The sequence below is a fragment of the Endozoicomonas sp. NE40 genome (genome assembly GCF_040549045.1).
Taxonomy (GTDB): domain Bacteria; phylum Pseudomonadota; class Gammaproteobacteria; order Pseudomonadales; family Endozoicomonadaceae; genus Endozoicomonas_A; species Endozoicomonas_A lisbonensis.
Window position 1 is genome coordinate 2,081,507 of the sequence record NZ_JBEWTB010000002.1, and the last position, 115,343, is coordinate 2,196,849.

Consider the following 115,343-nt stretch of genomic DNA (forward strand, 5'->3'; position numbering starts at 1 on the left):
GTTCAATCTTTACCTTTTTTACGACGGGCTCTCGGATGAGCCTTGTCGTACACATCTGCCAGATGCTGAAAATCCAGATGGGTATAAATCTGGGTGGTGGAAATATCACTGTGTCCCAGTAATTCCTGAACCGCTCTCAGGTCGCCACTGGATTCCAGCAGATGGCTGGCAAAAGAGTGCCTCAGCATGTGGGGATGAACAGACGTCGGCATGCCCTGTTCCCGGGCCTGTCGTTTGACCCGGTTCTGCACCTGTCGATGGCTGATCCGTTCGCCCCGCTTCGACAGAAACAGCGCCTGTTCGTCTTTTACCGGAAGCATCGCCCTGACAGAAAGCCACAATTGAATGGCTTCTCTGGCTTTGCGCCCCACGGGAACAATGCGTTCTTTGCTGCCTTTACCCAGCACGCTGACCCGCTGGAAGCCTTCTTCAAAGCTGTCAAGGTTCAGCCCTACCAGTTCAGACAGCCGCAGCCCTGAAGAATAAAACAGCTCCAGCATGGCCTGATCCCTTAAAACCAGAGGGTCATCGTCACGGTTATTCAGCAGCGCGTCCATCTGGTCAGTATCGAGCGTGACGGGCAGTTTTCTTGAGGCTTTAGGGGCAGAAAGGAGTTTGGCAGGATTATCTTCAACGATTCCCTGACGGTTAAGGTATCGAAACAAACTGCGTACCGAAGACAGCAATCGCTGCAGGCTTTTACTCTGCAAACCATTACCATGCAGCTCTGCCAGCCAGAGCCTGAGCCGCTTTTCAGAAAGTTCAGGCCATGTGCTGATATTTTGCGAGGCCAGCCAGTCCGAGAGTTTCTTCAGGTCACGACAATAGGCTGCCAGCGTATGCCGGGAGCTGTTTTTCTCAAACTTCAGATAATCCAGAAAGGCGTTTATGTCTTTCTGTAAAGGGTCTCTCTGTAGGGATGTCTGCTGAAACGACATCAGAGAAACCGGCTCAACACACGACAGAGAACATCGCTTAAATAACCCAGAAACAGATTCCCCATAGACGCCCTGAAGTGATTTTCATCCCGGCTGCCCAGTGCCAGCACTCCAACAGAGTCAGGAAAATTCAGTGGTGACAGTGCAACAGAACCGATACTCGGATGATCGTTCGGAAACAGGAACTCCAGCTCTTTCTCCGCCATACGTCCACACACCACTTTCTGACCACCGTTCAGGCTGACCAGCAGATCACCCAGCACAGAGTTGGCAACATCCTGATTTTCGGTGCGAACCGGACTCTCAACCGGCTGTTTGTTGAACAGGATAAGCGCATGAAACTCCACACCAAAGTCGTTTTCCAGACCGTCACGGAGTGTCTCTGTTACCTGCTCCAGATCGTTGCTCTCGATTAAAGCCAGTACCAGTCGGCGGGAGTTGTCAAACAGCCGGTCATTATCATGAGCCACACTGACAAGACGGTTCAGTCGCTGCTTCAATTCATCGTTACGATCACGAAGCAGCGCCAGTTGTCGCTCATAAAGGGAGATGGCAGAACCGCGATGATGGGGCAGGGCTAACGACATCAGCAGTTCATCCTGCCCCATAAAAAACTCAGGGTTCTGCTGCAGGTAGTCAGCCACTTCCGCTGGAGTCAGTTCATCACGGGTATTGTCATGGGGACTCTCATGAGGACTTTCATGGGTACTCTCATGGGAAAGAGCCGGAATGGTTGTACTGGACTCCGGAGTGGCTGAATCGCTCATAAGCGGGTCTGTCCTTCAAATACCCTGGTGGCCGTTCCAGTCATGATAACCGAGTGACCTTCTCCCGACCAATGAATGTTCAATGTCCCCCCCGGAAGGTTGACCCGAACCTCGTCACCCAGAAGTCCCTGCAACCGCCCGGCAACCACTGCCGCACAGGCACCGGTACCACAGGCGAGGGTTTCACCAACACCCCGTTCAAAGACCCTGAGGTTGATTTCAGCCTGATCCAGAACCTGCATAAACCCTACGTTACAGCGTTTGGGGAAACGGTTATGTTTTTCCATCAGCGAGCCCAGCCGTTCTACAGGCGCACGGTTGACGTCATCTACCTGCAACACGGCATGGGGATTACCCATGGAGACGGCACTGACCTCAAAGTCCTCGCCATCAATACGCAGGTCGTAGGTAGGGCGCTGTTCCTGCGCCTTGAACGGGATATCTCCGGGCTGCAGCCTGGGAACACCCATATCAACAGCCACTTCACCGTTGGCGAGAATTTTCAGTTCAATATTCCCACCCGCAGTCTGTACCTGAATTGTGTCGCGTCCAATCAGCTTCTTATCCCGGACAAACTTGGCAAAACAGCGGGCGCCATTACCACATTGCTCCACTTCGCTGCCATCAGCATTGAAAATACGGTAGCGAAAGTCCATATCCGGATCAGTAGGCGGTTCAACAATCAACAGCTGGTCAAAGCCAACACCAAAACGACGGTCTGCCAGTCGGCGGATTTTTTCCGGAGGCAGGCGCACCGACTGGGTGACCATATCCACCACCATAAAGTCGTTACCCAGCCCATGCATTTTTGTAAAGTGTAACAGCATAAAAAAACTCGTTCTGTCCTTCCGGGCATTCACTGGCTATCAGGAAGTACGCTTTCGGGTGCCAGCTGTTCAGCAATGGTTTCACGGCGTCTGACCAGATGAACCTGATCACCATCCACCATGATTTCGGCACAACGGTTACGACTGTTATAGTTTGAACTCATGCCAAAACCATAAGCCCCTGCCGATTTCACTGCCAGAAGGTCACCTTCTGCTATTCGCAACACCCTGCCCCTGCCAAGGAAGTCACCGGTTTCACATATTGGCCCTACAATATCGTAAACCAGCGCTTCTTTACTATCATCAGGTACCACCGGTTCAATGCCATGCCAGGCACTGTAGATAGACGGACGCAATAAATCGTTCATGGCCGCATCTACCACGGCAAAGTTCTTATGATCGGTGCGTTTAATCAGCTCCACCTCCGTCAGCAGAATCCCTGCCTGCCCGGCAATGGAACGACCGGGTTCAACCACCAGTTTCAGGTTCCGTCCCTGCAGCCTGGCTTTAACCGTATTCAGGTAATCCGATGGGGTCGGGGGCGTTTCATCGTTGTAGGCAATACCCAGCCCTCCGCCAATATCAATATGCTTCAGCTCAATGCCCTGCGCCTGCAGGCTATCGACCAGCAGCAGTAACCGGTCCAGTGCATCAATAAAAGGTTCACCACTGGTCAGTTGGGAACCGATATGGCAATCCACCCCCACTATTTCAATATTTGGCATCTCAGCGGCTCGCTGATAAACCGCCAGCGCATGATTGATATCAATGCCAAACTTGTTGTCACGCAGGCCAGTGGAAATATAAGGATGGGTTTGAGCATCAACGTCAGGGTTTACCCGCAGTGAAATTGCAGCCCGTTTGCCCATTGATTCTGCTATCTGTTGAATGCGATCCAGTTCCGTTTCAGACTCAACGTTAAAGCAATGCACACCCACTTCCAGGGCGCGCTGAATCTCGTTATGCTGTTTCCCTACCCCTGAAAACACCACTGTGGCAGGATCGCCACCGGCAGCCAGAACCCGCTCCAGTTCTCCCACGGAAACAATATCGAAGCCTGCTCCCAAGCTGGCAAGAAGGTTCAGCACCGCCAGGTTGCCATTGGCTTTTACCGCATAGGCAATCATGTGAGGCACATCATTCAGAGCCTCTTTATAAGCTTTATAGCCCGCTTCTAACCCTGCCCGGGAATACACATAGGCGGGCGTGCCAAACTGTTCAGCGATACGTGACACTGCGACCTGCTCGGCATGCAGCGCACCATCACGATAGGAAAACCAGTCCATGAATCTGTCTTATCTCTTGTTATTTCAATTACTGCTTCAGGCTCAAGCAGCCATGAGCGGGCAAAACCATGAGCGGAAAATGTTACTGCTGCGTGAGTGCAGGGGCAGAAGCGTCTTCCGGCAGGTACAGGTCACCTTTCTGCCCACAGCCTGCGAGCAGGAAGGTACAGAAAACCAATGCCGTCATTGCTTTTATTGTTAATTTAAAAGGCGCTGTCATTGGAGGATTCCTTTTAAAATCAGCTTTATCATCAATCCCGACAGTATAACTGTGGAACATCCCCTGACTCTAGGGAATAATCGCATCCAGTTTAATAAATACTGAATGATTCACTGAGCAGCGCGATGAACGAAAACCAGTTTAACCAGAACCTTGATGAACTGATGATGGCCATTGAAGACGCCATTGAAGAACAGGAGCTGGATATTGATTATGAAACCTCAGGCGGGATTCTGACTCTGACCTGCCCCAACGACAGCCAAATCATTCTCAGTCGTCAGACACCTTTGCTGCAACTCTGGCTGGCGGCAAAAAGTGGCGGGTTTCATTTTGATTTTGATGAAGGGGTAAAGGGTTGGATGTGCAAAGGAGAGGCTTTGCCGGAGGTGCTGAACCGTTGTTTATCCGATCAGTGCAGCAGAGAGATTGCTATTAAACTGTAAGTACCAGCACTGCTCCATATTATGTTAATCATCTTGATCGACCCATAAAATATACTAATTTTATCCTTTCAGGCACTATAATGGTATAGATAAATGGGAAATACTCAGTTTGAGTACGATGAAGCCAAGAGTCTGACCAACAAGGATAAACATGGTATCGACTTCGATGAAGCAACAACTCTATGGGAAGACGACAAACTTGTCTGTCTGCCATCGAAGGTAAAAACTGATGAAAAGCGGTTGCTGTTCATTGGGCAAATAGGGACAAAGCACTGGACAGCCATAGCGACAAAGCGAGGAGAGAGTCTAAGAATTATCTCAGTGCGTCGGTCCAGAAAAAATGAGGTGGACATTTATGAAAGCTAAAGACATTGATAAAAAATTTGATGATGGTGAAGACGTTCTGGAATACTTCGATACTGACAATCCCCAGCGACCAAACCTCGAAGCTAAAAGGGTTAATATCGATTTTCCTGCATGGGTTGTTAATGAACTGGACAAGGAAGCCAGCACTATCGGCATCAGCCGTCAGGCTCTGATAAAAACGTGGATTGTAGAGAGAATCAGGCATCACTGACCGCTACCACAGCTATCCTGACAACACCCGTAAACAATAAGAGGTCAGAAGCATGGGTCTTGAACAGCGAGTGGAAGCTCTGGAAATCCAGCAGGCACAATGGGATGTGGTGATTCATGGAACACACGACGTTGTCTGTCTTATCCTCAAAGAGCAGCGGCAGGTTGACCGGAAGCTTTGCGATATAGAGCGCAGACTGGCAGAGCATGATGAGAGGTTTGATAAAATTGATGCCAAGTTTGAAAAAATAGACGATCGCTTCGACAAACTGGAGAAAAGGTTTGACGACCGCATCGACAAACTCGAACGCCTGATTGTCTCTTCACTGCTGGAAAAAACTGAGGGGGTAGAGAAAAAGGATTTGACCTGACCAGAAACAGAAAAGCTCCGGAGCTTTCGCCACGGAGCTTTTTGAGACACTGTCCTAGACAGCTACTAACTTAGAAGTAGTAGCGAGCCTGGATGGAGTAGGTGTCGTCTTTGTCTTTGTTGCCAGCTACGTCTTTATCGCGGCTAGTCGCCCATTCGAAAGCGAACTGCATTGGACCAGTCTTGTATACTGCACCCAGAGCGTACTCTTTGAACTGAGCGTCGGTTTTAGTAGTGCTGTTTTTACCCTTGTTTTTCTGAGCCTTGTCAGCGTCCAACTGGTTGTAACCAGTGTATACCGCGAAACCGTCCATCACTTGTGGCAGGTTCAGCTGAGCAAACAGTTCGATACCGGTAGACTTCTGATCCAGACCGGAGTCTACGGAAGTTACGTTACGGAACTCACCGTACATGGCAGCAGCGTAAACCATTTCGTTGTCGAACTTAACACCGAAGGTGGTGGACTTGGCCTTGTCCTGACCTGCGAAGTCAGTACCCTTCTCATCCTTGTACTTGGTTTCAGAGTAGGTGGCACCCAGAGACAGACCCATTGGCAGGTCGTAGCTCAGAGCAATACCATAGCCTTCGTTGCGCTTGAAAGTACGGCCATGAGTTTCACTGAACTGGGTATCACCAGCCAGCTGATACTGAGCGCCTACGTTCAGGCCACCAAAGCTGTTGCGGTACTGCAGAACGTCGTCAGCACGAGCGGAACCATCGGTGTCACCACCATTACGACCATTGTAGATACCCATGGCATTACCGCCACCGATAGCGTACATATCGGTCCAGCCGGAAACGTCGTACATTACAGACCAGTTCTTACCAGCATGGATAGAACCCATTTCATCGTGGCTCAGACCAACGAAACCCAGACGGTTAAAGAAGGTATCGCTCTTTTCGCCACCCTTGTACTCGTCCTGAGCGCGGAAGCCCCACTCAGTTACACCGTGACCAGTCCAGCCATTGTCAAACTTGTGAGCGAACTTCATGTTCAAACGAGCACTGTCGTTGTTCATTTCGGCCTTTTTGCCGTTTGCTTTTTCAGCAACCAGACCAACACGACCACCGATGCTCAGGCTGGTGGTGTCGTCGTTATATACTTCCAGAGCCATTGCCTGACCGGCAACGAGGGATGCTACTACTGTGGCAAGCAGTTTCTTCTGCATTGCTAACTCCTGACTAATATGCGTTGTGTGGCAAAATAACAGCCGCTATTTTTTGTTAAGTACAGGATCGAGAATCAACCATCCCTGCACAGCGGCAGTGAGGCGATTATGAATAGCATCTTGCACGAGCGTCACATCACAAAAACAAATACCCTTATTTGCAAATTTAATTTCCTTACGGTATCTACCTAACAAGAGAGCAAGGAGTGCAACAAGCACGAACAAAACAAACAGACACTACATACCCAACAACACACCAGACAACAGAAAACCGAACCTTGTTGTAATGTAAAATCTTCAGGATGCAGTCATTTTCATGTATGAAAAATCACCAAAATCACTGTTTTTTACAGATAAAATGTAATTTTTTTATTACTTTGGAGGGGTTTTACAGGTCGCTTTTTGTCATAATTTTGTCACAAAAAAGCCTCTGCCAAGGCACTATCAGAAAGCGTCCATAACGCGGTCAAAAACATCCATTATTCGTCGTTTAATTTCATAAAGTGACAATATCGGGCATCATCAAATACCCGATATTGAAAGGCTGCCAAGGCACTCTTACAATGCGCTGACATTGTTATAAGCAAACATCTGTCGACAACTATCTGTCAACAAGCGTCAGAACGAGCAGTTGACACCCATATCCCAAAAGCCGATTTCCAGCCGTGTTGCTTCCTGAAAGGTCTTTTGCAACGACACCAGTCGCTTGTCTGTAAAGCGGGACTCTGCCAGACGTTCAATGGTTTCTACTGTTTTTACCGAACCGGCAAGGAACTCATCTCCTCCATAGACCTGAATCCAGTCCCAGTAGGGGTTATCTTCCCGCTTGGTCGCCGGATCATTGATAAGCCGCTCACCGATTTCTGCATACCCCACGGAACAGGGCGACAGGGCGACCTGCAAATCGAGAATATCACCCGCCATACCACGCTCCAGCACGTAACGGGTATACGCCATGTTGGCACGGGCTTCCGGCACCTGAATGACATCCTGTTCCGTCAGGCCCCATTGTTTGCAGTAGGCTAAATGAATTTCGGTTTCAGCCAGTACAGCAGCAACACTTTCAGAAGCCGCCCGCATATCTTCCGGGTTGTCAGACTTATACACAGCCAGCGCATAAGCCCGCCCATAGTGAAGCAAGAACAGGTAGTCCTGTTGCAGATAGTGCTGAAAGCATTCCAGCGGCAAAGTGCCGTCTCCAATGCGCTGCACAAACTCATGATGACAATAAGCCTGCCAGTCATCTTTGCAGGCTGACTTTAATTGCCCAAACAGTGTGCTCGGATCATAGAAAATCGACGTATCAACACTCATTGCTGCACCTTATTAATGTAGGGCTCTTTTTGAGAAGCTTTCAGGAAAGTAGCAAAGCAGAATTTACCAGCTTGCCGTCATTCCCACACAGGTGGGAATCCACCAGTAGATCACCGCCTTCGCGGGGGTGACGATGGGGTATTCTAAAGAAGAAAGCCGTTGGGGCAACTGGATTTACGTTCTATAATCGCAGACCAGAAGTCAGATCAAACCAGAAGGAGTACATTATGCTAAGTCAAACGATGATCGATAAACTAAACGAGCAGATTAATCTCGAATTCTACTCTTCCAACCTGTACCTGCAAATGGCCTCATGGTGTGAAACACAGGGGCTGGAAGGCTGTTCTGCATTCTTTCGCGAACATGCGAGAGAAGAGATGCAGCACATGCAGAAGCTGTTTGACTATGTCAATGAAACCGGTGCTATGGCAATTCTGGGAGCCATTGAGGCACCACCTCATGAATACGAAACAGTTCGTCAGGTATTTAAGCTGACCTATGAGCACGAGTGCGAAGTGACCAGCAGCATCAATACACTGGCCCACACAGCATTTTCAGAACAGGACTACAGCTCGTTCAATTTTCTGCAGTGGTATGTGGCTGAACAGCATGAAGAGGAAAAGCTGTTCAAATCCATTCTCGACAAGATTGATATGATCGGTACAGAAGGCAACGGCCTGTATTTCATCGATCAGGAAGTGTCCAGAATTCAGGCTGCTGCACACGCTCAACCAGCCAGATAATAATAACCCATCATCATCCCCGAACTCCCCATCGTCATCCCCACCTGCGTGGGAATGACGGCTTCCCTCACGCCAGCTGCAATACCTTCTCTACCAGCTTTTCAATGCCGTCCGCCGCTTCACCGATGCGATTTGCCAGCATATAGGCGGGGGTCGTCACCAGTTTACGCAACTCATCCACTACAATATCATCAACAGGACAGTTGACGTGCTTAACGCCTGTGGCTTCCATTGCCAGAGCTGTTGCCTCATCGTTGCCAATGGTGGCCTGTACACCTTCACTGAATATGCGCCCTGCCAGTGCCGGAGCGATACACAGTAAGCCCAGAGGCTTGCCTTCATCAGCAAACGCCCTGGTGATAGCCAGCACGTCCACCTGAACACGAACCTCAGCGCCGTTAAAGGCAAAGTCCGACAGGTTCTTGGCAGCGCCAAATCCTCCGGGCAGTATCAACGCATCATAATCTTCAACGTGCAGCGACTGCACCGGTTTGATTTCTCCTCGGGCAATACGGGCAGACTCAACCAGAACATTGCGCTCCTGATCCATCTCATCCCCGGTGCAATGGTTGATCACATGGTGCTGTGGAATATCCGGAGCAAAGCACTGATATTCAGCTCCCTGACGATCCAGAGCGAGGAGTGTAAGAACCGATTCGTGAATTTCAGCACCATCGTATACACCGCAGCCAGACAGAATAACGGCCACTTTTTTACCCGCACCCAGTTTACTCATGTCAATCTCCCCCTTCTTCAGTTCAGGACTGACTATAAATAATATGCCCTCTTGGTTTGGGAGTCAGCAAAGGATTTGCGTAAATGGCAGTACTACTGCGTAACGTATAAAGCGGATAAAAACTGCATGGCTAAGCTTAAACTGAATGATTACAAATGCCTTGCCCTGACAACCGGCTGGTAACGCTCTTGAAAAGACTGATCATTGTTCATTCTCTGGTTCTATCAATCCTGATGCTATCAACGGGCATGATTGCAGGATGGTGGCTGCATTCCTGGCCGGGCGGGTCGGGCAATGAAACCTGTGAGAATCACCCATTCCAGATAATCCGGTGGGACAGTGACCTCTCAAACACCACTCCGTATCAGACCATGCAGTCTTACCATGATCAGCCCATTGGTGAACGCTCCTTGTTTATCGAGGCTCTGGACGAGAACCGGATTGATGATGCACTGGTCATTTACCAGCAGTACGAGCGAAAAGGAGCTGGTGCTTTTCTCCCCTTCAGGAAAGATCTGGAAGACTGGTTAAACCATCAGAACAGCGACTTAAGCATCAATGTTCTGGAGCGTTTTACCCAACATTATTATCAGGATGAATCGCTGCTGACACGACTGGCAAACCGTTATGAACATCAGGACCGTCTGGATTCCGCCATTACCACACTGCTTGAATTAAAAAGTTTCACGGATAGCAGCAAAAAGCGTTCAGCCCTTAACGAACGCATCCACTCTCTCAGCCGGGCTGTTTATAACCAGCAAATGAAACTGGATCGGCTGGAAACGCTGCTTGGGCTGTTCCAGCGATTATCTTCCCAGGAAGCCGACTATGGCTTTTACCGCTTTGCCCTGTCCCAGATCTATCTGGCTGCCGGTGACAACAACAGTGCTATCCGCGAGCTGGAAGTTCTTCAGACTCACTCGGAATTTGGCCGGCAGGCGGCTCAGTTACTGGCGGCCCTCACTCCTCCGCCACCAGTGGATGAACCGGAAGAGTTGCCCGGCAGTACCATCCCTCTTTCTTCCCGAAACGGGCATTTCATTATCGATGTGTCTGCAGGCAATAAAGAGACCGTTAAACTTCTGATTGATACCGGAGCCAGCCTCACTACATTGCCTTCCGACCTGCTGCAGAGACTGCGCAGAAAAAAACTGGCGGCAAGGGTTGGGCATACACAGCTGAAAACGGCCGGCGGTTATCAGTTCGCGCCGATCTATCAATTAAAAGAGCTGCACATTGGCAACTTTATTGTCAGAAATTTGCAGGTCGCTGAGCTTGACCTGTATGAACTGGGTTCAGAAGGTTTGCTGGGGATGGATGTTCTGGGGCAGTTTCGCTTTCATCTGGACCAGGATAGAAACACTCTGACTCTGCACCAGAGGTAAAGCCCCATACGTGTTACCCGAAACACTCAAAGTATCACAAGAGCTAACAAAGGTAACACAATCCCAGTCAGCAGACTTTGTCCGTAAACGGTGATAACTCCCTACCCTGTTGATTTAAAAAGCTTTTATAAAAACTGGCACGCTAAGTGCCTTAATGACGACGAACAACAATAATAACAAGAAGAAAATCAGCCCATCTAATAACAACAATAAGGGCGCGGCGAGTTGATTGTTTTACAGGATGAACCCGGTTTTCAGCCAGTAAAATTATCGGCTTTCCAGTTACTCAGTGTGCTGACAACAATAATAAGAATGAGTATCGCTGAATACAGGGGAATTGACTTCCCCTGTTTTTCTTTTCACTTCTTATTTTCTTTTCGCCCCTCCAAACCTTGCCAGTCCTGACTTTCCTCCGGCTTTTTAATGATTCGGGGAATGGCTCGCTTAATGACTCGCTTAATGACTCGCTTAATGACTCGCTTAATGAATAGTGGAATAAATAGTGGAATGCTATGATATACCCGACGTATGAGTGAACCTCCAGCAGGTATCCCGCTTTAACGGGGCCACCTGTTGCGTTTACATCAGCTTCCCTTAGCGAAACCAATAATCTGAACTTAACCAAGGCTTCATGCAAAATTCACCATGTTAAGCACCTCAATCATGGCTCTGGTGCTGGCCCTTGTTCTGGCTTTGACGGCTATGCTCTTCTGGCGCAGACAGAAAAGGGAAAACCAACCACAGGACGTACAACCTGAAACCAGCTCACAGGAAACTATCTCCGATACCGGCCCAACCGGTGACCTGACTATGCAGAATCGTGTTAACCGCCATGTGATTCCAAGAGACCACCATCCCGTATCACGACGGGAAATCAGTGATAACGCCCTGAAGGTGCTGCACCGCCTGACCAGCAACGGCTACGATGCCTATCTGGTCGGCGGCTGTATCCGGGATATTTATTTCGACCTGCACCCAAAAGATTTTGACGTTGCCACCAGTGCCACACCGGAACAGGTTCGCCGCCTGTTTCGTAACTCCCGGGTAATTGGCCGACGCTTCAAACTAGTACATGTGCTGTTTGGCCGTGAAATGATTGAAGTGGCTACGTTCAGGGCAAGCCACGACAACACGACGCAGGACCAGAAACATGGCCGGGATAAATCCCAGCATTCCGATTCCGGCCGAATCCTGCGTGATAACGTTTACGGAACCATGGAAGACGATGCCCTGCGCCGCGATTTCACGGTGAACGCCCTCTATTACGATGCCCGTGATTTTACCGTGGTGGATTTCTGCAACGGTGTGCAGGATATCGAAGATGAAGTGTTACGCCTGATTGGCGACCCGGTCACCCGTTACCATGAAGATCCTGTGCGCATGTTGCGCGCGCTTCGCTTCAAGGCAAAACTCGACTTCACTATCGATCAGGAAACCGCTGACCCGATCTTTGAACTGGGTCATTTGCTGCGGGACATTCCGTCAGCCCGACTGTTCGATGAAATTCTGAAACTGCTGCAATCCGGCCAGGGCGTTCGAACTTTCGAACTCCTGCAGGATTACGGTTTGCTGAAACACCTGTTTCCAGCCACACACCATTGCCTGGAAACAAGGGGGATGGAAACAGGGGGTAAGTACAGTGAAGACCTGATTTTCAGCGCCCTGCGCAGTACCGACAAGCGCATTGCCAAAGATCGTCCGGTGACACCCGCTTTCCTGTTTGCCGCTTTGTTATGGGGACCATTGCAACGCCAGTTCCGCGATTTACAGGAACAGGGCGTTCCTCCCGTTCCTGCCATGCAACAGGCTGCCATGATCGTACTGGACAACCAGTGTGCCCATACTGCCATCCCCAAACGTTTCACCATGACTATCCGTGACATCTGGGACCTGCAGTATCGTCTGGAGCGTCGTCAGCCTAAACAGATTGATGGTCTTCTGGCGCACCCGAAATTCCGCGCCGCATACGACTTCCTGGTGCTGCGGGAAGAGTCCGGCGAACAACTGAACCATGCCGGACAGTGGTGGACAGAGGTTCAGGAGAGTTCTGACCAGAGCCGTAACGAGATGATTCGCTCTCTGCGCAACCAGCCTGGCAATGGTAACGGCCGCAAACGTCGCCGTCGTCGCCAGCCAAGAAAGCGTGCGCCACAGAACAGGAATCCAGAATCATGACCAAAGCTTACATCGCCCTGGGCAGTAACCTCGACAACCCAGGGCTGCAACTGCAACGGGCGGTCGACGAAATTGACAGTGCTTCAGGCATCCAGGTCACCGGCTGTTCAAAACTCTACCAGAGCGTGCCTCTTACCGCAGACGCTCTTGATGAAGGCTCTCTTAATAAAGGCTCTCTCAGTAAAGACGCTCTTAATAAAGAGCTGCCGGAAGATCAGCCGGATTACTGCAATGCGGTGGTAGAAGTTGACACCACACTGCACCCCATAGAACTACTGGATGCCATGCAGACCATTGAAAACAACCATAGTCGTGTGCGTTCAGTACGCTGGGGACCTCGCACACTGGATCTCGATATCCTGCTCTATGGCAATGAAACCATTGAGAGCGAACGCCTGACTGTGCCACATTACCAGATGCATGTGCGCAACTTTGTCTTGTGTCCTCTGCACGATATTGCTCCTTCCCTGACTATGCCTGACGGCAGAACCGTTAAGGCTTTGCTTCAAACAACCGGCAAAGACGGACTGAAGGTTATTGCAGACCAGTATCCGTGGTTTTAACCTGCCAACAGGCAGCGCAACAGATACGACCGTTGCGCTGCCTGTCACTGCGAACTGACACATCGCAAAGCTTTCCGTATAATCCCCGCCTGAATTAATTACTTTGGAAATGCAGCACCCGTCACTGATGGTTGAGTACGTACACCACACTGATGGCTGCTTAAGGTCTTTACAGATGGCTAAAGTTACCCTGCAAACACTGGCAGCAATGAAAGAGTCCGGTGAAAAATTTGCCTGCCTGACCGCATACGATTCCACATTCGCGAATATCGTCAGCACTCAAGGGGTTGAAGTCATCCTGGTAGGAGATTCTCTGGGTAATGTGATCCAGGGAGAAAACACCACCCTGCCCGTGACCGTTGATGATATGTGTTATCACACCCGCTGTGTCGCCAGAGGCAATGAAGATGGACTGGTTATGGCAGACCTGCCCTTTGCGTCTTACCACGACGAAGAGCAGGCGATTATCAACTCCGCCCGCCTGATGCGTGCCGGAGCGGATATGGTCAAGCTGGAAGGCGAAGGCTGGCTGCCTCCGATCGTGACCCGACTGCGTGAACAGGGCATTCCTGTCTGCGCTCACCTTGGACTTACGCCCCAGCTTGTTAATGTACTGGGCGGATACAAAGTACAGGGACGTGAGATAGACCGCGCTAACGCCATGATCCAGGCCGCCATTGATCTGGAGGCTGCCGGTACAGCTCTGCTGTTGCTGGAATGCGTACCTGTCAGCCTGGCCCGTGAAATCACGAAAGCGGTTTCCATTCCGGTTATTGGCATTGGAGCAGGACCAGACACTGACGGTCAGATTCTGGTGAGCTACGATATGCTTGACCTGACACCGGGCCGCAAGGCTCGCTTTGTTAAAAACTTCATGGAACAGGCTGGCTCTACTCAGGAAGCGATAGCAAATTACGTCAAAGAAGTAAAAGACGGTAGCTATCCTGCTGAAGAGCACTGTTTTAACTAAAAAGTCTCAACTAAGGCTTTGAAAGGCGTTTCAGTCAAGCATTATGAAAACCGTTCATTCGATCTCTGAAGTCCAGTCTGCCGTTGCGGCGCTTAAAGCAGAAGGTAAACGTGTCGGCTTTGTTCCGACCATGGGCAACCTGCATGACGGTCACCTGACCCTGGTCGAAAAGGCCAGGGAAGTGTGTGATGTGGTGGTGGTCAGCATTTATGTCAACCCATTGCAGTTTGGCCCCAATGAAGATTATGACTCCTATCCCAGAACCCTGGAACAGGACAGCCAGCTGCTGATAGAACATGATGTCGACATTCTGTTTACCTGCCAGACCCGGGAAATTTATCCTGAAGGCAGTGAAAACCATACTCATGTCAGCGTCGACGTTCTGGACGGCATGCACTGTGGCAAAAGCCGCCCGGGTTTCTTTACCGGCATCGCTACCGTTGTCACCAAACTGCTTAACATCGTGCTACCTGATGTCGCGGTATTTGGTGAAAAAGATTTCCAGCAGCTGACCATTATTCGCAAGATGGTGCGCGATATGTGCATGCCGGTAGAGATTATTGGTGCAGCTATTGCCCGGGAAGCGACCGGACTGGCTATGAGTTCCCGTAACGGCTACCTGACCCGGGAAGAACGTGAAGTCATTGCCCCAACGCTTTATCAATGCCTGTTGGATGCCCGTGAAGCCATTATTGCCGGTGAACGGGATTACGACCTGCTGCGTCGCAACGCCTTTGCCAAACTGGCAGAGGCAGGGTTCAAGCCGGACTATTTCAATATCAGCAACACACGCACGCTGCTCCCAGCGGCTGCTGAAGACCAGTCACTGGTTATTCTGGCAGCAGGCCATCTGGGTAAGGCCCGGCTGATCGACAACATTGCGTTTGACCTGTAACTCAATTAATTACGAACGACTCCCTACACCCAAGAGGTTTAACAGTGAGTACTCAATCATCCCCGATGACCCCTCTGAGTCATCTCTCCTCTTCTGACAAACTGGTTGAACTGCAAAAGCAACTGGCTGGCACTCATCTGCGCGACCTGTTTGACGCAGACAAACAGCGTTTTGACAAGTACACCATGGAAGCGGCTGGCCTGTTCCTGGACTACTCCAAAAACCTGATTAACGACGATGTTCTGGCAAGCCTGACGAAAATGGCAGAAGAAGCCAAACTGCCAGAAGCCATCAAGGCCATGTTCTCCGGTGAGAAAATCAACAACACCGAAGGACGTGCTGTACTGCACACAGCCCTGCGCAACTTTGGCACAGACCCGATCATGGTCGACGGCAAAGACGTGATGCCAATGATCCGTGACACCCACAAGCGCATGAAGGAAATCACTCAACAGGTACACAAAGGCGAGTGGAAAGGCCACACTGGCAAGCCCGTCAAGCACATTGTGAACATCGGTATCGGTGGTTCTTACCTGGGTCTGAAAACTGCCATCAATGCCCTGACCCCATACCACGTTGAAGGTCTGGAGCATCACTACGTTGCCAACATCGACCCGAACGAAATTTCTGAAGTACTGCGCAAAATTGATCCGGAAACCACCCTGTTTATCGTGGCGTCCAAGTCCTTCGGTACTCTGGAAACCCTGCAGAATGCTCAGGCTGCCCGCAAGTTCATGCTGGAACAGGGTTGTGCTGAAGCGGACATCCGCAAGCACTTCGTGGCGATCTCCACCAACCTGAAAGCCATCGACGAGTTTGGTATTGCCCAGGAAAACACCCTGCCTCTGTGGGACTGGGTAGGCGGTCGTTACTCCCTGTGGTCCACTATCGGCCTGATGATCAGCCTGGTGGTCGGCTTCGATAACTTCGAACGTCTGCTGAAAGGCGCATGGGAAATGGACAAGCACTTCGCTGAAGCGCCTCTGGACAAAAACATGCCGGTACTGATGGGTATGCTGGGTATCTGGTATCAGAACTACTTTGGTGCTGAGTCCCATGCGGTTATCTCTTACGACTACTTCCTGCGTGACTTCCCGGGTCACCTGCAGCAGATGGACATGGAATCCAACGGCAAGCGCACCACTCTGGACGGCAAAACCGTTGATTACCAGACAGGTGCCGTTATCTGGGGTGGTACCGGCACCAATGACCAGCACGCTTACCACCAGCTGCTGCATCAGGGTACACGACTGATCCCTGTTGATTTCGTAGCGCCAGCGACTTCTCACAACCCTCTGGGTGAACAGCACCCATGGCTGTTCGCCAACGCCGTGGCCCAGAGCCAGGCGATGATGCAGGGCAAGACCCTGGAAGAGATCCGTGACGAAATGCTGGCAGCTGGCACAGCGGCTGAAGACGTTGAACGTCTGGCACCCCACAAGGTCATTCCGGGCAACCGTCCGAACAACATGATTGTGCCTGAGAAGATCACTCCGGAAATCGCCGGTGCGCTGTTCGCCCTGTACGAACAGAAAGTCTTTGTTCAGGGTGTTCTGTGGCAGGTGAACTCCTTCGACCAGTGGGGCGTGGAACTGGGCAAAGTGCTGGGTAACCGTGTTTATGACCGTATCACCGAGAAAGGTGCAACCACGGATCAGGACAGCTCTACCAACGGTCTGGTGAATCGCTTCAAGCAGTTTAATGCCTGATAGTTCTTCGGGCTGATAACATAAAAACGGAGCCTGCCGGCTCCGTTTTTATTTCACTCTTTTTATAATGCAACTTTTATCAGTCAGTGATGCTATCCAGCCTGAGGCTTGTCAGTTCACCCTCATTGGCTTTTTGCTGCCAGTCACCATAATGTTGCTTTACAAGCTCGTGGATAATGCCGTGGGCGCTCTCTCCCAGCTTGTCATAAAGTGCCTGAACAAAGGCTCCCTGAGTTTCCATCAGCTGTTGTTGCTGACGACTTAATGCAACGATATCGTTCTGAGCTTTCCCCAAATCGGTTTGCATATCCTGCTGATACCTCATCAGCTTAAGTTCAGCATCCATTCTGCCTCGTTTTTCATCATCACGAGCGGCTTCGACAGAACAGAGCTCCTTGTCCATTCTTTTTTCCTGATCAGCCAGTTGATGCTCAAGTTGGAGTACTTTCTGCTTCTCTTTTTGCAGGTCAGCCTGAAGATACTCTCTGGCATCCTGATCAGATTCCAAAGCCTGCAGCCTGACATCCATGGACTCTTTCTCAGATTTAAGCCTGTTCAACTCAGCTCTCTTCTCTTCTTTAAATTGAGCAAAATTATCTTTGCTCTGTTCCAGAGCCTGTTGCAGCTTAAGCTGTTCACTTTCAGCTGTACGAACCCTTTTCAAAAGCAGTCTGTTTTCAAAGTCACGTCCCTTGCCTGATTGTGAAGTTTCAACACCGGTGTTGAGCATACTTGTCGGGCCAGAACTGGCAGGCAGGCTGCTCATGCTGGCATAAGGCATGGATGTCAGAGTCTCTTCAGAAACCATACTCAAAGGAGCACCCTCTTCCCTGAAGTTCATACTGTAAAGGCTGCTTTCACCGGTATAAGGCACCATAGAGCCGGGTTCCAGACTGAAGAGTTGTGAGTAATCAGGAACAGGATGAACATCTCTGGGTTCCATCATCGTCACTCTCAACTGATCGTTTTCCAGCCTCAGCGCCTTAAGGTCATCTTCCAGCTGTTGAATCTTCTGATGCAGACCAGCATTCTCTATGTCCCTGTTGACCATGGGTGACAGGGAGGCCAAAGCAGGGGTTGTTTCAAATGCCTGAGGTTTCAGCTCCTCAATTTCCGTTCTCAGAAGCGCGTTGTCTTCGATCTGTTGATCCAACTGGTCTTTAAGAGTGGCTACCTTTTTCTTCAACTCACTCTCAGTTCCTTCAGCCCGATGCAGTTTTTCAATCATGTCCTGCTGCTGATTAAGCGCCGCTGTCCGTTCTGATTCACGAACCTGAAGCTCTCCCTGAACCTTGATTAATCCCTTTTCTAACTCTTTTACCAGAGACCATGCCTCATCCTTCTTTTTCTGAGATTCCTGAAGCTCTTTCTGAATGTTAAGTTTCTCTTTCGTCTGTGCCTTGAGCTCATCCTGCTTTTGTACAAGTTCATTCTTTGCTGTGTCCAGTTGCTTTTGCAAAGCTTCAGCACTTCTTGCCGCCTGTCTCAAATCAGCAGCTTCCTGATTCAATTCGTTGATCTCATCAAACAGTCTTGATCGCTCGGTATCAAATTCGTCAGCATTTGAATCTCTAACTTTCAGGCTGGCTTCTGCTCTGGATAGCTTAGACGACAATGCTTCATTATCTTGTTTCTGCTGTGATAACTCTGCTTTCATTGCCTCAATGTTCTGTATCAGACAGGCTCTTTCCTGCTCAACCTGTTCCAGCTCATTCAGTCTTTCCTGTTTTTGCTGCAGGGTCACTTCCAGCTCTTCAGACTGACGCTTTAGAGATGCAAGTTCTTTCTCTGTTGCTCCAATCAACTCAGCCTGACGCCTGATCATAGAATTCTTCTTTTTAATATCTGTCGTCAGCTCTCTCTGGCTTGTTTCCAGGGCGGCCAGTGTTACAGACTGTTTCTCAAATTGGCTTTCAGAATAAGTAACCTTTGACCGGGCATCGGCTAATTCATTTTTCAGCTTCATCATTTCCGTGAGATACTGCTGCTTGTCCTGCTTTGCCTTATTCATCGCCTGTGTAGCTTGTGTCACTTTTTTCTCCAGAGCGTCTTTCTCCGGAAGCTGTGCCTGCTCATCTTTCAATTGAGCCAGCTCGGTCTGAAGGCTCTGCATTTCCATCTTCTTGCTGAGCAAATCTGATTTAAGCTTTTTTTCCCTCTCTTCGGCTGAGGACAACTCACTGCGCATCATAGCGTGCTGGCTACGCATACCTTCAAGCCCGGAGAGTTGTTTAGCAGAATCATTTAAATTCTTTACAAGCTGATTCACCTGCTGCCTGGTTGATTCAAGCTCTTGTTCTGTTCTTTTTAATTGACTTTTTGCAGCGCCAAACTCAGCCATCTGTTCACTGAGCCTGGTTTTTTCTTTTTCATACTTTGTAAGCAAGTCCAGTTTTTTCCCGCAATTCTGACTGCAAGATACTATTATCATCCTTTGATGTTTTTAGTTCGGCCTGTCTGGTTTCCAGAGATTTTTTCAGTTCATCCAGTTCTTTTTCAGCTTTGAATTTATCCTTCCAGGCTTTGTCACCGGTTGACTTCTGAACCGACTCTGAAATTTGAGATATCTTTAGTTCTCGCTGAAGACTTTGCAGTTTCTCCTGCTGTTCAGCACTTTCTACCTCTAGCTGCTTAACCTTTAGCGTTTCAGCTTTAGCCTGTTCTCTCAGCTGCTGAATGGCAGTTTCTGCATTTGCTTTTTCTGCTTTCAGTGCATTATAACTTCTTTTATAGCGATCCAATCGCTCCTCAAGCTGATGAGTTTTTGATAAAGAAGAGTGTCGAAGGCTTTCGTTTTCTAAACGAGCCTGCTCTAGCTGCTGATGTTCAGAGTCCAGTTCAGATCGGACTTGCTGATACCTGCTGGCGTAATCTCCCCGAGTGCGTAACTGATCAGCTTGTTGCTTGACAACCTCGGCCATACTATTCAACTGGGCGGTTAGTACCCCTCCCTCCTCCAACGCCTGGTTTTTTTCAGACTCCACAGATTCCAATTTTTTATTAAGGTCCATATTCACGTTCTGGAGGTGTTTCAGCTGCCTCTTAGCAACAGTCAGCCTTCCTTGTACATCCTGCATCGTCAGATCCGCGGAATCTGCCAAACTGGCATTTTTTGATCTTTCGAGCTTCTCGTTATCCAACTCTCTCTTGTAGAACTCGATATCCTGGCCTGCACGCCTCAGTTGTTCCTGAAGTGCAGAAAGCTTTTGTTTCAGATCAATATTGTCATTTTTTGCTTTTTTCAAGTACTCCGTTATTTTTTTGTAAAAAATTTCTCTTTCATTTTCAAAATCGACGCCTGAAGCCTCAACAAACTCGGCGTACAGTTGAGGATCATTGTCCTTCAACTCATCCTTCAGAGCCTTTTGCAATTTGTCATACTCATGCAGAACATCATCAGCCATCTTTTGTAGTTGCTTATGATGGATGCTCTGATTCTTTTCCGCATTTTTTAAATAAGGGATATCTTTAGTAAAAGCGATTGTTATTGTATTGAACGTTTCAAAGCAGCTCTTAAGCCTGTCATAGTAGCTGGCTGCTACTTCGGCTTGTTCACAGGCTTCCTGTTGAGCCTCTCTTGCAAAATTCTGACTTCCGCCATACCCAAAATAGCTGGTAATTCCACTTAAGTAGCCTGCTGAGGCTTCGGCAGTTTCTGCTGCCCAATCAGGCAATGGCCTCGGCTTTCGCGGTATTCCCAACTGTGTTTCATTACCCACCAGTCTTTTCAAATCAGTAATTCGTTCGATAGCGTAGTTCAGGGCTTTAGCTGAGTCGTTTAGGGTAGCTCTTCGGGACAGGTCTCCCAGCTTACCTTTGGCGGCAAACAGAGAACCATGGGCTTCAGGTATTTGAGGGACAGACATAGGTAATTCCTTTTCATCAATTAAGTTCCATCCCTCCTATAGAACAATTCATTGATGAATAGTTCCCTGACTTGTTTTGAACCAGCACTTTTAGACTTACGTATTATTCCCTGCAATACTCTGCTGACTACACCAAAAAGAGCCAGCTCAATGATCGACAAGTCCATCCCGTTAACAGATATCCATCGCCATCTCGACGGCAATATCCGCCCGGAAACCATTCTGGCGCTGGGCCAGCAACACAACCTTGAGTTACCCGCTGATACGCTGGATACACTGATTCCCCATGTTCGGGTTCTTAGCAACGAGCCTGATCTGATCAGCTTCCTGACCAAGCTGGACTGGGGCGTAAAGGTTCTGGCGGACTATGACGCCTGCCGCCGTGTAGCCTATGAAAACGTTGAAGATGCGCTCAATGCACAAATCGACTATGCAGAACTGCGTTTCAGCCCCTGGTACATGGCAATGACCCATAACCTGAACCCGGAAGGTGTGGTAGAAGCCGTTATCGACGGAGTCACAGCCGGTAGCCGGGACTTTGGAGTAAAGACCAACCTGATTGGCATTATGAGCCGAACCTTTGGTCAGGAAGCCTGCCAGAAAGAGCTGGATGCCTGTCTGGCGTTTAAAGATAAACTGGTGGCTATTGATCTGGCAGGTGACGAGCTGGGCAAGCCCGGCGAACTGTTTGTCGATCATTTCAGACAGGTTCGGGATTCGGGTCTGAATGTGACGGTTCATGCCGGTGAAGCCGCAGGACCGGAAAGCATGTGGCAGGCGATTAACGAGTTGGGGGCTACCCGCATTGGTCATGGCGTTAAAGCCATTTCTGATCCGAAACTGATGGATTATCTGGCAAAACACAACATCGGTATTGAATCCTGCCTGACCTCCAATGTTCAGACCAGCACTTTCCCGGATATTGCTTCCCACCCGCTGAAAGCCTTTCTGGATCACGGCATTCTTGCCACCATTAACACCGACGACCCGGCGGTTGAAGGTATTGAACTTCCCCATGAGTACGAAGTGGCCGCACCGGCCGCTGGCTTAACTCAGACAGATATCCGCAAGGCTCAGGAAAATGGTCTGACGATCGCTTACCTTTCTGAAGAGGAAAAAAGACAACTCATAGCCAGCTGCTGATAGTCTCACGACAGGTTCTGTCTATCCTGAGTCGACAGGACAGAACCTGCTGTCAGGTCATGTTTTAAGACACATAAAACTTTAATGACAGCCATAAATAGTTCCCGGAACAATAACATTCGCAGTACAGCATTGCTGGCTATAATTGAATTCCCTCAAAATAAACTTCTGAAATTTAATGCCGAATCAGGCGGAGAATTTTTCTATGAAAGTTTCAGTGCTGACTGCTGTGTGGTTATTGTTGGCAAGTTTTACCAGTGGTGTAAAAGCGACGTATTTACCGACCCTTATCTGGTCCTCAAACAATCAGCTCTTTTCTGAAAACAAAGCACTGTGTGTTAAACAATATGACTCATTGATTTTTGTTTGTCCTAACCTCAGTCTTCTATTGCGCTCTTATACGTCTGGGGAACTAACAGACTTGAAGGGTGCACCGAAAAAAATAAAATTGTATGAAAATTTATGGTTTGTTGATCAAGAAGGCTATGAAACCTGCAAAATCAATCTTAATAAAAAAGAAAACAAACTGGTTAAAACATGTAAGACATCAGACAATGCGAAAATTGCTTGGCTGCGTGTACAAATAAATATTAATCAAGCCGACCCGGAACTGCCCCGCTTTAAATATAATCAGATGCATTATTATATATCAACAGCCAATGGAACCTTAGGGTCCCTCAACAACTTGGAAGGGGGGCACTGCACAACCGATAATATGCGACTGAAGGTGTTTTTTTACAAAACTGATAACTGTCTGGATTGCAGCGAAGGAGAGGTGAGAGGAAAAAGGCTGGATTATTTTTTCTGTGAGCCCCGGTGTACTGAAAGTCAGGATGGTACTTTGAAGTGCCGAATGAACTGGCTTGTTGACAGGGAGATTTCAACATCTGTGACAACCGGTTCAAAGGTTGAAAGCACGGCAGGCCCGGAATCGTTGCAGCGAACAGGATTTTTTTGGATTCCTGATAAAAATCACAGAGTGTCACTCTACAGAGAGAGCCCTCAGAATGTGGTTGTACAATGCCCAACAAACGGTACCTCCTTTATTATTGAGCATGAGAATACGGAGTTTTGCCAGAACAACCCCGAATTTGAACATGGAAAGGTAATGACATGCTCTGACAGCAGTCAGGAGCTTATGGCTTCGACAGAGACCCCTTCACAGCGCTGTTTCTCACTCTGGACCAATAGTACAGGTGAACCTGTTTATAAGGCATCACTGATCGTCGATTACCACGAGCGGGCGGACTCCACAGGTTCAGTGGCTTGCGCTGAACATTTTGGGGTGTTATCCGCTGCTGCCCTGTTGTTCTTTCTGTATCCCGGAATGGCTGCATACGACTAAAGACATTTGTCGTACAACCAGCAAATTCATCAAATCCCGGTAAACCACCGCCTCTGGCGGTGTGACTCGACAAGGCTCTGCCGAAACCATTTATGTTTCAAACAGGCTGATACCCATTCTCGAAATGAACTCACTGATCAGATATACGAGATCAATGCATTTGATTCATGATCTGCTGTCGTCTGATCTGGATATATTCCCATACTGTGCCAATCTGATAGCTCCATAATCAGCAGTTATAAAGTCACTATCATGATGGTATCCAAACGTTTGCTGATCGCAGCATCTTTCTGTTTTTCACTGCCAACGGTTTCATTGGCCGATGTTTTTCCCTGTCCTCCCAAGGCTAAAATTAAAATGGTAAAAAGCAGCCATAACGATCATGCATCCAATATTTACTGGGAAGCCAGCCTCAAGGAGCTACCTAAAGGTATGCCAACACTCTTTAAGGGAGCCAGGTTTACCTCAAATGGTGTATTCGGAGAAAACAAGGAACTCTCGGACTCCGATATGCCCATAACGCTCTTTTTTGCCGGAGCAACTTACAACATGGGCTCAAACTTTGAATATGGGTGTAACTATAAAACTAAGAGTCACAAGGATCTTGCCGTGACTTTGAATCTCAGTGAAAACTACCTGTCAGTTTCCAATAAAATGCCCATGCTGATCGAACCGTACGGTCAGCACTGGGAACCTCTTGGTGAAAACAAGGTGTGTACAGGTACTGCAAAACAATGCTCTTTTCACCTTCCTCAGTATGCTGTCAGGGCAAGGGCTGAGGCAGAAATACCGGCTCAGAACGCTTTCAGACTGACAGTAAACAAAGTGAAGGGTAATGCAGTCGTTGCAAACAACGTAACCATTAATGCAACTAATGAAACTCAACACCACTTTTTTTCGGGTTCTCATTTCAAAGCTACCCATCCAACGGACATCAAGCTGTTTGACCTGAAAACGCCCGTCGATATCGAATATTTCCTCAAAGCCAGAGAGGGAAAACCAAGATCAACTAATGCAGATGAGTGCAAAGTCGACTCCGGGGAGATCGTCGAGTGTTCATGTTCTTCTGACAACCTGATGTTAAGCTTCAATTCAAACGGTCATACCATGGTGGACCTGTTTGCTGTTTACGATGAAAACAACGCTGCCAGCAAAGTCCGGTGCAGTTTGTTCAACGTTCCGGCCTCCACCGACGAACACGAGCCTCACGAGCACGAGCACGACGAGCACTGACCAAAATTTTTACTAATTTTTCAGACAGCTGAACAGTCACTTCTATACTGGTTGATCTTTACCCAAGAGATTCAGCCAATGTCCGAAAAGAACATCTATCCGGTTCCTGACCACTTTCAGCATGCCTGGATGACCGACGAGAAATACCAGTCACTCTACCGGTATTCTCTGGAAAAGCCGGAAGAGTTCTGGAGTTACAAGGCTGAACACTATATCAACTGGTTTCGTCCATGGGACAGCGTTTACGAAGGCGACTTCAGCAAAGGCGAGGTATCCTGGTTCAGGGGTGGGCAACTTAATGTCAGCGTCAACTGCATAGACCGTCACCTTGAAAAGCGAGCTGATCAGACCGCTATTCTCTGGGAAGGAGATACGCAGGACGAGCAGAAAAGCTACACCTACCAGCAATTGCATGATGAAGTCTGCAAACTGGCTAATGCCCTGAAACAACTGGGGGTTAACCGGGGAGACAGAGTTTGTATTTACATGCCCATGATTCCGGAAGCCGCTTTTGCCATGCTGGCCTGCGCCCGGATCGGGGCTGTTCATGCGGTGGTATTTGGAGGCTTTTCCCCAAACTCGCTACAGGACCGGATACTGGATTGCGACTGTCAGATGGTGATTACTGCCGATGAAGGCATACGCGGTGGCAAGACCATTCCCCTGAAAGCCAATGTCGATGAAGCCCTGCGGTGCTGCCCTGACGTTAGCAATGTTCTGGTCGTGAAATACAGTGGCAGCGACATTCACTGGGTCGAAGGCCGGGATCACTGGTATCACAGTCTGACAGCCACCCAACCAGCAGACTGCGATCCGGAAATAATGAACGCCGAAGACCCTTTGTTTATCCTTTACACCTCCGGTTCAACTGGCAAACCAAAAGGTGTTCAGCACACAACAGCGGGCTACATACTCTACACCACCGTTACCTTTCACTATGTCTTTGACTACCGGGAAGGAGAAGTTTATTGGTGTGCTGCCGACGTTGGCTGGATTACCGGCCATTCCTATATGGTTTACGGGCCACTCTCCAATGGTGCCACAACCCTTATGTACGCCGGTTTGCCTTTCTGGCCCGACGCTTCACGAATCTGGGATATAGTTGACCGGCATCAGGTGAATATCGCTTACACCGCCCCGACAGCTATCCGGGCGCTGATGGCAAAAGGCAATGACTATGTAGACAAGTCTTCCCGTTCCAGCCTGCGTCTGCTGGGAACCGTGGGGGAACCCATCAACCCGGAAGCCTGGCAGTGGTATTACAAAGTGGTGGGCGATAGCCGCTGCCCGGTTGTCGATACCTGGTGGCAGACCGAAACCGGTGGCATCATGATCACCCCCATGCCCGGAGCGAATGCTCTCAAACCGGGCTCAGCCACTCGCCCTTTCCTGGGCATTCGTCCCGACCTGCTGGACGATGACGGCAACAAAATTGTAGGTCCCGGAGAAGGCAATCTGGTGATATCCGGCTCCTGGCCCAGCCAGATTCGCACCCTGTACGGCGATCACCAGCGCATGTTAGACACTTACTTTAACCGTTTTCCCGGCTACTACTGCACTGGCGATGGTGCCCGCAGAGATGAAGATGGTTATTACTGGATTACGGGCAGGGTAGATGATGTACTGAGTGTTGCCGGACATCGCCTTGGCACTGCCGAAGTTGAAAGCGCCCTGGTTTTACACCAGGCCGTTGCCGAAGCGGCAGTCGTCAGCATTCCTGACCCTGTTAAAGGCGAAGCTATCTATGCCTTTGTGACCCCCATGGATGACGCGGAACCTTCTACTGAGCTGGAAAGCGAACTGATCAAGCTCACCGCGTCTGAAATTGGCCCAATTGCCAAACCGCAACGTATACAATGGACAAAGGCTTTACCCAAAACGCGCTCTGGAAAAATCATGCGTCGTATTTTGCGGAAGATAGCCCGGGGGGATACGGATAATCTGGGTGATATCACAACACTGGCAGACCCTTCTGTGATCAATCACCTGATAGAGCGTTCCGTTACCGATCAATAGCTATAAGCAACTCTGTAAAGAGTAATGGTAAACACTATGGACATTCTGATCACAGGTGGTAGTGGAGGCATTGGACTGGCGATGGTTAAAACCCTGCTGAAAGAGATGCCCGATACAAAGGTTCATGCCACCTGGCGATCACAGGAACCTGTATTTCAACATCACAATCTCACCTGGCACTCACTGGACTTAACCAGTGAGCCACAGATACAAAGCCTGTCAAACAGGCTTCCAAAGCTGGACTGGCTTATTAATGCTGCCGGCGTACTCCATAATCAGCATCACCAGCCTGAAAAAACAATTCAACGTGTTGAGCCTGACTTTTTTCTTGAGAACCTCAAAATCAACACACTCCCCACCCTGCTGCTGGCCAGATATTTCCAGTCAGCCCTGAAGCAGTCTGAAAGCAGTCGCTTTGCCGTTATCTCCGCCAGGGTTGGCAGTATCTCTGATAACTATCTGGGGGGGTGGATCAGCTACCGATGCGCTAAAGCCGCCCTGAATATGGCACTGAAAACACTCAGTATTGAATGGAAAAGAACGGTTCCCAACTGTACAGTTCTGGCCTTGCACCCCGGTACAACCGATACCAGACTTTCAAAACCGTTCCAGAGGAATGTTTCTCCGGAGAAACTGTTTACGCCAGAGAAAACTGCCAGCCTGTTGTTAACAATTATCAATGAGTCGTCGTCTGATTACTCTGGAAAGTTTTTAGCTTATGACGGAATCGAGTTGCCTTGGTAAACTAAATATTCCCCTACCGTATCTTATTTCACTAGTGCCGTATACTTTCTCTATAGTAGCTTCAGAAAAAAGCCAGCCACTAAACTCAAGAGTAAATCAGCGAAAATTATTAAGCTATTCCCCAAAAAATTCATGTGCGATACGCAAATAGAAAATAACAACGAAACACATAAGGATCAGGTCTTCAAAAGCAACAGTAAGCCAACATCACATATAGGGTAAATACTTGTTTTTTTTTCATTTTCTTGTCTACTATTTTCTTATTGAAATAATACAGGTATAAATTAATGGCACTGACTTAAGCCGCACCCCGCTAATACATGGTCAACCTGCGGGATTCTGCCCTTGAGTGTTGAAGCCTTCTATGAGGTTTCGGTCGTCTTTTTATTGATGTTCTGTAGTTATACGTAACACTTTTTATGCGCCTAAACCTCAAAAATGACAAGGGTCTGAGTGTCACGTATAACTCGAAAAGATCAGTACTGCCCTTGGCTCACTTCGTCCGGGGCGATTCCCTACAATATGTTCTGATACGATTTTTATCATTTGCCTAACCAATTTTGGCAATGATGATATATCTGCCTGTAACAGAGGCACATGAAGCTCCTGCATCGCCTCCTGTGCGGCTTTGAAGCTCATTTCCCGAGCCTGCTTTTTCAGTTCCGTCGCTGCTTGCGCCATCAGGGCTCGTATCAGATTGTAAACCAGCAGGTGAACAGTGATCTCTTTCCTGACCATTTCTGGCGTTTTACAGCGCAGTATGTCCATCTTCATAAGGCATTTGATGGATCTCAAATCCAGTTCAATATGCCAGCGGGCAAGGTAAAGGCTGATGATTTCTGACCTTGGGTATTTATCATCATCCAGTAAGGTAGTGACGATGACCCGTTTTTTGTTTTTCACAACCCTTATCATCAATTCATCTGGCACCCAATGGTCATAGTATTCACGATCCATCCAGTCAGGTCGTGGCGGCTTCTCAAGACGGATCAATCCATCTTTTTTGCCCAACTTCTGGCTGCATTGCCTGAAGTCTACGTGACGAGCACCATTTTTCTCAAAGACAGCATCTATGTCCCCTAATTGAAGCAATGCGATCAGAAAATAATTTTCAAAGATAGCGTCACCGAGCACAATATCATTGGCTTTGAGGTGTCCGAGCAACTGCCTGGACAGGGCGACCTCACCTGTCTGCTTACCTTGGAATGGAGCCACTGCGTAGCCCAGTACCGAACCACTGCCCAATGTTGTAAGTATTTCTATTCGCAGGAGTGGATTTCCGCCCCCTTTTTTTGGGAGCCGTGCTGCGGGTAGACTTTCTGATTCTCATCAGTATCAGGCATCGAAAGTGTTGAACCATCAGCAATGACCACCCTTCGATCAAACCAGCGCCACGATTCAAGGCTGCCGCTATCCAGATTATTACCAGATTGAGTCAGAAGCACCATGAGGCTTGATTCAGTAAGGCGCTGTCTTGCTTTGCAGTAAGCGCTGTTGTCTGTTCTGCTTGACTCGTGTCCCAGGGCTGACTGATCTCTGTTATCAGTGATCAGGGCATTTCGGCAGGATTTATTTTCACTCGCTGTTTGGTGCATAAAGAGGCTGAGGGTCTTCACGGGCGGGAAGTCTCTGACTCTACTGCCAGTGTATTCTGACTGAAAGTCGTCGAGGTGCTCTTTCTTTAATATGCTGGAAAGCTCACTATCTCCAGCCAATGCGAATGGCTTTAAGAGTTTGTCAGCGAGAGAGAAATATTCTGGACTAAACTTGGTCATGGCATGCTCGGGGCGTTGATATTTTACACGACTTTTATAGTCGATTTTCTTCTCGGGCAAGCCTTGATACTTCAGGGAGGTCGGCTTAAGTCAGTGCCATTAAGGTATAAATTATTTAATATTTGCTAGTATAAAAGTTTCCAAAATAACTCAACTGCCCGCTTCAAAAAAACCAATCTGGGCAGATGACTTTCAAATTTTTCAGAATAGACTCTCCATCCGGACTAAATTGGCGATTCAATAGAGATGGTATGAATTCATTTAATGTTATGGCGTAATTTTTTTCAGATGTATTGCATATCTAATCTGGCAATTTAGTACAGACTCAAGCCGGGATGCATCGGACAATCGTTCTATTAATAGACGGTTCTGATTGAAATATTCGCATGAAAAACTACTTCACTTATTACATTCTCCGAGGATGAACTGAAATGATATTAGCGTCAACCAGCCATCGACATTCGGAAAAGAAAAAACGTTCGATTATTGTGTTTTGTCTGTCGTTTTTTTTATTCAGTGGAATCTTTAGTAGTCGTTCTTATGCGGCAACCGAAATAACCCCCGTAGTTGCCAAAATAGCTGCGCAGCTAGGTCCTGAAGCAATAAAAGTGATACTTAAACAACCCTATTCGTTTAGGCACTTGTCAGATTACGACCCTAAAAACTTTGTAGTAACAAGCCTGGGAGCAGGTATCCTGGCTATCACTATGGGGTCAAACCTGTTTATTGTCTCTAAAGACCGGTTTTTGTCAGCTCTGGCGGTATTAGGGACAGCGCCTTTTGCTTTTGAATCGGTTCACAGCGTATTAAGCCCAGTGGTTAATGCAGTCGGGAAGGCAGGAAGCGCAATAAAATCGGGGGTAGTTACCATGTACCATGGCGACTTCTCAGGCTGTGTCGGATGCCCCGGAGCGGCAGGTGGAGCGATCTCTAAAGCGTTTTCCGGGGTGGTTACATTTTTCAGGCTACCTCTCCCGGAGATGGGGTTAAAGGCCGCAGCTCCTGCTCACCAGATGTTAGGCTTCGCCATTGGTATCCTGATGACCCCGGCAGATGCTATCTCTGCGGGTGAGGGCATGAAAACCGTGTTTTGTGAGAAAGAGTCTGGTGGCAACGAAACATCGCCTGATTCATTTTCCCTTGATGATTATGACGGAATAGGCAACGGTTACTATGTACCTGCTATCGGCCAGAATTCAACAGCTACGGCTGTAAGTCAAGCGGCAGACCTTTCGGAAGGTACCTGTGAACAAGTAGCCTATTGGGTGCCGCTTGTGTTGAATGCGTTACCAACAGCTGCGGTTGGCCGAAATGCAGGACTCGGGGTGATATCACAGCTTGCGACAACCGGGGTTGTTGATCCTGTCAATGCGGCGGTGAGCGCATGGAAAGGAACAGAATATGTCAGCACTGCCATGCAACATGTGACCGCCTTTAAGGCTCAGTTACCGGACTATCTGACAGGCCTGGAAGCTTTTCAGGGCCTGAATATAGAAGAGGGCATAGGGTTTCTGGGAGATAACGCTCAAAAGGTGGCAAATAACTTTGTAGATTTGGTAGATGACGCTGTAGATTTGGCAGATGACATTTCTGGAATGGAATTACAGACGCTTGCTACCACTGTCGCTGAAGGAGGATGGACACCAGACAAACTGAACGAGCTGGCATCCGAAATTTCTGTTCGCGCATACAAAGACCTTTCTACCCGTGAGATGCTTCTGCTCTTTGATCCAAGCAAGGAGTTTGGTCGAGTGGCAACCGTTGGCCTGGGTATTATGCAATGGGCTATAACCGCAGGGGCTATCGGTGCTGCCAGGCCTATGCTGCTTTACGCTTTTAACTCAGGAAAAATCCGCACTCTTTCTGAGAGGGAAGGCTTTGAGTACCCGGAAGCGGGCATCGTTGTATTTCCTAACGGAATCGCCGTCGACGTAAATGATCCAAATTTTAAGGTCAACGAGACTTTGGTAGACGAATTTCGGGAGGAAATAGAGAGAGTTGATCTGGACATGTTAATTAACGAGGTAACCTATACTACTCAATCCATAATAGTCGCCTGCTTTGGTTTTTTGGTGCCTGCGATGAACATTCTGAGCGCCGCGACCAAAATTAAAATGGGCATGGTCGACGGCAATACCTATCCAAACCCTCCATACTACTGGGCATCATTATTCGAATCATTCGCAATATCTGGTACGGGGGGATACCTTTACTTCAGAAACCTGTACGGAGCCATTCCTCACATCGAAAAAGTGATTGATTATCGCAAAGCAATTGGTGAGACCGACTGGTTTGACGCCATAAATCCATTCGATCATGTGTCAACGGCAGTAGGTGCACTTGTCGGTATGTTTACCATTAGTGGAGGGCTTGCGATTCAACCTTATGTTATGGTTTGCACGCAGTATATCGGGAATAAGCTCATCATTTTCGGGGGTTTTATCGGGTCTCAGCTCATAAGGGCCAAGAGTAGCGTGGGGGGCTGCCTGGGAGGTATTTGTCCTTAGTCGGATCTGTTATCGCCTGTACCCACCACCGACCGGCCTTATGGCTGGTCGGTGGTCCATCTCACCCGCCTGAACGTTTAGCGTCGTAACCTTCCTTTTTCAGAACATCGACCATAACGTCCACATGATCACCTTGCAGCTCAATGTTGCCCTCTTTCACAGAGCCGCCACCGCCCGCCCGTTTTTTCAGCTTTTTGGCAAAGGCTTTCAGGTCATTACCTGCCAGGGGTAAACCGCTGATAACGGTCACGGTTTTACCACCACGTCCTTTCTTTTCCGGACGTACACGAACGTTACCGTCGCCGACCACTTCCTGTTCCGGCTTATCGTCCTTTACACGACCAACGTCGGTTGAATAAACCAGTCTGCTGTTACTCATACTCTAATTCCTAAGGTTTCAGCCAACCTTTTTTTACCGCCAGGTCAACCTGGCTTAACGCATATTCCCAGAGTTCCGGTGCCAGTGTTTCCAGGTACTGGTTACGCTTTAATACCTGCGCACGGCTGATGGAGTGCTTTGCCCAGCTGCCACCATTATTGTCCATGTTCTGCAACAACGGCAGCATACAGTCCATTGCTTTGGCAAAGCGGGCATCGTGGGTTTCCAGGGCTTCAAACTCCTGCCACAGCTCCATGATGTAATCACGCTGACAGTCTGGCAGCAGGCCAAACAGCCGTTCAGCCGCCCTGATTTCTTTATCTTCCTGTCCAGCAACCTGTTGTGCGTCGAAAACAAACGCGTCACCTGCATCAATCTCGACGATATCGTGAATCAATAACATGGTAACAACACGATGAATGTCCACCGGCCTGGAGACATAATCCATCAGCAGTGTTGCCATCATGGCAATATGCCAGCTGTGTTCAGCACTGTTTTCCTGCCGGCTGTTTTCCGATTTCACCATGGTCTGGCGATAAACCGACTTGAGTTTATCCAGCTCATTAATGAATTCAATTTGCTGCTTCAGATTGTCGGCAGACATAAGGCACCTTAACTATGATTATGCGAAAACATTAAACAGAGGCTTTCTCTTGTTATGCTTCTATGGAAGTCACAAATCAGAAAACCTCTGTCGTCCTGAAGGATGGTTTCTCAGCCCTGCTCTAACAAACGACGCAGGTCGATGATTGCAGCATTGGCGCGGGAAATGTAATTGGCCATAACGAGAGAGTGATTAGCCAGAATACCAAAGCCACTGCCATTCAGAATGACCGGACTCCAGACCGTTTCCTGAGTCGCTTCCAGCTCACGAATGATCTGGCGCAGGCTGACTGTGGCATTTTTCTTTTCCAGTACGTCGGCAAAGTCCACTTCCACTGCCTTCAGCAGATGAATCAGCGCATAGGCTGTGCCACGGCTTTCATAGAAAATATCATCGATTTTATTCCATGGGGTTTTCACATCGATCACGTCTTCCGTAACCGTTGACTGCTGAGCGGCAGCATCTCCAGCCAGGTCCGTATTCAACCGAGACTTGCCAACGCTGGCACTCAGACGCTGGGAAAGACTGCCAAGGCGGGTTTCAACATCAGCCAGCCATCGGGTCAGATTATCAGCCCGGGCATAGAACTGTGCTGGATCTTCCTTGCGCGGTAAACGGTTCATATAGCTTTCGAGCTTGTCGATACCACGACGGTACTCTTTTTCACTGGAAGGCAGAATCCAGCTTCTGGAATCAAAATTGAACTGTGGTTCAGCAATGGCAAGGTCCGCATCTTCACGGGACTGAGACTGGGAGCGGCTCATATCCTTGCGCAGAGCCCTGGCCATATCGCGTACCTGTATCAGCACACCTTGTTCCCAGTTGGGCATATTATCGAGAAACACACCGGGCGGCATAATGTCATTGCGGATATAACCACCACGCTTGGTCAGCAGTGTGTCCGCCAGACGATACAATGTAGCGGTTGTGGTGTAACCGGTCACCACCTGTTCACCACTGGCTTCAGCCAGCTGTTCTGCATTTTCACGAACAGAAAACGGCTTGGGAGGAATGCTCCAGTAAATACCCAGTGCAGAATAAAACACGACAATGACAGCCAGAATGCCTGCTGCCCCCCTGCCGCTGATTTTTCCCTTTATTCCACTCAGTGAGTTAGCGAAGGTGCCTGAAAAACTGCAACTACGTAACTTATCCGTTATTTTCAGCATTGTTATAGAAATGCGCTCTTTGATCTCATCCAGAGCCATAATGTCCTCACCACCATTCCAGCCGTAGGGCGCATTATCCTCTATTCACGCACAGAGGGCGAGTGTTTCAAAGCCTCTGGGGGCGTCCAAGGTAATATCCCTGTCCCCCCTGAACACCCAGCTCGCGTAATTTTTGCCAATCTTCTTTCTGCTCGACATCCTGTGCCAGCAGTGTAATGTCACGACTTTTGGCCAGCATTGTCAGCGTTCGAATATAGAACTGGTTTCCCTGGTTGTTGCTGATCCCCCGCACAAAACTGCCATCTATCTTGATATAGTCCAGCTCCAGCTCATGCAGGCTGGTCATGGACCGGCTGACAATTCCAAAATGATCGATGGAAAAACGACACCCCGTTTGCACCAGACGTTTAACCAGAGAAGGCATTGCCTGACCGCCCATCAGAACGGTTCGCTCAGGGACTTCCAGAATCAGTCTTTCTGTCACACCAGGCAGTGCTTTTAATGTATCCAGCAACCACCTGAAAAAATCTTCATCCAGTAACGAACGGGGGGAAAGGTTCACACAGTAGCGGGTATTACTGCCATCTTTTTGCAGATGCAGCATCAACGTCTCAAACACAACTTTGTCAAAGTCAACATGGAGATCAAACCGTTCCACTATGGGTAGAAAAGCTTCAGCCGAAGCCAGTTCTCCTAATAACCGCAACCGGGCAAACACCTCCCTGAAAACAGGTTGCTGGTTCATGTCGTAGACCGTCTGGTAAAACAGTTCCACCTGCTGCCCTTTCAGTACCTGCTGTAACGACTCCTGCCAATTACCTTCACTCCAGTGGTTGTAAGGCTGATGGCTACTGCTATCTATCTGTTCAACTTCCCAGTTGCTTCTTGACTGATGCTGAAGACTGCGAAGCAACTGGTCCGCCTGTTGTAACATTTCATCGGCGCTGGTTCTGCCTACATGGGTGACCATGGCAATGTGCAGACGGTCATGTCCCTCTTCACTGAGAAAGAAAGGCAATGAAGCCATTGCCCTGAAGCAGGCTTCAGTGATCCGGCGGCTCTGCGCCAGGTCACAGGCAGGAACAAAAACACAAAACACCGTACCGCTGCGACGCCCAACCGTTGCTTCCGGCCATGGTTCAACCGTTTTGCTGATTCGGCGGGCAATATCAACCAGCAGCAGGTCGGCGGCATTCCGTCCATTCTTCTTATTAAAACCATCCAGCCCGGAAATCTGAGCCATTAACAACCCACCACCAAACTCCCCACGCTCCTCATCCTGAAGAACATTGGCGATACGGTCATCAAAAGCCTGCCGGTTCAGAATGCCGGTCAGGGCATCTTTGACAGAGCGCTTGCGCAACTCCTCCGTCAGCACCAGTTTTTCAGCAAACTGTTCTTCCAGTTTGCCAGCCATTCGGTTCATCGCCTCAACGACAAGTCGGAGGTCTTTGGTTTTCGGTAACACCTCCTGCTGAACAAAGGATCGCTGACAAATAGCGTCCGCCTGCTTTTCAAGTTTTTTCAAAGGGCGAAGCACTATGCGCAGGAATATGTTCAAACCCAGAATAGCCAGCAGCAATCCGGAACCAAACAGAAATACGCCATACAGGGTTTTATTCCACAGGCTTCGATAAGCGTGACCGGGATGGCTTGCTATATAGATAACCCCCGCAGGCAACCAGCCCCGACTGACCTCAGACGCAACCAGGGGAGCATCAAGGTCAACAAGGTTAACAAACCACTGGGGTACATCCTCCAGTTGCAGCTCATGCTGACTGTTCACAACAAGGTTTCCGCTCTGATCAATAAAGCGAATCAACCGGTAGTAACCCCGGTCAAAAACAGCATCTACCATGGAGTCAATGGCAGCGGTGTTCTCTGGCTCGGTCGCTGCAATGGCAACCCCAAGAGAAGTCGCGGTGTCCTGGGCATGAGATTCCAGCTGATCCTGCAAATAGCTGCGAGCGTCAATGATGTTCATGACAAAACTGCCTGAGAACAGCAGGAATAGCAGTAGGGTCAGATATAACGCCAGTTCCCTGAGTAAAGTCATGGTTTTTTCCCTGTTGTCGATCCAGGTTTCCTGAGCTCAATCTTTTCTGTCTTGTTCAGCTCATCGCTGAACCGCTCTCTCAGATCCATCCACAGGCTGATCCGGTCAGCCTTTCCTACCCTTACACCTTTACCTCTCTGACGGGCAACCCACAAGCCATCACCATTAAAGTTATACACCGGCTTCAGGTCTTTGCGCTTACTGGCCGGCAGGATTTCGCCTTCAAGATTATCCAGAATCAGGGGCTCTTTCCCCGATTCCGGGTAATACGTCAGCACCATATGCGCCTGATTGATTCTCAACGCTTTGACATAAGTAATTCGCAACCGCTCATCTGCTACTCCCAGCTCCCGCAGGGTGAAGTATTTGGCAATGGAAAAATCCTCACAGTCGCCACCACCACTGGCAAGAAACTCAACAGGCGTCGCCCAGAAATCATCTTTCCCCCAGTGCTGCAGGTCGGTGACAAACTCCAGCCGGTTAAAGAAGATATTCACCTTCTCCAGCTTTTCTCTCTCCGGCAGCCCACGACCCTTATCCAACAGATCCTGCCAGGCGTGCATGCGCCTGACCGCCATTTCGCCATAGAGTTTCTGGACATTATCCAGCAGTTTTTTGCTCACATAAAACTCACTGGCAAACGCCAGTGAAAGTGTACAGACCATAAGAAAATTGAATATAAAACGAGCTAGCATGCCGAGCCGGGAATATCGCCTGTGTCTCACCTTAAGTTATGCTTTCGGCCAATCAGTCAATTTTTATAAAGTTACATGAAATCAGAGGGTTGGCGTTGAGGCATTTATATGCTTATAATTCACAACCGCTGTGGGCCCATAGCTCAGTTGGTTAGAGCAGTCGACTCATAATCGATTGGTCGCAGGTTCAAGTCCTGCTGGGCCCACCATACACTTAAAAGCCTGAAGCGTTAGCAAACACTTCAGGCTTTTTTGTATCTACTGAATTACCCCCACCATTGCCTCCACTTCCTGATGGGAGCAAGCGCTTAGAACGTTCTGTCTGAAGGTTTATACAAATTCAGTCGGGTGTACTCAGGTTGTTCGCATATTCTTTTAAAGTTTCAATGGTTGCACCTCCTGCACTACAGGCAAAGTAAGGCCCTGACCATAATTGACCTGATTTACTCTGAGTACGTGGTGACCAGATCATGAACGAGATGGAAAACGCACAGCTGCTGTTAACCTTTGCACGGGACTTTTTCAGGGGGTCCTTAAAATCAAGCAACAAAACCTATTCCGAGTACTATGGCGCAGCGACATCATCGAGGAAGCAAAGGCGCATAGAGAACCATGATAAAGCAGGTTATGCAATAGGGGCTCTGAGAGCTCATGAACACGCTTCCCAAAAGATGAAATCACTGCTCGCTACTGATCGGGAGCAAAGAGCCGGAAACTGTAACGAATACGCTACCGTTGCCCTCAGGCAGGGCGTTAGCCTGAAAATCCCCGATATCTGGTTTGCAGAAAATGATATGCATACCTTTATAATGCTTGCCGAAGATTTGCCCCCGTCAATGATTCTAAATGACTTCCACTACCGTGTTGATAGCAACGCCTGGGTGTGTGACCCATGGTGTAACCTGTTTTGTGAAATCCATGCGTTTCCCATGATGATCATGGAAAGGGCCGGAAAGTGGGAAATGCAGGGTAAGGAAATTTATTCTGGCAGTGACACTATTGCTGCACTGGCAACCCACTGGGCTCAGAGGCTGCTTAAGACCAAAATATATTTTGACAGAATGACCGACAATACTGGCAGGCCAACGGATTTCTATAAGAAATACCACACACTAAGCTGGTCCACAAAAGTTTCAAGATGGTGGCATTCCCGGTAGCCAGCAGGTAACAGCAAGCCAAAACTCGAGAGTCGGGTAAGTGAACAGAGTCCAAAGAAAATTCTTCAGACTCTTTCGTGGGTTACTGTGAATAAACAGGAACCATCTCGTCCTGCAGCTCGGGTGGAACCTCACTCAGTGTTTTAATGGTCAGCTCTTTTTCGCCCATCGGCTTAGTGACCAGCGCTTCATTCAGCTCAGCGGTTGCTGTCGGAGGAAGTTTCCACATTGCGCCAGTAATGGGATCCACAATTAACATGCCAATCAGGCCACCAAGAAGTATATTCCCCATAAACCAGCCATCCATTGTAGAGCTGACTGTGATGGTAGAGCCGTTGTAACCTGGCTTTTTGAACTGGACGGTATAGTTCGCCGCAGAAAAATATCCAGCACCACTTTTAAGGGTTACCGTGCCAGGTGTTGTGCCTGTGTGAATGACCTGCCCATTCTGGTCTGTAATCGTGAAAGAGGCTCCGGAAGGTGTTGACTGAAGAGCGACCGGATAGCTGCTCTCACTTACAACCGAGGCACAGCCAGCTATAAAGAGAGTACCGGACAAAATCAGACCCAGCCCAAACTGCTTATATTGCATTCTACATCCTTGACTATTTTTATTATCAGTGTGTTTTGCTTTTCGCTGTTCTATTTCAATGGATTTATCTTGCTATGTAAACAACATTTGACGTTTAAAACATAATCTACTGACATAAACAGATTTACATTAAACAAGCACATTCCCCCCCAAGCAGGCTTTGAGGGGAATGTCTGAACAGGTCAGGCTTTTAAAAATCAGCCCGCATCAATTACAGCCCGCGCCTTTGCCCGGCGATCTTCATTGGCTGCATCTTCTGCTTTTCGCACCTCTTCACCCTGAGCCAGACGTTCTTCCCGGCTGTGGTGACCGTTGTAATGAGGGAACTGCTGACGATTCCAGCCCCAGCGCGGCGTATCGTTCTCAGCATTCCATTTATTGTAAGCAGACAGAAGTCGTTCAGCTTCTTTTGGGAATTTCTCAGTCAGCTCATGCTGCTCTTCCATATCATCAGACAGATTAAACAACATTGGCTTTTGCCTTACACGACGAGCATTCTCATCATAAAGCTTCCAGTTCCGGTCCCGTACAGCCCAGCCACGGGAGTTCGCCCAGAACAGGAAACGGTCTTCCAGCTGGTCAACCTTCCCGGTCATCAGAGGCATCAGGTTTTCACCATCCAGCTGCCATTCTGCCTGCTTCTCAACACCAGCAGCGGCCAAAAACGTTGTCATCAGGTCCAGCGAAATAACAGGTTCGTCAATGGTCTGGCCTGAAGGAATAGTGCCTTTCCAGGACATGGTGAACGGAATACGGATACCACCTTCCCAGAAACTGCCTTTTTCACCACGCAGAGGCGTATTCAGAGAGTAGTTGTCGTTCAGTTTGCCGCCGTTGTCGGCCAGATAGACGATCAGGGTGTTGTCCATCAAGCCTTCTTTTTCCAGCTTGTCGAGAATCTTGCCGATGTTCTCGTCCATGTTGTAATTCATGGCAACCGCCTTACGACGGTTTTCATCCTTAATATCAGCAAAGCGGTCCATATCAACCTGCTTTGGCTCCATCGGGCTATGGATAGCATTGAAAGCAACATACAGGAAGAACGCTTCATCCTTGTTGCGCCCAATGTAATCCACGGCCTCATCACCGAACTTGTCGGTCAGGTACTGGTCAAAGTTATCCACCAGTTTGCCATTGCGATAGATAGCGGCTTCTTTTTTGTAATCGTATTTGGCTTCATTCATAGGCCCGACGTAATACGTTGCGGCGCCATTGTTAAAGCCAAAGAACTCCTCGAAGCCTCGGTTATGGGGCCAGTATTCCTCAGGTTCCGCGTCGTGCCATTTGCCCACCATACCGGTGCGATAACCGGCGTCGGCAAGATAGTTCGCCATCGTCGGCACACTCAGATCCAGGCCCAGGGGAGTCTCTGCATCTCTGGAGTACGGAGCCGTATTATCGTGATAGCCAAAACGCTGCTGATAACGACCGGTCATCAGCCCTGCCCGGGAAGGGCCGCACACGGTACCAGTCACATAACCGGAGCTGAAAATCACACCGTCTGCCGCAATGCGATCCATGTTTGGTGTGACCACATCCTGACTGCGGTTCTGAAAACCTGCATCGGCATAGCCCATGTCGTCGGAGAACAGCAGAACAATATTTGGACGTCTGGCTTCTTCAGTGGCAGCACCGGCTACTTCTGAGCCAGCCCAGGAATTAATCGACAGGGCGCAGGCTGTTGCCAGAAGACCCGCTCGCCATTTATTTGTTTTCAATATGCTTTTCCCAAATGAGATTCAAATGGTCTGGAGCCATCAATAAAAGGAAGGTAAAAAAGGTGTGCTTATGTTTCACAGCACACCTTCGTTGTCAGAGCAAAAAAGTCAGCACAGGGAGGAAGCCCTTAACTCTCCTGATTGCGTCGATTGTTACGATTTCGGCGCTCACGACGCTCAGCCTGTCTGGCCCGGATTTTCTCAATCTGGGCCTGAGGCATCAGAGAATTCTTTTTCGGATAGTCCCGTGCCATCATTCGATCCAGCTTACGGTGGTTATCACGAACCGCCAGCATAGGCAGAACCGGATCATTGTGGTCTTTCATCCACTGTTCCAGACGGTCTCTGTACTCATTTACGACATCCTGATATTCCGGGTGATCAACCAGGTTGTTCAGGCTGCCCGGGTCTTTTTCCAGGTCGTAGAACTCTTCAACAACCCGCTCACGGAACATCGTTACACGGTCGTGCAGTGCTTCATCATCGCTGTCGAGCATGGCGTTGATGATTTCACCTTCATTGGAGTTCCTGTAGTTAGCACCTTCACGGCTCCACGGGTTAAAGATGTAACCGTACTTCTCACTCTGAACCGCACGCATTGGCGTTGCAGGGCCGCCAATCTTGTAATCGATCTGTGTGTATACATACTCCCGGTTTTCCTGACTTTCACCACGCAACAGCGGAAGGATGGTTTCACCGTCAAAGCTGGCATCAACCTCAATACCGGTCGCATCCAGGATCGTTGGGAAAATATCGACCGTAGAAATAAAGTTCTTGTCGTCTACATGGCTGGCTTTCAGGTCACCGTTCGGCCAGTTAACAAAGAAATGTGTCCGGCTACTGAACATATAGGTGTTTGCCTTGGCAAACGGGAAAGCTGAGCCGTTGTCTGACAGGAAAATCACCATGGTGTCGTCAGCCACACCTTTTTCATCCAGAGCTTCGATGACCCGGCCAAAGGTATCGTCAAGGCGGCGTACAGAGTTGTAATAATGACTCAGTTCAACACGGGTTTGTGGCAGATCTGGCAGGTATTCAGGAACAATGACTTCATCGGTAGAAAACAGCTTTGATGGCTTGGCAATATCGCCATTTCGCATCGGGTTTTCCGGGTCATGGAATGCTCTGTGAGGATCGTGAGAGTTCACCATCAGGTAAAATGGCTGACCGTTCTTCTTGCTTTCGGCAATAAAGTCTTTGGTGAACTGGTAGTACAGTTCAGGGTCACGACCTGCGCCCAGCTCACGGTAATCCTGAACAAAGTTCCACTGATAATCCATGTCAGGTGTTGAGTGGGACACCTTTCCCAGCACACCGGTACGGTAACCATTATCAGACAGTGTTCCCATAACGGTAGGAATGGACTGGTCTTTCAGGTTCATAAAACCCATCATGCCACTGCTGATACCATACAGGCCGGTGGCCATGATGGAGCGGCTGGGCATACAGATCGATGTGTTGGAATGCGCATGCATAAACTGCACACCCTGTGCCGCATATTTGTCCATATTCGGCGTCAGGTCAGGCAACCCTTCAGTGAACAGGCTGAATACTTCATAGCCCAGATCATCTGCTGTAAACAGAACCACATTGGTTGGTGCTGTTTCTGCAGCCGCTATGTTGGCAGAACATGCAGCCGCAGCCGCCAGTGCCAGAAGTGTCTTCCTCATTACCCGTTGCCCCTGAATTTTTCGTGCGAAATGTTTCTAACGGCGCGGAATATAATGCAGGTAAGAGCAAACTCTATGTGACACAAATCAAATGTTCACAGGTTAAAACAGGCAGGAAAGACTATGTAACAATTTCCGACAACGCAGCAATAATAAGCAAAGTTTTGTACAGGTTTTCACCATGAAAATTCAGCTTATGTAAATTCAGCAGCAATCAGCATTCAACCAGATTAACAACAGCAATCGCTACACATAACAGAATAAACAACCCTCCCAGCAACCAGAGCCAGCCCATCGACATAAACAGACTACCGGGTAACATGCTGCTGAACGCTCCTCCCAGATAATAGCTGGTCAGATACACCCCGTTCACAACCCGGCGGTGCTCAGCAACATGCTGGTTAAGATACGCCGACAATCCACTGTGCAGCATAAAAACAGCGCCACAGATAATCGCCACCGCCACAAGGCACGACCCGTAGTAATCCACCACCAGAATCATCATCCCCAGCAACAGCGAGAACAGCGTCAGTCGAAACAGGAACCGGTCATTACCCGCACAGCGCCTCGCCTTAGGCGTCAGCATTGAACTGATAATGGCGCAGATATAACCCGTGTAAAGAGTGGCAATCTGCGCTGCCGACATCTCAGGATGCCGTGAGCGCATGTGAAAAGGCAGGTAATTCAGGACAGAAGCCAGACAGCAGATAGCCGCAAATATAAGAAACACACACGCCCAGACATCCTTGCGTCCCAGCACTTCGGCTAAAGCCGTTTTCAGCTGAATATGTTCAGGATTGCCAGAGATTCGATCCAGCAGCAGAAAAAACGGCGATATCACCAGCATGGCTGAGCCCATGATGATCCACACCGGAGAGTGGTATCCGGCCGAAATCAGCGAACCACTCAAAAAGCGTCCACACACCGATCCGGTCACTGAAGCCGACACATACCACACCACCGCATCACCGGCCTTCCCGGATGTGTCAGCCAGAGCCGTCATCAGTGCGGGTAAAATAGCGGAGAACAGTACGCCTTCGATGGTTTTCAGGGCAAGGGCATGTTCAATGTGTTCAGCTGAGGAAAAAAGAATCTCCATCCCCCCCAGTAGGGGGAAGCACACCAGCAAAATCATCCGGGCTGAAATAGCTCTGAGAAGCAGTCCGGATATAAACGCCCCAAAGCACAGAACCAGCATGATGCGGGTTACCAGTTCCGAGGTTTGCGCCGGATTGGACTGAAAGTAATCAGACAGATAGGGAAACACCGGCTGCGGTGAATACAGGCAGGCAAAGATCAGAAAGACAATAAGAAGCAGAATAAACTGTCTGCAACGAACCACAGCCAATCCCCCCGTAGAACAAAACAACCTGATTTATCCCACGAGGCAGATGGCAGCGACTCTTGCTCATAGAGACCCGCTCATGGAGAGCTGTTGCTCATGGTTTAAGCCAATGAGCATAGTCGAGCAAAAAGGACAGCGCTTAATTATTATGAATTGGTTTCGGGTATAACCCGAATCAGGCTCACGCCCGTCATGACACAAATGCCAATAAACACCAGCAGAATCTTGATCTTCATCGGTGCCAGCGCAATGCTGAACACAAAACTGGCAATGGTCAGCAGTAAAGCCTTTTTCTTGTGCTTTGCCTGCATTCCCCGGTGGTTCTGCCAGTTCAGTATGACCTGTCCAAACCGGGGATGACTGATCAGCCAGTTATACAGACGGTCACTGGAACGAGCAAAGCACCAGGCCGACAACAGCACCAGCGGTGTGGTGGGCAGCAGCGGCACAACAATCCCCAGGATACCCAGCCCCAGGGATAAGCAACCGCCAATAACCAGCAATATCTTTTTCATCAGCTGTTTAATCTCATCAGCTATCCAGCCCGGCCAGCGGATCAGGGTGTTTGAACACATACCCAAGACGCTGCTTCAGTTTGTCGCAGTTTACGATGCGATAAGGGGAAGGCTCGTCACTGAAAACCGGTGCCGACAGCCCCGCGCTTTCACAGGCTTTGGTGTAGAAGTCGCGCTTGCTGGGATGTTCATCCGCTGAAGCATTAAACGCCTCACCCCATATATCCTGTTCGATAATAGCAGCCATTACGCCAACGCAATCGTCTATATGAATCATATTGACAGGATCGTTTGCGCCTTTCAGCTCGCGACCGGCAAAGTACATACCCGGATTAATGCCACCGCCCATCAGACCGGAGAAGCGTACAACGGTTGTTTCAAACTCATCCCGCTCAGAGAAAAGCTGTTCAACCGGCAACCAGGAAATACCCAGAAACGGACTTGCGTCGGGGGTCGCGTCTTCTTCACGAACTACGTCACCTGTCTGGTGATAGACAGAAGTCGTGGCAATCAGCAGCACTTTCTTAACGCCACTGCCTGCCGCAGCATTCGCCAGGTTTTCCATGACAGCAGGAAACTCATGGGGAGCGCGCATGGAAGGTGGAACGGTGACCACCAGCACATCGGCTTCCATAGCCGCCGCCAGATCGCCCTGAGGTTGCGGATCAAAGCTGAGAATGTGGGTATCAAGCCCTTCAGCCACCAGCTTTTCGCGCTTATCAGAACCGGTGACCGTACCGGTTACGTCGTACCCTTTTTCTTTCAGGGCTTTAGCCAGGGGCAGACCGACACGACCATAGCCCACAATGCTTATGCGAGGGCTTATACGAGGTTTACTGCTCACTTGTTATCACCGTTTCTTCTGTGGTCTTTTTACGCTTTTTCTTTGGCAGATCAGGCACTGCCTTGCGATCATGCAACAGGTGTCGAATAGCCAGTATCGGATGCCTGAGCAGCATGCGCGGACCACTGTAAATCATGATGGTCCGGGCCAGTTCTTTCATATCGTTTTTATAGCAGTGGACCGGACAGTACTTGCAGGTTGGCTTGTCCTGGCCATAAGGACACTTTGACAGACGGTATTCGGCAAAATTCCTGAACCGGGTACATTCATCACACAACCCGGAAATACTGCCATGATTTTTCAGACTGTGATGATCACGACAATAAATATGGGTCATGGCAACAATGGTCTTGAACTCTTTGGCCAGTTCGCCCTCAAGTGGTTCCAGAGCGCGACGCTCAACCTGCTTTCTCATGCTATTTGCTCTTAAACTGCCAGCTTTTTCAGTGCTTCAAACTTTTCCAGCTGTTCGGCAACAAAGCTTTTGTCTTTGTTGCGACGAATATAAAGTTTGAAGACTGTTTTACCAGCATGGCTGAAAAATTGCACAGATTTTGTATCAACGCCATGGAAAGGTTTGGATACCAGGGCAATTTTGCTGAAACCGTCCAGCTTCAGGTGACCTTTCAGTGGCGTGTCACGGTCACTCATGTTGTAGTAACCGAATTTTTTGCCACCTTTAGGGAAAACACCAGCCAGTTCAAAGATATGGCCTTCCACATCAATCACCGTCAGCACTTCACCCCAGGTACGAAACTCTTCGGTCAGGGTTTCAAACAGGCTACCGTCCAGCAGGGCTACCATTTCTTCCGGCAGGTTGGAAACGGCTTCCAGTTCGGAAATGTTCAGCTCGGCAGCGATTTCCGCTGGCAGTTTTTCCGGGTTTTCAGCAATCAGTTTGCGTACAGCTTCTTGAGTGTTCATTTGTTTTACTTCCCTTAGAGACCGTTTTATTTGCGAATCCAGTTAATTAATTTGTGTACCGGGCAACCGGATGGAATGTCTTCCTTACCGGTAAAACCCTTATGACCTTTAGGCATTTTGTCGAGCATGCTCTTTGGCATTTTCGCCATCAGCTTTTCCAGCTCGTCATCAGGTTTCTCGCTACCTGACAAATGATGACCACCCATATGACCACCAGACTCAGCGACTTCTTCTGTCAGCTCCAGCATATAAGCCTGCAGACCCTGGTTCATGTTCACTGCCCAGAACTGCCCGGCCAGCGTCAGGTTCAGATAATGCCCGGAACGTTCAGCCAGACCGTTGTTCACCCACTCTTCAAACAGCGGTTCACAACGGATGCTGAATTCAAAACCACTCCTGTCCATCTCTTTCAGGTTCAGGTACCCCAGATCAAAGGCAGCACCCGCAGCACCAAAGGCTTTGTGGAGAGAACTCGGAGCCACCACACCCATCACCGGTTTTTCACCGTTGTCGATAGCGGCAAAATAGTCATCCAGTTTGCGGTGTAGCATCATGCTGTGACCGGCAATATTGCCGCCTGCACCGGAACCAAAAGGAATCACGTCACAACCGGACTTGGACAGATGGTTGTATATGTTACGTTCACGGGTTGTACGACCCCAGTGACTGACACTCAGGCGACGGTAGTGGTGTTTATTCAGGTGTTCGATACCGGCCTTGAACAGTCCGGCTTTTTCAGCTGTATTCGCCGGTTCCGGCATGCTGCCTTTTTCGATACTGGCTGCCATACGGGTATTGCCCATCAGAATCAGCTGATACAGGTCAGCACCATCGATGCCACTTTCAACCAGTTTATCCAGGTCTTTCAGCCAGTCGTCCATGGTCTGGTAAGGCAGGCCAAAGATCAGGTCAACCACCACGGCAATCTGCCCGGTGGACATCAGTTTCTGAAGACGTTCGGTGAGTACTTCTTCCGTATCAATACGGCTCATCTTGCGACGGATTTCACCGTTGAAGGTTTGCACACCCAGGGAAAAACGGTTGAAGCCAGCTTCTACACAGGCATCAATCTTTTCATCGGTCAGTCCATTAAAACGGGATTCAAACGTCACTTCACAGTCGTTTGCCAGTGGCAGATTGTCACGAATCACTTTACCCAGACGGCGAATCTGATCAGCGGTCAGGTCGGTCGGTGTACCGCCGCCAAAGTAAACCGCCTGAATCGGAGCGCTCTGCACATTAGGCAGCTGGGCGGTCATTTCGATTTCACGTACCAGATAGTCGACGTATTTTTCGACCATGTCGGCTTTAGTGGTGTTCTGGAAGAAACCACAGTAAGAACATTTGGTACGGCAGAAAGGAATATGGAAATACGCAGCTCGCCTGCCTTCACCAAAAGGTTTGGACATCAGCTGGTTCCAGCTTTCCTGCCACATCATAGGCGGCAGAGGTGTACCGGCACCACGGCTGTGGGCAGAGGTTTTCAGGTCGAACGCATGGCGCAGGGGATCAGGCACTGAACGACCTGTCATGGCTTCCGTCAGAACAACTGGTTTGGTCATGTTGTGTACAAGTCCGTATAAATCTTCAGAAACGCCAGAAGGCGCTGGTGCGCCTTCTGGTTATTAAACAGTCAGAGTTAGAATTAGATTTCCCATTTCACGCTGACGGAGTAGTTTCGGCCGGGTTGGGTGTAGCGGTTGAGACCAGCGTAATTTTCTGAGAGACCACGCACATCATCCCAATGCCAGTATTTCTTGTCGAACGCATTGAAGACACCAGCATTGATTGTTACATCCTGATGAGGCTTATAGTAAGCCGTCAGGTCAACCAGACCATAACCAGATGTGGCAAACTGGTCTCCACTGTCATTGGTGTCTCCCATATCGGAGTCCCGGTCGAGTTCTGAAATGTCGCTGCTCTTTTTGCGAGCAACCAAAGTTAACGTCAGGTCTGAACCCCAATCGTTAGTCGGTGCGTCATAGCCCAAACCAACAACAGCAGTTAATGGTGAAATACTGTTCAGTGGCTCATCTTTATGGACGCTGTAGTCACTGGCTACGCGAGTACCCCGACCTTGACTCCAGGCAATGGCTGTATTCAACCTTGTGCCACGAGGCGCACCGACTGCTTCATCAAGCCAGAGCATACCCTTGAACTCTACCCCTTTGATTGTCGCATCACTGATGTTCTGGGACTGGTAAACACCGAAGGCATAATCAGAGTCTTCAATGGTCACCCGTTCGATAAAGTTTTTGTAGTCATTGTAAAATGCAGTGACTTCCATGCTACCGAGGTTGGAGTTGGCTCTTAAACCTATTTCATAAGAGTCACTTTCCTCAGGCTTCAGATTGGGGTTTGGCTTAACCCAGACAGGCATACCTGCCGGCATGTGCTCTTCGAAATACATATCAAACAGATTGGGAGTACTGAAACCCTGACTGTATTGGGCAAAAGCAGACCAGGTATCATTAATCTCGAAAACTGCTCCGATCTGTGCTGTCCAGCTATCGTAGGTCTTATCATCCAGTGCTGTCGGGTCTGCGTAGTCAGGTGTGTACTGATCCACCTTGTTGGATACATCAAACCGGTCGTAACGAATACCCGGGGTCAGAATGAGGCGGTCAGCCATTAAGCCAATTTCATCCTGTAGGAAAAATCCAAGCTGCTTAGTGGTAGAGACTGGCGCATAGCGGGCAGGGCTGTATGGATCTCGTCCCGGAGTTCCGGGACCACTGATAACCTCACCTTCGCTGTAGTAAGTCTTATTAAGGTTATCCTGCTCGGTTTGTTCCAGACTGATACCATAGGTTACATAGTGGGAGCTATGTGCCAGGTCGAATGACTTATTGAAGGTGGCATCAAGTTGCAGGCTGTCTTCCTGATAGTAGTAATCTTTCAGGCGGTCATATTGAACTTTAGTGGGCCGTAGCATGCCCTCTGTTTCTATTACTGTGTCATACGTCTTCTGTCTTGTGTGACTCTTCTGCCAGTTGAAAGACCATTTCATTTCATCAAATGCGGCATTATTGGCTTCCCATTCATGGAAAAAGCCCAGACGGTGACGTTTACTTTTATCATCAGAGTTTGCGCTGAGGTATTCAGTGCCGCCAATGGTATCGCCAGCCAACGATTTGAGATCACTCTCGGTGCGTGATTCCTGCCACTCACCAGTCAGACCAATACGGTGATCGTCATTGAGCTGGTATTGCAGTTTACCCAGAAGGCTGTCACTGGAGCCTGTTAAAGGATCGGCCTTTTCACGGCCGGCACCTTCTCCCCCCCTGCCGCCATAGCTTTTACGCTCTTTCATATCACGGCGGGTGTAGGTCAGCATGCTTTCCAGATCACCTGTGCGGTTAGCAAAAGTGACTGTTTCATTAAAGCTGGAATCAGAACTGTTATAACCAGCTTTTACAGAAGCATAGCTGTCATCACCTTCTGGTTTTAGATAATCAGCAGGGTCTTTGGTTACAAATGCAACAACACCACCAATAGCATCACCACCATGGAGTGTGGAAGATGGTCCTTTCACCACTTCCATTGCTTTCATATTCTCAATATCGAAGTAGTTACGAGGAGCCTGAATGAACTTCTGGTAACCAAACGAGCCCGCCTGATCAACACCATCAACAGTAATCTTGACACGATTCTGGTCCATACCACGGACATTAACGCTGCCAAGACCAAAACGGCTGTCGCTGGTCACATTTACACCTGGTTCGTATTTCACCAGATCCTGAATATTGCGAGCCATGTTCTTCTCAGCATCCTCAGCAGTCACCACCGACACACTGCTCGCCACATCGTCCAGCTCACGCTCGGTACGGGTTGCAGTCACCGTTACCTGGTTCATCAGGGTGGGTTGGGTGTTCGGTGCTTCCTGTGCGACAGCTGTCGTCGCAACGATAGAGGCAATAGCAACAGAAAGGCTGCTCTTTCGGATCTGGGATGGATTCATGTGCGTCTGTACTTCTTCTCAAGACTACTGAATGTATAAAGTCGTTCAGTTCAGTGCGCCGACATCCATTCTGCTAACAGCACAAATAAATGGAATGATGGTAAGGCCAGCTCACTATGACCAAGCGAGGTCGATAGTATGTAAAGAAACATCCAAATACAAATCATTATCATTTGGTTTTATACCTATATCCCTTCGCCTTGACCCATGTCAAATTACAAAAACTGTTTATTTTCCCTGCAACCCATATAAAAAAACGGACTTCCCATTGAGAAGCCCGAAAGCGTGGAGATCGTTTAATTGTGAAAGACGTCAGAATACGTACTTTGCGCTGATTGAGAAATTGCGGCCTGGCTGGGCGTAGCGGTCAAGGCCTGATCGTGGTGTTGCTGAACGACCTGTCTGAGCCACTTCGCGGACATCGTCCCAGATCCAGTATTGCTTATCAGTGAGATTAAACAACCCGGCGCTCAGGGTCAGTTGACTGGCTGGCTTGTAATAAGCCGTGAGATCAACCACTCCATACCCCGGAGCTTCATAGTACTTCTCTCCATCCAGACCTCTGGCAATGTCTTTTTCTTCCTTTGCTGCCACCAGTGTCCAGTTGAGCTCACCGCCCCAGACATCCGAGGGGGCATCATAGGCTAAGCCAAACACAACCTTCAGAGGTGAGATGCTGTTAAGTGGAGTATCCTTCTCTGTGTTCTCACCCTCGGCGTAGGCCAGCGCTGCCTTCAGTGTTGTTCCCTGTGGAGCTCCAATAGCTTCATCCAGCCAGAGGCGGGTGTTCAACTCATATCCCCAGATTTCTGCTTTTTCAGCATTCTGCATCTGATACACGGCTGATGAAGCATTGGGTGGTGGTGCATAGGGAACCAATGTGACCCGTTCAATAAAGTTTTTGTATCGGTTGAAAAATCCAGCCAGCTCATATTCACCATAGCGATGATGACCACGAATCCCCAGCTCAAACGAGTTGCTTTCTTCAGGCTTTAAATCCGGGTTGGCCAGAAATGTATAACCATGGTTCGATACCGTATGATACAGGTCGTTGACATCCGGCATCTTAAAGCCCTGACTGAAGCGGGCAAACAGGCTGGCATCCGGGTGCAGTTTGTAGACCACACCCAGCTTTGCAGTGGCTTTACCCTTATCAAGCCCTTTACTTGGCGTGGCAAAACCTGCAGTAGTCTCCGGGTCATAATCAAACCGGTCGTAGCGCGCACCGGCAATCACTGCCAGATTGTCCGACAGTGCGACATCATCCTGCACAAACAGGCCATAACCGCTGGCTTTAACCTCAGGTATGTAATCGGTTCTGGTCGATGTTCCAGTATCAAGGTTATTGGAAACGCTTTTATTGATCACATCTTTCCTTATGGCGGAAAAACCATAGATGAGATGATGGCTACCTGAGGATGCTTCCAGTGATTTATCAAACTGGGCATTGAGCTGATAAGACTGCTCTTTGTAATGGTAATCCTGAAGGCGATTGGCAAAAGGCATCCCCATGCTCGTATAAGCAGGCATTCGGGTCTCCATATCGGTCCTGGTATCCTGCCAGTCCAGTTGCCAGCTCATACGGTCGAAAGCCTGATGTCCTGCGTCCCATTCGTGCGAAAAGCCAATCCTTGATCGCTTATTCTTGTCATCACCCAGAACCTGTTCCTGAGCTGTACCGGGTTTGATTGATTTCAGTACAGTCTCTGTCTTTTTATCGTGGTATTCGCCAGTCAGACCTAAACGATGACCGCCGTTCAATTGATACAGTGCTTTGATCAGAAGGTTGTTTAACCCTGCATCCAGTGGATCAGCCTTTCCCCGACCCTTTCCATCAATATCTTCACCACTGTGTGTTTTGGTTTCCTCGTAGTCACTGCGGGTATAAACCAGCAGGGTTTCCAAATCACCACTGCGGTTTGCCAGTGAAAGCGTTTCAGTCAGCCCTTTATTGGCGCTTGCGTAACTGCCTTTCACAGAGGCATAACTATCATCACCTTCTTTCTTCAGATAGTCAGCAGGGTCTTTGGTCTGAAATGCCACCAGCCCACCAATAGCGTCACTGCCGTAAAGAGAGGAAGCGGGTCCTTTGACAATCTCAACCGCCTTAATCGCTTCTATGTCAATGAAATTTCTTTCTGAGCGCAGATAGTTGCCACCGGGCTGGAAGCTTTTGGCCTGATCTACTCCATCAATCATAATTTTGATGCGGTTTTCATCGATTCCCCTGATGTTGAAACCTTTGTTACCTGTACGACCATCATTTCTGACAACAACACCCGGCTCGTAGCGAACCATGTCTTTGATATCGCGCACCAGATTGCTTTCCAGTTGCTCTTCATCAATGACCGTTACTGAACCCGCAACATCCTTAACCACTTTTTCAGTACGAGTCGCAGTCACAGTGACCTGCTGCATCATGGTAGGTTGCGCAGCAGGCAGTTGTTCAGCATTAACCATGGCAGAGGTCGCAGCCATTACCGCAATTGCCAGCCTGTTCCTGTTAAACATCATTGATAACCTTGTTGTTTTTGGTGTTTGAGTCGTTGGGGAGCTGAGTGGTTTTTATTCACCCCTTCTCTTTTCATTGCGGATACTACGTAAATGCAATATTAAATGCAAATCGTTATCATTTAGATCATTGAACAACTAACAAACATCAAGTACTCTTGTTCACGATTTCTGGAAACACTCGTCGTCACGACAAAAAACTATGCCTGGGAAACTGATTTTTACATTGCTTGCTTCCATTGCCGCTCATGCCGCAGTGGCGTATCAGCTCATCTATGCGACGGAAGAGGAGCAGCACACCATCAGCATGGGCAGTGTCAAAGCGCCGATCAGCATGACATTTTCAACCGTGACGCTCCCTGAGCCAGAGCCTCAGCCAGAACCAAAGCCAAAACCGGAAATAGAGCCGCCTCCAGAGCCGGAGCCGGAACCCGAACCACCAGAACCCAAGAAAGACACGTTGGTTATTCCCGACCCGATCCCGGAACCGGAACCCGAAGAAGAAGTTGTTGAGGAAGAGATTCCTGAACCGGTCATGGAACAGGTGGTGGCAAGCGCCCTTGAGGAAACCGAGGTCGAAGGCCTTAACGACGAACCGGTCTTTGTCAGTGAACCGGAAATCGTCAACTGGACCCAGCCCCGTTACCCCCGCTCAGCACAGCGCCGTAACCAGCAGGGTGTTGTCATGCTGGAAGTCACCGTCGATGAAGATGGCAGGGCATTAACCATTTCGGTGCTGGAATCTTCCGGTTTCGATGCACTCGACAAATCAGCCATTGCCGCTGTAGAGAACTGGGAATTTAAACCCCAGAGACGTAACAACCTTTTTGTTCAGTCACGGGTACACGTACCGGTGGCTTTCCAACTGAATTAAACAAGTACTTTTCGTGAGAGAAAAGATTAAGCAGGTAGACACACATGATCGCTGAACAGATTGCTTCAATGGGAATGATGGGGTGGCCGCTAGCTATTGCGTCCTGTCTGAGCTTTGCCCTGATTCTTGAACGGCTTTTGACGTATGCCATGCTGCCGTCCCTGAACCGGAAGAGTATGCATAAACTGTTCAGTGAAGTACGTGGCTGCGCCAGCTGCCGCAACACCAAAAACAGCGTGTGCAAAAACCTTCGTAACGGCAAAGGCATACGACAGGGTATTGCCGTTCTGCTGAGTCACAACAGTGTCAACAAAGAAATGCGTGAAGAAGTGGCGGGTCTATGGCTGCTCAAGCAGAAACGCCACCTGCACTCCTGGCTCAAGCCCCTGATGCTGATTGGTATTCTGGCACCAATGCTGGGTCTGCTGGGTACCGTGATGGGTCTGATTGAAATGTTCCGTAATATCGCAGCCGTTCAGGGTCCTGTGACACCGGATATTCTTGCGGATGGCCTGTGGGTGGCTATGTTCACTACCGCATTTGGTCTGATTGTTGCCATTCCTTCTCTGGCAGCGGCACACGGCCTGGGCGTATGGGCGAACCATTACATGGCGCGTCTGGAGTTTGCCATGAACCACGCCAACCTGCTGCTGGAAGGTCTGGAGATGGACGAACACGGTCTGGCCGATGAAACCGAAGCCACTACCTGTTCCGAGGCAGTGCCGGCATGATTCGCATTAACGACGGTGAAGAAACCAGTGCATCCTTCCCGGCGGCTGACCTGACCCCGTTGCTGGATGTCGTCTTTATCGTGATGGTCTTTCTGTTGTTTACGGCAAACGCCCAGACACTGAGCCTGCCAGTGAATCTGCCGGAAGCCAGCCGGGAACAGGCTGAAGTGACCCACGAGCCGAAAACGCTGACAGTCAGTATTCTTTCTGAAGGTAAGCCCTGGGCGGTTTCTGAAGAACGTTACGACAGTTTTGAAGCCTTTACCACTGCACTGTTGACTGAAGTCGAGGCAGAACCGGATACCACGGTTCTGGTAGCGGGTGACAAAGAGGCACCACTGGGGAACCTGGTCAAACTGATGATGTTTCTCAGTGAACACGACATCACTGCAGCACAGGTATTAATGGAGGACACCTGATTGTGAAAGCCTTAAAAAGAATAACAATGATCATGATAGCCGCCCTGTTCTCCACGGCGGCTCAGGCAAAAGAAACTTCCCCTCCCCGCATTATCTCAGCGGGCAACGGCATTACCGAAATCATTTACGCCCTTGGGGCGGGTGATCAGCTCATTGCCGTTGATTCCACCAGCGTTTACCCGGCAGAAGTCCACCGCCTGCCAAAGCTTGGGTATCACAAACAGCTTTCAGCGGAAGGGATTCTTGCCATGAACCCTTCCATTCTGGTTGGCACCGACGACATGGGACCACCCGCCACCATTGAGCAGTTAAAAGGAGCAGGGCTGACGATCTCTGCCCTGCCTCTGCAAAACAATGCCGACAATATTCAGCTGCGCATTGAATCACTGGCAAAACTGCTGGACAGGGAACAGGAAGGTAAACGCCTTTGGAAGTCTGTTTCAGAATCGCTTTCCGAAGCCCGGGCTATTGCAGGTGAACAGAAAAAGCCAAAAGTACTGTTTATGCTGGCAATGGGTGGACGCACCCCTTCGGTTTCAGGTTCTGATACATCAGCCCATGCCCTGATTGAGCTGGCGGGCGGGGTTAATCCTGCTGCAGAGCAGTTTTCCAGCTATAAACCCCTGTCCAATGAAGCCCTGTTGATGCTGGCACCGGATGTTGTGGTTTTTTCAGATCAGGGCAAAGGCACAACACCGCAACAGCTGATAGACATGCAACCCATTTTGAAACAGACTCCGGCTGGCAAAAGCGGACGTCTGATTGCCATTGATCCGGGTATGCTGCTGGGAGGGCTTGGCCCCAGGACCGGAGAACTGGCGGTAGAGCTGGCAAAGGCTTTTTTCACTTCTGAATCCTGAAACCGGACAGAACCAGAACTGTCCCCCCGGAACTCAATAATGAACCAAAGTCGTAAGTCGACCGGGCTGTTGGTCGGCCTGGGCATTATTCTGCCATTAACCATGATTTTCTCTGTTGGAACAGGGCCGGTTTCTATTCCTGCAGGGGATATCATCAGTCTGCTGCTGGAACGTCTGGGATTTATACACAGTGATCTTCCGGAACATACCCGTTTAATTGTCGAGTCCATTCGTCTGCCCAGAACCCTGCTGGGTGTACTGGTTGGCAGTTCTCTGGCTATCGGTGGTGCTGCCATGCAGGGACTGTTTCGAAACCCTCTGGCAGACCCCAGCATCATCGGCGTTGCCAGTGGTGCGGCTCTGGGAGCAGCCATTGCGATTGTTCTGGGCGGTGTGTTACTGAGCGACTTCCCCGCCCTGATCCAGAACTACAGTGTGTCGCTGCTGGCTTTTATCGGCAGCTGTTTGACGACATTGGTTGTATATAAAATGGGAACGACCAGTAACGGCACGTCAGTGGCTACCATGCTGCTGGCTGGTGTTGCCATTACTGCCCTGGCTGGTGCGGGCCTTGGGGTTCTGACGTATATTTCTGACGACGCCACCCTTAGAAACCTTACCTTCTGGCAGATGGGCAGCATTGCCGGAGCCACCTGGAACTCGGTGATGATCTGTCTGTCGCTGCTGGCTCCCGTTGTGCTGTTGCTGTGTCGCTATGGTTCGGTTCTGAATGCCATGTTGCTGGGAGAGTCAGAGGCTCGCCATCTTGGTATCAACGTTCAGAAAGCTAAACTGATCCTGATTCTGTTAACAGCCCTGGTGGTGGGTGTGTCGGTTTCTGTTGCCGGAGTGATTGGCTTTGTCGGTCTGGTGGTGCCGCACCTGATCCGGTTAATGGTTGGCCCTGATCACAGGGTTCTGCTTCCGGCTTCCGCCATGCTGGGTGGAACCCTGCTGCTGCTGGCGGATATGGTGGCCCGTGTGATTGTCAGCCCGGCAGAACTGCCCATCGGCATTGTCACGGCCCTGATGGGGGCGCCGTTCTTTATTTCCCTGCTGTGGCAGCAACGCAAGAGGATAGCCTGATGTCTCTGGACGTTCAAAATGCCACGGTGAACGTGGGCAGCAAAACATTGCTGGATAATGTCAGCCTCAGGGTTGAACCGGGTCAGGTGGTGACGGTACTGGGTCCTAATGGCGCGGGAAAAAGCACACTGCTTAAAGTCGCCTGCGGGGAACGCTCGCTTTCGTCCGGAAAGGTATTGCTTAACCACCGGGAACACTGGGATCTCAGGCAAAAAGCCCTGATGCTGGGTGTGTTGCCGCAATCGTCCTCCCTGAGTTTTCCCTTTACCGTTCAGGAAGTGGTTCTGCTGGGACGAACACCCTGTTCCAGCAACCGGCAGGAAAATCTGTCGATTGTTGAACGGGCTCTGAACAAGGTTGATGCCTGCCATCTGAGTCATCGGCAGTACACCACGCTGTCGGGTGGAGAGCGCCAGCGGGTTCACATGGCACGGGTGCTGGCACAAATCTGGGACAGGTGTGACAGTGGAGATCGTTTTCTGCTGCTGGACGAACCGACATCAGCCCTTGACCCGGCCCACCAGCAACTGACCCTGCAAATTGCCAGACAACAGGCTGATGAGCAGGGGCTGGGTGTAATGGTTATTCTGCATGACCTCAATCTGGCTGCCCGCTATTCTGACCAGCTGGTCATTCTGCAAAATGGACGGGTCGCGGCACAGGGCGGGCCATGGAACGTTTTGTCACCGGAAATGGTCTACTCTGTGTTCAACATTCATATTTCCGTGTCGGATCATCCAGAACATCACTGCCCTTTAGTCATTACCCACTGACGGGCAAAACACGATCCGGGACCTGTTCAGAGGATCGTGCCATGACAAGACTGACCAAAATAGCGTTTCTTTACCTTGCTTTTATACTGGCAGGCTGCACCCAGCTGACAAAAAATCAGACTGCGCCATCAGACTCCGCCACTATATGGGACAGCAGTAACGAGCGCTGGATTGATGAAGTCGGTCTGGTTAAAGGTTTGCAGAATGCTCGTTACATTATTGTTGGCGAGACGTTTATTGGTGAGCAGGACCAGCTGCTGAACCTTCTGAAAGAACTGAACCAGCAGCAATGGCTCGAAGCGGTTGCCATGGATTCTCTGCAATCAAAACTGAACACCGAAGAACTGACTTATCTGGAACAACTGGAAAAACGCAGCCCTGCCCTTCATAACCGTTACAAAACCCTGATTGAGTGGCTGGAGAAAGAGGAGATTCCTGTGATCGCCGCTGCGGTTCCGGTGGAAAAGCTGCGATCCATGAAAGATAAGGACGCCAGAAAGTGGTTGAAAACACAAACTGGCAAAGCCCTTTCAGAACAGCAGATTAGACAGCTCAGGGAAATCATGTCACAAAGCCACCCTGCTGCCGAGGAAGGCGTTGATGAAAAAGTGGATTACCTGCTCGCCGCGCAACAGCTGCAGGATTACTTTATGGCTCGCCTGCTACTGGCTGTAAAAGAAAACTCGGTATTAATTACCCGACCTTTTCACGCCCGTCATGACCTTGGCCTGACGCCCTACATCAAGGCTGCCGACCCTGATGCCAAAGTGAAAAGCCTGCTGATATTGCCTGCCATGGAAGACAACGACCAACTGAACAGCCTGAAAGCGATGTCCGGCCAGTACGATTACATCTGGCTGAAACCTTATGAAAAAGGCTTTATGCTGGCTCCTGCCGAAGACAGGGCCGAACAGCCAAAGTAGGTTGGGTCGAACGAAGTGACACCCAACACCGGAGCTAGTTTTCAAACAATCAAAACCGGTAACTCCCGTTTGAGTTCTATGCTTTCCTGGGAGATATCTGCCCCCCAGGCCATGACTTCAACGCCCGCCCTGATGGCTTCACGCAGGGTTTGACCGTACTCCGGATCAATCTCATCCGCAGGAGCTACCCGGTCAATGCCGGTGTGCTGTACGCAGAAAAGCAGAACGGCCCGACCGCCTTGTTCACAAATCTCCCTGAGTTCCCGCAAATGCTTGGTACCCCGGCTGGTGACTGCATCGGGGAATAATCCCAGACCTTCACCCATTGCCAGAGTGACACTTTTCACTTCGAGGAAGCAGTCCGGCAGACCATCCTGAGTCAGCAGAAAATCGATCCGGCTGTTTTCCGAGCCATATTTCACTTCCCGACGAATAGTGCTGTACTGTGCCAGTGATGTTACCCTGCCCGCCTGTAACAACTCTTCCACCAGAGGGTTGGCTCTGCCGGTGTTCAGGCCAGCCAGAGTCATTCGTTCCTTGCCATCGAACATTACTGGAATTTCAGCCTGTTCCCAGGTGCAGGGATATTTTCGTTTGGGGTTGTGAGAATCGGAATACCAGACCCGCTTACCGGGATAGAGGCAGTTTTTCATGGAGCCTGTATTCGGACAATGCAGCGTAATTTGCTGACCATCTGCCAGTTCAACGTCCGCCATAAAACGTTTATAGCGACGGATCAAACGTCCTTCCTGAAGAATTTCTGGATATTTCATACTATTTTGTGATTAAACTATTGTTTGGTATTCAATTTTTGCATTCTAAGATAGCGGACTGGGTATTTCCCGAAATTACTGTCTGATGTCAATAAGTAGTGAATAAACATCGCAGTGACCAGAGAAGTCGATGACATTTTTCTGGCGGATTGTCATTGGTTTTGGTAGTTTCTCCGCTTCTGTTAGGAAGGCAAGAGGTGAGTGTCTGGTTAAAGATCAGGCACCCGAAGTGTTGACCTCAGCTTTCAGGGAGGTCGGGCTCAAGGCAAAGAACCTTGCCCGACATCGGATGGAAAGCCGTGAGTAATGCGTGAGCACGGCTACTAGAAAAAGGTGATGAGGCTGTAATCATGTCAGCACAGAAAAAAGCGGATCAAGGTAATCTGCTCCGTTCCTTCACTCCATATCAGGAGAAGGACGGCGAAGAGTACATGAATGACAAACAGGTCGAGCACTTCACCAACATCCTCAGGCAGTGGAAGCAGGAGTTGATGGAGGAAGTGGATCGAACCGTAAACCACATGCAGGACGAAGCAGCGAACTTCCCTGATCCGGCCGACCGTGCCAGTCAGGAAGAAGAGTTCAGCCTGGAACTTCGCGCCCGCGACCGTGAGCGCAAGCTTATTCGCAAGATTGAAAAGACTCTGACTCGAATTGAGGAAGAGGACTACGGTTTCTGCGATTCCTGCGGTGTGGAGATCGGTGTTCGCCGTCTGGAAGCTCGTCCTACTGCGACACTTTGCATTGATTGCAAAACTCTGGCCGAGATCAAGGAAAAACAGCTGGGTCACTGATAAGCCCTGCTGGCAGATCAACAACAAGCCGCGACCGCCGCATTGTTCCATGCATGGTATCGTATCATGCAGGTATTATGCAGGGCTTCGCGGCTTGCTTGTATCTGTCATGTTGTATCTGGCAGTCTTCACTTTTCATTATTATTGCGTCTATATTCATATCCATGACCGCTTCGCCATACATTGGACGATTTGCCCCTTCTCCTACAGGCCCTCTGCACTTTGGTTCGCTGGTTGCCGCTCTGGCCAGTTATCTTGATGCCCGACACCAGAACGGCACCTGGCTGGTACGTATGGAAGATATCGACCCACCCAGAGAACAGCCGGGCGCTACCGCTAAAATTCTTAAAGCGCTGGAGGTCTATGGGCTGCACTGGGATGGAGAAATACTCTATCAAAGCCAACGCACCAGTCATTATGAAGACGCCATAGAACAGCTGCGAAAACAGCTGGCTATATACCCCTGCACCTGTTCACGCAAGCAACTGCAGCCTTACCACGGCATTTATCCGGGGCTATGCCGCAACGCCTCTCCCATCGACAACGACCTTCCGGATAAACCTTATGCCTGGCGGCTGAACAGCCATGATGAAGTCATTCAGTTCGACGACAGGATTCAGGGACTGCAATGCTTTGATATGAAAACGCTGGGCGACTTTATCGTAAAGCGTAAGGAAAAACTGTACGCCTATCAGCTGGCGGTCTGTGTAGACGACGAGTTTCAGAAGATTACCCATATTGTGCGCGGGCACGACCTGATCGACTCCACTCCCCGACAAATCAGTCTGCAGTCAGCACTGGGCATGAACAGGCTGTCTTATGCTCATATTCCGGTGATTGTTCAGGATAATGGTGACAAGCTCAGCAAGCAGAATCTGGCACCTGAACTGCCTGTGGATGAGCCCCGGCCGCTGCTGGTGAAAGCATTACAGGCACTGGGACAGGAACCTCCGAAAGGTCTGGAGGATGAAAGCACAGCGGGTATCATCAACTGGGGTGTGGAAAACTGGAATCTGAATAAAATTGTTAAATCGTCAAGCCTGTTAGAAAGTGACCTCAGTCCCGCCTAAAACAATAATGGCCTGATCTGCTGCATTGATGGGTAACAGGCACAGACTCTCTCTATCGAACATTCAATCATCAAGTCAGTCATTGCATTAGTCCAATCTTTGCCTACCCTGACTTGGTTGTTGTTTATTCAGAAGCCTCCATAATAATTTCAAGGCAAAGCGATCATGATTAATGTCCAGCCATTCCTTTCCAAAAGCCAGCTTAGCTCTTGTGAGTTAATTTTATGCATGGCCATAATGCTGCTTCACTCCTCAATAGTACGTGGCAGTTCCAGAGAAAATACCACTATTCTGTCGTTAATTGCCGAAACCTCCCAGATAATTAAGACTCCTCAAATAAATTACAAAATATCCGTAACTCCGGAAGGCATAAGCGCCACACCTGCTTTAGAACATGCGCCCTCTGCCTTGATATCCCGGGATTTTCCAACAAGCCATACGGTTCAAATCAATGGTAAAGAACACACGGTCACAATATCACCTGACACCAGTGGAAGTGGCCTGATAGTACAGACACTGGCAAGTGAGGGCGCTCCTGCGAATCAGCTCAGGGGTTATCCTGTCGGAACTGTTAAGGGAAAAAGCAGTTTCTATGTAAAGGACAATTCCTCCGGCGCAACTTTTGTTGCAACCACTAACGAAACAGGCCTGAACCTGTCCATACAGCAGGCAGGTAACAAAACCACCGATGAGGAGTGCGCGGGCCACAAAACCGAGGACGGAAGGTGCTATGAATTGAGTCAGCGTGCAATTTTGGGGCTCGTCTTTGGAGCAGCTGCTGTGCTTGCCGTTATAGTAATTGTGCTCTTTTGGCGATTCGGATGTCTTGGGGGTGGTAGCGGCAGCAGTTTTAGTGTCGCTTATGTTGCCGATTCAGGAGAGGGAGGGGGGTGCCAGTAAATCAGACCATCCATTGCTTTAGCAAGGAACTGAATGGTATACATAAACAGTGTGACTCACTTCCTGTGCCTCACATATAAATGCGCCCGGTAAAATTAAAAACTTTCGTTCACAGCTGTTTCAACGATGCGTATCAGGGATTGATTATGTCAACGTTTTACAAGGCAGTTGTATTTTTGTTCTCTTCCTTCTCAACCTTATCAGCCATGGCACTGTCACCTAATGACTTGTCGTCTGGTGGGTTGTCGCCTGGTGGAATGACACCTGATAACGCTGTGTCCATGCCCGGTATCCAGCTTGATATGTCCAGTTCTGAATTCTGTCAGAAGGCACGTTTCGAACGCGACTCAGCCATCAGCACAGAGCCTGATCTTGCCAAAATTGATGCTGTCACTTCTGAAGATGCCGCACTGTGTTTCTCCCCCGATGAAAACCTGTACTTTGTCGCCAATCAGGAAGCCCAGAGTATTCTTGGGCCTCATGCGCCCTGGTACCTGCAGATCGCTGCCGATTTTCGTGAACGGGTATCAGAAGCCTGTCGTATAATGGGCTACCGGAATGATGAAATCAGCCGCGCCTACGATCACTGTATCGAAAACCGTTTTGCAGAGCTGATGGGACCCTATGAAGATAAATACCGTCGTGAAGCAGGCAATTACGTTGCCAAACGCAAGCAGATTGCAGAAAGCCTGGTCGTCCGTTGCGACGCCTCCCTGAGCATCAAACGTGGCCGCCTGCCGAAAGGGCTACGCTTTCCCCTGGCTTACTACGACAAACGCGCAGTCTCTCTGCCCAACTGGTTTCTCGAAGAAAAAATCGAAGACCCCAAGTGGATTAAAAAAATGAGTCAGCTGAAAGCCAGTGAACTGATGAACGAAGTGCTGGGTGAAGACTGCCCGGGCAACATGGTATTCTGGGTCACCTATAACGCTCCGGACTACTGATCCCTATCGACAATATCCACCCAGAAAGGTACAAGCCGCAATCTTTTGCGGTTTATCGCTATTAGTTATAACATGGCAGTCCAGCAGATAAGCACTGTCGTTCTATGTATATCTATCGCCTGGTACTGGCTCTCTTAATAGGCATCTTTTTCTTCTCAACCGCTATCATGGAGTGGTGGATGACCTATGGCGATTCCTGGTACCAGCCCTGGTTGCTGTGGCTACTGGTGGTGTTTACAGGGTTTCTGTTGCAGCCACGAGGGGATGTCGATGGGTTATGACCTGGAGCCCCTGCTGTTTGTCAGTGTGGCTTACCTGTTGCTGCTGTTTTCCATTGCCTGGATTACTGACAAAGGCTGGATACCCCAGTCCATTGTCAGGCACCCCATTACTTATGTTCTGTCGCTGGGAATTTATGCCAGTAGCTGGGCGTATTATGGCAGCATTGGCATAGCCCGGGACAGTGGTTACCTTTTTTTAACCCTCTATATAGGCGTCAGTGGTGCCTTTCTTCTTGCCCCCATTCTGCTGACCCCCATTCTGAAAATTACCCGCTCTTATCAATTAAGTTCTCTCGCAGACCTGTTCGCATTCCGCTTTCGCAGTTCTGCCGCCGGTATTTTTGCCACACTGATCATGCTGGCCAGTATCATGCCTTTGCTGGCACTCCAGATTCAGGCTGTATCAGACAGCATTCACCTGATTAATCAGGATATTTCCAGAATCAACCTGGCGTTCCTGTTCTGTGTTCTGGTCACCCTGTTTGCCATTTTGTTTGGTACCCGGCATATATCCAGCCACGAACATCATCAGGGGCTGGTGATGGCGCTTGCCGTTGAGTCCATTCTTAAACTCGCCGTTCTGCTGACTCTTGGCTTTGTTGCTTTAAACGAGGTGTTTGGTGGTTTTGAAGGCCTGAACCTGTGGCTGCATTCCAACAATGACCATATTGCAAGCATTCAGCAGCCGTTAGAAAACGGTCCATGGCGCAGTATGCTGTTGCTGTTCTTTGCTTCTGTGATTGTTATGCCGCACATGTTCCACATAACGTTCACAGAGAATCGTGATCAACACTCTCTGAATATTGCAAGCTGGGCTTTTCCGTTCTTTCTGCTGATACTCAGTCTGGCGGTACCCATTCTCACCTGGGCCGGTGTCAAACTGGAATTGCCATTCAGCCCTGAATACTATGCCCTGGGAATTGGCCAGGCACTCGATAAACCCTGGATTACCGTTGTTTCCTTTATTGGCAGTCTGACCGCCGCCAGTGGCCTGATCATAGTCACCACAATGGCACTGTCGTCGATGATACTGAATCATCTGGTGATGCCATTCTGGCGACCAAAAGCAAATCTGGAAGTCGATATTTACCGGACCCTGGTCTGGCTTAAACGCCTGTTGATCAGCACCCTGATTATGGCTTCATACGGTTTTTATCTGCTGTTCGATAGCCAGCACTCCCTGTCTAATCTGGGCATGGTAGCCTTTGTCGGGGTATTACAGCTTTTGCCCGGAGCCCTGTGCGTCCTTTACTGGCCTAAAGCCAACCACTACGGTTTTATTGCCGGCCTTGCTGCGGGTAGCCTGACCTGGCTGGTCACCATGCTCATCCCCCTGATGATTGATGTCAGTCTCTATAATCAGTCTCTGGCCGTTTATCAGAACCTGCTGTACGACAACTGGCATCAGGTGGTATTTCTTTCCCTTGGTGCTAACGCCGGGTTTGTTATTCTTGTCTCTCTGCTCACCAGAATGCCTCCCGAAGAAGCCAGTGCGGCAGCAGCCTGTCAGGTTGAAAGCCCAACCCGAAGCAATCGCAGAATCCCAATCGCCTCATCCACCTACGAATTCCACGAAATGCTCAGCACACCACTGGGTAGTATCACGGCAGCCAAAGAAGTTCAAAAGGCGTTGTCTGACCTCAATATGCGTGAAGATGAAACCCGACCACACGCTCTGCGTCGTTTAAGGGAAAGGCTGGAGAAAAACCTGTCCGGTCTGTTTGGCCCCACGGTTGCTCATGGCATGGTAGAAACCTTTCTGCCCTGGGACCAGCAGAAAGACTACGTTGCCCAGGACATTCACTTTATGGAATCCCGGCTGGAGTCTTACCACTCCAGACTCAGCGGGCTGGCAGCCGAGCTGGACAGCCTGCGCCGTTACCATCGGGATACCCTGGATAAACTGCCCCTCGCGCTGTTTTCCGTTGATGCAAATCAGGAAGTCATGCTGTGGAACCAGGCCATGTCAAAAATGACCGGCATTGACGCCAGTAAAGTGCTTGGGCTTAACATCCGTCATCTGACTCCTCCCTGGAACGAACTGCTTTGCCAGTTCTCATCTCTGGATAACCTTCACCTCCATAAGCACAAACTTGAAGTGGGAGGAACACAGCGATATTTCAGCATTCACAAAGCCATGATGGAAGCGCCAGCATCCGGAACAACAGGCAATAAAGTGATGCTGCTGGAAGACCGGACAGAAAACCAGATGCTTGAAAACCAGCTGTTTCACAGCGAACGGCTGGCCTCGATTGGTCAACTGGCGGCGGGTGTCGCCCATGAAATAGGTAATCCGATTACTGCCATTGATTGCCTTGCCCAGGAGTTAATAAGCCTGTCAGATGAACCAGATACCCGGGAAGTGGCAACACAGATGCTGGACCAGACCCAGCGGGTCACCCGCATCGTACAGACACTGGTCAGCTATGCTCACAGCGGTCAGACACGTCACAATGACAGTAAGTCAGGTGTCGTATCTTTAAAGCATTCTGTCGATGAGGCCGTCAGCCTCCTGCAACTAAGCCATAAGAACAGCCAGATCCGGTTCATTAACAATTGTCAGCCTGACCACCTGGTCACAGGAGACCAGCAGAAGCTACAGCAGGTATTAATCAACCTGATGTCCAATGCGGTGGATGCCTCCGGGGCCAATGACGCAGTGACCCTGTGTACCGTGGCTGACGCCCAGACTGTCACCCTGACAGTTGAGGATCAGGGACACGGGATTCCCGGGAATATCCAGGATCGTCTGTTTGAACCTTTCTTTACTACCAAGGAAGCCGGAAAGGGGACTGGCCTCGGGCTGGCTTTAACCTGGAATATCATTGAAGAGCATTTTGGTTCGATCCGGGTTGAAAGCCCGGCTAACAAGGTTTTAAAGACAGGCACACGATTTATTATTGCTTTGCCCCGATATGAGGCAAAGGGCCACCTGTCAAACGAAGAACATTCTGAAATCAGAGAGCCTGCAACCTCTCGTTCAGAGTCCATGATGGAAGGGGAAGCTTTATGAGTCACGGAAACATTCTGATTGTCGAAGACGAAGAAATTATCCGGGCATCGCTGAAAAGGCTTCTTGAACGTCATGGACACACTATCAGCGAAGCGGGTTCTGTGCATGAAGCAGAACTGTCGTATACCTTGGGCGACTTTGACCTGATTATCAGTGATCTGCGCCTTCCCGGTTCTCCCGGTACGGAAATGATTCACCTTGCGGGCGACACGCCGGTGCTGATCATGACCAGTTATGCCAGCCTCAATTCCGCTGTCAGCACCATGAAACTGGGGGCTGTCGACTACATTGCCAAGCCCTTTGATCACAGCGAAATGCTGGAGCGGGTTTCAGAGATTCTTGCACGACACAATCTTACACGGCGCAAGAAGTCTGACTCTTTGAATAAAACAGACAGCGATGAATCAGAGGACGATAAGGCAGAAGGAGAGCAAGAGGGTTTTGACGGTATTCTTGGACAATGCGACGCAATGCGGCTTTTGTTTCGTCGTATCAAAAAAGTGGCGCCAACTTGTGCAACCGTATTGATTCAGGGTGAATCCGGTACCGGCAAAGAACTGGTCGCCCGATCCATTCATAACCATAGCCAGCGCTCAAACGGCCCGATGATCTCAGTAAACTGCGCCGCGATTCCTGAAACCCTGATTGAATCCGAGCTGTTTGGTCATGAAAAAGGGTCGTTTACCGGCGCAACCGCTGCAAGAACAGGGTTAATTGAAGCGGCATCCGGCGGCACGCTGTTCCTTGATGAAATTGGTGAACTGCCGCTTGAGGCTCAGGCCCGGCTGCTCAGGGTTCTGCAGGAAGGTGAAATTCGTCGTATAGGTTCTGTTCAGTCACAGAAAGTAGATGTACGACTGATTGCAGCAACGCACCGCAACCTGAGGCAGCTGGCAGCCAGCAGTGAGTTTCGCCAGGATTTGTATTACCGGCTGAAAGTGGTAGAGCTGCGCATCCCTGCACTGCGTGAACGTGGCAAAGATATTCTGATGCTGGCTGAAAAATTGATGAGCCGGGTCTGTGAGAAAATGAGACAGGAGCCACATTCCTATTCTCCGGAAGCCATGGCCGCTATTTGCCAGCACCAGTGGCCGGGCAACGTTCGGGAGCTGGAACATGCGATAGAACGCGCTGTTATCCTGTGCGATGACAATATCATCACACCGGAATACCTTGACCTTGATGTGCGGGTTAAAGCCTCTCTGTTTAAAGTTGACGCGCAGTTAAAGCATGAGGGCAACGCTCAGAATGGTCTGACACTGGAAGACTACTTCCAGCGCTTCGTACTTGAGCACCAGGACCAGATGACGGAAACAGATCTGGCACAAAAGCTGGGCATCAGCCGTAAGACGCTCTGGGAGCGTCGGCAAAAGCTGGGCATTCCACGGAAAAAGGCGTCTGCAACCTGAGCGACCTGTCGGGGCTGTCAGTCCCGGCCTTTTTTCAGTTCTTCAATTTTAAGCTCACTTTGAAGGGTTTGTACGGATTGGGCTGCATGCATTTCGGCAGTTTGCAGTTTTTTCTCTCTGGCCTGAAGGGATTTGTAATAGGCTTCAGCTTCATCCAGTTCCTGTCTGAGCTCATCGATTCGCTCTGCCAGCACTTCATCAGGCTCATCACTGGTTTCCAGCATCGCCATACTGCCATTCAACCTGGACAGGTGCTGTGCCTGTTCGCCTGCATCGTGCTGAACCGAAGCAATCTCTTCATTCAGAGCCTGATGGAAAGCAATGGTTTCATCCAGTTTCTTGTGTAACTGATTCAATTCATCATCTTTCATAGAGTCTGACCATACCAGCCAACAGTCTTTGGTCTGGTATGCAATTTCCTTTTAGATTTATGGCTGAATAGTCATTATAGCTTTGTCTGGAAACGATCAATGGGTTGGGCAGACGGGCTGATAGCCTGTTCTTCTTGCCGTGCCTGCCGCTTCGCTTTTCTCAGCTCAGCTTTTTCCTGCTTTTCTTGCTGCTTAGCACTTTTACGGCTGTCTTTAGCTGTCGTAATTTCCTGTTTGAGGCGGTTCACTTCACTGTCCGCCTGTGAATGCACCTTCTGTACCTGCTCCCGGAAACCGGGTAGTTCAATGCCTCTTGCACTGGCTTTGCGCTCAGATTGCAATAACTTCTCCGAGCCACTCAAAATCGCTTTGGCCCGGGATAGCTGACTGTCCAGCGAGCGAACATGACGGGTATGGTCACGCACAGAATTGAGCGAGCCCGAAGGCTCTTGATTGAATGTTAAAACGCTCTTCTGAAGTGACCGGAAAGCGTTATGCAACCGCCTGGTAGAACGCTGTCCGGATTTAAAGACACTGAGTTTTTCCTTGGCTTCTGCCAGCTCCTGTTTTGCTTCTGTTACTGCAGCGCGGGCATCCCTGAGAACCTCATGAGCCTGACTGGCAATGCCTGAACCGGGGTTTTCGATAAAACTGTAATCAGCCATTGCAGGCATTTTGGCTATATCCTTCACGTTATTTTTCAGGCGTCTGACCACCTGAAGCTCCCGGTCCAGCTGCTGAATCTGCCGTTTGTACTCATTTTCGCTGCCTTTGCTTTCGGCTTTGCGCCTGTTGTTCCTGAAGTACTTAACATCTCTGGCCAGCTCTTCCAGATTACCTTCAAGCGAAGCAGAAGAGTCCTCAGACCGGGTATCAGACAGCTGAGTTTTCACCTTGTCGGCAGGCAGTCTTTCAGCTTTTCGTTCCTGAATCGATGACTGTTTTGGAATAGAAGACTGGCTGGGAGCCATGCGTAACATCGCCTTGCCTTTTTCAGGCGTGATGCCGGAGCGATTGAAGCGCTCAGAATTGGTAGCGGAGTCTGAAGAAGCCCTGCCAGTATCCGACTGCCTGGCATTTTCCTGACCGGCACGTCCCTGAATAGAAGTAACGGCTCCCGGGTGCGAATTGATTGTTGCCATAGTCCCTGCTGCACACCTTCTGACACGACTAAAAAACAAAAAGAGCCTCAATAAAAAGGCTCTCCTGTAAATCTAGCAGCATAACAAGTCGTTCAGCGACGCATCCGGGAATGATACTTCTTCACCCATTCCAGAAGTTTCTCCGGGGCATGAGCCCGTTTCCATTCGCCCGCTGCATACTTGTTGGATTCGCTCAGGGTTGGGTAAATATGAATCGTACCCAAGATTTTGTTCATGCCCAGCCCATGCTTCATGGCACTGATGTATTCTGCAATCAGCTCACCCGCATGATAACCAACAATGGTGACACCCAGAATCTTGTCCTTTCCGGGCCGGGTCAGCACTTTGACAAAGCCTCTGGCTTCTTCGTCGGCAATGGCACGATCCAGATCGTCAATGCCATATTTTGTGACCTCGTACTCAATACCCTGCGCCTGTGCTTCCGTCTCATTCAGTCCGACTCTTGCCACCTCCGGGTCTGTAAAGGTGCACCAGGGAATCACCGAGTAATCCACCCTGAACTTCTTAAACCGGCCAAACAGGGCGTTTACAGTGGCATACCAGGCCTGATGCGCCGCTACGTGGGTAAACTGATAAGGTCCGGCCACATCACCGCAGGCGTAAATATTAGGGAAACGGGTCTGCATATAATCATTGACCTGCAGGGTTCCCCGTTCCGTTAGTTCAATCCCCAGTGTTTCCAGCCCCATATTACTGGTGTTGGCCTGTCGCCCCGTGGCAAACAGTACGGCATCAAACTCAATGTCTACCTTTTCGCCTTCCACGCCTGCTTCCAGCCACTGCCGGTCATCCTCAGCATGGAAAGAGCGAGCTTCATGCCTCAACCTCAGGTCGACACCCTCATCGATAAACTGTGCCTGCACCTGCTCTGATACATCCTGATCTTCACGATGAAGCAGGCGGGTGCCATGATCCAGCTGAATCACGTGAATGCCCAGGCGGCTAAATGCCTGGGCCAGTTCACAGCCAATGGGGCCGCCACCAATAACCAGAAGGGTGCCGGGCTTTTCACGAATCTCCCATATGGTGTCGGAGGTATACCATTTCACCCGGTCCAGCCCCGGTAAGGGTGGCACATAAGGACGTCCGCCACTGGCAATGATCAGGTTACGGCTGGTAATACGTCTGCCATCGACTTCCACCTCCCAGGGGGACAGTACTTTGGCAGAGCCTGTTACGCAATCCACTCCCAGACCGGTATACCGCTCAACCGAGTCATGGGGCTCAATTTTCTGAACCACCGACTGAACCCTTTCCATAACGGCCCTGAAGTTCACACCGGCTTTAACGTTCTCAAGCCCGAACTCCTCAGCCCGCTGCATATAGTGCGCCATTTTGGCAGACCGAAGCAGAGCCTTACTGGGAACGCAGCCCGTGTTGAGGCAGTCCCCACCCATTTTGTGCTTTTCAATCAGCGAGACCTTAGCCTTAACGGCTGCGGCAATATAGCTGCTGACCAGCCCGGCAGAACCTGCCCCAATCACGGTCAGGTTGTTATCAAACTGAAGCGGTTTGCGGAAGGGCTTATAAATCCGGCGCCTGCGCAGTAGTTCCAGTGCGCTTCGTGCCAGCCAGGGGAACAGCGCCAGCAGGACAAAAGACCCAATCAGTTCCGGGGTCAGAATCCCCGAAACAGACAGCTCTTTCACCTGCCCCAGCTGAGCCCCGGCATTCACATACACAATCGTTCCCGGCAACATACCCAGCTGGCTCACCCAATAAAACGTCCAGGCCCTGATGGGCGTCAGCCCCATCACCAGATTGATCACAAAGAACGGTACCGCTGGAATCAGCCGCAGGGTGGCGAGATAGAAAGGACCGTCTTTTCTGATCCCTTTATTAATGGTCTCCATGTAGTCGGTGAAGTTGCTCTGCACCCAGTCCCTGAGCAGGGTACGGGAAAAAAGAAAGGCAAGAGTGGCTCCAATACTGCTGGCAAAAGAAATAATCAGAAACCCGGTGCCAAGACCGAAAATAGCCCCGCCAATCAGGGTAAGAATAGCGGCACCCGGAAGAGAAAGCCCTGTTACCGCCACATAAATAAAAAAGAAAAAACCGACTGTCAGCAGTGGATTCTCAGAGTAAAGGGACTGGAAGAAGTCTCTCGTCAGGTACTGCTGTGCATCCAGCGAGTAAAAAGCACCAATGGCTGTAACCAGTACCAGCAGCAAAATAATTTTCGTTTTATTCATAGTCTGTTAAATGGTTTAACTCGTTTGTTTACAGGCAACACAAGACTTACTACGTATTTCCCGTATAATCTCATCAAGCGTTCAGGTAGACAAATCAACAGGTGCAAGCAGTTTCATGATTCAACGCCCATTCCCCGGCAGCCGTCCACGACGCATGCGTTTCAACAGTTTCTCCCGCCAACTGATGCAGGAAAACTCTTTATCGGCCAGTGACCTGATTTACCCTGTTTTCGTAAAGGAAGGTGTGAATGACAGGGAAGCCGTGCCTTCCATGCCGGGAGTGGAACGTGTCACTATTGACCAGCTGTTACGGGAGGCCGATGAGCTGGTCAGCCTGGGTATACCCGCCATTGCCCTGTTTCCGGTAATCCCGCAGGATAAGAAATCCGATGATGCCACGGAAGCTTATAACCCGGAAGGACTGGTTCAGCGCACAGTTCGCGCTATTAAGCAGCAGTACCCGGAGCTGGGGGTAATCACCGATGTGGCACTGGACCCGTTCACCAGCCATGGTCTGGATGGACTGGTGGATGAAACCGGCTATGTCATCAATGACCCGACTGTTGAGGTGCTGGTAAAACAGGCATTATCCCACGCAGAAGCGGGTGCCGATATCGTTGCCCCTTCAGATATGATGGACGGCCGAATCGGAGCCATCCGGCAAGCTCTGGAAGAAACCGGCTTTAACAACACCTCCATACTGGCCTACTCGGCCAAATACGCGTCAGCCTACTACGGACCTTTCAGGGATGCCGTGGGGTCAGCCGGCAACCTTGGAAAAGGCAATAAATACACGTTCCAGATGGATGTCGCCAATTCCGATGAAGCGCTGCACGAAGTCGCTGCTGACCTGGCAGAAGGTGCAGATATGGTGATGGTGAAGCCCGGCATGCCTTATCTGGACGTTTTACGCAGGGTCAAAGAAGAATTTAAAGTACCCACCTTTGCTTATCAGGTCAGCGGTGAATATGCCATGCACAAGGCTGCCGCAGAAAACGGCTGGCTGGACGGTGAAAAAGTCATGATGGAATCATTGCTGTGCTTTAAACGTGCCGGTGCTGACGCCATTCTGACCTATTTCGCCAAAGATGCAGCAAAATGCCTTAGAAGTTAAATCCAGCTGTATTGCCAGCCTGAAAAACGAATATGAGGCTATATATAAATAAGAATCATTTTTTTGTAACAGTTTTCTGGTAGCTTGGGGCAGTTTGCCCCGGCGCCTTCAGAACGCAGTAAGAGTTTCTATGGACAATACCCAACAACCTTCCTCACGATCAGCCACACCAGCCGATGAATCTGCCACAAGTGGGTCATCAGCCTCTCAGCAGGATGCGGTAAAGGCGCCTCCCCGGATCACTGACCTGAGTAACCCGGAATACTACATCAACCGGGAACTGAGTCATTTACAGTTCAACACCCGGGTGCTGGAGCAGGCACTTAACGAAGAACACCCCCTGCTTGAGCGCCTGCGCTTTCTGTTGATCTACAGCTCCAACATTGATGAGTTTTTTGAAATTCGTGTTGCCGGATTGAAACAGCAGATCGGTTACGGTCGTGAACTGGTGGGTCTGGATGGTATGGGACCACAGGCAGTACTGAAAGAAATTAACACTTATGCCAAAGAGCAGGTAACCCGTCAGTACCAAATTCTGAATGAAACCCTGCTGCCCGCATTGAAGCAGGAAAACATCCATTTTCTCAAGCGTTCAGAACTGAATGAAAAGCAGAGAATCTGGATCAAGCGTTTCTTCTACCACGAAGTCATGCCGATTATCAGCCCCATCGGCCTCGATCCGGCGCACCCGTTCCCACGCCTGGCCAATAAACTGCTCTGCTTTATTGTCTCGCTGGAAGGCAAAGACGCCTTTGGCCGTGATACTGGCATGGCTGTTATTCCTGCCCCCCGTTCACTGCCACGGGTCGTCAAGCTTCCTGATGATATCTGCGATAACGACGGTACGAACTACGTGTTTTTGTCGTCTATCATTCATCGCCACATGGAAGACCTGTTCCCGGGCATGAAGGTCAAGGGCTGCTACCAGTTCCCGCCTGACCCGCAACAGTGACCTTGACCTGGAAGACGAGGTTGAAGACCTTGCCAAGGCGCTTCAGGGAGAACTGCTTTCCCGTCGTTACGGTGAAGCGGTGCGTCTGGAAGTCGTCGACAACTGTCCACAGCCTCTGGTCGACTTCCTGTTAAAAGAATTTGGTCTGACGGAAGAAGAAGTTTACCGTGTGAATGGTCCTGTGAACCTGACCCGCCTGATGTCAGTTTGCAACAATGGCACTAATGAACATCTGACCTACCCGCCTTTCACACCGGAATATCCGAAGGTTTTGCAGACTCGCCCGAACAGCACCGAAAACGTGCTGGATTACGTAAAGAAAGCCGATATTCTGTTGCATCATCCCTACGAGTCCTTCACACCGGTCATTGATATGCTGCGTCAGGCAGCGAAAGACCCTAACGTATTGGCGATTCGCCAGACGCTGTACCGAACCGGAGCCCATTCAGAAATGGCAGATGCTTTGGTAGAAGCAGCACGGCATGGTAAAGAAGTGACAGTTGTGGTGGAAATACGGGCAAGGTTTGATGAAGAAGAAAACCTTGCGCTGGCATTGCGACTGCAGGAAGCCGGAGCCGTTGTCGTTTATGGGGTGGTGGGTTATAAGACCCATGCCAAAATGATGCTGATCGTGCGGCGGGAAGGTCGGAGTATTCAGCGCTATGCCCATCTGGGTACTGGTAATTATCATGCTGGCAATGCCCGCCTGTATACCGACTACAGTCTGCTGACCTGTGACAAGGATATCACCAACGACGTTCGCAAGATTTTCCAGCAACTGACCGGCATGGGCAAAGCTTTCAAGGTGAGAAAGCTTCTGCACGCCCCCTTTACCCTGAAGAAAGGCCTGATTGACCGTATCAACCATGAAGCCGCCAATGCCAAAGAGGGCAAAAGCGCCCGGATCATTATCAAGATTAACGCCCTGACTGAAAAGCAGATGATTCGCGCGCTTTACAAGGCTTCTCAGGCAGGTGTAAACATCGACCTGATTGTACGGGGCATCTGCTGTCTCAGACCCGGCATTGAAGGCTTGTCGGAGAATATTAAGGTTCGTTCCATCGTTGGCCGTTTTCTGGAGCATTCCCGTGTTTTCTACTTTGAAAACGATGGTGAAAGCCAGGTTTACTGTTCCAGCGCCGACGGCATGAGCAGAAACCTGAATAACCGGATCGAAACCTGTTTCCCGGTTGAAGAACCCAAAATGGCTAACCGTATCAGGAAAGAGCTGGAACTGTTTCTGAGTGACAATGTTCGCAGCTGGACACTGCAAAGTGATGGTTCTTATGTACAGAACAAACCAACACGCGGACAGCGTCGTCGAAATGTTCAGCGCAAACTGCTGGAAACCCTGACCAACTACGTACCCTGAACCCGTCAGGCTCTCCGTATCAGGCTCTGGAAAACCAGAGCCTGACGTTCAGAGCTTTCTATGTTCAAGACAGGGCATCTGCGTACGAATCTCCTGCAGAACCTTTATATCCAACTCTGCAACCAGAACAGCCGGATCTTTTTTTGCCTTTGCCAGTACTTCGCCCCAGGGTGAAATAATCATACTATGCCCCCAGGTCTGTCGTTTATTGGAATGGACACCACCCTGGTTGGCTGCCAGTACATAGCACTGATTTTCAATTGCCCTGGCTCTCAGCAACACTTCCCAGTGGCTTTGCCCTGTGGCGTGGGTAAAGGCGGAAGGTACGGTAAGAATATTGGCACCGGCAGACACCAGCTTTCGGAACAGTTCCGGGAATCTCAGGTCATAGCAGATGCTTAAACCGACTTTCGCTTCCCCCATATCAACGACGAATGGCTGATCACCTGCTGAATAGTCACTGGACTCCCGATATAAGCGGTGCTGATCTGCAACACTGGCATCAAACAGATGGATTTTGTCATAACGGCTTTCCAGCAACCCCTGAGGGTTAAACACAAAACAGGATGCCCTGCTGTTTTGTCCGGCATCGACCTGAAAAGGAATGGAGCCGCCTATCAACCAGGCTTTGTGTCGCCTGGCAGTGTCTGCCATCCACTGCCTGACTTCTGTCGTATTTTTTCCGAAAGCAGAAACATCGCCACCAAACTGGGCAAAACACTCAGGTAACAGAATTAAATCAACAGCTTCGTTTATTATGGGAGCAAGCTGAACATCAATATGGGCAAGATTATCACGGACATCATTGCTGGAGCATAGTTGCACGACAGCGGCTTTAAGCATGGATAAAACCTCTGTAATTATAAAAACAATACTGCCTGTAAAACTTTTCTTCTTTTATTAACACTGACACACTTAACCCTATTAATAAATCAAAGGCTGCGTTTTTATGTGCCTGATTATTTTTTCCTGGAAGCCTGATGCCAGACACCCGCTGATATTACTGGCGAACCGGGACGAGTTCTATGACCGCCCAACGGCACAGGCTCACTTCTGGGAAGATCATCCTGATATTTTCGGAGGCCGGGACAAAAAGGCATGGGGCAGCTGGCTGGCGCTGAACCGGTCCGGTCGTTTTGCAGCGGTGACCAATTATCGCCAGTGGCCAGCTCCTGAAGGAGAGATTTCAAGGGGGCAACTGGTAAAAGACTGTTTGGACAGCTCTCTCTCAACACATTCGTTCATAAACAACGTTCAGAAAAATGCCCTCCGGTACAGTGGATTCAACTTTCTGGCAGGCAGCATTAATGAACTTTATTACTATTCCAATATTGAAGGCGTAGTGAAGAAGCTGGAACCCGGTATTTATGGGCTGTGCAATAAGTTTCTGAACACACCCTGGCCGAAACTGCTAAGCACCAGGGAAGCCGTCACTAAAGCACTGAACAGGGATAATTTCGCAGAGCCGGAAGCTCTGCTGCAAATTATGCAGGATACGACAACGTTCCCTGACCATTTGCTACCAGACACGGGCATAGGCAGGGAAAAGGAGAAGTGGCTTTCCAGTGCGTTTGTCAGCAGCCCGGACTATGGAACAAGAAACACCAGTGTATTGATATTTAATCGTCACAAAGAAGTCAGCTGGCATGAACAGACTTACGGCACAAACGGCTGCCATTTAGAGTGGAAGCACTTTTCTATTGGTTATGAGTGATCTCCCTGCTACTCCAAAGAAAAGTGGCTACCTTCTTATTATTTGCAAAATAAGAGGATTTCAGAATGCTGGGTAAAATACTGAGTTTTCGCTACCTTCTTTCTGCTGCGCTGCTATTGCCAACACTGCTCGTATCAACACTTTTAGCATCAACGCTGTCTCTGGAGCAGGAAGAAAACTGGCAAACGATTGGTACTACACATGTACGATCAACAGCGCAGATGGTCACCATACCGATACTGAAATCATTTCAGAGCAGTAACATTAAATCTATTCGTTTTCATGCTTCAAAAGGCGACATAGAAATACGCTATGCCAAACTGATACTGAACGACGGAGACAATATCAATGTCAGCATTCAGAGAACTGTTCGGTCCGGCTTAAATTCAAGGATCATTCCTGTCGAAATCCATGATCGCGTCATCAAAAAAGTCATCCTCTTTTACGAGGTTCAAAGAACAGACGTCGTACGCATCGACCTGCAGGCACAAATATCATCTGAAGATTGAGAAGCCGCCTTAAGGGCTGAATCAAGCCTATGCCTGAATGCAGCCCGATTGATTACCAGTGCCAGACCTGGTCATACCCGTTCAAACAGTCAGCAAGGTTCGAACGTGCAACTTTGTTCAATCCTTCCAGCAGTTCAGATTCCTTTATGCCCCTGGCATCCAGGTCCTCACGGACGACAAACACCTTACAACCCTTTTCAATAAGTGCTTCAATATCCCCAACAATATCCGGCGGCTGAGTCTGGGGCTCTTTACCAATAGCCAGTCCGCCGGCGTCCTGCTCCAGAACACCGTAATTGACGGCATTCCCCTGAAGCAATACATCCATGTCCGCGCCCGCTCCTTTGATCGCATGACTGAGCCAGATAATGGTGTCATCCTGCTCTTCAATCGTGGCCCGATAAGCGGTTTCTACGATACTCAAGACTTTCATCGCTGTTCCTCACCGGGTTGGGATGATCAGGGTATTATCCGAAGCACTGGCAAACTTCCATAAATCAGCAGGACTGCCACGCCCAACACCTTCAACGCTTTCATCCATACCCCTTTCATCCACGCACAGCCCGCAGTTAATCCACTCCAGACTGCCACCACTGGCTTCTGCCAGCTTATGCAGGGCAATGACCCATTTATGCGACAGCGGATGATCTTCTTCGTCCACATCCCGGCCATGCACTGCATTGGCATGAGGTCGTTGCCGGGCAAAGGCCAGGCCCACAGCGCCTTCATAGGCAAAGACTTTCAGGTTATGCCCTTCTCGTGCGGCAATATCCAGTAAACGAAATGCCGTGGTTGTCCGGGAATTTTCAAACGGAGCATCCATCAACGCAAAGGTCAGGGTTTTCTGTTCAGACATTCAAAACTCCGATACAACGATTATCAATGCCAAAGTACTTTTCTGCCCTGTACCATTTGCTCAATAACTACATCAAGCGGCGCAGCCATAATCCCTTCAGCCAGAGAACCCGGGTCAATGCCCCGTTCCTGAAGGGAAAAGTCATCTGCAAGGATTTCTACACCTTGTCGGGACATATCAGTCAGTGTTCTGGAAGCATCGCACGGGCGGGCAGGAAGAACGCCATTTTGCACCAGAAGCAAAGTGACCTTCCTGCCACTTTTCACAAGCTCTTCTGCCAACTGATGATAATGACTGCAGCCGCTGTCAAACGGGTCCCGGGATTCGATCAACAGATAATCGGACATACTGGCACCTTTTAATCAATGCCAGAAGAATAGACAACAATCGGAGAAAAGGGGGAAGGAAATCAGTCGGTGAATCGGCGGCTCTTAATACCCAGAACTTTACCAAGTCCTTCACGACACAGTGCCAGCTCAAGAGAGCTGCGAATCACCTGAGCGTTATCCATCGTCAACACTTCAGCCAGTATATCCCTGGCCTTTTCCATGGTCATCCGCCTCAATGCCCACTTCACTTTAAGCAGGTTGGTGGCACTCATGGACAACATATCAACACCCATTGCCATTAACAGGACTGCCGCTGCAGGGTCTCCGGCAAGTTCGCCACAAATGCTGACGGTTTTACCTTCTTTATGGGCATCTTCAACGACTTTCTGCAAAGCCTGTAACACCGCCGGATGGTAGGAATTATACAGGTCGGCCACACGGGGGTTATTCCGGTCAACCGCCAGCAGGTACTGAGTAAGGTCATTAGAGCCGATGGACAGGAAGTCAACCTGCTTTGCCAGATCCCTGACCTGATAGACCGCCGCTGGTACCTCGATCATGACACCGACCGGCGGCATCACCACAGGCAGACCTTCAGACAATACTTCGGTATGCGCGCGATGAATAAGGTGCATCGCCTCTTCCACCTCAAACACGCTGGTAATCATTGGCAGCATAATCCGGAGGTTATCCAGCCCGACACTGGCCTTGAGCATGGCCCGCACCTGCACCAGAAAAATTTCCGGATGATCCAGTGTCACCCGAATGCCTCGCCAGCCAAGGAACGGATTATCTTCTTCAATCGGGAAATAACTCAGGGACTTATCACCACCAATATCAAGTGTTCGCATGGTCACAGGTCTTGGCGCAAAGGCTTCCAGCTGGTGCCGGTAGATTTTTTCCTGTTCCAGTTCGCTGGGAAAGCGTTCTCTCAGCAGGAAGGGTACTTCTGTCCTGTAAAGACCCACACCTTCAGCTCCCCGATCCAGTGAACGAACGGTATCAGTCATCAACCCGGTGTTTACCCACAGAGGTATTCGATAGTTATCAGGCGTCAGGCAGGGCAAACCACTGATTGCTTCAAGCCCTTCGGTAAACTGCTGCTCCTCTTCAACCACCACCTGATAGTGTTCCAGCAATTCAGCGGAAGGGGTTGAGTAAACCAGCCCAAGGTTACCGTCAACGATTAGCTGATTTCCCGACAGTTTCAGGAAAGGCAGATCAACGGCTCCCATCACCGTAGGAATACCAAGCGCCCTGGCCAGAATGGCGGCATGCGAATTGCCTGATCCCTGCACAGACACCAGACCTGACAGCTGCTCATGAGGAACGTCGGCCAGCATGACAGGTGTCAGCTCTTCACTGACCAGAATCGTATTGTCCGGATAACTGATGCTGTTTTTGTCTTCTTTCTGGAGGTAGGACAGCACCCGTCGACCAAGGTCTTTGACATCCGCTGCACGTTCCCGCAGGTAAGCATCTTCCATCTTTTCGAAATTACGGACATGCTCATCAATCACATACCGCAGGGCACCGGGAGCCCAGCTCCCTGCCCTTATCTGGTTACGGATTTCAAGCCCTAAAGCATTGTCGTCCAGCATACGGAGATAAACATCAAACAAAGCCTGTTCTTCGACGGGGAGCAGGTCTGAGAGTTTTTCTGCCGTTGCTTTCATATCCGTACGAACGGCTTCCAGCGCCCGATCCAACAAAGCCAGTTCTGCGTCAAGATCGTCATGCTGTCGATCAGGCACAGACCCCAGGTCAGCCGGAGGTGCAACGACAACTGCTTCACCGATGGCAACACCTGAGGCACCGGCAGTACCCTGAAATCTGGCCGTTTTTCTGGGGTTGTTCGGTGTAACGAGAAGGGAGCCTGTGGCTTCGGCGTGGGCTATCACTCCTGCCAGCTGGGCAGACATGGTAACCAAAAACGCTTCTTCGTGTTCATCAAAACGACGGCGTTCTTTTTGCTGAACCACCATAACACCAAGGATCTGGCGATGATGGATAATAGGCACCCCGAGAAACGAATGATAACGTTCCTCGCCGGTTTCTTTGATGTAGAGAAATCTGGGATGTGCAGCAGCGTCTTCAAGGTTGATCGGCTCTTCCCGGAGCCCGACCTGCCCGACCAGCCCTTCGGACTGGGTCATTTTCACCACCCCGACTGCAGAAGGGTTCAGCCCTTCCGTAGCACTCAGGGTGTATTCACTCTGTTCCTGGTCGAACAGGTAAACGGAACAGACGTCTGTCTTCATGGCGTCACGAACACGCTGCACAATAATCTGCAACGCAGCCCTGAGGTCAGAGGCAGCACTGACTTCCTGAACAATTGTGCGCAGGGTGTTCAACATAGTCGTCTGCTCTTAACCTCCGCCTGAAATTCCTTAATCGGTGACGCCTGTATTAAACCGGTGACGCCTCTATTAAGCAGTACCTGCCTCAGGTCGTGCCTGTACCGGATAGCATCAACATCAGAGTGTGTCAGGGTTTGTCAATCACCGCCACCCTGCAGGCGTCCAATCCTTGGAGCCAGCTCCCGCAAAGCTCGTCGATACACTTCCCGCTTGAATGACACAACCTGCCCAAGAGGGTACCAATAACTGACCCAACGCCATCCGTCAAATTCGGGGGACGGTGTATGATCCACGCTGACACGGTCATCGCTTGTGAGCAACTTCAGCAGGAACCACTTCTGTTTCTGTCCGATACAGAGTGGGTACTGCTCTCTGCGTACAAGACGTCGAGGCAATCGATAACGCAACCATCCCCGGGTACAGGCCAGAATTTCAACGTCTTCCGGCTGAAGACCTATCTCTTCATAGAGCTCCCGGTACATGGCCTCTTCCGGAGATTCTCCATCATTGATTCCCCCCTGGGGGAATTGCCATGCGTCCTGTCTTATACGCCGCGCCCAAAGGACCTGACCGTGTTGATTTGCGAGGATAATACCGACGTTTGGTCTGAATCCATCTGAATCAATCACGCCTGCGGCTACCTAAAATGTTTCTTATAACGCATTGTTTCACAAACGGCGTAAACACAGCAACGAAGATGCCAATTTACTTGGACTAATATTGATCTGCCTCTGAAAACAGACAGGTTAGTCCTTACTTACAGGTTATCTGCATCCACAAACCAGCAAAAATTCCAGTTAAAAGCTGACCTTAGTCCTGTTTTTGTCATATTGATGTCTTAGACTGTTCCGGTCTGAACTGCGTCCTTAACTATTTCATGGCCTGCAGTTATAAAAATTTTATCAGCCGTGCAGTCTAGCAGGAGGTTATGTGGCTCTCGCAATCTTTGATCTGGATAATACCCTGATCGCCAATGACAGCGATTATCTCTGGGGTGAGTTCGTGTGTGAGCAGGAACTGGTGGATGTGGAAACCTATCGTAAGGGAAACGCTTATTTTCATCAGCAATATGAGCAGGCTTCTCTGGATATTTATGAGTACCTGAATTTTGCCCTTGAACCACTGACCCGCTACAGCATGGATGAGCTGAAGCAGTACCATGAGCTGTTTATGGATCAGCACATTCGCCCGATTATGCTGGAAAAAGCACGGATTCTACTGCAAAAACACCGGAACCGGGGTGATCATCTGATGATCATTACCGCCACCAACCGCTTCGTAGTCGAGCCTATCGCCGACGAGTTTGGTGTCGACACACTGCTGGCTATTGAGCTGGAAATAAAGAATAACCGCTACACTGGCAAAGTGACTGGTACCCCAACCTTTCAGGACGGCAAGGTAACACGTCTGCAGGAATGGCTGACCGAAAACCCGGGGTTCAGTATGGAAGGCAGCTATTTTTACAGTGACTCTAAAAATGACCTGCCGCTGCTGCAAAAGGTGGATTTCCCGTTTGCTGTTAATCCAGACCCTGAGCTGGAAAAAACAGCACGGGAAAACGACTGGCCGGTGCTTAACCTGCGTTAACCCATTTTAAAGCGGGCTGTAAAATGCCTGAGTACCGGCGGTTCATAAATCATCTGAACACCTTGAATGCTCTCAGCCCGCTCATTAACCGCCTGTAATGCCTCAGCCACATAATCCATGTGGTCGTTGGTATACACTCTTCTGGGAATCGTCAGGCGCATCAATTCCATAGGCGAAGGCTTCTGCTCACCGGTTTTAGGGTCACGCCCAAGCAACAGTGAACCGATTTCAACGCCCCTGACCCCCGACTCCAGATACAGTTCATTGGACAATGCCAGTGCCGGAAACTGTTCAGACGGAATATGCGGCAGCATCCTTTTAGCATCAATGAATACAGCATGCCCACCTGTCGGGGACTGAATCGGTATCCCTGCCTGACTCAGACACTCTCCCAGATACGCAACCTGCCCGATGCGATAGCTGAGAAAGTCTTCGCTCATTCCTTCCCTGAGCCCGGTAGCCAGAGCCTCCATATCCCGCCCAGTCATACCGCCATAAGTAATAAACCCTTCCATCGGCACACAGCGAACCGATACGTTGCGGTAAAGGTCCTCATCGTCCCGGATACAACACAAACCACCGCTGTTCACCACCGGATCTTTTTTGGCCGAGAGCGTCAGCATATCCCCGTAGCTGAACATCTCCCGAATAATGTCCGGCAATGATACCTCTGCATAATCTGGATCGCGCTGTTTGATAAACCATGCGTTTTCACAGAAGCGCGCACAATCCAGAATAACCGGAATATCATGTTGTCTGGCGATTTCACTGACGGCTCGTATATTCCCCATGGAAACCGGCTGCCCGCCAACACTGTTGCAGGTGATCGTGATAATAATGCCGGCAATTTGCCTAACTTCCGTTGTGGCAATGCTTTCCTGAAGACAGTTAAGGTCAAAGTCACCTTTCCACAGGTCGGCAGAGCCGGTATCAAACGCCTCGGCCTTAACCAGATTAATAGCCTGACCGCCTGCCAGCTCCACATGAGCTGCCGTGGTGTCAAAGTGGTAGTTAGAAATAAAAACGGGTTGGCTATGGCCGGTCCGGGCTATCAGTTCAGGAAATAAAATCTGTTCTGCTCCCCGTCCCTGATGGGTCGGCAGGACATATTCGTAACCAAAGATTTCCTGAGCCACCTGCTGAAGTCGAATAAAGCTTTTACTGCCCGCATAAGCCTCATCCCCGACCATTAAGGCAGACCACTGCCGGTCGCTCATGGCACCGGTTCCAGAGTCTGTCAGAAGATCAATGTAAACATCATCGCTCTTTAACAGAAAAGGATTGTAGCCCGCTGTCCGTAAAGCCTGTTCCCGCTCAACTCTGGTGGTCATCCGGATCGGCTCCACCATTTTTATACGAAAAGGTTCGGGTATTCTTTTCATGCCCTGGTTCCGGTTATATAAGAATCAAGACAATAGTTTAGGTGCTGGCAGACATTGCGCCTGCCAAAACCTGTAAACGGAGCTTTATACCCGTGTCACCCTGGCAGTCATCGCCTTGATGTATTCCGTTTCCGGAATGGCTGGCAGGATTGGGTGATCCGGTCCCTGATGACCCTGTTCAATAATCTGCAGGTTTCGCTCAATATGGCGACTGCCTGCACGCAAAGCGTCCAGCATACTGTCACGCTGCAGGTGCATGGAACAGGAACAGGCCACCAGAATGCCATCCTTGCTCAACAACCGCATGGCCATCTCATTGATGCGGCGGTAAGCCAGTTCACCGGCTTTAATGTCTTTACGGCGTTTAATAAACGCGGGTGGGTCAACAATAATGACGTCAAACTGCTCACCTTCGGCTTTCAGCTGTTTCAGGGCCTCAAACGCATCGCCCTGCATGGTGCCGACTTTGTCCTTCAGGCCGTTCAGTTCGGCATTTCGATGAACCAGATCAACAGCTTTTTCAGAAGCATCCACACAGATCACTTCTTCCGCACCAAAGGCTGCGCACTGAACACCCCAGCCACCGACATAACTGAATACGTCCAGAACCCGCTTGCCTTTTACGTAATGGCGCAGACGGTCACGGTTCAGGCGATGATCGTAGAACCAGCCGGTTTTCTGTCCTTTCATGACCGGAGCCAGGAAGCGTACACCGTTTTCTTCCAGCTCCACCTCATCAGGCACTTCGCCATGAGCCACCTCAATGTACTCCGGCAGGTTCTCCAGTTTGCGGGAAGACCCATCGTTTTTCAGCAAAATACCTGTCGGCTTCAGCACCTGCACCAATGCTTCTACAATCTGGTCTTTCACCAGCTCCATACCGGCCGTAGAAATCTGCACCACCAGTACATCGTTAAACCGGTCGACCACCAGACCCGGCAAACTGTCGCTGTCACCAAAAATCAATCGGTAGCAGGGCTTGTCGAACAAACGCTCACGCAGGCTCAGGGCAACTTTAATTCGATGCACCAGCAGGGATTTGTCGAGCATATACTGTGCATCACGACTCACCAGACGAGCGCAGATCAGCGTATTCGGATTAACATAACCCGTGCCAATGGCTTTGCCTGCCGCGTTTTCAATGACAACCAGCTCACCGGTAGAGAAACCTTTCAGAGGTGTTGCCTTAGTGTCGACTTCGTTGCTGTAAATCCACAAATGGCCTGCTTTCAGACGGCGGTCAGCCCGGTCTTTCAGCCGCAATGCTTTATGAGTCATAGAGGGGAATGCCCGATGGGTAAACAGTTATTAATTAAACAGAGGGAGCGCATTATACAGATTCAAGCGTTCTGGACATCACGATCTTGTCGACACCGCTGATGTTATCCACATACTCTTTCACCCTGACGTAGCCACGGTCTTCATAAAACTGGATGGTTTGAATATCAGGACCAAGACATTCCACCTCTATGGATTTACACGTTAGTGCAACCTGTTCTTCTGCCACGTCCATCAGCATCTGTCCAATCCCCTGCTGACGAAGCGCCTGAGCGACCCAGACAATATCAATTCGATTACTCTGCAAAGCCAGCATGCCCACAAGGTCTGGCCCATCAACCGCTACCAGCATATCCGGCCAGATACCCTGCACATATTTTTCAATGTCTCCCCCTTCGGACCAGGGGCGCAACTGCTCAGCCTCAACCAGTTCTCCATAACTGGCCAGCAGGGACTCCTTGCAGAGTTTAACCAGAGGCTTTATATCAATTTCCTGAGCTTTACGAACAATTGTACTGCTCACTGGCGTACCCTCTATTAACATCATGAGTGTGCTGCTTATGTTGGGTTGCAGGAGAGGATATTCAACCGGCTGTTTTTCGACCAGGGACATTAAGGAGGAAACCACCTGAGAATCAGTAAAAACCCATCAAATTATCCAATAAAACCCATAAGTATTAGAAATATACGGATAGGTTAGGGCTGTGTTCATCTTTAGTCTGCTATCTACAGTACTGAAGACAGGAGTATTACCCATGTCCAGTGATAGCCATAACAAGGAAAAACAGCTCATGGAAACCTACCAGGAGTCCCTTGCCCGGCTGTTGATCAAATATAACGACCTGCCAGACAGCGAACCCCTGCGAGAACTGGTAGCCGCTGCCCAGTCAGGTTTTACCCAGGGTGCCAATGAATTTGTTGATCAGGCGTTGCAATCGGTCGAGCCTCAGGAAATAAAAGGGTACCTGCGCACCTATCCACTGGCTCAGGTGCTGATGGGCATTATTAAATACCACGAGCTGAACCGTGACACACAAGTGATTCGTAATGTGGTGGAAACCCTGCTGGACAGTCTGGAAGAGCAGGACAGGAACATTACACTGCATTAAACTTCTGGTTATGAACATAACCAGACAACATCAATACAGCTTAGCCACCGAAGGCTATATTGTTCTACCCGGTATTGTTCCCCAGGCGCTCTGTAGCGACGTGGTAAAGCTTATTATGTCGTTTACCGGGGCAGACCAGACAAAACCGGATAGCTGGTATAAAAAAGATCTGGGACACAATGGTATTGTTCCCATACATCAACATCAGGCCATCTGGGATATACGTCAACACCCGTCTATCCATCAGGCATTCGCCAAACTGCTGGCGACCGAAAAGCTCTGGGTCAGGCTTGACCGGCTGTCATTTAAACCACCGCAAAGGCAGCCAGAAGCCTTCGATAAAAGCAATATTCATCTTGACTTCCCTTATCAAAAAATAACCTCTCTGCGCTTACAGGGGATTCTCTATCTCACCGATACGGAAGAAAGCCAGGGTGCATTCTGCTGCGTACCGGAACTGTTCAAACAGCCGGAAGTACTGAAACAGAAAAAAGACCTGTGGTTCAGTGATGAAGAACTGGAAGGGTACGAAATAAAGAATGTTGCAGCCACAGCCGGAAGCCTGATCATCTGGGATTCACGTCTGCCGCACTCTGGCAATATCAATACATCTGATCAGCCCCGGCTTGCCCAGTACATCTCCATGTGTCCGGAGGATTCGGAAGAGAGCCGTGCCAGCCGAATTGCTCTCTGGCAGGCCAGACGCGCGCCGGAGAAGTGGCGGAACATGCCTTATCAGCAAGACCCGGAAGATGGGGAGGTGGCAAAGCTGACAGAGCTTGGGCAAAAGCTGTTAGGGCTGACTCGCTGGTAAACGGTCATCGTCTTCTGAAAAACGGTGTCGGTTAAACCGCTGCACACCGCCAATCCAGGTCTGGTCCACATGAATCTGACCAAGACTGCTTTGATGGGTCAGGGGGTTATCAGACAGCACCAGAAAATCCGCCAGTTTACCCGCTTCTATAGAGCCGGTTTTCCTGTCCACATCCAGCTCTTTTGCAGCATCAATGGTAAAGCGTCTTAATAACAGCATGATTCTTTGTGACTGATCGTATTCATCAGGCGCGCTTTCAGATGGCGCAATTTCAGATGGAACGATCGAGTCGCTGATCGTTTTCAAAGGTTCTATAAGAGTGCTGGTGTACGATTTGCTGTTTTTCTGGATAAAGATCCGTTGGGGAATAACCCCAATTTGCGACAAGAGTTCCAGAGGCTTGTTTTCTACCTGACGGGGCAAAGCAGCCCGAACACTGGTAACACCACGAACAAGGTATTTCTCCACATTCAGGCTTAAAGCGCCTAACCCATCGGCAAAAGAGATGTTCATTTTGCTGCTGAAAAAGTGTCCGTGGGTATCGATAAAGCCGGGAATCAGCGCTTTTCCTTCCAGGTCAACGATATGGGCATCGTCCGCCTGTTTCTTCAAGCTATCTTCAGTGCCGGTGGCCACAATTCGATCCCGTTCAACCAGAACCGCATCCGCAATCGTGTCATAGTCGTCCATGGTGAGTATCACACCATTCACAAACAACTGCTTACCAGCAGGTGCCGGATTAAGGTAAAACCAGAAATAGACAGAAGTCGCCAGTACAAACAGAAAGACAGCCACCACGGACACAAGAAAATAGCGAAGAATCTTCATAGTCAGTTAACCATTCTTATTCTTTCAGCAGCTTCACCACTGACTCGGTTAGAGAGCTGATAACCTGCCAGTAGCGGGCATCCCTCATTGTTCTCCCAGAAGAGGCTTCGGCAGCAACCAGCTCTGCCAGAGGCATTAATGCCTGCTGCAACGCTTCCGGGCAGACCGCTTTCCGCTCCGGAGCCGTCATTTCAGGGTAGCATTCACGATAAAAACGACACCAGTCAAACTGTAACCCCGGGTCCGCCTTGCCACGAAAACCGGCAATGTGCTCATGCCCCATGACCTGCTCAGGATCAGCCAGTGCCGGAAAAGACTGCTTAAGCACCTGCACCACCTGCTGTAGAGCCTCGTACTGGGCATCCGTGTAGGAAAACAGGTTGCCGTTCAGATTGACCAGTTCAATACCAATGGAGTGGTCATTAAACATCTCCCTGCCACTGTAACGGCTGACACCGGCATGCCAGGCTCGCCAGGCTTTACCCTCCAGACATTGTACCAGTTCATAAATTCCACCCTCGGTATCAATGATCAGATGTGCCGAGACTTCGTTGTCACCGTTCATAAAAAGATCCAGTGTTCCCTGCAAATCCACCGCCGTGTAATGCAGGATAAGGTGCTCAACAGCAATCTCTGTCTGGTCACAATTGGGGCTGGCAAGTCGATGGACGTTCATAAGCAGTCTCTGGGGCTGATTTATTAAACCTGCCTGAAAATCACCAAACAATCTACTATCTGTCGCTTCTCCCCACTGAAGTCGTTACTATCCAGACCAGTCACTTACACAGGAGTCCCGCTATGGCGAAAGGTTTGCAGAAACATCAGGAACGGGTCGATGCCCTGAATCGTCTTGGCAAAGACCTTGCCCGGCGTGCCAGCTCTAAATGCGAACTGTGTGAAGCCGCAGGCGTGCCACTGAAAACCCGGGAAGTCGCCCCGGTACCGGCTGAACCCGACATTGACCACTGCCTGATGGTGTGTGAAACCTGTCAGGATCAGCTTGATTACCTAAACAACAAACCCAAACGGGTTCAGGCTGATCACTGGCGCTGCCTGGGCAAAACAATATGGAGCACATTGCCTGCTGCCCAAGTCGTCTCCCTGCGGGTGTTACGCCAGCTGGAAAACGACTATCCATGGGTGGGTGAAATACTGGAACACGTTTATCTGGATGCCGAGGTGGAAGACTGGGCCAATAATCCCTGAATCAATCTTTGCGCCAGACCAGCAGCCGGTTATTGGCTGGCATGGCAACATCCTCCAGCAGCGACAGGCCATTTTCTCCGGCTTGTTGCTGGATGGCTTCAAAATCCCTGATCCCCCTGTGGGACGCTTTTTCCCTGAGGTAACAATCAAAAGCCGCATTGCTGTCGCTGGTAAACGCTCCCTGATAATTAAACGGCCCATACAACCCAAACACGCCACCACTCACTAACCGCTTACCGATGCCTGCAAACATTTTTATCACCGCTGACCACGGCATAATATGAGCCGTATTGGCCGAGAATACATAATCAACCTGATCAACAGGCCATGCATTGCTGCTGACATCAAGCTCTACAGGCGATTTGAGATTGGGTAAACAGGCTTCACCCAGCCATTGCCGGATGCCCGGATGGTTTTCAGGCAAGTCCGATGTCTGCCAGACAAGATGAGGCAGGTACCTGGCAAACCAGACAGCATGTTGCCCGGTGCCAGAACCAATTTCCAACACATTTCCTGCCTGAACAAAGTAGCGTGCGAGTACCTGTAGAACAGGCTCTTTATTATTTTCACAGGCCTGTGAAAAAGGTTTATTCATTGAAGCCTCTCTGCCGATAGTTATAGCTGATAAGTACCTGACCCGATGAAATTTCATTTGCTGAACAGACTATATCGGAAAAAGCTATGGATCCTGATCGTTATTTAGAGCAGGCAGATATGATGCTCTCTCTGCGACTGCCAAAGGGGGATGAAGTAGAGTCAATCCGGCCAGAAGAAAGTAAATTCAAAGGGTATTCTGTTCGGGCACATAATCCGGAAGAAGCAGGCCCCTTAGAAGGCAAGATAAAACCTGTCAATGACAAACCATTGTTTGGTAACCCCATTCCTAACCGGGATGCAGTTCAGATGGAAGGAGTCATGCCGGGGTACTGGTTTGATAGTGTATATACAAAAGTGATAAATCTTGCATCCGAATATGACGATTTTCCCAGGGACACCTCAACGCTCCGGGAAGAAAAAATTGCTCTACTTTCCAGAATAGAAACTTCTGCCAGAAATTATCTTGCAAAATATCCTCTGCCAGAACCTCCCTCTGACCAGGAATTAAAGCGACATATAATGGTCAACCAGATACTAAACAGCATCGCACAGGAAAGAAGGCTGTTGTTTGGTATAACCAGAGAGTATGGCAAAATCTACCTGCCAGAAGATGAACAGGATGCCCGGGAGAACTTTGCAAGAGGCAACTCCGCTTCTATCGCCAAAGTAACTTATAAAGCAGAAAATCCAGGGGAAAAACCCTTCGTTGCCGTTTTCAAAGCCTCAACACCCGACCAGACGATTAATGCTGAAGCCGCCAAAGCATTTGGTATTTCTGATAACTCAGAAAATAGCAACAATTCAGAGACAGCCAAACTAAGCCACCGGTCTGTCTATTTTTATGAGCTGGACCTGCTCATGGGAGAGGAGCTAACACCGCCCACATTTTATGCCATCCATAATGGTCAGCCCGGCTCATGCCAGCAATTTGTAGAAGGTCTGCATGTCTCAGAAAGAGGTGACGTCGAAGATCGCTACTTTGCCGAAAATGCGGAAATTGTACCTGGCATTGTACGTGGTGAATATATTGATCAAGGCAGAAGCTTCAGGCTCTTGAACAACTCACCCGATCTGGAGGCGCAGCTTGGCAGAATGTCAGACGACGATCTGATAGCACTCTATCACAGCAGAGATCTGGTGCTGACCAGAGAGCAGGTTGTTGACATTCCCCCCATAAACCTGAGTCACCCGAAAACACAGAAAGCACTGGCTGACGCTCAGCTTCTTGACCATCTTGCGGGCAGTGTTGACCGTAATCTCAGTAATATTTTCTTTGTCCCCAAAACCGGTGAAGATGAAGACGGAGATGCCTGGTACGGAATACAGCTAATCGATAATGATCTCTGTGCTGCAGCGGGCAACGTGCATGACAACGACAAAGCCCACTCATTAGCCAGCCCTTTTCGTATTAATATGGCAGGCCGGGTACCCAACTTTATCGATTACTCAACCGCTGAAAGATTACAGGCAATGAGCTTTGAGGAAGTCTATGAGTTACAGGTGTTACATCAGGTATCTAATTTTCCAGAGCTGGCTTCTCAACGAGAACGGCTGGGAAATTGCATAGATACGATCAACCGCGCCCTGCGCGCCTTTCCTGATAAAGTCGAGGTCACTTATAAATCGACTGAGGAGGTAGCCAAGCGGGATAAAGTCACCGGCAGAGAGATCCCCGGACAGTTTGAAACCAGAGTCGTTGAATCGGTCGACGAGATCACCCTTGTTGACGAGTGGGATGACGAGACTTACCAGCAGATGCTCGTAAACAGGGATACGTATCTTTTCAGGGCAAACGACTGCCGGATCTCCGAGCTGGGTGCGATGATGGACAGCAATCCCGAAAAGGCAGCAGAAATCTGGGTAACACAGTTCCACCTTATGGGAGCCGGGCCAATGGCAGAGGCTTACGGTAAAGACCGTAATGCTATCCCAAAATTGAGTGCTTTTCTGAATCATTACCGTAAAAGGGTTGTTCTTGAGGGCGATGCAGACACCAGGCGAGCCTGTGACTTTGTTCATACCCTGGTCAAAGCCCCCAAACAAAATCTGACGCCGGATGAACAGCAGGAAAAATCAGACCTGCTGCTACCCATGATGCTGGGCGATAAAGCCACCGGCAAAGACATTGGCAGAGCCCTGAACTTCTGTCAGAACAGTCAACTGCTCAGGGCCAGTACGGTGATGGCCCTGCTTCCACAAGCTACTAAAATGACAGCAGACATTCCCGCCGACCAATGGGAACCACCAGAGTACTTTAAGACCAACTTCAAGTTTATGATTAAAGATGGAGGCTTCCCTCCAGTACCGGACAGAATAGCCGTGTCCCAGTGTGTTGAAGGCGCACATCCTCAACGCGAGTCCATAGACATGCTGCGCTTTTGCAGTTTACTGACCTACTGCACCGTTCCCAAGTACATACAAATAAACAAAAAACTGGATACTGCGACCTGTCATGAGTACAGCCATGCCATGAAATACCTTACCCCGGAGGCTCTGGAGAAAATACGCGGTACTGAAGCAAGAAATCGTAAAGCTTTGATAAAGAGAAACCTGTTTTCCAGTTGTGGACGGCTTAGACCAGAAAAACATTGAAGCAGTTACACTGTTACTGTATCACCACTTTGGAGTGATTGAGCCTTTAAACCGTTAAAACATGAGGGTTCATTGCGAGTCAGTATTACTTTGACGGCTCAGGTAAGAAGAAAGGGCTTCCTGACGTTTTTGACCGGCCAGGACCTGCTTTTTAATCTGGCTTATCTCCTGCTCACAAGTATCAATCATTTCCTGATACAGCCACTCAAGATCATCTAATAACCGCTGTGCGTTTTCAGTCAGGACAGCCTTGTCTTTTGTCATATCCTGAATGATATTTCTGACCTCTGGCTCCAGATCGGCTAGCCATGCCCAGTCCCTGTTCCGGTGCGCCTCAGACAGATCCAGATAGCCCTGTTTCAGCTTTTTCTCGATACTCAGTGACAGCGATTGACTCATTTTTTTAATCCTTCAGAAGCAAGCCGCTTATTCACTGTTATCGTTTGGCTGTTGATATTGTTTAAGCTGGTCAGCCAAAGACACATAAAATGAGGCTGCTTGTTATTACCTGATGGTCGTTTTATAGTCGAAGAACAGCCACGGCCGGCGACCACGGAACAAATAAATGGCTATCCGGTATTACAGTTTACTGACCTGTCTGTTTGCAGCTCGTGTGTTTGCAGAAGAAGAAAAGCCCGGGATTGAAGACCTTAGCCTGATGCAGGTGGTCATGCCCCTGCTTCTGGTGATCATACTGATTTTTGTTCTGGCCTGGCTGGTTAAGAAAATAAACCCCGGCTCACCAACCCTTGGACAGGGCATTACCGTTATAGCCAGCGCACCACTCTCAAGCCATGCCAGAGTCTGCCTGATCCGTGTCGGCGACAAGGATATTCTTGTTGGGGTCACCAGTCACCAGGTCACACCTGTGTATACTTTTGAAGAATCGCCTGTCCCAACCGCACACACTGAAAACCCGCAGGATTTTGCCCATCACTTTAAACGCATGCTGAAGGGTAATCGCAAAGAGGAAAAAGGTGAGTCTTAAAAGGCGGCAGAACGGAGAAGAAACAGTGAGCCTCAGGTCAGAACATATCGGTGGATAACCGTGTGATAAGTACAAACAGCATGACAGCAGCTTTTTAACAACTCTTCATCAGGTTATCCAACGAGTTATCCACAACTCCACCCCGGATATTATTCCGAATTCCCCCCGAATTATTGCTCCATCATTTTGCCAACCAGCACGATCATCGTCATCTCAGTCATGCAGATTTTCTGCAACTCCTGCTGGGTCTCTTCCGTCATCTCAGACAGCTTCCGGCTCTGTTCTCCCTGATCATGCCATTTACCCTGTTCCATATCATCGGGGTAACTGTCCAGCAGCCTCTGGTGCAGACCATCCTGTTTGTCACACAGAACGCTCAGCATCACAACCAGAATCGGAGGCACCTCGCCAGACAGGGTTCTGAGGTTTATATAGGTCCAGTACAACCGGGCAATTCTTCGAGTGCTGTCACGCAGGCAGAGTAAACACAGATAGGCTTCTTCGCGGTGGCTCATGCGGTTGTCCTTTTATTTGGCAAACAACTATTTGGCAAAGAACCCGAAGCATTGACACCATCAACACCCGGGCGGCTTTTTTGTCCATGGCCCAGAGAATGACCTGACCAGAAATATCAGCCAGATCATTCCACTCTAACACGACATTTCAAAACATTAACAACACTGCTCAGAAAAACTTATCCACTTATTCACAAATTAACTGATCAAGCCTCTGAATGACCTGTGGATAACGTTCAGAACAACGCTTTCCAGAGCCTTCGCCTTACAGCTGATCAAAATTTAAACAGTTTGCAATACCCCCATTGGAGACTGCCGGACAACCCGTCGAACCCCCAGCCAACCCGACAACCCAATCAGGCATCCCCCTGCCAAAGGCAGTGCCATCCACAGCCACACAGCTGGCTGCCACTTCATCCAGAACACATAGTTGTGAAGCCACCAGTTACAAAGCTCAGTTCCAACCGCTGCAATTAAGCCTGACAAAATGCCCAGTACCACAAACTCACCCACCTGTAGTCGCAACAGCTGTTGCCGGGTACCTCCAAGAGAACGAATCAGGGCGCCTTCACGCAGGCGTGCGTCAAGACTGGACTCAATAGCCGACGCCATCATCAGCAATCCGGCCAGAAACAGCGCGACCAGCATGCCTTCAACGGCCAGTGTGGATCGCTTCACCATACTCTGAACCTGACTGATAATGGCATCCAGGTCGAGCAATGTAACCGTTGGAAAAGCCTGCACAAATTCATTCAACAACAACCGCCTGTCCGGCGGCAGATAAAAGCTGCTCAGCCAGCTGGCTGGCATATCCCCCAGCGTCCGCTCCGGAAACATCATATAAAAGTTGGGGCGGAAGGATTCCCAGTCAGCCCTGCGCAGACTGGTTATCGTTGCCGTCACCTCACGACCGGAAATGGAAAACGTCAGCCGATCCCCCAGCGCGACACCAAGGTGTTCAACAATGCTCATTTCCACCGACAGCTCCGAGCCTTTGCCTTCCTGCCACCACTGGCCTTCTACCAGGCGGTTGCCTTCCGGGAATTCATTTAACCAGGTCAGGCTTAGCTCACGGTTTAACGAGTTATGGTTTCGCTGCTCTTCAGACACAGCCTCTTTTGCAGGCACTCCGTTAATGTGTGTCAGCCGCCCCCGGACAATCGGATATATTGTGCTGCGACCAATCTGTCGTTCTTCCAGAAAACGACGAAAGCTGTCTATTTCAGAAGGCTGTACATTCAGGGCAAAATAGTTAGGCGTTCCCTCAGGCAACTGCTGCTGCCAGCGCTCCAGCAAAACAGTACGCAGCAGAAGCACAATGGCCATCGACATAAAGATCAGGGAAAATGCCAGCATCTGAGCCGTAGTCTGACCACGTTCCTGAGATAAACGCTTCAAGCCCAGTCGCCACTGCAGCGGCAGGGAGTGACGGAGCAACCGTTTGTGCATTAAACCCAGCACCACTTTTATACAGAGGGAAATCAGCGCCAGTATCAAAGCGCCTGCCAGTGTTATACCTACCGTCATCATGAATTGACCGGTGTGATACCACAGCAGCGTGATCATTGCGCCAAGAGACAACCCATAAACCAGCCAGGCTCCGGGCGGTTCCGGCGTCAGGTCACGACGAAGTACACGTAACGGGGTGACCTCCTGTAACCGAAGCAAGGGAGCAAACCCAAAACCAATCAACGTAATCACGCCTGTAGCCCCGCCCACCAGCATCGGCATAAAACCAGCCTCAGGCAGCCAGCCAGGCAGAACACCTTTCAGCAGCTGCAGCACGCCAGCCTGCAGGAGCCAGCCCAGAAAAACCCCGGGAACGCCCACCAGCACCGCGACCAGCAGCAACTCTCCAATCAGGATTTTCATTACCAGCTGTTGTGTCGCGCCAACACAGCGCATCACCGCAATGGCATCAAAGCGTCGTTCAGCAAAACGACGGCTGGACATGGCAACGGCAACACCTGCCAGCAAAATAGCAGCAAGGCTGCCCAGCCCTAAAAACTGTCTCAGTCGTACGACAGAGTTTCTTAAATCCTGTCGATTGTCTTCAGCCAGGGACAAACGTTCGCTGTTGTTGAGCAGAGGCTTCACCTGGCTCTGGAACGCTTTTAAATCCCGGCTTTCGCCCGCAATCAGCGTTTTCCAGCTGACACGGCTACCAGGTTGAATCACATTGGTAGCAGGCACATCAGCAAGGTTGAACATCATCCGGGGGGCGAGGCTGTAAAAGCTGCCTCCCCGATCCGTTTCCAGGGTAATGACCCGGGTGATGACCAGGCTGGTTTCACCCACTTCCAGCGAATCCCCGATCTTAACGCCCAGCAAAGAGAACAATCTTGGTTCCAGCCACGCCTCACCCGGTGCTGGTACCTCTGCTGCGATCCGGTCTTCCGCAAAAGGCTGGCTGGCAATACGAACATGCCCACGCAGTGGATAATTGTCAGGGACAGCCTTGGCAGCCACCATCTGCATTTCATCACCTGCCAGAACAACAGTGGGGAACTCTAATAGCTGAGCCTGTTCCAGAGGTTGGGCATCCAATACGGTCTGCACTTTAGCGGACAAAGGGCTGGAGCTGCGAATCATCATGTCAGCCCCCATGACTTCAGCCACCTGTCGCCCCAGTGCCAGCTGCAGACGTTCACTGAAAATAGCAATGGCTGTACTGACGCTGACGGCCATCAGCAGTGATAAAACCAGCAACCAGAGTTCACCTGAACGCCAGTCTCGCATCAGGAACCGAAGAGACAACCGGGTAGCGTTCATACCGCCACCTCAACCTTGTGCTGCTCTTCAACAATCGCCCCCCCTGTTAACCGGAGTACCCGGTCACAACGGGAAGCCAGCCCCATATCATGAGTGACCAGCACCAGGGTGGCACCCCGCTCACGATTCACTTCAAACAATAACCGGATAATACTTTCACCGGTCTTTTCGTCCAGATTGCCCGTGGGTTCATCAGCAAACAGAATATCCGGACTGCCAGCGAATGCCCTGGCAATCGCCACCCGCTGCTGCTCTCCGCCCGACAACTGTTTTGGGTAATGATCCAGCCGTTCTCCAAGACCAACCCGCTGCAGAATCGCACGACTGCTCTCTGTTACCTGTTCACTACCCGACAATTCCAGCGGCAGCATGACATTTTCCAATGCCGTGAGGTTAGGCAGTAACTGAAAGGACTGAAAAACAAAGCCGGTATGATCACCGCGCACCCTTGCCCGCTCATCTTCATCCAGAGTGTCGACACGATGGCCAGCCAGGTGAACTTCTCCGCCAGTCGGTAAATCCAGACCGGCAAGAATCCCCAACAGTGTCGACTTCCCTGAACCGGAAGCGCCAACAATCGCAACGGATTCGCCAGACTTGATCTGAAGGTCAAGTCCGGACAGTATGGTGAGTGTGCCACTCTGGGCAATGACCTGTTTCTCCAGAGTCTTTGCCATAACAGCTATCGTGTGAGCAGCAGCGTGAGGGGATGCGTTCTTGTTTGTAGTCATTCGTCGTTTAGCAACCAGTTTTATTTTTTTGTCAGTACTTGTCGCACAGGCTGCTTCTGGCGCACCAGTCAATCAGAAAACCCTGCTGGTGTATGGAGACAGCCTCAGTGCCGCTTATGGTCTTGAAATACAACAGGGCTGGGTATCTTTATTACAGGAAAAGCTCCATCAAACCAAGTCTGGCTGGAAGGTGGTCAACCTCAGCATCAGTGGTGAAACCACTGCCGGAGGACTCAGCCGTTTACCCGCCGCTCTTGAAGAACATCGACCGGAACTGATGTTGCTGGAGTTGGGAGCAAACGACGGTTTACGCGGGACTCCGCTGAAATCCATGTCCAGTAATCTGGAACAGATTATTCAGCAGGCACAGAAAAAAAACGTGGATGTTTTATTGTTTGAAATGATGATCCCTCCTAACTACGGACCTGCCTACACCCGAAAATTTACCCAGGTTTTTCATGATCTCGGCGAACAATATACAGTTCCGGTGGTGCCTTTCTTTCTGGATGGAGTGGCAGGTCACCCGGAGCTGAACCAGCCGGACGGCATTCATCCGGTGGCAAAAGCCCAGCCAATGATTTTTGATAACGTCTGGCCACATATAAAAACAGCTATTGATTAATGACCTGAACAGGCTGCGTTTTCCACCAGCCTGTCAGCAACCCTGCTAATCATCAAAATATCATCCGCCTGTTACTTTTTGTTACTTCTTAATTTTTTCTTACTTGATCACGATCAATTTGCCCAATCAGTAATTAACTCACGATGTCAGTCTCGTTTTGTCATTCAAAAACGAACCTTCCTCTAAAAACTCTTTAAAAAGATATTTTGATGCGTCATTTAAAAAAAATTATGAGTATCGCGGTTTCTGTATCTCTGTGCAGTTCTGCCATAGCTGAAGAAGTGATACGCCCTGACATCCCTTTTTATGACCATACACTTTCTATTGAAGAACGGCTGGATGACATTACGGCACGCCTGACACCAGAAGAAAAAGGTCACATGATTACCCTGTGGAATCCGGGTGTGCCACGCTATGGCATGAAAGCCTATATGCCGGGCGAAGCGCTGCATGGCCTTGCATCACCACGGGTGAATACGGCTACGGTATTTCCTCAATCCATAGGACTGGCAGCCACCTGGGACCCGGAAGCCATGAAGCGTATGGGGGATGCCGTATCGGATGAGGCGCGCGCCCAGTATCACAATGGTCCGGTGATCAGCCGTGGTCAGCGTGGCCCCCTGACATTCTGGTCTCCGGTTATCAACATTGCCCGCGACCCTCGCTGGGGACGTACCCAGGAAGCTTACGGCGAAGACCCTCTGATTAACGGCATGATGGCAACCGCTTATGTTCAGGGTTTGCAGGGTGATCACCCGACATACCTGAAAACTGCTGCCGGTGCCAAACACTTTGTTGCCAACAATGAGGAGCACAACCGTTTCCACGGCAATGCCAATATCTCCGAAAAGCAACTGCGCGAATACTATTTCCCAGCCTATAAACAGGTCGTTGAAGAAGGTAACGCACAAATCATCATGACCGCTTACAACGCCCTGAACGGTGAACCTGCGGTCACAAATACCTGGCTGATTCGTGATGTCCTGCGTGGTGAATGGGGATTTGATGGCTTTGTACTGGGCGACTACGGCTCTGTACTGATGGTCACCAAAGGCTGGGGCGAACGCGGTTTTACAGGCCATGAAATCTATGACAACTATGTAGAATCCGGCGCTGCGGTCATGAACGCAGAAACGCTGGATTTTGATAATACCCGCATATTCCGACGAGAACTGATTACAGCGATTGAACGGGGCATGGTGGACGTGGGCCAACTGGACAGGGCGTTTCGTAACACCATACGTGTTGGCTTAAAGCTGGGCATGTTCGACCCAGAGGAACTGTCACCCTGGAAAGACCTGCCTTTTGAAACCATGGCGTCCTTTAAGGACCTTGCTCTGGAGCTGGCAGAAAAATCCATGGTTCTGTTGCAGAACGAGCCACTTGAAGACGGCAGCCCGCTTCTGCCACTGAATAAATCAGAACTGAAAACGGTTGCAGTAGTTGGTCCAAACGCAGACGTACTCAACTATGGAACATACAGTGGTACTGCAACTGATCCGGTAACGCCTCTGCAGGGCATTCGCAACTATCTGGGCGACGATATTGAAGTTCTCTATGTGCCATGGACCACAGCAGAAAATGAACTGTCTGATATTCCAATGGACAATATAACCACTCTGGATAATCAGGGGCTGGGTGTCTGGAATGCAACTTACTACGACAACCCTCATGCCGGAGGACGAATCGCAGCCGGAGACAATGTTGCCAATATTGATTATCACTGGATAAACGACAAGCCTCACAGACGGATCAAAAACGATCGCTACTCAGTGGTCTACACAACAACCGTGGTTCCACCGCAAAGTGGCCTGTACACATTGGGTGTAGATCATCAGGGGGGCGATGTCATCGTTCAGGTGAATGGTGGCCCGCTGATGCGTGATCATGGTGATAACAATAAACTGCGCCGCACCACAACCAATCTGGAGCTGGATGCAACCCGGACCTATGAATTCACCGTTATTTCCATGCGTCGTGAGAATGCTGAAGAACACGTTCTGCGCTTCGGCTGGCAGCTACCACAGGAAGAAAGTGAGTTTGAAGGTGGAGAGCTGGAAGTGGCCAGACAGGCTGATGCTGTTATTGCAGTCATGGGGCTGTCTGTTGAATACGAGCGTGAAAGTATCGACCGGGCTTTTGAAGGGCTGCCACCAGAGCAGGTAGAGATGCTTCAGGGCGTGGTTGCGGCAAATCCAAAAACAGCCGTTGTGCTACAGAGTGGCTCCTCTATCGAGAGCCCGGAGTTGAAAGCCATAGCTCCAGCCATTCTGCAGAGCTGGTATCCGGGCGAACAGGGTGGTAACGCCATTGCCAATACTCTGTTCGGTGACAATAACCCGGGCGGCAAGCTGCCTCTGACGTTTGTTAAACGCTGGGATGATCTGCCCGCCTTTAATGACTACGACATCAGTAAAGGGCGTACTTATCTGTATTTCGAAAAAGAGCCTTTGTGGGCATTTGGCCATGGCTTGAGTTATACAACTTTTGACATGGAAGCCCTGAACGTCAAAGACAAATCTGTCGCTAAAGACGGTACGATTAAACTGGATGTCATCGTTAAAAATACGGGAGAACGCGATGGTGACGAAGTGGTGCAGGTGTACGTGAAGGACCTGTTCGAACGTTCTGAAAAGCCATTGCAGCGTTTGAAGGCGTTTGAACGAGTGTCTGTGCAAGCAGGCAAATCTGAAGTTGTCAGCCTGAGTATTGATGCAAAAGACCTGGCTTACTGGGACGAGCACACGAAGGACTGGGCTCTGGGCGACCGTTACGAAATTCGTGTTGGTAATGCCTCTGACAACATTCTGCTGACTGAAACCATTACATTACAGTCAGTACAATAATCCCGTAAACGCAGGCTACAGTGGCTGAACCGTTTCCCGAATCCGGCCACTGTTGACCTGCTCCAGAAACTCGTCGCCCAAACGCTGGCTTTCCTGAATCACCACGCTCCAGTACCGAACCCGTTCCTTATAGGACAGGTTCACAAAATCATTACGATCAGGAATTTTGCCGTAAGGAAGCTTGGCAACAAATTCATCGGACGGTGACACGACCACAACATTTTCACTGTTCAATGCCGATGGTTTGCGCCACTTGATCCCTTTATCAAACCAGCCCGGCGTCCGGTGACCATAAAAATGTGGGTACAGCACCAGCTTGTCATTCTCTGCAAAGCGGGTATCAAAGTGGTAATCGGTCACCCCGCCATCCCGGTAAATGCCTTCAGGCGCACCAGCAATTCCCTCAACCCCTTCCATCACCATTGGAATAGAGCCCGAAGCAAGAATAGCGTCAGCCAGGTTGGCTTCCGACAGTTCAACCCGGTCTGTGGGCAGATCATTCATCTGGTGAAAAGGCGAACCTCTGCCGGGGGGATAAAACAGTGTTCGGGTAAAAAACAGCCCCAGAGTTTTACGACTGACGACGTTTGCCAGTGCAGCCATTCCCATGCCTGCCATCAGCTTGCCCTTCCGATGGCTTTTACCCAGTCCACGGCTGCGTACTGCAATCAGGTTATAACGCATAATGTCATTGTTCAGGATGCTGCCGGCTTGACTGCCAATGATCTCTCTGATCAGATGACGGCACTTGGTGGTAATTTCTTCCGGCGTCGGGCTTTCTGAGTATTCCGTCAGCAGATAACCCTGTTCAAACCGTTCGTGGGCAGCCAGTGGGTCTGGATGGGCGTAGCAGGCAAACCGCCAGCTCCCTGCTGACGTACCCAGCAGATGCAAAGGCTGTTGACGGTCTTTGAAGTACTCACCTAGCAGCGCTTTATCAAGCCCCGTGAGCACAAACCATTTAGGCCCGCCTGAAGCGCCCGGCACCACTTCAATGCTGCTTTGAGGCAACCCCTCATCCCTGATACGAGCCAGCGCTACAGGCCCTGCCCTGAAATCCAGTATTGATGACATTTACTTTTCCAGATGCTCTGACAGTTTTACCCGAACGTGGTCTGGTATCGGCGTCGCTTTTTCACTGACATAGTCATAATGAATCAATATCGCCTTGCCCCTGGCACACAACTGCCCGGACTGCCACGCTTCGTGATGGATATACATGGAGGAGTTCCCTACCTTTTCCAGCCATGTCCGCAATTCGACATCCTGCCCAAAACGCAGCTGCTTCAGAAACTCCACCTCTATACGGGCAATGATGAGCTGCCAGTTCTGCAAATCCATTTCAGGGTTAAAAATGAAAAAGATAGGCTCCCTGGCCTTTTCAAACCAGACCGGAAGAACCGTGTTGTTAATATGACCAAGGGCATCGGTCTCGCAAAAGCGCGGCGTGAGATTCTGGGTAAACATCTTTTGTACTTATTCTCTGAACGGGCTGTTGATGTACCTGGAGTCTTTAGACTCCTGAAGCCAGGGCAATTATTGCCGCTTTAGAGGATGATCTCAATGACTCATTTCCTGACTGATTGAAATGGCGGCGCCCACCGCAACGACTGAGACTATGGTTCTTTAGCTATGTTGAACTGATGACCGACGGCAATGGGTTTAATTCATCACCAAAGTGTAGGGTTTGTGTTAAACCTATTAAAGAATTGGTGATTTGAAGGTGTTCATCATGCCTATATTTAGCCCTAAACCTAAACTCGTAGTGAATGAATCGGTTCTTTCCAATAGTCTGAACTTATATACCTGCCAGAGTGGTGACCGTAAAGTTCAAAGCGTATTTATTTACTGCCATGGCCACTACAAACCAAAGAAACCTGGTGTATTAAGTAGCTTAGACATTACCGTAGTGCCGTCGGGAGCGTGGCTCTATTTCTACGTACCACACGGGTCTGTTCTGATTACCAGTTTAGCTGAGGCAATGGCAGGAGAGTTCGAACCTTTAGAGACATACATGCCAGGACAAAAGGTTGCTAATTATATATTAAGTCCTCTGGAGGGTAGGTATAGTGATGCAGGTTTTATCAAAGGGATAATTTTGCGAGATCGGCTTGGATCAGGCAAAAAAGCGAAGAAACACCCACTTAGGGAATGCGATGTTGTTCAGCCCAAATGGGATATACGCCTTGGGAAGCTGATTGACATGCTTCAGTGGACGGATAACCTGTATCCCCGGGTTCATTGTCTGTTCTGTCGTGAGTCGGTATACAGGCGAGGCAGACAATGGTATGACCCAGCCATTGAGGAGTCTCCCCATGTTCACCAGAGCGATGTGGGCAGATGGCAAATCATTTAGCTAATAGCTGACGATTTCAGTGGCTCATTTCCTGACTGATTGAAATGGCGGGCGCCCATCGCAACCACTGAGACTCTGGTTCTTTAGCCATGGTGAACTGATGACCTGCGGCAACGGGTTCTCCCGGCTCAGGTGTTGCAAAGGCAATTCCACCTGCCAGCAAAGCTTCCAGCGACTCTGTACGGATTTTAGCGCCACTGAACAAACCGAATTTCACATCGATACCACTGGCGTTCCAGAAACGGCTTTTTCTGGTGACAAGCGATTTGTAGCGTTCTTCAATATTAATAAATATCAGGACATGACTGGCGGGGTCTGCCAGACGATACCCCGTTACGGTACCAACCGGAATTTCCCGGTAATAAACCGGGTTCCCGCGACGAACAGAGCCTAACTCGCTGCTGACCAGCTGCAGGCGCAGCCCGTTGCTTACTGGCAGGTCGTCAGGTACAGCCATCTCAACTTCAAACCGGGTTTTAGCCACAGCGTCATGTCTGGAACCAGGCAGCACCTCAATGTATTGACCTGTCACCAGTGTTTCCAGATTCGCCGTATTAGCCAGTCCAAGCTTTGGTCTGACCAGCCAGAAACGGCTGCCTTCATGGGCTACCCAACCTGAACTTTTTCCCAACAGGGCGTCAGCCACAATGTGTTCTTTCTGTTTATCCAACTTCAGTTCAGTCAGGTGTCCTACAACCAGCCCCTTGTATTTTATTTTGGTACCCACCTGTAATCCTTCAGCCGTTTCAAAGATCAGGGAAATTTTCTGCCCGAACTGATGAGCTTTTTCAGCACTATTGTACAGAGTAAAACCGGTGCCATTTTTCACCTTGCCTGACGTTCTGTCAGGCGTATCAAAAGCAATACCACCAGCCAGCATGGAGTTCAGCGTACCGGCTTTAATGCTGAACCCCTGCAAGCCACCCTGCAGGGTGATGCCACTGATATTCCAGAACCGGCTGCTATTGTTGACCAGATGCTGGTAAGCAGGATCAACCAGTATTTTTATCAGAACGCCGTCGTCCGTTAGTTCATGGTTCTGTACGGAACCCACCTGCATTTTTCGAAAGAGAACCGGGCTTCCATGACTCACACCTGCCAGAGAGTCAGCCCGCAACTTCAGGTGTAAACCTGGCGCAGAAGGTGATGCGGCAGGCTGGCTGGCTAAACCTTTAAAGTGTCGTTTGGGAACAGCCGCCTTTATATCCTTATTACTGACGTCCATATTGATGTATCGCCCGCCCAGCAGAGTTTCCAGACCGGAAATACCCTGCAGGCCAATACTCGGCTTCACCAGCCAGAAGCGCGTGCCTTTTACCATCAGGTTGACGGCATCCGGTCGTATGACGGCATTGGCGGTAATGCCGGAATAGTCATCTTTGAGTTCAACATCCCGGATCAGCCCCACTTCCATACCATGAAACAGAATGCGGGTCTTTTCCTGTCCCAGCGCAACATCCAGCGGAAAATCAATCTCGACAGCAATGCCCGCTTCAGCCTCGTCATAATCGCGATAAAGCGGGAACACATCCCCCTGATAGGCTTCTGGAAACTCCTGCTCCCACTCAGGGGTATAAAGCGACACCCCTCCCTGAACCAGAGACACAATGGATTGCGTCCGGATTTTCAGGTTGGTAAGGCTGCCGGACAATTCGATCCCTCCAGCGTTCCAGAAACGGGTATTGCGACGTACCAGATGGGCGAACCGTGGTTTTATGAATACCTCGACATCCACGTACTGATCGTCCGCAGACAGGTCATAAGACGACACTTCGCCAATTTTCAGACGACGATAGTAAACCGGGCTGCCATTCTGTATCGATGACAGCTCTTTTGCCCTGAGCGTCAGGCTTAACCCTTCTTCCTGCTCACCCAGGGGAGGTGGCGACGGCAGGGCAGTGAATTTTTTGCGGTTAATCCCGGTATCATCCGGCTGGAAAGCGATATAGTTACCCGACACCAGGGTATCAAGGCCAGAAATACCCGCTACGCTTACCTGCGGCTGTACCAGCCAGAAACGGCTTTTGTCCGTAAGGCTGGACGACATTCGGCGATCCATCTCCAGGGTGACATCAACGGACTTGAGATCGTCAGACACCGCCATGCCCGTTACTTTCCCGACCGCAATACCATTCAGCCTGACTTCCGTTTTACCCTGTTTAATACCCCTGCCATTCTGAAACTCCACATCAATGACAATTCCGGCTTCACTGACCGATTTCCACACCAGCCATACAACGATCAACAAGGCGACAACCGGCAATAACCAAACAGGCGACAGGTTGCCACGTTTCTTAATGTTTGCCCGGGCAGGTTCCGGTGCAGAAGTGTTCTGGTTCATAGTTTTTAACCAGTTGTTTTCCAGCTAACTGTCAGTAACCTTTTCAGCTCCGGGTTCCACGGCATCCCACAACAAACGCGGATCGAACTGCATGGCTGCCAGCATGGTGGTCACCACCACACTGGCAAAGGCGTAAGCCCCCGTACCTGCTGTGACGGTACCGAGCTGTCCAAACTGCACCAGCCCCACCAGCAGGGAGATAATAAAAATATCCAGCATTGACCAGCGCCCGATCCAGACGATCATCCGGTAAAGCATCTGCTGCCGGTGCATGGCTGCTCCGGGAAACCGGACACAGATCAGCAGCCACACCATCCCCAGAAGTTTCAGAATGGGAACCACCACACTGGCGGTAAACACCAACAGGGCAATGGGAATCATGCCCTGATTGACCAGTTCGGCAACTCCCGAGAAAATGGTTTGCGGCTGCCCCTCTTCAAACTTGCTGACCGTCATCATTGGCAGCAGGTTGGCCGGGATATACAGCATGGCGGCGGTAAGGGTGAGCGCCCAGCATCTGGCTATGCTGTTCTGACGTCGTTGATACACCCGGGCTCCACAGCGTGGGCAGCGTTCTGTCTGTTCAGCACACACTTTGTGGCAGCTGAGACATAGCTTCAGTCCGACGTCAGAGCCGTTAATCCAGTTCTCAGCGTCAGCAGGATACGTTTTCATGATGCTCTTCTAGCTGTTCCCAGATTTCCTGTTCATCCATGCAGATACTGATGCCCAGCTCAGCCGCCATAAGTCCGGCAAAACACAACAAACCGGCTCCGGGCTGAACCGTCGCCATTTCGGCCAGCTTAATGACAGCGACCAGAATGCCCAGCAGATAGATCTCTACCATTCCCCATTCACCCAACTGCACATAACGCCGGAACAGGTGTCTGGCAATCCCTTTCATCCATCTCTGAAAGTGCTGCTCCTGAAAAATCGCCCCCATCACAAACAGCAAAATCAGCAATCGCATACCCGGCACCAGAATAGCCAGGGCAAACACCAGAAGTGCCACCCCCTGCAAACCTTCCCGATATAGCGCCACCACCCCATCCCAGATCGTACTGGCTTCCTGATGATCCAGAATCTCCATCACTAAAACCGGAAAAATATTGGCCGGAAGGAAAAGGAGTAAGCCTGTTATGACCCATGACAATGATTTTATAAGCCCTTCTGGGTGATACTCCCGTAAATTTCGGTTACATCTTGGACAACAGATGATCAGTTTGCGTGCGGGGTCTGAGTCAGTCACTTCCCTGATCAAAAGATCACAGTCGGGGCAAAGAGTAAGGCTACTGTCCTCCGGACAGAGTTGAGATTGACTCTGACTGTATGCGTCAGCGGGTTGCTGTAAAGAATCTGCCTTCATTGTTTCATCATTTGTGCCGTATAATCGCAATTCGCTGAATTTCTGATTCTGTCACCCTAACCTTTGTATCGGCAGAATCAGTGAGCGCCCGATCCACAGCAACGGATAATCCCTGTGAAGTTTTTCCTCGCAGCTGATGAGTAAGGCTTGTTATGTCCTGCCTCACGACCTGCATTGCTGTGGCGCTGGTGCTGTAGTACTCCGCCCAAGGCTATGATAGTCGCTTTTTTACCAGTGACTGCTGTCATGGTCAGGAGCTTGACTGACACTGACAATCGGTCACTTTCCGCGGTACGGAGCGATTTATCCAAAGAAAGAGGTTTTTATATGCTTCCCGTCGAGCGTCGCGAACACATCCTGGCTTATGTTGAAGAAAAGGGCTGCGCCAACATAGAAGAAATGGCCTCGAAGTTTGACGTCTCACAAATGACCATTCGCCGAGACATCCGAACTCTGGAGCAGGAAGACAAGCTGCGCGTGACCTACGGTGGTGCAGTTTCCAAAAGCTTTTTGATGGAAGACATTCCATACGAAAAGAAAAACGCGGTTAACATCGAAGAGAAGAAGTCCATCGCGTCTGAAGCCTTCAAGCACATTCGTGAAGGCCAGATCGTACTGCTGGATGCGGGTACTTCCACCATGGCACTGGCAAAAATGCTGATGCGTCTGCGCGTCACAGTCATCACACCAGACCTGAAGATCGCCCTGCAGCTGTCCGACTCCACCACTGCCAAAGTTTATACGACTGGCGGCCTGGTCAGCTCTATCACCAAGGCTCACACCGACGTGGCTGCCCTGAGCTTCCTGGACAGCATCAATGCTGACGTTGTTTTCCTGGCCACCAACAGCTGGAGCCTGGAACACGGTGTGACCACTGCGTCTACCGACCACTACTACATCCGTCGCAAGATGCTGGAACGTGCTAACCGCAAGATCCTGCTGGCTGACTCCAGCAAGTACGGCGCTTCCAGCATGAAGACCATCTGTCAGCTGGATGAGCTGGACACGATTATCACTGATAGTCGCTTCCACGATGAAAACATCACAGCCATTGAAGAAGCTGGCGGTCAGCTGATTCGTGCCTAAACGATAAAACAGCAAACCACCCGTGGCAGGTTGCCCGGGTGGTTTCTGCTTTCAGCTTCTCTATCGTAACTGACTGTCCTTGCTGCCCCGGCGATTAAACAGATCGGCCAGCCTCTGTTCCTGATCCAGTTCCTCCTGACAGCGAACACATAAACGGACACCGGGGAAAATACGCCGACGTTCTTCCGGTATGGGTTCTCCGCACTCGTCACACTCTGTTGCACTCTCGCTGTCAGAATCCGGCAGACGCGAACGAATCTGATCGACAGCATCATTCACTGTATCGTCAATCTGATCCTGAACAGCTCCGTCTTTTGCAAATCCTCCAGCCATTACAACCTCCTTTCATGCCTGACACAGAATGTCTGTGTGTTTAAATTGTAGGTTGGTCGGGCGAAAGCGTTTATGCTCTTTGAGCAGCACCCAACAAGAGAGCTAACCAGTACTAAACTGTACGACGACTTTTAATAACAGGATTACCCAATGTTATGAAGCCTCTGGTGTGTGTGCCAATGGGTGACCCCGCAGGCATTGGTCCCGAAATCATTATTCAGTCAGTGACTGACTCCAGGTTACTCAATACCTGTCGCCTTCTTATTACCGGAACCGAAGAGTGCCTGAAACGTGCTGCAGATGTCTGCCAGATCAAACTCCAGCTGAACCTCTGTCAGCGTGTAGCAGAGATGACCGGGCAAAAACAGACCCTGAACCTGTTCCCGGTAACCAGCCCGCCACTGAGTGAAGCGCCCTTTGGTGCTGTGACCAGTGCAGCTGGAGAAACCGCCTGGCAGTGCATTAAAGCAGCCACCGAGCTGGCTCTGAAGGGTGATGTCGATGCCCTGGCCACCACTCCCATCAATAAAGAATCACTCAAAGCGGCTGGTATTCCTCACATTGGTCATACCGAAATACTGGCTGACCTGACAGATTGCCCGGACCCTTTGACACTGTTTCAGGTGAAAACACTCAGAGTCTTTTTCCTTTCCCGACATCTGTCGTTAAGGGAAGCCTGTGATTACATCACGGAACCGCGCCTTGTTGGGCTTTCCCGCAGAGCCATAAAAGCCCTGCAGCAGCTGGGAGTACAGAAGCCTCATCTGGCGATTGCCGCACTGAACCCTCATGGCGGTGAACAGGGGTTGTTTGGCGATGAAGAAATGGTGTCCATAAAACCGGCGATCCAGCGACTTCAAAAGGAAGGTTTCCATGTGTCCGGCCCGTTACCGGCAGACTCTGTTTTCCATCAGGCTCTGCAGGGACGTTACGATGCAGTGCTCTCCCTGTACCACGATCAGGGACATATCGCGACCAAGATGGTCGATTTTGAGAAAACCATTTCAATCACCTGCGGGCTGCCTTTTCTGCGCACATCGGTTGATCACGGAACCGCTTTTGATATTGCAGGACAAGGTATTGCAAGCCCTGTCAGCATGGTTGAAGCCATCCGGCTGGCGTCAGAATACGCAGGGAGAATGAAAACATTATGTTGACGGCTATCAATATTCGGGAATTGATTGTGTGACATTATGAAAACAAATGAAGACATCAGTTCCGGGTCGTAAACACCGGATAAAGAATGACGGAAGGATACAGAACAGACCTATGGCCATAAATAATAATCAGACCACGCCGCTGGAGATGACTATGAGCGAAGGTATGAAAGCCAGTGTTACCCGCCAGATCGAAGCCCTGCAGGAACTTCAGGGACGTATCAACGGTGAATTCACTGAAGCCGTCCAGCTCCTGACCAGCTGCCGTGGTCGTGTGATCATGCTGGGTATGAGCCAGTCCGGTCATATTGGTCGCAAAATTGCAGCCACCCTGTATAACGCCGGCCTTTCCTGTCACCTGATTAACCCTGCCGATGCCTGGCACGACAATCTGAGTATGGTCGGCAGCGGCGATATTATTGTTATGCTGTCGTACAGTGGCATGACCGAAGAGCTGGTAAGGCTGTATCCAGCCATCAAACACCTGGGTAACAAAGTCATTACCATCACCGGTGATCCAAAAGGCCCCGTTGCAGAACAGGCTGACATCGTACTCGACGCCAGTGTGACTGAAGACCTGGCAGACCAGGAGTTCTCGCCCACGACCTACACCACCGTTTTGCTGGCCATCGGCGATCTGCTCGCAGAAGCCCTGCACCGGTTCCAGGCCAGTGATCTTGAAGGCTTGAGAAAAGACCAGAAAATCACCTGGGTACGCAACATCATGAGCGTCGACAACTATGGTCGCATTACGCCTGACAGCAAGATCAGCGATGTCATGCATGCCATGACGGCCACCGGCTCCAAGATCTGCCTGGTGATGGATGGTGATGATCTGGCAGGCGTGATTACCGACGGTGACTTACGACGCGGACTGTCTGGCGTAGACAGCCTGAGCGGGATGCGAGCCCGTAACATCATGAACGGCGCTCCGATCAGTATTAAGGAAGAAGCCAGTGCCTGTGACGCAAAAGCATTGATGGACAAAAACAAGATTCGCGCCCTGGTCGTGCAGGATGCCAATAACCATGTGATTGGCGTTGTGACCATTGATGCCTGCCGGAAAGCACTGGAGTCCTGAGCCGGGAATCAATAAAAGGAGAGGAAACGGGGCAGAAGTAGGGAGCTGCCCCATTTTTTTTAGAAGTCGTACTTCATTCTCAAAGTGTAATTATTACTTTTGTAGCCCGATTTCTGGTGACGGTCATAACCAAGAACTATCGACAGGTTATCAAGTCTCCGGTAGGTGAGATTAAACGAAGCCGAATAGCTGTCTCTGACAGGTTTTGCTCCCTCGAAGTTTAACGGGCCTCCACCATCAATCAATATCGAATCCGTTTTAACCCGGTCACCCTTGATGTCGTACCAGCCCATAATGCGAACTGAAGGTTCCAGCGTACCCTGGGCGATTTCGTATATCCGGCTCATTTCCAGCCCTGCACCCAGCTCAATCTTCTGATACGTCTGACCACTGACGGACTGGGCCAAACGGGTGTTACCGGTGTCTTTCTCCCTGTAATCGTCACTGACAATCCGGGAATAATTAAAGCCAATCACAGGCTGGAACAGTGTATTCAGGTAGGGATAAGTAAACCCGGCCAGAAGCTTCAGACCATAATGATTGCTGTTAAAGTCTGCCTCAATGGGAGACAAGACAACGTCAGGGTGCTCAACATAACGCATACGTTCATGCTTACTGCGCCCGTAGTTAAGAACACCGTCGAGATACCACTGATCACGAGTGTAGGAGCCGTACACACTCAGCTGATAGTTTTTGAGGCGGTTATCGTCTATCGAGTTCTTTTTTTCGGCTTTAACGCCAGCAACCGTGAAGGCGGCACCATAAGTGATGTCGTAAAACCCTTTTTCCAGCGAACTTTCCAACCCCAGACTAAAGCCGTCTATATCAGCATCAAAACCTGACAGAGTATGACCAGCCTTATTTTTCCGGCTGTCCTGCGAAGCCTCTGCGGCCAGCACCTGCATCCAGATGCCTTTGCCTGCCTGCTCATCGCCAAACGACACACCCCGGGAAAAACTGCGGGCAGTGCTTAGACGTTGCAGGGGAATAGACACCGCTTCTTCCTGAACAATAAGGTTCATCTGCTGCGTTGCATGACTGTTGTTCACCCAGTTTTCCTGAACCAGCTTGTCCAGCTGAGCCTTAGACGTCGTACCCGCCAACAAGTCAAAAAGGGTCTTTGAACGACTTGCCGCTTCTATCACTGCCTCGGTAGCCTCTGAACCAGACGACGCCTCTTCAGGTTTTTTCCGGTCAATCGTCACCGTTAATGTATTGCCGCTATCGTCAACCACATTGACTGTTGTTAACACTGACCCCTGAATATTGGCGCCACTGTTTGTCAAAGTACCTGCTCTCAGCAATTGATAGGATTCGCCAGCCAGACGGGAGTCGTCGTTGTAGAGTTCAAAGTCCGGTGCTACCACTACAGAGCTGGCAGACGACAACGTTGCAGTGCCACTGACGTCCATAACGGGCGTTGTTGAAGCCGCAGAATCGACACTGAACTCAAGCACACCGGTGTGGGTAAAGTCACCTGTCAGACTGGTGCCGCGTTCAGTGAAAAATGAGCCATGGTTATAAAAGTTGATATTTCCACGAAATCTACCCGTCATCAAACCTGTGCCTTGGTTTGTGACTTCCAGTGTATGATTCAGGTTGTCGTTCCAGGCTAAATAATAGCCTGACATTAACCCCGCATTAGTCACACCGTCGGTGATCTTTCCTTCATTAGCCGAAACATCACTATCGGATGATGCACCAATATAGACCAGAGCTTTGTCTTCTTCTCTGGCAATCATGCTGCCTGATGCTTCATTAACAATACCGCCAACAAACGCCATGTCCTTGAACTCAAAGGCATGTCCAGTTTCTGCAGTCATAACACCGAATGAGCGATTGATAATGCTTCCTTCAAAATTTGCAAAGGCATCGTCCGAGGTAGGACTATCACCGGTGATTCGAACCAGCCCCTCAGACGCTGTTATGGTTCCACTATTTTCCAGGTTTCCATTAAAGCTGGTGGCATCATTGAGCTGAAGGGCATAGCCGTTGCTGGTCCAGGTTCCCTCGTTAATAATATTTCCATAAAAAGAAGCCAGATGAAGTGAAATACCAGAAGAGCCCGTTGTCTTTATTATGCCCTTATTAATAAAGTCGCCATTCATGTCACCTTCGTAAAGCTTTAAAGCAATGTTCCCTTCCATGATGCCCAGAGTTTCATTGGTTATAACCCCGATCACTGACGTTGCCAGACTGGGATTATCCGGAGCGATTCTGATAATTTCTGAATCCTTATTATACAGGTAGCCTCTGTTGCTCACGTTGGAAAGGGTCGAACGACCATATTTAATATTGGCTCCCAGCCCCTGCTTAATAAGGATTTTGCCCGAGGGAGTGATGTTGACATCAACATCAGGCTCCGGGCTTTCATCAAATAATATGCCGCTGGCCGTTAAGCCATTATCCATAATCAGGCTACCACGAAGATTTATTGTGCCTTCAATAGGCACCTTGAAACGATGGCCTTCCGGGTAGCTGGAACGAATGATGACCAAAGCGGATTCAGAACCATCGGTAAGGCGGTACTCCCCTTCTGGTATGTCAAAATCCTTCGCTGCATGAGCACTGGCAACCGCCGCACTCAACACCGCCAGTGGAAATAAATGAGCCAGATTTTTATTGGGCATCCTTGCCTCCCGAAGATCCTGTCACCGTTTATTGGTGTCCTATTCATCGTTTTTCGGCACCGTGGGAAAGTCTTTAAGCGGGAACAGGGTTTGAATCCTGAGCTGGGGATCAATAAAAGAGCGGAGAAAGCGGGACAGAGGTCAGGAGCTGCCCCGCTTTTTTAACTAATAATCGTATTCCACTCTCAAATAATAACTATTATTTTTGTAACCGGACTTCTGACTAAGGTCATAGCTCACAACCACCGACAGGTTATCAAGTCGCCGGTAGGTAAGATGAAAAGAAGCCGAATAACTATCTTTGACAGGCTCGCCTGCCTCAGCATTCAATGCATCTCCACTGTCCATCAGGGTCGAACGGGCTTTAACTTTGTCACCCTTAATGTCATACCAGCCCATAAACCGGGCAGAAGGCTCTAAATCCCCCATAGGCAAGGCGTATATCTGACTCATTTCCACCCCTGCGCCGAACTCCATTTTCTGGTAGGTCAGACCGTTGACCGACTGCGCCTGACCGACATTACCGGCTTCCCTGTAATCATCAATGGTAATACGGGAATAATTAAAGCCAATCAAAGGCTGGAATATCGTACTCCAATAAGGGTAATTAAATCCGGCTAATAACTTTAAGCCATAATTATTACTGTTAAATTCAGCATCAGCTGAAGACAATGGTTCTATATACCGTGTGCGATGATTCTTACTCCGCCCGTAGTTAATAACGCCGTCGAGATACCACTCATCGCGAGTGTAAGAGCCATACATACTCAACTGATAGTTTTTGAGGCGGTTATAATCCATCGATCTCTGTTTGTCAGCCTTTACATCAGCAATCGTGATTGCGGCACCATAAGTGATGTCGGAATGACCCCTTACTGCCGAGCTATCAAGCCCCAGAGTGAAGCCATCTGCGTCAGCGTCAAAACCTGAAAGGGTGTTGCCCGCCTCATTTTTCCAGCTGTCCTGAGACGTACCAGAGGCCAGCATCTGCACCCACATCCCCATGTTTACCGGATCATCAGCATAGGAAAAGTCTCTGCCAAAATGCCTGGAAGTACTCAGGCGTTGCAGGGGGGCCGACTCAGCCTCCTGCTGGGCAATCAGGCTCATCTGCAAAGACATGAACGTGTTTGAGGCCAAATCAACTTCCTGCCGGGCATGGGTATTAGCAACCGCCACACTCAACGCCGCCAGTGGAAATAAATGAGCCAGATTTTTACAGGGCATCCTTGCCTCCCGAAGATCCTGTCGCCTTTTATTGGTGTCCTATTCATCGTTTTTCGGCATCGCATAGAAGTCTTTAGCGAATAAGCCCGTGGACTGGAAACAGAATCAGAAGATAACTGCTACCTTAATTACATAAAATCAAAACAATAGGCTTGGTATGCGTTTCCTCATCTTTCTTCTGGCACCTTGGTTCTTCTTTTCCGCTTTTCTCAGTGCCAGTAATGAAGGCTACTACCGGTATCCCAGTATTCATAAAAACACGGTGGTCTTCTCAGCAGAAGGTGATCTGTGGAAAACAACACTGACAGGGGGGACAGCCACACGTCTGACCACCAATCACGGCCGGGAAGTGTTACCGGCTATTTCTCCGGATGGTCAACAGGTGGCATTTCTTGCCGAATACGACGGGCCTGACAATCTCTACACCATGCCAATAGCCGGAGGGCTGCCAAAACGACTGACCTATTCAGAAGGTCAGGTGATTCCCCGGGGCTGGATTAATGACGGGCAGATTCTTTACGCCACCAATGAGCGAACCGTGTTTGGTGAAAACTTTCAGCTGGTCACGCTGGACACTGAAACCCGTGAGCGACACTGGATACCCCTGGCTCAGGCCTTCGAAGGCAGCTTTGGCGCTGGCTCGACCAATAGCCCGGACAGCAGCAGAGCACTCTTTTTTACCCGCCTTTCTGGCCCCTTCCACAATATCAGGCACTATCAGGGAGGAACCGCTCAAAATATCTGGAAATATCTTGAGGGTAAGGAAGCCGTCCCACTCACCAAAGACTTCCCCGGCACCAGCCGACACCCTCTGTTCTGGAATCAACGGGTTTATTTTGTCAGTGACCGGGACGGAAGTGGCAATCTGTGGTCAATGGACACGGATGGCCAGAACCTGATTCAGCATACCTTTCATAAGGGTCTGGATATCGAGTATCCGGCACAGGACGACGGTCAGTTTGTTTACCAGCTGGGGCCAGACCTCTACACTTTAGACCTGAAGCAGACTGACGCTAAACCAGAAAAAATTCAGATAACACTCGCTTCAGACTTTGAGCAACGGCGGCCACACTGGCTGCACTGGCCCGCTGCTTATCTTTCCGGCTATAACCTGTCTCCAGACTCTACCCAGCTGGCATTGACTGCACGGGGGCAGATAACCCTGCTGCCTGTGAAAGATGGCCGGACGGTTTCCATTCCCAGTCCGGGAAAAGACGTTTTTTTTCAATCCGCTCAGCATTTAACCCACTCCCGTCACCTTCTGGGGCTGGCTTCAGAAGGCATTTATCAGTCGTTCTGGTTGCTGCCAGCTGATGGCAGCAACCAGCCCGTAAAAATTCATCAAACGGACAAAACGATCATTGAAGCTCCGGTTATCTCACCGGATAACGAATTTTTCGCCTGGACGGATTCTGATGCGACCGTATGGCTGACCCATATTCAATCGGGCACGACAGAAGCCATCAGGCAATTTGAACCACAGGATACCTATCCCGGTCAGTTCAGCTGGTCTCCGGACAGTCAGTGGTTAACCTTTTCCAGCCCGGCCAGCAACCGTAAAAAACAGATCTATCTGTTCAGCCTCTCCGACAATCAACTGACAGCAATTACCAGCGATCGTACTGACAGCGGCTTTCCCGTCTGGAGTCCCAGCGGCAAATGGCTGATGTTTATCTCAGAGCGATTCTTCCACTCCAAAGTACAGAACCCTTTCGGATCGAATCAGCCAGAACCTTATTCAGACACAAACCGTGGTCTGTTCATGGTAGCCATGGACCCGGAGGCAATCTGGCCTTTTGAGCCTGAAAATGAAGTCCTGCAGCAGAAAATTGCCCGGCTTATGGAAAACGAGCAACAGGGAGAACCCTCTGAAGAAGAACAGCCTCAGCGCATTACTGTTGAACTAAATGGACTGCAGGATCGCCTGTACCAGATGCCTGTCCCTCCCGGCAATTATTATGGTCTTGGTTTCACAGATGGTTATCTGTTCTGGGGGGAACCGGACTCTGAAAATACGTTCACACTTTACAGTCTGGAAGTTGGTAATGCCCCGGACAATCAACCCTTCATTGTTGCTTCAGGTCTCACGGGTTATCAGCCGTCCAAATACGGAGAACAGCTCCTGATCCATGGTGACAATGACGAGTTCGCCCTGATTCCTGTTGGCGTGCCTGAAAGCAATATTGAAATTAATCCTTTATCCCTTGAGCAATGGCGGGTTTACGTTTCTCCACAGGACGAATGGCGACAACTGTTGTTTAA

General features: G+C 49.9%; 105 protein-coding genes, 1 tRNA gene and 4 pseudogenes (1 of these 110 cut by a window edge). 53 read left to right on the forward strand and 57 right to left on the reverse strand.

Annotation, left to right across the window (positions count from 1 at the left end; translation table 11 throughout):
- Positions 1-2: 2 nt before the first annotated feature.
- The 5 genes from xerC to lptM all read right to left on the reverse strand — a co-directional run bounded on the left by xerC (position 3) and on the right by lptM (position 4,038).
- Positions 3-938, reverse strand: a complete 936-nt coding sequence (xerC, locus tag V5J35_RS10355; protein ID WP_354011150.1) for a tyrosine recombinase XerC — start codon at positions 936-938, stop codon at positions 3-5.
- Positions 938-1,705: a DUF484 family protein gene (locus tag V5J35_RS10360; RefSeq protein ID WP_354011151.1), complete on the reverse strand. Its 768-nt coding sequence runs from the start codon at positions 1,703-1,705 to the stop codon at positions 938-940. The genes xerC and V5J35_RS10360 overlap by 1 nt, the downstream gene beginning before the upstream one ends.
- Entirely contained in the window at positions 1,702-2,532 is an 831-nt protein-coding gene (dapF, locus tag V5J35_RS10365) for a diaminopimelate epimerase (RefSeq protein WP_354011152.1), read from the reverse strand. Before dapF ends, V5J35_RS10360 begins: the two co-directional genes overlap by 4 nt.
- Positions 2,533-2,561: 29 nt before the next feature.
- The gene (lysA, locus tag V5J35_RS10370) at positions 2,562-3,818 is read right to left on the reverse strand and encodes a diaminopimelate decarboxylase (RefSeq protein ID WP_354011153.1); all 1,257 of its coding nucleotides are present in this window, start codon (positions 3,816-3,818) and stop codon (positions 2,562-2,564) included.
- Positions 3,819-3,900: 82 nt separating this feature from the next.
- Positions 3,901-4,038 (reverse strand): LPS translocon maturation chaperone LptM, encoded by a 138-nt coding sequence (lptM, locus tag V5J35_RS10375; RefSeq protein WP_354011154.1) that lies wholly within the window; start codon positions 4,036-4,038, stop codon positions 3,901-3,903.
- A gap of 125 nt (positions 4,039-4,163) precedes the next feature.
- Between lptM and cyaY the strand changes: the two genes are divergently transcribed.
- From cyaY to V5J35_RS10395, 4 genes are all read left to right on the forward strand, one after another.
- Positions 4,164-4,481 carry an iron donor protein CyaY gene (gene cyaY / locus V5J35_RS10380; RefSeq protein ID WP_354011155.1) on the forward strand — a complete coding sequence of 106 codons (318 nt, stop codon included), beginning with the start codon at positions 4,164-4,166 and terminating at the stop codon, positions 4,479-4,481.
- Positions 4,482-4,574: 93 nt separating this feature from the next.
- Positions 4,575-4,847 (forward strand): BrnT family toxin, encoded by a 273-nt coding sequence (locus V5J35_RS10385; RefSeq protein WP_354011156.1) that lies wholly within the window; start codon positions 4,575-4,577, stop codon positions 4,845-4,847.
- Positions 4,837-5,058: a type II toxin-antitoxin system BrnA family antitoxin gene (brnA, locus tag V5J35_RS10390; protein ID WP_354011157.1), complete on the forward strand. Its 222-nt coding sequence runs from the start codon at positions 4,837-4,839 to the stop codon at positions 5,056-5,058. The genes V5J35_RS10385 and brnA overlap by 11 nt, the downstream gene beginning before the upstream one ends.
- A 52-nt stretch (positions 5,059-5,110) precedes the next feature.
- Positions 5,111-5,428: a hypothetical protein gene (locus tag V5J35_RS10395; RefSeq protein WP_354011158.1), complete on the forward strand. Its 318-nt coding sequence runs from the start codon at positions 5,111-5,113 to the stop codon at positions 5,426-5,428.
- 70 nt (positions 5,429-5,498) lie between these two features.
- Here V5J35_RS10395 and V5J35_RS10400 read toward each other — a convergent pair whose 3' ends face one another.
- Together V5J35_RS10400 and tenA are read right to left on the reverse strand one after the other, a co-directional pair.
- Positions 5,499-6,596, reverse strand: a complete 1,098-nt coding sequence (locus tag V5J35_RS10400; protein ID WP_354011159.1) for a porin — start codon at positions 6,594-6,596, stop codon at positions 5,499-5,501.
- Positions 6,597-7,214: 618 nt separating this feature from the next.
- The gene (tenA, locus tag V5J35_RS10405) at positions 7,215-7,910 is read right to left on the reverse strand and encodes a thiaminase II (RefSeq protein WP_354011160.1); all 696 of its coding nucleotides are present in this window, start codon (positions 7,908-7,910) and stop codon (positions 7,215-7,217) included.
- Between the two features lie 227 nt (positions 7,911-8,137).
- Between tenA and ftnA the strand changes: the two genes are divergently transcribed.
- Positions 8,138-8,653, forward strand: coding sequence for a non-heme ferritin (gene ftnA, locus V5J35_RS10410; RefSeq protein WP_354011161.1), 516 nt, complete (start codon positions 8,138-8,140; stop codon positions 8,651-8,653).
- Positions 8,654-8,720: 67 nt separating this feature from the next.
- Here ftnA and elbB read toward each other — a convergent pair whose 3' ends face one another.
- The gene (elbB, locus tag V5J35_RS10415; protein ID WP_354011162.1) at positions 8,721-9,389 is read right to left on the reverse strand and encodes an isoprenoid biosynthesis glyoxalase ElbB; all 669 of its coding nucleotides are present in this window, start codon (positions 9,387-9,389) and stop codon (positions 8,721-8,723) included.
- Positions 9,390-9,577: 188 nt separating this feature from the next.
- Between elbB and V5J35_RS10420 the strand changes: the two genes are divergently transcribed.
- The 6 genes from V5J35_RS10420 to pgi all read left to right on the forward strand — a co-directional run bounded on the left by V5J35_RS10420 (position 9,578) and on the right by pgi (position 17,086).
- Positions 9,578-10,774, forward strand: a complete 1,197-nt coding sequence (locus V5J35_RS10420) for a retropepsin-like aspartic protease (RefSeq protein ID WP_354011163.1) — start codon at positions 9,578-9,580, stop codon at positions 10,772-10,774.
- A gap of 645 nt (positions 10,775-11,419) precedes the next feature.
- Positions 11,420-12,949: a polynucleotide adenylyltransferase PcnB gene (gene pcnB / locus V5J35_RS10425; RefSeq protein WP_354016334.1), complete on the forward strand. Its 1,530-nt coding sequence runs from the start codon at positions 11,420-11,422 to the stop codon at positions 12,947-12,949.
- Entirely contained in the window at positions 12,946-13,512 is a 567-nt protein-coding gene (folK, locus tag V5J35_RS10430; RefSeq protein ID WP_354011166.1) for a 2-amino-4-hydroxy-6-hydroxymethyldihydropteridine diphosphokinase, read from the forward strand. The genes pcnB and folK overlap by 4 nt, the downstream gene beginning before the upstream one ends.
- Positions 13,513-13,687: 175 nt before the next feature.
- Complete coding sequence (gene panB / locus V5J35_RS10435) at positions 13,688-14,482, forward strand: 3-methyl-2-oxobutanoate hydroxymethyltransferase (protein ID WP_354011167.1); 795 nt, start codon at positions 13,688-13,690, stop codon at positions 14,480-14,482.
- A gap of 43 nt (positions 14,483-14,525) precedes the next feature.
- On the forward strand, positions 14,526-15,377 hold the full coding sequence (panC, locus tag V5J35_RS10440) for a pantoate--beta-alanine ligase (RefSeq protein ID WP_354011168.1): 852 nt from the start codon (positions 14,526-14,528) through the stop codon (positions 15,375-15,377).
- A 44-nt stretch (positions 15,378-15,421) separates the two neighbouring features.
- Complete coding sequence (gene pgi, locus V5J35_RS10445) at positions 15,422-17,086, forward strand: glucose-6-phosphate isomerase (RefSeq protein WP_354011169.1); 1,665 nt, start codon at positions 15,422-15,424, stop codon at positions 17,084-17,086.
- Positions 17,087-17,165: 79 nt separating this feature from the next.
- On the opposite strand, the gene V5J35_RS10450 is transcribed toward pgi, so the two are convergent.
- Both V5J35_RS10450 and V5J35_RS10455 read right to left on the reverse strand, forming a co-directional pair.
- Positions 17,166-19,472: a hypothetical protein gene (locus tag V5J35_RS10450; protein ID WP_354016335.1), complete on the reverse strand. Its 2,307-nt coding sequence runs from the start codon at positions 19,470-19,472 to the stop codon at positions 17,166-17,168.
- A complete protein-coding gene (locus tag V5J35_RS10455) occupies positions 19,456-20,952 on the reverse strand; it encodes a hypothetical protein (RefSeq protein WP_354016336.1) in 1,497 nt (498 codons plus the stop codon). Before V5J35_RS10455 ends, V5J35_RS10450 begins: the two co-directional genes overlap by 17 nt.
- A 150-nt stretch (positions 20,953-21,102) precedes the next feature.
- Here V5J35_RS10455 and add point away from each other — a divergent pair, with 150 nt between their 5' ends.
- The 5 genes from add (at position 21,103) to V5J35_RS10480 (ending at position 27,433) form a co-directional block, all read left to right on the forward strand.
- Complete coding sequence (gene add, locus V5J35_RS10460; protein WP_354011172.1) at positions 21,103-22,095, forward strand: adenosine deaminase; 993 nt, start codon at positions 21,103-21,105, stop codon at positions 22,093-22,095.
- Between the two features lie 205 nt (positions 22,096-22,300).
- Positions 22,301-23,440 carry a cupredoxin domain-containing protein gene (locus V5J35_RS10465; protein WP_354011173.1) on the forward strand — a complete coding sequence of 380 codons (1,140 nt, stop codon included), beginning with the start codon at positions 22,301-22,303 and terminating at the stop codon, positions 23,438-23,440.
- A 252-nt stretch (positions 23,441-23,692) separates the two neighbouring features.
- Complete coding sequence (locus V5J35_RS10470) at positions 23,693-24,673, forward strand: hypothetical protein (protein ID WP_354011174.1); 981 nt, start codon at positions 23,693-23,695, stop codon at positions 24,671-24,673.
- 78 nt (positions 24,674-24,751) lie between these two features.
- Complete coding sequence (acs, locus tag V5J35_RS10475) at positions 24,752-26,689, forward strand: acetate--CoA ligase (protein ID WP_354011175.1); 1,938 nt, start codon at positions 24,752-24,754, stop codon at positions 26,687-26,689.
- Positions 26,690-26,725: 36 nt separating this feature from the next.
- Complete coding sequence (locus tag V5J35_RS10480) at positions 26,726-27,433, forward strand: SDR family oxidoreductase (RefSeq protein ID WP_354011176.1); 708 nt, start codon at positions 26,726-26,728, stop codon at positions 27,431-27,433.
- 456 nt (positions 27,434-27,889) lie between these two features.
- Here V5J35_RS10480 and V5J35_RS10485 read toward each other — a convergent pair whose 3' ends face one another.
- Together V5J35_RS10485 and V5J35_RS10490 are read right to left on the reverse strand one after the other, a co-directional pair.
- The gene (locus V5J35_RS10485; protein ID WP_354011177.1) at positions 27,890-28,648 is read right to left on the reverse strand and encodes a transposase; all 759 of its coding nucleotides are present in this window, start codon (positions 28,646-28,648) and stop codon (positions 27,890-27,892) included.
- 44 nt (positions 28,649-28,692) lie between these two features.
- The gene (locus V5J35_RS10490; RefSeq protein WP_354016337.1) at positions 28,693-29,268 is read right to left on the reverse strand and encodes a hypothetical protein; all 576 of its coding nucleotides are present in this window, start codon (positions 29,266-29,268) and stop codon (positions 28,693-28,695) included.
- Positions 29,269-29,639: 371 nt separating this feature from the next.
- Between V5J35_RS10490 and V5J35_RS10495 the strand changes: the two genes are divergently transcribed.
- On the forward strand, positions 29,640-31,715 hold the full coding sequence (locus V5J35_RS10495) for a hypothetical protein (protein ID WP_354011179.1): 2,076 nt from the start codon (positions 29,640-29,642) through the stop codon (positions 31,713-31,715).
- A gap of 61 nt (positions 31,716-31,776) precedes the next feature.
- On the opposite strand, the gene V5J35_RS10500 is transcribed toward V5J35_RS10495, so the two are convergent.
- The 5 genes from V5J35_RS10500 to V5J35_RS10520 form a co-directional block, all read right to left on the reverse strand.
- Positions 31,777-32,094, reverse strand: coding sequence for an SUI1 family translation initiation factor (locus V5J35_RS10500; protein WP_354011180.1), 318 nt, complete (start codon positions 32,092-32,094; stop codon positions 31,777-31,779).
- Positions 32,095-32,104: 10 nt separating this feature from the next.
- Positions 32,105-32,698, reverse strand: a complete 594-nt coding sequence (locus V5J35_RS10505) for an HD domain-containing protein (protein ID WP_354011181.1) — start codon at positions 32,696-32,698, stop codon at positions 32,105-32,107.
- A gap of 110 nt (positions 32,699-32,808) precedes the next feature.
- Positions 32,809-33,906, reverse strand: a complete 1,098-nt coding sequence (locus V5J35_RS10510) for a DUF2333 family protein (protein ID WP_354011182.1) — start codon at positions 33,904-33,906, stop codon at positions 32,809-32,811.
- Between the two features lie 67 nt (positions 33,907-33,973).
- On the reverse strand, positions 33,974-35,923 hold the full coding sequence (locus tag V5J35_RS10515) for an EAL domain-containing protein (RefSeq protein ID WP_354011183.1): 1,950 nt from the start codon (positions 35,921-35,923) through the stop codon (positions 33,974-33,976).
- Entirely contained in the window at positions 35,920-36,546 is a 627-nt protein-coding gene (locus V5J35_RS10520; protein ID WP_354011184.1) for a transglutaminase-like cysteine peptidase, read from the reverse strand. The genes V5J35_RS10515 and V5J35_RS10520 overlap by 4 nt, the downstream gene beginning before the upstream one ends.
- Before the next feature lie 204 nt (positions 36,547-36,750).
- Here V5J35_RS10520 and V5J35_RS10525 point away from each other — a divergent pair.
- Positions 36,751-36,827, forward strand: a tRNA-Ile gene (locus V5J35_RS10525).
- A gap of 131 nt (positions 36,828-36,958) precedes the next feature.
- Here V5J35_RS10525 and V5J35_RS10530 read toward each other — a convergent pair.
- Positions 36,959-37,075: pseudogene (locus V5J35_RS10530) on the reverse strand (IS200/IS605 family transposase); the annotation flags it as partial.
- A 13-nt stretch (positions 37,076-37,088) separates the two neighbouring features.
- Here V5J35_RS10530 and V5J35_RS10535 point away from each other — a divergent pair.
- Positions 37,089-37,775: a hypothetical protein gene (locus V5J35_RS10535; protein WP_354011185.1), complete on the forward strand. Its 687-nt coding sequence runs from the start codon at positions 37,089-37,091 to the stop codon at positions 37,773-37,775.
- A gap of 82 nt (positions 37,776-37,857) precedes the next feature.
- On the opposite strand, the gene V5J35_RS10540 is transcribed toward V5J35_RS10535, so the two are convergent.
- The 11 genes from V5J35_RS10540 to V5J35_RS10590 form a co-directional block, all read right to left on the reverse strand.
- Positions 37,858-38,367 (reverse strand): hypothetical protein, encoded by a 510-nt coding sequence (locus V5J35_RS10540; RefSeq protein ID WP_354011186.1) that lies wholly within the window; start codon positions 38,365-38,367, stop codon positions 37,858-37,860.
- 197 nt (positions 38,368-38,564) lie between these two features.
- Positions 38,565-40,085 (reverse strand): sulfatase-like hydrolase/transferase, encoded by a 1,521-nt coding sequence (locus tag V5J35_RS10545; RefSeq protein ID WP_354011187.1) that lies wholly within the window; start codon positions 40,083-40,085, stop codon positions 38,565-38,567.
- Positions 40,086-40,213: 128 nt separating this feature from the next.
- A complete protein-coding gene (locus V5J35_RS10550) occupies positions 40,214-41,755 on the reverse strand; it encodes a sulfatase family protein (RefSeq protein WP_354011188.1) in 1,542 nt (513 codons plus the stop codon).
- Positions 41,756-41,969: 214 nt separating this feature from the next.
- Entirely contained in the window at positions 41,970-43,097 is a 1,128-nt protein-coding gene (locus V5J35_RS10555; protein WP_354011189.1) for an MFS transporter, read from the reverse strand.
- A gap of 149 nt (positions 43,098-43,246) precedes the next feature.
- Positions 43,247-43,675 (reverse strand): YbaN family protein, encoded by a 429-nt coding sequence (locus V5J35_RS10560; RefSeq protein WP_354011190.1) that lies wholly within the window; start codon positions 43,673-43,675, stop codon positions 43,247-43,249.
- The gene (locus V5J35_RS10565; protein WP_354011191.1) at positions 43,632-44,459 is read right to left on the reverse strand and encodes an NAD(P)H-binding protein; all 828 of its coding nucleotides are present in this window, start codon (positions 44,457-44,459) and stop codon (positions 43,632-43,634) included. The genes V5J35_RS10560 and V5J35_RS10565 overlap by 44 nt, the downstream gene beginning before the upstream one ends.
- The gene (locus V5J35_RS10570) at positions 44,449-44,874 is read right to left on the reverse strand and encodes a nitrous oxide-stimulated promoter family protein (RefSeq protein WP_354011192.1); all 426 of its coding nucleotides are present in this window, start codon (positions 44,872-44,874) and stop codon (positions 44,449-44,451) included. Before V5J35_RS10570 ends, V5J35_RS10565 begins: the two co-directional genes overlap by 11 nt.
- Positions 44,875-44,885: 11 nt before the next feature.
- Positions 44,886-45,383: a heme utilization cystosolic carrier protein HutX gene (hutX, locus tag V5J35_RS10575; RefSeq protein ID WP_354011193.1), complete on the reverse strand. Its 498-nt coding sequence runs from the start codon at positions 45,381-45,383 to the stop codon at positions 44,886-44,888.
- A 26-nt stretch (positions 45,384-45,409) separates the two neighbouring features.
- Positions 45,410-46,945 carry a heme anaerobic degradation radical SAM methyltransferase ChuW/HutW gene (gene hutW / locus V5J35_RS10580; RefSeq protein ID WP_354011194.1) on the reverse strand — a complete coding sequence of 512 codons (1,536 nt, stop codon included), beginning with the start codon at positions 46,943-46,945 and terminating at the stop codon, positions 45,410-45,412.
- An 83-nt stretch (positions 46,946-47,028) separates the two neighbouring features.
- On the reverse strand, positions 47,029-49,344 hold the full coding sequence (locus tag V5J35_RS10585; RefSeq protein ID WP_354011195.1) for a TonB-dependent hemoglobin/transferrin/lactoferrin family receptor: 2,316 nt from the start codon (positions 49,342-49,344) through the stop codon (positions 47,029-47,031).
- 312 nt (positions 49,345-49,656) lie between these two features.
- Positions 49,657-51,858: a TonB-dependent hemoglobin/transferrin/lactoferrin family receptor gene (locus V5J35_RS10590; RefSeq protein WP_354011196.1), complete on the reverse strand. Its 2,202-nt coding sequence runs from the start codon at positions 51,856-51,858 to the stop codon at positions 49,657-49,659.
- A gap of 199 nt (positions 51,859-52,057) precedes the next feature.
- Between V5J35_RS10590 and V5J35_RS10595 the strand changes: the two genes are divergently transcribed.
- From V5J35_RS10595 to V5J35_RS10625, 7 genes are read left to right on the forward strand one after another with little or no spacing between them, the layout of a single operon-like run.
- On the forward strand, positions 52,058-52,729 hold the full coding sequence (locus V5J35_RS10595; RefSeq protein ID WP_354011197.1) for an energy transducer TonB: 672 nt from the start codon (positions 52,058-52,060) through the stop codon (positions 52,727-52,729).
- A 44-nt stretch (positions 52,730-52,773) separates the two neighbouring features.
- Entirely contained in the window at positions 52,774-53,460 is a 687-nt protein-coding gene (locus V5J35_RS10600; RefSeq protein WP_354011198.1) for a MotA/TolQ/ExbB proton channel family protein, read from the forward strand.
- Positions 53,457-53,879, forward strand: a complete 423-nt coding sequence (locus V5J35_RS10605; protein WP_354011199.1) for an ExbD/TolR family protein — start codon at positions 53,457-53,459, stop codon at positions 53,877-53,879. Before V5J35_RS10600 ends, V5J35_RS10605 begins: the two co-directional genes overlap by 4 nt.
- Before the next feature lie 26 nt (positions 53,880-53,905).
- Positions 53,906-54,739, forward strand: a complete 834-nt coding sequence (locus V5J35_RS10610) for a heme/hemin ABC transporter substrate-binding protein (RefSeq protein WP_354016338.1) — start codon at positions 53,906-53,908, stop codon at positions 54,737-54,739.
- A 39-nt stretch (positions 54,740-54,778) separates the two neighbouring features.
- Positions 54,779-55,825 (forward strand): FecCD family ABC transporter permease, encoded by a 1,047-nt coding sequence (locus V5J35_RS10615; RefSeq protein WP_354011200.1) that lies wholly within the window; start codon positions 54,779-54,781, stop codon positions 55,823-55,825.
- Complete coding sequence (locus V5J35_RS10620; RefSeq protein ID WP_354011201.1) at positions 55,825-56,598, forward strand: heme ABC transporter ATP-binding protein; 774 nt, start codon at positions 55,825-55,827, stop codon at positions 56,596-56,598. Before V5J35_RS10615 ends, V5J35_RS10620 begins: the two co-directional genes overlap by 1 nt.
- Before the next feature lie 41 nt (positions 56,599-56,639).
- Positions 56,640-57,521, forward strand: coding sequence for a ChaN family lipoprotein (locus V5J35_RS10625; protein ID WP_354011202.1), 882 nt, complete (start codon positions 56,640-56,642; stop codon positions 57,519-57,521).
- A gap of 41 nt (positions 57,522-57,562) precedes the next feature.
- Here V5J35_RS10625 and sfsA read toward each other — a convergent pair whose 3' ends face one another.
- Complete coding sequence (gene sfsA / locus V5J35_RS10630) at positions 57,563-58,294, reverse strand: DNA/RNA nuclease SfsA (RefSeq protein ID WP_354011203.1); 732 nt, start codon at positions 58,292-58,294, stop codon at positions 57,563-57,565.
- 130 nt (positions 58,295-58,424) lie between these two features.
- On the opposite strand from sfsA, the gene V5J35_RS10635 reads away from it, so the two are divergent.
- The 10 genes and pseudogenes from V5J35_RS10635 (at position 58,425) to V5J35_RS10670 (ending at position 66,705) form a co-directional block, all read left to right on the forward strand.
- Positions 58,425-58,601: a hypothetical protein gene (locus V5J35_RS10635; protein ID WP_354011204.1), complete on the forward strand. Its 177-nt coding sequence runs from the start codon at positions 58,425-58,427 to the stop codon at positions 58,599-58,601.
- A gap of 43 nt (positions 58,602-58,644) precedes the next feature.
- The gene (gene dksA / locus V5J35_RS10640; protein ID WP_354011205.1) at positions 58,645-59,088 is read left to right on the forward strand and encodes an RNA polymerase-binding protein DksA; all 444 of its coding nucleotides are present in this window, start codon (positions 58,645-58,647) and stop codon (positions 59,086-59,088) included.
- A gap of 164 nt (positions 59,089-59,252) precedes the next feature.
- Positions 59,253-60,158 (forward strand): tRNA glutamyl-Q(34) synthetase GluQRS, encoded by a 906-nt coding sequence (gene gluQRS, locus V5J35_RS10645; protein ID WP_354011206.1) that lies wholly within the window; start codon positions 59,253-59,255, stop codon positions 60,156-60,158.
- A gap of 165 nt (positions 60,159-60,323) precedes the next feature.
- Positions 60,324-61,058, forward strand: a complete 735-nt coding sequence (locus tag V5J35_RS10650) for a hypothetical protein (protein WP_354016339.1) — start codon at positions 60,324-60,326, stop codon at positions 61,056-61,058.
- 146 nt (positions 61,059-61,204) lie between these two features.
- Positions 61,205-62,002 (forward strand): hypothetical protein, encoded by a 798-nt coding sequence (locus V5J35_RS10655; RefSeq protein ID WP_354011208.1) that lies wholly within the window; start codon positions 61,205-61,207, stop codon positions 62,000-62,002.
- A 104-nt stretch (positions 62,003-62,106) separates the two neighbouring features.
- A complete protein-coding gene (locus V5J35_RS10660; protein ID WP_354011209.1) occupies positions 62,107-62,283 on the forward strand; it encodes a hypothetical protein in 177 nt (58 codons plus the stop codon).
- A 1,807-nt stretch (positions 62,284-64,090) separates the two neighbouring features.
- Positions 64,091-64,498, forward strand: a pseudogene (locus V5J35_RS24350) (PAS domain-containing protein); the annotation flags it as partial.
- Positions 64,499-64,504: 6 nt separating this feature from the next.
- Positions 64,505-64,705 (forward strand): annotated as a pseudogene (locus V5J35_RS24355) (histidine kinase dimerization/phospho-acceptor domain-containing protein); the annotation flags it as partial.
- Positions 64,700-65,296 carry a sensor histidine kinase gene (locus V5J35_RS24360; RefSeq protein WP_472924785.1) on the forward strand — a complete coding sequence of 199 codons (597 nt, stop codon included), beginning with the start codon at positions 64,700-64,702 and terminating at the stop codon, positions 65,294-65,296. The pseudogene V5J35_RS24355 and the gene V5J35_RS24360, both read left to right, overlap by 6 nt.
- A complete protein-coding gene (locus tag V5J35_RS10670; protein ID WP_354011212.1) occupies positions 65,293-66,705 on the forward strand; it encodes a sigma-54-dependent transcriptional regulator in 1,413 nt (470 codons plus the stop codon). Before V5J35_RS24360 ends, V5J35_RS10670 begins: the two co-directional genes overlap by 4 nt.
- Positions 66,706-66,722: 17 nt before the next feature.
- Here the strand turns inward: V5J35_RS10670 and V5J35_RS10675 are convergent, their stop codons facing one another.
- From V5J35_RS10675 to V5J35_RS10685, 3 genes are all read right to left on the reverse strand, one after another.
- Positions 66,723-67,076, reverse strand: coding sequence for a hypothetical protein (locus V5J35_RS10675; protein WP_354011213.1), 354 nt, complete (start codon positions 67,074-67,076; stop codon positions 66,723-66,725).
- Positions 67,077-67,150: 74 nt separating this feature from the next.
- Positions 67,151-68,218, reverse strand: coding sequence for a hypothetical protein (locus V5J35_RS10680; RefSeq protein WP_354011214.1), 1,068 nt, complete (start codon positions 68,216-68,218; stop codon positions 67,151-67,153).
- Positions 68,219-68,310: 92 nt separating this feature from the next.
- Positions 68,311-70,431, reverse strand: a complete 2,121-nt coding sequence (locus V5J35_RS10685; protein WP_354011215.1) for an FAD-dependent oxidoreductase — start codon at positions 70,429-70,431, stop codon at positions 68,311-68,313.
- A gap of 115 nt (positions 70,432-70,546) precedes the next feature.
- Here V5J35_RS10685 and hemB point away from each other — a divergent pair, with 115 nt between their 5' ends.
- Both hemB and ppk1 read left to right on the forward strand, forming a co-directional pair.
- Positions 70,547-71,545 carry a porphobilinogen synthase gene (gene hemB, locus V5J35_RS10690; protein ID WP_354011216.1) on the forward strand — a complete coding sequence of 333 codons (999 nt, stop codon included), beginning with the start codon at positions 70,547-70,549 and terminating at the stop codon, positions 71,543-71,545.
- A gap of 130 nt (positions 71,546-71,675) precedes the next feature.
- A pseudogene (ppk1, locus tag V5J35_RS10695) lies at positions 71,676-73,869 on the forward strand (polyphosphate kinase 1).
- A 48-nt stretch (positions 73,870-73,917) separates the two neighbouring features.
- Here ppk1 and V5J35_RS10700 read toward each other — a convergent pair.
- Complete coding sequence (locus tag V5J35_RS10700; RefSeq protein WP_354011218.1) at positions 73,918-74,712, reverse strand: carbon-nitrogen hydrolase family protein; 795 nt, start codon at positions 74,710-74,712, stop codon at positions 73,918-73,920.
- Between the two features lie 106 nt (positions 74,713-74,818).
- On the opposite strand from V5J35_RS10700, the gene V5J35_RS10705 reads away from it, so the two are divergent.
- Both V5J35_RS10705 and V5J35_RS10710 read left to right on the forward strand, forming a co-directional pair.
- On the forward strand, positions 74,819-75,583 hold the full coding sequence (locus V5J35_RS10705) for an NRDE family protein (RefSeq protein WP_354011219.1): 765 nt from the start codon (positions 74,819-74,821) through the stop codon (positions 75,581-75,583).
- 65 nt (positions 75,584-75,648) lie between these two features.
- Positions 75,649-76,092 (forward strand): hypothetical protein, encoded by a 444-nt coding sequence (locus V5J35_RS10710; RefSeq protein WP_354011220.1) that lies wholly within the window; start codon positions 75,649-75,651, stop codon positions 76,090-76,092.
- 52 nt (positions 76,093-76,144) lie between these two features.
- On the opposite strand, the gene V5J35_RS10715 is transcribed toward V5J35_RS10710, so the two are convergent.
- The 5 genes from V5J35_RS10715 to V5J35_RS10735 form a co-directional block, all read right to left on the reverse strand.
- Complete coding sequence (locus V5J35_RS10715) at positions 76,145-76,525, reverse strand: DsrE family protein (protein ID WP_354011221.1); 381 nt, start codon at positions 76,523-76,525, stop codon at positions 76,145-76,147.
- Positions 76,526-76,534: 9 nt separating this feature from the next.
- Complete coding sequence (locus tag V5J35_RS10720) at positions 76,535-76,948, reverse strand: DsrE family protein (protein WP_354011222.1); 414 nt, start codon at positions 76,946-76,948, stop codon at positions 76,535-76,537.
- A 23-nt stretch (positions 76,949-76,971) separates the two neighbouring features.
- Entirely contained in the window at positions 76,972-77,295 is a 324-nt protein-coding gene (locus tag V5J35_RS10725) for a multidrug transporter (RefSeq protein WP_354011223.1), read from the reverse strand.
- Between the two features lie 62 nt (positions 77,296-77,357).
- A complete protein-coding gene (gene ptsP / locus V5J35_RS10730) occupies positions 77,358-79,634 on the reverse strand; it encodes a phosphoenolpyruvate--protein phosphotransferase (protein ID WP_354011224.1) in 2,277 nt (758 codons plus the stop codon).
- Between the two features lie 140 nt (positions 79,635-79,774).
- Positions 79,775-80,266 (reverse strand): RNA pyrophosphohydrolase, encoded by a 492-nt coding sequence (locus tag V5J35_RS10735; protein ID WP_354011225.1) that lies wholly within the window; start codon positions 80,264-80,266, stop codon positions 79,775-79,777.
- Positions 80,267-80,567: 301 nt separating this feature from the next.
- On the opposite strand from V5J35_RS10735, the gene V5J35_RS10740 reads away from it, so the two are divergent.
- Positions 80,568-81,224, forward strand: coding sequence for a histidinol-phosphatase (locus V5J35_RS10740; RefSeq protein WP_354011226.1), 657 nt, complete (start codon positions 80,568-80,570; stop codon positions 81,222-81,224).
- Here V5J35_RS10740 and V5J35_RS10745 read toward each other — a convergent pair.
- From V5J35_RS10745 to V5J35_RS10755, 3 genes are all read right to left on the reverse strand, one after another.
- Positions 81,221-82,606 carry a tryptophanase gene (locus V5J35_RS10745; protein ID WP_354011227.1) on the reverse strand — a complete coding sequence of 462 codons (1,386 nt, stop codon included), beginning with the start codon at positions 82,604-82,606 and terminating at the stop codon, positions 81,221-81,223. The two genes, V5J35_RS10740 and V5J35_RS10745, sit on opposite strands and share 4 nt — an antisense overlap.
- A gap of 84 nt (positions 82,607-82,690) precedes the next feature.
- The gene (locus V5J35_RS10750; RefSeq protein ID WP_354011228.1) at positions 82,691-83,884 is read right to left on the reverse strand and encodes a class I SAM-dependent rRNA methyltransferase; all 1,194 of its coding nucleotides are present in this window, start codon (positions 83,882-83,884) and stop codon (positions 82,691-82,693) included.
- 52 nt (positions 83,885-83,936) lie between these two features.
- Positions 83,937-84,407, reverse strand: a complete 471-nt coding sequence (locus tag V5J35_RS10755; RefSeq protein ID WP_354011229.1) for a GNAT family N-acetyltransferase — start codon at positions 84,405-84,407, stop codon at positions 83,937-83,939.
- 232 nt (positions 84,408-84,639) lie between these two features.
- On the opposite strand from V5J35_RS10755, the gene V5J35_RS10760 reads away from it, so the two are divergent.
- Together V5J35_RS10760 and V5J35_RS10765 are read left to right on the forward strand one after the other, a co-directional pair.
- Positions 84,640-84,993, forward strand: a complete 354-nt coding sequence (locus V5J35_RS10760) for a hypothetical protein (protein WP_354011230.1) — start codon at positions 84,640-84,642, stop codon at positions 84,991-84,993.
- Between the two features lie 10 nt (positions 84,994-85,003).
- Entirely contained in the window at positions 85,004-85,807 is an 804-nt protein-coding gene (locus V5J35_RS10765; protein WP_354011231.1) for a phytanoyl-CoA dioxygenase family protein, read from the forward strand.
- Here the strand turns inward: V5J35_RS10765 and V5J35_RS10770 are convergent.
- Positions 85,787-86,635: an amidohydrolase family protein gene (locus V5J35_RS10770; protein WP_354011232.1), complete on the reverse strand. Its 849-nt coding sequence runs from the start codon at positions 86,633-86,635 to the stop codon at positions 85,787-85,789. The genes V5J35_RS10765 and V5J35_RS10770 overlap by 21 nt on opposite strands.
- A gap of 16 nt (positions 86,636-86,651) precedes the next feature.
- Positions 86,652-87,311 (reverse strand): N-acetylmuramoyl-L-alanine amidase, encoded by a 660-nt coding sequence (locus V5J35_RS10775; RefSeq protein WP_354011233.1) that lies wholly within the window; start codon positions 87,309-87,311, stop codon positions 86,652-86,654.
- 122 nt (positions 87,312-87,433) lie between these two features.
- Here V5J35_RS10775 and V5J35_RS10780 point away from each other — a divergent pair, with 122 nt between their 5' ends.
- The gene (locus V5J35_RS10780; protein WP_354011234.1) at positions 87,434-87,841 is read left to right on the forward strand and encodes a phnA protein; all 408 of its coding nucleotides are present in this window, start codon (positions 87,434-87,436) and stop codon (positions 87,839-87,841) included.
- A gap of 1 nt (position 87,842) precedes the next feature.
- Here the strand turns inward: V5J35_RS10780 and V5J35_RS10785 are convergent, their stop codons facing one another.
- The gene (locus tag V5J35_RS10785) at positions 87,843-88,436 is read right to left on the reverse strand and encodes a DUF938 domain-containing protein (protein WP_354011235.1); all 594 of its coding nucleotides are present in this window, start codon (positions 88,434-88,436) and stop codon (positions 87,843-87,845) included.
- 86 nt (positions 88,437-88,522) lie between these two features.
- Between V5J35_RS10785 and V5J35_RS10790 the strand changes: the two genes are divergently transcribed.
- Complete coding sequence (locus V5J35_RS10790) at positions 88,523-91,030, forward strand: hypothetical protein (protein WP_354016341.1); 2,508 nt, start codon at positions 88,523-88,525, stop codon at positions 91,028-91,030.
- A gap of 69 nt (positions 91,031-91,099) precedes the next feature.
- On the opposite strand, the gene V5J35_RS10795 is transcribed toward V5J35_RS10790, so the two are convergent.
- The gene (locus tag V5J35_RS10795) at positions 91,100-91,429 is read right to left on the reverse strand and encodes a hypothetical protein (RefSeq protein WP_354011237.1); all 330 of its coding nucleotides are present in this window, start codon (positions 91,427-91,429) and stop codon (positions 91,100-91,102) included.
- Between the two features lie 166 nt (positions 91,430-91,595).
- Here V5J35_RS10795 and fliO point away from each other — a divergent pair, with 166 nt between their 5' ends.
- Positions 91,596-92,018 carry a flagellar biosynthetic protein FliO gene (fliO, locus tag V5J35_RS10800; RefSeq protein ID WP_354011238.1) on the forward strand — a complete coding sequence of 141 codons (423 nt, stop codon included), beginning with the start codon at positions 91,596-91,598 and terminating at the stop codon, positions 92,016-92,018.
- A 170-nt stretch (positions 92,019-92,188) separates the two neighbouring features.
- Here the strand turns inward: fliO and V5J35_RS10805 are convergent, their stop codons facing one another.
- From V5J35_RS10805 to V5J35_RS10815, 3 genes are all read right to left on the reverse strand, one after another.
- Positions 92,189-92,533, reverse strand: coding sequence for a hypothetical protein (locus V5J35_RS10805; protein ID WP_354011239.1), 345 nt, complete (start codon positions 92,531-92,533; stop codon positions 92,189-92,191).
- A gap of 282 nt (positions 92,534-92,815) precedes the next feature.
- Complete coding sequence (locus V5J35_RS10810; protein WP_354011240.1) at positions 92,816-95,305, reverse strand: ABC transporter permease; 2,490 nt, start codon at positions 95,303-95,305, stop codon at positions 92,816-92,818.
- Positions 95,302-96,036, reverse strand: a complete 735-nt coding sequence (locus V5J35_RS10815) for an ABC transporter ATP-binding protein (protein WP_354016342.1) — start codon at positions 96,034-96,036, stop codon at positions 95,302-95,304. Before V5J35_RS10815 ends, V5J35_RS10810 begins: the two co-directional genes overlap by 4 nt.
- Here V5J35_RS10815 and V5J35_RS10820 point away from each other — a divergent pair.
- On the forward strand, positions 96,023-96,658 hold the full coding sequence (locus tag V5J35_RS10820; protein WP_354011242.1) for an arylesterase: 636 nt from the start codon (positions 96,023-96,025) through the stop codon (positions 96,656-96,658). The genes V5J35_RS10815 and V5J35_RS10820 overlap by 14 nt on opposite strands.
- A gap of 209 nt (positions 96,659-96,867) precedes the next feature.
- Positions 96,868-99,504, forward strand: coding sequence for a glycoside hydrolase family 3 C-terminal domain-containing protein (locus V5J35_RS10825; protein WP_354011243.1), 2,637 nt, complete (start codon positions 96,868-96,870; stop codon positions 99,502-99,504).
- A 15-nt stretch (positions 99,505-99,519) separates the two neighbouring features.
- On the opposite strand, the gene V5J35_RS10830 is transcribed toward V5J35_RS10825, so the two are convergent.
- Positions 99,520-100,578: a patatin-like phospholipase family protein gene (locus V5J35_RS10830; RefSeq protein WP_354011244.1), complete on the reverse strand. Its 1,059-nt coding sequence runs from the start codon at positions 100,576-100,578 to the stop codon at positions 99,520-99,522.
- Entirely contained in the window at positions 100,579-100,971 is a 393-nt protein-coding gene (locus tag V5J35_RS10835) for an acyl-CoA thioesterase (protein ID WP_354011245.1), read from the reverse strand.
- 265 nt (positions 100,972-101,236) lie between these two features.
- On the opposite strand from V5J35_RS10835, the gene V5J35_RS10840 reads away from it, so the two are divergent.
- Positions 101,237-101,860: a putative adhesin gene (locus V5J35_RS10840; protein WP_354011246.1), complete on the forward strand. Its 624-nt coding sequence runs from the start codon at positions 101,237-101,239 to the stop codon at positions 101,858-101,860.
- Between the two features lie 16 nt (positions 101,861-101,876).
- On the opposite strand, the gene V5J35_RS10845 is transcribed toward V5J35_RS10840, so the two are convergent.
- Genes V5J35_RS10845 through V5J35_RS10855 form a run of 3 tightly spaced genes read right to left on the reverse strand, consistent with a single transcriptional unit; the run spans position 101,877 to position 105,567 of the window.
- Positions 101,877-104,201, reverse strand: coding sequence for a PqiB family protein (locus V5J35_RS10845; RefSeq protein ID WP_354011247.1), 2,325 nt, complete (start codon positions 104,199-104,201; stop codon positions 101,877-101,879).
- A 24-nt stretch (positions 104,202-104,225) separates the two neighbouring features.
- The gene (locus V5J35_RS10850; RefSeq protein ID WP_354011248.1) at positions 104,226-104,876 is read right to left on the reverse strand and encodes a paraquat-inducible protein A; all 651 of its coding nucleotides are present in this window, start codon (positions 104,874-104,876) and stop codon (positions 104,226-104,228) included.
- Positions 104,857-105,567, reverse strand: coding sequence for a paraquat-inducible protein A (locus V5J35_RS10855; protein ID WP_354011249.1), 711 nt, complete (start codon positions 105,565-105,567; stop codon positions 104,857-104,859). Before V5J35_RS10855 ends, V5J35_RS10850 begins: the two co-directional genes overlap by 20 nt.
- Positions 105,568-105,894: 327 nt before the next feature.
- On the opposite strand from V5J35_RS10855, the gene V5J35_RS10860 reads away from it, so the two are divergent.
- A complete protein-coding gene (locus tag V5J35_RS10860) occupies positions 105,895-106,653 on the forward strand; it encodes a DeoR/GlpR family DNA-binding transcription regulator (RefSeq protein WP_354011250.1) in 759 nt (252 codons plus the stop codon).
- 60 nt (positions 106,654-106,713) lie between these two features.
- Here V5J35_RS10860 and V5J35_RS10865 read toward each other — a convergent pair whose 3' ends face one another.
- Entirely contained in the window at positions 106,714-106,986 is a 273-nt protein-coding gene (locus V5J35_RS10865) for a DksA/TraR family C4-type zinc finger protein (RefSeq protein ID WP_354011251.1), read from the reverse strand.
- A 155-nt stretch (positions 106,987-107,141) separates the two neighbouring features.
- Between V5J35_RS10865 and pdxA the strand changes: the two genes are divergently transcribed.
- Entirely contained in the window at positions 107,142-108,143 is a 1,002-nt protein-coding gene (gene pdxA, locus V5J35_RS10870; protein ID WP_354011252.1) for a 4-hydroxythreonine-4-phosphate dehydrogenase PdxA, read from the forward strand.
- A 112-nt stretch (positions 108,144-108,255) separates the two neighbouring features.
- Positions 108,256-109,224: an SIS domain-containing protein gene (locus V5J35_RS10875; RefSeq protein WP_354011253.1), complete on the forward strand. Its 969-nt coding sequence runs from the start codon at positions 108,256-108,258 to the stop codon at positions 109,222-109,224.
- 59 nt (positions 109,225-109,283) lie between these two features.
- Here the strand turns inward: V5J35_RS10875 and V5J35_RS10880 are convergent, their stop codons facing one another.
- Positions 109,284-111,854, reverse strand: coding sequence for an autotransporter outer membrane beta-barrel domain-containing protein (locus tag V5J35_RS10880; RefSeq protein WP_354011254.1), 2,571 nt, complete (start codon positions 111,852-111,854; stop codon positions 109,284-109,286).
- Positions 111,855-112,019: 165 nt separating this feature from the next.
- Positions 112,020-113,081, reverse strand: a complete 1,062-nt coding sequence (locus V5J35_RS10885; protein WP_354011255.1) for an autotransporter outer membrane beta-barrel domain-containing protein — start codon at positions 113,079-113,081, stop codon at positions 112,020-112,022.
- A gap of 157 nt (positions 113,082-113,238) precedes the next feature.
- Here V5J35_RS10885 and V5J35_RS10890 point away from each other — a divergent pair, with 157 nt between their 5' ends.
- Positions 113,239-115,343 carry the 5' portion of a S41 family peptidase gene (locus V5J35_RS10890; RefSeq protein WP_354011256.1) on the forward strand. Its footprint extends 1,171 nt past the window's final position, so only the first 2,105 of its 3,276 coding nucleotides appear in the window; it begins with the start codon at positions 113,239-113,241; its stop codon lies off the right edge, out of view.

What these genes read in the sequence shown, in the direction of transcription:
- xerC (WP_354011150.1), bottom strand. Translation starts at nt 938, where the DNA reads ATGTCGTTTCAGCAGACATCCCTACAGAGAGACCCTTTACAGAAAGAC.
- V5J35_RS10360 (WP_354011151.1), bottom strand. Translation starts at nt 1,705, where the DNA reads ATGAGCGATTCAGCCACTCCGGAGTCCAGTACAACCATTCCGGCTCTT.
- dapF (WP_354011152.1), bottom strand. Translation starts at nt 2,532, where the DNA reads ATGCTGTTACACTTTACAAAAATGCATGGGCTGGGTAACGACTTTATG.
- lysA (WP_354011153.1), bottom strand. Translation starts at nt 3,818, where the DNA reads ATGGACTGGTTTTCCTATCGTGATGGTGCGCTGCATGCCGAGCAGGTC.
- lptM (WP_354011154.1), bottom strand. Translation starts at nt 4,038, where the DNA reads ATGACAGCGCCTTTTAAATTAACAATAAAAGCAATGACGGCATTGGTT.
- cyaY (WP_354011155.1), top strand. Translation starts at nt 4,164, where the DNA reads ATGAACGAAAACCAGTTTAACCAGAACCTTGATGAACTGATGATGGCC.
- V5J35_RS10385 (WP_354011156.1), top strand. Translation starts at nt 4,575, where the DNA reads ATGGGAAATACTCAGTTTGAGTACGATGAAGCCAAGAGTCTGACCAAC.
- brnA (WP_354011157.1), top strand. Translation starts at nt 4,837, where the DNA reads ATGAAAGCTAAAGACATTGATAAAAAATTTGATGATGGTGAAGACGTT.
- V5J35_RS10395 (WP_354011158.1), top strand. Translation starts at nt 5,111, where the DNA reads ATGGGTCTTGAACAGCGAGTGGAAGCTCTGGAAATCCAGCAGGCACAA.
- V5J35_RS10400 (WP_354011159.1), bottom strand. Translation starts at nt 6,596, where the DNA reads ATGCAGAAGAAACTGCTTGCCACAGTAGTAGCATCCCTCGTTGCCGGT.
- tenA (WP_354011160.1), bottom strand. Translation starts at nt 7,910, where the DNA reads ATGAGTGTTGATACGTCGATTTTCTATGATCCGAGCACACTGTTTGGG.
- ftnA (WP_354011161.1), top strand. Translation starts at nt 8,138, where the DNA reads ATGCTAAGTCAAACGATGATCGATAAACTAAACGAGCAGATTAATCTC.
- elbB (WP_354011162.1), bottom strand. Translation starts at nt 9,389, where the DNA reads ATGAGTAAACTGGGTGCGGGTAAAAAAGTGGCCGTTATTCTGTCTGGC.
- pcnB (WP_354016334.1), top strand. Translation starts at nt 11,420, where the DNA reads ATGTTAAGCACCTCAATCATGGCTCTGGTGCTGGCCCTTGTTCTGGCT.
- folK (WP_354011166.1), top strand. Translation starts at nt 12,946, where the DNA reads ATGACCAAAGCTTACATCGCCCTGGGCAGTAACCTCGACAACCCAGGG.
- panB (WP_354011167.1), top strand. Translation starts at nt 13,688, where the DNA reads ATGGCTAAAGTTACCCTGCAAACACTGGCAGCAATGAAAGAGTCCGGT.
- panC (WP_354011168.1), top strand. Translation starts at nt 14,526, where the DNA reads ATGAAAACCGTTCATTCGATCTCTGAAGTCCAGTCTGCCGTTGCGGCG.
- V5J35_RS10455 (WP_354016336.1), bottom strand. Translation starts at nt 20,952, where the DNA reads ATGTCTGTCCCTCAAATACCTGAAGCCCATGGTTCTCTGTTTGCCGCC.
- add (WP_354011172.1), top strand. Translation starts at nt 21,103, where the DNA reads ATGATCGACAAGTCCATCCCGTTAACAGATATCCATCGCCATCTCGAC.
- V5J35_RS10465 (WP_354011173.1), top strand. Translation starts at nt 22,301, where the DNA reads ATGAAAGTTTCAGTGCTGACTGCTGTGTGGTTATTGTTGGCAAGTTTT.
- V5J35_RS10470 (WP_354011174.1), top strand. Translation starts at nt 23,693, where the DNA reads ATGATGGTATCCAAACGTTTGCTGATCGCAGCATCTTTCTGTTTTTCA.
- acs (WP_354011175.1), top strand. Translation starts at nt 24,752, where the DNA reads ATGTCCGAAAAGAACATCTATCCGGTTCCTGACCACTTTCAGCATGCC.
- V5J35_RS10480 (WP_354011176.1), top strand. Translation starts at nt 26,726, where the DNA reads ATGGACATTCTGATCACAGGTGGTAGTGGAGGCATTGGACTGGCGATG.
- V5J35_RS10495 (WP_354011179.1), top strand. Translation starts at nt 29,640, where the DNA reads ATGATATTAGCGTCAACCAGCCATCGACATTCGGAAAAGAAAAAACGT.
- V5J35_RS10500 (WP_354011180.1), bottom strand. Translation starts at nt 32,094, where the DNA reads ATGAGTAACAGCAGACTGGTTTATTCAACCGACGTTGGTCGTGTAAAG.
- V5J35_RS10505 (WP_354011181.1), bottom strand. Translation starts at nt 32,698, where the DNA reads ATGTCTGCCGACAATCTGAAGCAGCAAATTGAATTCATTAATGAGCTG.
- V5J35_RS10510 (WP_354011182.1), bottom strand. Translation starts at nt 33,906, where the DNA reads ATGGCTCTGGATGAGATCAAAGAGCGCATTTCTATAACAATGCTGAAA.
- V5J35_RS10515 (WP_354011183.1), bottom strand. Translation starts at nt 35,923, where the DNA reads ATGACTTTACTCAGGGAACTGGCGTTATATCTGACCCTACTGCTATTC.
- V5J35_RS10535 (WP_354011185.1), top strand. Translation starts at nt 37,089, where the DNA reads ATGAACGAGATGGAAAACGCACAGCTGCTGTTAACCTTTGCACGGGAC.
- V5J35_RS10540 (WP_354011186.1), bottom strand. Translation starts at nt 38,367, where the DNA reads ATGCAATATAAGCAGTTTGGGCTGGGTCTGATTTTGTCCGGTACTCTC.
- V5J35_RS10550 (WP_354011188.1), bottom strand. Translation starts at nt 41,755, where the DNA reads ATGAGGAAGACACTTCTGGCACTGGCGGCTGCGGCTGCATGTTCTGCC.
- V5J35_RS10560 (WP_354011190.1), bottom strand. Translation starts at nt 43,675, where the DNA reads ATGTGTTCAAACACCCTGATCCGCTGGCCGGGCTGGATAGCTGATGAG.
- V5J35_RS10570 (WP_354011192.1), bottom strand. Translation starts at nt 44,874, where the DNA reads ATGAGAAAGCAGGTTGAGCGTCGCGCTCTGGAACCACTTGAGGGCGAA.
- hutX (WP_354011193.1), bottom strand. Translation starts at nt 45,383, where the DNA reads ATGAACACTCAAGAAGCTGTACGCAAACTGATTGCTGAAAACCCGGAA.
- hutW (WP_354011194.1), bottom strand. Translation starts at nt 46,945, where the DNA reads ATGACCAAACCAGTTGTTCTGACGGAAGCCATGACAGGTCGTTCAGTG.
- V5J35_RS10585 (WP_354011195.1), bottom strand. Translation starts at nt 49,344, where the DNA reads ATGAATCCATCCCAGATCCGAAAGAGCAGCCTTTCTGTTGCTATTGCC.
- V5J35_RS10590 (WP_354011196.1), bottom strand. Translation starts at nt 51,858, where the DNA reads ATGATGTTTAACAGGAACAGGCTGGCAATTGCGGTAATGGCTGCGACC.
- V5J35_RS10595 (WP_354011197.1), top strand. Translation starts at nt 52,058, where the DNA reads ATGCCTGGGAAACTGATTTTTACATTGCTTGCTTCCATTGCCGCTCAT.
- V5J35_RS10600 (WP_354011198.1), top strand. Translation starts at nt 52,774, where the DNA reads ATGATCGCTGAACAGATTGCTTCAATGGGAATGATGGGGTGGCCGCTA.
- V5J35_RS10605 (WP_354011199.1), top strand. Translation starts at nt 53,457, where the DNA reads ATGATTCGCATTAACGACGGTGAAGAAACCAGTGCATCCTTCCCGGCG.
- V5J35_RS10610 (WP_354016338.1), top strand. Translation starts at nt 53,906, where the DNA reads ATGATCATGATAGCCGCCCTGTTCTCCACGGCGGCTCAGGCAAAAGAA.
- V5J35_RS10615 (WP_354011200.1), top strand. Translation starts at nt 54,779, where the DNA reads ATGAACCAAAGTCGTAAGTCGACCGGGCTGTTGGTCGGCCTGGGCATT.
- V5J35_RS10620 (WP_354011201.1), top strand. Translation starts at nt 55,825, where the DNA reads ATGTCTCTGGACGTTCAAAATGCCACGGTGAACGTGGGCAGCAAAACA.
- V5J35_RS10625 (WP_354011202.1), top strand. Translation starts at nt 56,640, where the DNA reads ATGACAAGACTGACCAAAATAGCGTTTCTTTACCTTGCTTTTATACTG.
- sfsA (WP_354011203.1), bottom strand. Translation starts at nt 58,294, where the DNA reads ATGAAATATCCAGAAATTCTTCAGGAAGGACGTTTGATCCGTCGCTAT.
- V5J35_RS10635 (WP_354011204.1), top strand. Translation starts at nt 58,425, where the DNA reads ATGACATTTTTCTGGCGGATTGTCATTGGTTTTGGTAGTTTCTCCGCT.
- dksA (WP_354011205.1), top strand. Translation starts at nt 58,645, where the DNA reads ATGTCAGCACAGAAAAAAGCGGATCAAGGTAATCTGCTCCGTTCCTTC.
- gluQRS (WP_354011206.1), top strand. Translation starts at nt 59,253, where the DNA reads ATGACCGCTTCGCCATACATTGGACGATTTGCCCCTTCTCCTACAGGC.
- V5J35_RS10650 (WP_354016339.1), top strand. Translation starts at nt 60,324, where the DNA reads ATGATTAATGTCCAGCCATTCCTTTCCAAAAGCCAGCTTAGCTCTTGT.
- V5J35_RS10655 (WP_354011208.1), top strand. Translation starts at nt 61,205, where the DNA reads ATGTCAACGTTTTACAAGGCAGTTGTATTTTTGTTCTCTTCCTTCTCA.
- V5J35_RS10660 (WP_354011209.1), top strand. Translation starts at nt 62,107, where the DNA reads ATGTATATCTATCGCCTGGTACTGGCTCTCTTAATAGGCATCTTTTTC.
- V5J35_RS10670 (WP_354011212.1), top strand. Translation starts at nt 65,293, where the DNA reads ATGAGTCACGGAAACATTCTGATTGTCGAAGACGAAGAAATTATCCGG.
- V5J35_RS10675 (WP_354011213.1), bottom strand. Translation starts at nt 67,076, where the DNA reads ATGAAAGATGATGAATTGAATCAGTTACACAAGAAACTGGATGAAACC.
- V5J35_RS10680 (WP_354011214.1), bottom strand. Translation starts at nt 68,218, where the DNA reads ATGGCAACAATCAATTCGCACCCGGGAGCCGTTACTTCTATTCAGGGA.
- V5J35_RS10685 (WP_354011215.1), bottom strand. Translation starts at nt 70,431, where the DNA reads ATGAATAAAACGAAAATTATTTTGCTGCTGGTACTGGTTACAGCCATT.
- hemB (WP_354011216.1), top strand. Translation starts at nt 70,547, where the DNA reads ATGATTCAACGCCCATTCCCCGGCAGCCGTCCACGACGCATGCGTTTC.
- V5J35_RS10700 (WP_354011218.1), bottom strand. Translation starts at nt 74,712, where the DNA reads ATGCTTAAAGCCGCTGTCGTGCAACTATGCTCCAGCAATGATGTCCGT.
- V5J35_RS10705 (WP_354011219.1), top strand. Translation starts at nt 74,819, where the DNA reads ATGTGCCTGATTATTTTTTCCTGGAAGCCTGATGCCAGACACCCGCTG.
- V5J35_RS10710 (WP_354011220.1), top strand. Translation starts at nt 75,649, where the DNA reads ATGCTGGGTAAAATACTGAGTTTTCGCTACCTTCTTTCTGCTGCGCTG.
- V5J35_RS10715 (WP_354011221.1), bottom strand. Translation starts at nt 76,525, where the DNA reads ATGAAAGTCTTGAGTATCGTAGAAACCGCTTATCGGGCCACGATTGAA.
- V5J35_RS10720 (WP_354011222.1), bottom strand. Translation starts at nt 76,948, where the DNA reads ATGTCTGAACAGAAAACCCTGACCTTTGCGTTGATGGATGCTCCGTTT.
- V5J35_RS10725 (WP_354011223.1), bottom strand. Translation starts at nt 77,295, where the DNA reads ATGTCCGATTATCTGTTGATCGAATCCCGGGACCCGTTTGACAGCGGC.
- ptsP (WP_354011224.1), bottom strand. Translation starts at nt 79,634, where the DNA reads ATGTTGAACACCCTGCGCACAATTGTTCAGGAAGTCAGTGCTGCCTCT.
- V5J35_RS10745 (WP_354011227.1), bottom strand. Translation starts at nt 82,606, where the DNA reads ATGAAAAGAATACCCGAACCTTTTCGTATAAAAATGGTGGAGCCGATC.
- V5J35_RS10750 (WP_354011228.1), bottom strand. Translation starts at nt 83,884, where the DNA reads ATGACTCATAAAGCATTGCGGCTGAAAGACCGGGCTGACCGCCGTCTG.
- V5J35_RS10760 (WP_354011230.1), top strand. Translation starts at nt 84,640, where the DNA reads ATGTCCAGTGATAGCCATAACAAGGAAAAACAGCTCATGGAAACCTAC.
- V5J35_RS10765 (WP_354011231.1), top strand. Translation starts at nt 85,004, where the DNA reads ATGAACATAACCAGACAACATCAATACAGCTTAGCCACCGAAGGCTAT.
- V5J35_RS10770 (WP_354011232.1), bottom strand. Translation starts at nt 86,635, where the DNA reads ATGAAGATTCTTCGCTATTTTCTTGTGTCCGTGGTGGCTGTCTTTCTG.
- V5J35_RS10775 (WP_354011233.1), bottom strand. Translation starts at nt 87,311, where the DNA reads ATGAACGTCCATCGACTTGCCAGCCCCAATTGTGACCAGACAGAGATT.
- V5J35_RS10780 (WP_354011234.1), top strand. Translation starts at nt 87,434, where the DNA reads ATGGCGAAAGGTTTGCAGAAACATCAGGAACGGGTCGATGCCCTGAAT.
- V5J35_RS10785 (WP_354011235.1), bottom strand. Translation starts at nt 88,436, where the DNA reads ATGAATAAACCTTTTTCACAGGCCTGTGAAAATAATAAAGAGCCTGTT.
- V5J35_RS10790 (WP_354016341.1), top strand. Translation starts at nt 88,523, where the DNA reads ATGGATCCTGATCGTTATTTAGAGCAGGCAGATATGATGCTCTCTCTG.
- V5J35_RS10795 (WP_354011237.1), bottom strand. Translation starts at nt 91,429, where the DNA reads ATGAGTCAATCGCTGTCACTGAGTATCGAGAAAAAGCTGAAACAGGGC.
- fliO (WP_354011238.1), top strand. Translation starts at nt 91,596, where the DNA reads ATGGCTATCCGGTATTACAGTTTACTGACCTGTCTGTTTGCAGCTCGT.
- V5J35_RS10805 (WP_354011239.1), bottom strand. Translation starts at nt 92,533, where the DNA reads ATGAGCCACCGCGAAGAAGCCTATCTGTGTTTACTCTGCCTGCGTGAC.
- V5J35_RS10810 (WP_354011240.1), bottom strand. Translation starts at nt 95,305, where the DNA reads ATGAACGCTACCCGGTTGTCTCTTCGGTTCCTGATGCGAGACTGGCGT.
- V5J35_RS10815 (WP_354016342.1), bottom strand. Translation starts at nt 96,036, where the DNA reads ATGACTACAAACAAGAACGCATCCCCTCACGCTGCTGCTCACACGATA.
- V5J35_RS10825 (WP_354011243.1), top strand. Translation starts at nt 96,868, where the DNA reads ATGCGTCATTTAAAAAAAATTATGAGTATCGCGGTTTCTGTATCTCTG.
- V5J35_RS10830 (WP_354011244.1), bottom strand. Translation starts at nt 100,578, where the DNA reads ATGTCATCAATACTGGATTTCAGGGCAGGGCCTGTAGCGCTGGCTCGT.
- V5J35_RS10835 (WP_354011245.1), bottom strand. Translation starts at nt 100,971, where the DNA reads ATGTTTACCCAGAATCTCACGCCGCGCTTTTGCGAGACCGATGCCCTT.
- V5J35_RS10840 (WP_354011246.1), top strand. Translation starts at nt 101,237, where the DNA reads ATGCCTATATTTAGCCCTAAACCTAAACTCGTAGTGAATGAATCGGTT.
- V5J35_RS10845 (WP_354011247.1), bottom strand. Translation starts at nt 104,201, where the DNA reads ATGAACCAGAACACTTCTGCACCGGAACCTGCCCGGGCAAACATTAAG.
- V5J35_RS10850 (WP_354011248.1), bottom strand. Translation starts at nt 104,876, where the DNA reads ATGAAAACGTATCCTGCTGACGCTGAGAACTGGATTAACGGCTCTGAC.
- V5J35_RS10855 (WP_354011249.1), bottom strand. Translation starts at nt 105,567, where the DNA reads ATGAAGGCAGATTCTTTACAGCAACCCGCTGACGCATACAGTCAGAGT.
- V5J35_RS10860 (WP_354011250.1), top strand. Translation starts at nt 105,895, where the DNA reads ATGCTTCCCGTCGAGCGTCGCGAACACATCCTGGCTTATGTTGAAGAA.
- V5J35_RS10865 (WP_354011251.1), bottom strand. Translation starts at nt 106,986, where the DNA reads ATGGCTGGAGGATTTGCAAAAGACGGAGCTGTTCAGGATCAGATTGAC.
- pdxA (WP_354011252.1), top strand. Translation starts at nt 107,142, where the DNA reads ATGAAGCCTCTGGTGTGTGTGCCAATGGGTGACCCCGCAGGCATTGGT.
- V5J35_RS10875 (WP_354011253.1), top strand. Translation starts at nt 108,256, where the DNA reads ATGGCCATAAATAATAATCAGACCACGCCGCTGGAGATGACTATGAGC.
- V5J35_RS10880 (WP_354011254.1), bottom strand. Translation starts at nt 111,854, where the DNA reads ATGCCCAATAAAAATCTGGCTCATTTATTTCCACTGGCGGTGTTGAGT.
- V5J35_RS10885 (WP_354011255.1), bottom strand. Translation starts at nt 113,081, where the DNA reads ATGCCCTGTAAAAATCTGGCTCATTTATTTCCACTGGCGGCGTTGAGT.